The following is a 110,723-nucleotide window of genomic DNA, read 5'->3' as shown; positions in this document are numbered from 1 at the left end:
CTCAAGGGCCGCACCGGCCGCGACGTTGATCGCCTCGCGGGAAATATTGCCGGCGCCTTCGGACAGAAGAAACTCGCCCGCGTGCATCGATTCAGTTTTCATGCTCTTGCTCCTTTCGAGGTTCCGTTCTGAGCCGCCTGACGGCTGGACCAGATTGCGTGGGTGTCGACCTGTTTGGCCTTGACCGTTGGGGCTGGGTCATCGTCCAGCGGCAGGCTGTTGTTGATTTCAAAGCCGCCGCCGCTACCGACCAGCTTGTCGAACAGCCGCGCACGCACGGCGGCTTCGTCAAGGCCGGCCGTGATGAACTCGCCGGTCAGCTCTGGCAGGCGTGCCGCCACACAGAGGCCGTGCAATGCTTTGGCATTGGTCAGCGCCGCCTGAATCACCGCTTCACTTTCGAGCTTGGTGGCGGCGAGTAGCGGCTCCACCAGGTTGCTGATGCCCGCCGCCGCGCAACCTTGCGTGACCATCAGCGCCAGTTTTGCCGCGTCCAGTACGGGTGTTGGGTCCGGCTCGGGCGGCTCGACTTCCGGCTCTTCATCCAGCTGGGCGAGCAGCTCAGGCGGGGCATGCTGGAAACGCTGCAGCACGCTGCCTTGGCCGAGGCAGGCGCTGACCTTGAGGCCGTCACCCACTTCATCGGCCAAGCCCAGCGCCACCGCCTCATTCGCCGTGAGCCAGGTCTCGGCGTTGACCATGCGCCGCAGTTCGGCTTCGTCGATGTCCGGCGCCTTGGCTTTGTAGGCTGCGATGATCGCTTCCAGCGTTTGATCCAGCACATCCGCGACGCGGCGGAAGTCCTCGGCATCGCCACCAGTAAAGGTGTAGGGGTTGTGAATCATCAACATGGCGTTGGCCGCGATCACCACCCGGTGAGCGCCGCACACCGCAACACTGGCCGCGCTGGCCGCCAGCGCATCAATGCGCCCGGTACAGCGCTCACCCAAGCGCGACAGCGCGTTGTGGATCGCCAGGCCGTCGAACAGGTCGCCGCCGATGCTGTTGAAGGCGACGATCACCGGCGACACGCCGTCATCCATGGCGCGCAGATCCTGCACAAACTGATTGGCGGTGACGCCCCAGGCACCGATCTCGCCGTAGACGAAGATCTCGATGTTGCGCTGCTCGGCTTCGCCGCTGGCCTGAAGGGTGTACCAGCTTTTATCGGCGACTTTTACCTGCTTGCCCGCCTTGTCATAGACGCGGGGCTTAGCTTTTTTGCTCATGGTAATTCCTTCTCATCGATATCCACGATGGCTTCAAGAGTCGTGTAGTTGAGTCCGAGGCCTGTGGCCCTGGCGAGGTCTGCGGCGTTTTCAGTGTCGACCGTTTCCGCGTCGTAGCCGGTGCGCAGCACCATCTCACTGCGCGAGGCAAAGCCCGCCTGCACTTCCATCCGCCGTGCCTGCACGTCCTGCACCGGTTGGATGTAGGCCCAACCTTGCGGTACCCAACGCGTGCGCAGGTATTCGCGGCGACGTTGCGCGTAGTCCTCCAGTACCAGGGCGCCGGACAACACCGCCATGTCCATCCAGGCCGCCCGCACCGGGCGACACAGCTGATGCACATACACACCGAATTGCAGCTGCTCCAGGCGCCGCCGGAACTCGTTGAGCACGACCCGCAGCGCCCGGTCGTTGACCTCCCGCATGTCGCCGGTGAGGATCTCGTACGGCGTGCCCGAACCCGCCGCCGCAGCCATCAGCTGCTGACGCATAAAGTCCGGGTAGTTGTTGCCGGCGTCCGGTGGTTTGGAAAACTCCACCTCTTCACCTGGCCCCAGCTCCTGCATGGTGCCGGGCTCCAGGGCGACCATCGGCGTGAAGCCGTCGCGGTCGGTGGTCAGCAGTTGCCCCGTGACAGGGTCACGCGGTTGCTGCCCCATCTCCGGTGATGGCCTCTTGATGAAACCGGCAAACAGGTTCGCCACTTCCTGACGGAACAGCACCGCGTCGTCGTAGTTATCCAGGCTGCGCAAGCGCTTCAAGACCGGCGCCAGACGCGGCACCCCGCGCAACTGCCCCGGCTCCATCGGTTCGAAGATGTGCAGCACCTGCGCCGCCGGCACGCGCACCAACTGGTTATAACCGGCGTTCAACGACGACGAATCCCGTGGGTGCGACAGGTACATCCAATACGCCACGCGCTTGCCGGCCGGGTTGAACTCGATCCCGGCGCGGATCACGTTACCGTTTTTGGCCGCCTCGAATTTGTCATGTGGGACAAACTCAGGGGCCAGCGCCTGCAATTGCAGCGGCACCGCCAAACCTTCGCTGGGACTGCGTGGACGCAACCGCACAAAGCACTCACCCGCCGTTTCAACGGTGCGCGCCACCAGGGCCTGCATGCCGTAGAAATCGGTCAGCTCGTCGGCGTCCGCTTCGTCTACCCAGTCATCCCACAGCTGCTGCTTGAGCTTGCGCAGCGCCGCGTCGTCCGTGGTCGGCCTGGGCGTGATGCCGGTGCCGATCAGGTTGCTGACGCGCTTGTCGATGACGTTGAAGGCGTACGGGTCGTTGCGCACCGCCGCCCGCGAACGTGCCCGCAGGTTGCGCAACGCCGGGGTATTGATGCTATTGATGCCGTTGTCGGTGGCTTCCCAACTGGCCGAGCGACGGCCCTCCCCGGCGCCTTCGTAACTGGCCTTGATGTTCGACGGCAGCAAGAATCCATTACGGGTGAGCGTCGGATAATGTCGGGCCATTAGAGTCCCTTGCCTCCGTGGGTGAGCCGGATCACGCGAGAGCGTGGCCCAGCGGCGTTGGTCAGCGAGGTGCGGATCTCGTCGCGTGCCTTGAGCAGTTCGTCGATGGAGCGGTACTCCACCGTGCGGTCGCTGTAGCGCACGGTCTTTTCACCGCGTGCGATGGCGCGCTCGATGGCTTCGAGGTGCTTCGGGGTAAACGACATATCAGCGTCTCTTCAGGTAACCGCTAGTGGAGCTGCGGCGTTGTGGTGGTGCGGCGGGTCGCGGTTGGGCGACGGGTGCAGCAGGTGGCTGCGCGGGGAGCGACTGACGCGCCGCAACCGGTGCTGGCGTTTCGTCAGCTTCGACGCGCTCGCCCTGCACGGGCTTGACGCCCAATACATCGTCGAACAAACCGGACTGAGCCAGCGCCTGGCGTACCCGCTCCCAGTCGTGTTCCTGGTAGCGGTTGATACCGAGGTAATGCGCCATTGCCAGGCAGTACACCATCAGGTCGAGCGCCTCGTTGCGTTCGGCCTTGCCCTTGACCCATTCGATGCGCTTGTAGCCTTTTACGTATCGGGCGACCTTGCGCTCGGCCACGCACTGGGCGAAGAACTCGTCCGGCAGGTCGTTGGCAAAGTGCAGCGAGCCGGGGCCGTCCTCGAAGGCGTAGCGGTTGTAGATCCAATCCTTCGCGGTGTCGGTGCCTACAAACCACAGCTCTACGCCGTTGCGCTCGGTCTGGCCTTTCCAGGTCACGTCTTGCATCGAGGGCCGTTGAGCGATAACCGGCTTGCCGGGCTTGCTCGCGCCCTTGATTGCGAAGATGTTGCGCCAGCGCCGCGTACGGCAGAACTGGTAAACCTCGTCCGTGTGATGACCTCCCGAGTCGACGGCAGTCGCCAGGATCGCCAGCCCGACACCACAAGGATGGCGATAGCGCGCCTTGAGCTTTTCGTCCAACACCGCCCAGGTGCGCTCATCAGCAGGATCACCCCAGATCACCTGGTGGTCGACCACCCAACGCTCCATCCCAACACCGAAACCCATCACCATCAGTTCCAGGCGATTAGCCTGGACATCGACGGCGCCGGTCACCATCAGCACGCCCACCGGCATACTACCGAGGGTGTAGGTCTCCAGCTTTGCCCGAGCGACCAGCACTTCGGCCTTTGTCTGCTCTTGCGCACTGTCCCAAACCTTGGCGAGACGGGTGTTGTAGAACACCTGCATCAGGCCCATGTCGCCCTTGGCCTGGGCCTTCTTGGCGTCTTCGAATTCCTCGGCCAGCGAGGGCCAGTCCTTCCAGCCAATCGGTGAATACAGCGCATTGAGGTGGAAGCCCACCGTCTTCCCATCGCCGTTGCCATGGGCACGCCATTCGCCACGGGCGAGCATGTCGGTCTTGTGGTGCTCCTCTATCAGCACATCGCACTCAGGCGCGGCGCACTGGTAGTGAACCGTGCTGTAGTCCTTGTTGTAGAACAGCCGCTCCCACTCCAGCACCTGCATATGCCCGCAAGAGGGGCATGGCACGTAGTAGTAGCGCTGGTCGCTGGATTCGAACAGGTCCGCGATCCGCGAGGCGCCCTTGATCGTCGGCGAGCTGGAGAAGTAGATCTTCGCGTTGCGGCCAAAGTTGGTGGCGCGCGTTTCCGCCAGCACGATGGGATCACCTTCCTGGCCTACATCGTTTTCCCAACGGTCGACCTCGTCGCCGTAGATGTAGCGCGCCGACAGCTCCGACAGGTTGGCCGCAGAGCCCGCCGTGGTGACGTACAAGGCGCCGCCCTCGAACTCCTTGGTGTCCATGGTGTTGCGGGCGTCCCGTGAGCGGCTGGCTGCCACGCGCTTTGCCAGCTCCGGCGTTGCCTTGATGGTCTTGCTGATCCGCCCGGAAACCCGCTTGGACAAGCCCAGGCTGGGCAGCAACGCCAGGATGTTGGACGGCGCCATGTGGATCAGGCCGCCCATCCAGTTCAAGGCGATCTGCGTTTTCATCAACTGCGAAGCCACCATGGTGACGACACGCCGGCACGGGTGAGCCGGTGACAGGCAGCGCATGGGTTCGCGAGCGTAGGGCGTCCGATCAGTACGGTACTGGCCGGGCTCAGGCGCACCGGTGTCCCGTGGGATACGCATGTACTCGTCGGCCCATTCGTCGATCCAGAGGTCTGGGTCAGGACGTAGCCCACGGAAATACGCCTCACGGTACGCACGGTCACCGTCAGGAAATTCCGTGGTCATAGGTCAGCTCGTAGTCATCGCTCGTTCAAGGTCGGACAAGGACATGCGCTCAGCCTCTTCCAGTGATTTACGGAGTGTCGCCGTCAGGTGTTTTTCGATGTCCCAGGGGTCGGTCATCGCTGCCAGCTTGTGGGACAGCTGCGGCAGTAGGCCGAACAACTGGTCGCGCAGATGGCGCCCCGCGTTGTAGGCCCCCAACTCAACAGCATCCCTGGAAACCAGCGAGCCCTGCGCCTTGTGCAGCTCGATCTCAGCCAGTTGCGCCAGGTTGTGTTCGCGCATGGCGCGGGCCTTCTGGAAGTCGTGGCCCTTGGCGGTGATGGGCTGCTGCGGCGCAGCCGTGTTAGTCGGCTCGACCAAGGGGGACAGTTGACTGTAAACGTCACGCTGGATCCGGTCCTGCTGGTGTCGAGCAGCGACGGCGGCCTTGCTGGGGTCGGCGGTTTCGAGGATCAGTGCTTCGGTTGCCAGCACGTCGACCTTCTTGCCATCCGGCGAAAGCACCAGGCGGTTGTTGTCTTTGAGCCAGGTGATGTAGCTCGGCGTCCTGCCGATGCGAACCGCGAAAGCGCTTTTAGACAGGAACAGTGGATCCGTCATAAGCCCTCCTTTTCAACGGCTTTTCAATGGAAACCTTTCAATTTCAATGGATTGAATTTCAGTAAGCTGGCAGCCCAGCCGCTAACGCTTTCCCGCGGGTTTCATGCCCCGTGTCCCTCGCATGCTGTCAGGGTCCCTACAGGTCAACATAGCCCTGACTTTCGCCTGAGCCCAGAGTAATGGCACAATGCCTGCAAAATATCAGCAGAGAATTTTATGAAACTGCCCATGACCTGTTTTGAGTGCTTCCATGAACTTAACACTCCTCAATATCCAGTGTGGGTTGAATACCAAGATAGCCATTTATATGAATTCGAGTGCCCTAACGGACATAAATCTCATGCTATTTTACAGCAGCAAAAGCTGGAGGTTTTGTTCAGCATCGGAATGCATGCCATTACTGATGGATACTACAGGGAGGCAGTCGCATCATTCGCGTCGAGTTTAGAACGATTCTATGAGTTCTTCATTAAAGTAAAGTTGCTGCATGAAAAGATCGACTCAAGCGCAGTAACCAAATCTTGGAAAAATGTAGCTCAACAGTCTGAGAGACAGCTTGGCGCGTTTATTCTTTTTTATACACAAACTTTCAACGAAGAACCTTTGCTCTTGAGCCAAAGCAATACTAAGTTTAGAAACGCCGTAATACACAAAGGACTAATTCCTACAAAACAAGAGGCTATAGATTTTGGACAAGCCGTATTAGACGTGATCAACCCAATCGCGGAAAAAATGACCACTAAGTTCAAAGACGCAATTATTGAGTTCACATTCATGCACATCTACAGCTACAGCGGCCCAAGAAGCGCGGAGTGGAATCCGTCAACTATGAACTCACCTTCACTACTAAATGTATCATCACGTAACCCTGGTTACGTCCAGCATACCGTTGCTGATGGTTTAGAACATCTAATAAAGATGAAAGGATTTGGCGCCATCCGGTAATCGGTTTTCATTAAATATACCTATCCGGATACACCCAATCGCCTGGCAGCCCAGCGTTCGTATAAGCCAATTGCAACATCGGCGCCAGCCATGGCAGTGAGGCAGCCAATGCTGCCGGCCGCCAGGACCGACATACCAGATGCGTGCAACAACATCATTGTGGAAAGCCCACAGACCACGCAGGCTCCAGACCGAAGAAGCAAGCGGCGAATCAAGGACCAGCCGCTTACCCCTGCTTTGTCGGCCCGCCATGCCTCGCCAGAAATCCCACCGACTAGGGACAGTAGGATCACCATCCAGACCGGCATCTCAATAAGCGCTTGCTGCTCGTTCGTCATCGCCCTACCCCATAAACGCAAAAACCCGGCGCAATGGCCGGGTTCAGTGTGGTGGTGTGTCCCGCTGCTTGCGGTCGCACCTATCGAAGATGGGTACTTTTTACAGGTGGATTCCGGTGGCAGCAAGGGAGTTTTAATGCCATGGCGCAATACGGGTGCAATACAGGTATGACGCAGGTGCAACGCAGGGACAACGCATTCAATCGGCTATCGCTTCTGGTGCCCTGTCTTACTTGTCCCACTATTCTGGATCGGAGTAGGACAGCTACAGGCGCCTGAATACGGGGCTCTGCCCTACTGTCCTACCTTTATTACTTTTTTCTTGTGTATAGAGAGAAAGTTAAAAGCACGCATGCGCGCCATGGGCGCGACTACCTGCCCGCTATGCTCATGTGTGCGTGGGGCAGGTGAAGGTTGGACGGTAGGACAGGCCAACAACGGCGCGGCCTGCTCCTGTCCAACTCCGCTAAATGGCAGTCGGACAAGGGCGGACAGTAGGACAGAGGCACGCGGAATGACGCCGAGAGTCATGCAGCCTTCCCCATCAGCATGACAGCGATATGCAGGTGGGCTTCGTGCAGGCGCTGGTAGTAGGTATCCCGGCTGCATCCGCAGTGGGTGTACTTCTGCGACAGGAAGCTTTCGTGGTTGCAATAGTGCTCGCGTACGACAACCGACAGCTGGGGTGGCAAGTGCTTGTTAACGATCAGCTCAATGTCGGCCGACTCATCCAGCAGTACCCGACTACCACGCGTGCCACGTATCAACTCTCCTTTACACTCCATCAGCATGGCGATCATGTTGCCGCCACTCGGCCCTCCCCCGTTTTCCGGCATAGGTGAGTGCAGATCCTGCGCCCATAGTTTGAGCATCTCGTCGATTCGCTTAATCATCGAAGCAAGGCTCCTCGATCACCGACTGCTGCAACGCAGACGCACGCCCCCAACCCGCAGGCTTTACATAGGCCCAGGGCCGCACTCCACTCTTAGGCAATGCCGGCATGCGCCGCTTGCGCCAGCCCAGCCGGTGCATGATCGCCCCGACCCGCATCTGCTCGGGCTTGCCCCAATGGCCGAAGTCCAGCTTGAGCGCCTGGGTGAGGATCTCGTTGCCGGTGGCCGTTTCGCCGATCTGCGACTCTTCCATCCACGCCAGGATCGGCCCTTCCCATTCGTCGACGACGAAGCGTTCGTCCTGGGCCTCGGCGAACATCTTGGATTCGTCCTTGTTCACCCACCAGATATCGCCGGCCTCGAAGCAAAACAGCGCCTCGGCCCATAGCTGGTCGCGGATCTCGCGCAATTGTTCCAGGTCGACCTTGTTGCAGAACACCGGCCAGTAGCGGCGATTGCCCGTGGCATCCTTGAGGTATTCCTCTTGGTTGGTGGTCCCCACGAAAACACACTGGCGTGGCACGTCATTCGTTCTGCGGCCGTAGCTCTCGCGGTAGGTGTCGGTGGACGCGGAGAAAAACTGTTTGGCCTTGGTGCTTTCGGCTTTGTTAAAGCTGTCCAGCTCGCCCAGCTCGACGATCCACTTCCCTCGAATCGCCTGGAAGCTGTCCTTGTCGCCGAGGGCAAAGGGCGTATCCATGAACCATTCGCCACCGAGGACGCCCATGGCTGTGGACTTACCAGCACCCTGCCCGCCTTCGAGGATCATCACCGAGTCTGCCTTGCAGCCTGGGCGCATCACCCGTGCGACCGCAGAGATCAGCCAGCGCTTGCCGACCTTGGCCGAGTACTCGCTGGCCTGGACGCCCAACACATCAGTGAGCCAGGTTTCGATGCGAGGCACGCGGTCCCACTCCTGCTTCTCCAGGTACTCGCGCACCGGGTGGAAGGCATGGTCGTGAGCAACCACGCTGACCGCCTCGATCACATGGGAGGCTTTGACCCGTAGGTTGTACTGCTGCGCGAGCCACTTCATCACTCGCATGTCGTCAATGTCCGCCCAATCGCCGGCACCACCACCGAATGGCGCAGAACGCAGCTTGACGATCTTGGAGCTGAACACGCTGTAACCGATGACACCGGCCCAGCGCTCGTCGTTGCCCAGGATCAGCTCGACGTTTTGCATGTGCGCGATCAGGGAGCCGTTTTCGGTGCGGGCGAGTTGGTCTTTCCAACCGCCAGCTGCAGGAGGCTTGACTACCGCCAACACCTGGCGGCGAACGGCCTCCAAACCTTCTGCGACGTGCAGGTCGTTGAAGTCAGTCCACTTGATCTCGCGCTCGCCGGAGAACACAGGGGCAACCACCTGGCCGCCAACAACCAGTGCGGCGTTGTTAGCCTTCTCTTCGCCAGGGTTCCAGAGGTCGCCGTTGGGGCGTTTGGTCTTCCAGTCATCATCGCGACAGATGATCAGCGGGCAGCCGGGGAAACGCTCGCGCATGGCCTTGGAGACCGGCAGCAGGTTGCCCGCGTCGAAGGCGATGGCGACGGTCAGCGAAGTCGCCATGTGCAGGCTTGCCCCCGTAGCGTAGCCCTCACACACCAGCACCGGCTCGCCGGGTTCAGGGTGTGGGCCGATCAGGTGGAATGCACCTTCCTTCGACATACCGTAGGGCCAGTAGGCTTTGTCACGCCCGGTGTCCTCTTGCTTCGCGGGGAGGATCACCTGCAGGCCAACGATCTGATCGCGCACGTTGCACATGGGGACCAAAAAAGCGCCGGTACGTGGCGCATAGCGAACCTTGAAGCCGACGATCTGCTTTCGATCCAAGTAGGCGCTCTTGCCCTTTTCCGGCATGCGCTTGAACAGTCCGGCAGCGCGGTTGGCCGCTCGACGTGACGCGTTGGCCGCGATCTCAGCGGCCTTGCGCTTGGCATCCTCCTGGCGAGCGCGCATGACGTCGCGCTCTTCTGGGCTCATACGACCGGCCTTGACCTTGATCTTCTGGGTGTCGCCGGAGCGCCAGTCACCGAAGCTGCCGAAGATCAGTGTCTCGTTCTTTTCGGTGCGGTGTTCGTGGATGACGTACCAGCCGTTCTTTTCCTTGCCCTTATCCTGGGTGGTTTTGCAGCGAGTGAGCTTTCCGAATACGAGGGGCTGCGCGGGTTCGAGACCGTAGTCCGCGAACTGATTGAGCACGTCATCGAGCATAACGGGCAGCCCTCTGGTCATCGACGGTCTTGCACTCAATGCAGAGCGTGCAACCGGGTTGTGCCAAACGACGGGCTTCGGGGATGGGGCCATCGCATTCGTCACAGAACATCAGCGAATGCTGAGCCGTGTTGGACATCAGCGCCAAGCGTGCAGCAACGGCCTGATCGATGCGCTCTTGCACCAGGTCATTTGCGAAATCAGCGATATCAGCCACGCTCCACCCCACAAGTCGTCTGGTTGACGTAGCGGGCGCGGTTGTACATACCCAACAATCCCTGAATGCCGCGAAACACCAACTGGCGAATCTCGGCCAGCTCGCCGTCATCGACCTTGCCGTCGCCAATGTGCTTGGCCCAGGTTTCGGACAAATCCGCAACCTGCCGAAAGAACTGCGCGATCCCCGTGGTGAGGGTTTCGGGCATGTCATTCGTGTACGCCTCGGCCAGCTCCTGCCAGATCGTGTCACCGACAAGACCATGCACCGCATCGAGAATGCGACGGTCCTTTGTCAGTTCAAGGATCTCGCCGAACTCTTGGATGTTGACAGTGTGAGAGGGATGGGTGGGAGACAACTTGTGCTGCAGCGTGGTGGCATTTCTACCGGTGGTGGCGGCGATTGCAGCGGCACCGCCGGGATAGTCCCGTGCGGCGTGATACAAGGCTAATTCGAGCGTCAGTACTTCCCTTTGCGCTCGATCAACACAGCTTAAAGCTACTCGGCTCATGGCATTAATCCTACTAAGTTGCCAGTGCCCCGCGGCATGCAGTGGTGTTACATTTGCCGCGTGGCTTGAAAGGGCCCAAACGCCGGCCAGATCTTAGGGATCGAAACCGGCACCGTGCCGAGGCGAACAATCCGTTGCTCACCTCTGGCGCAACAGCTGCCTAATCTGTGGTGGAAAAGGCAGCAACCCAAGACATCCGTGTCTTGGCAGCGCGATAAAGGCAGGTGGTTTGCATGTGGTGTGCCCTCCTACCTTCGTCGCGACCCGACAGCACTGTGGTGGTGTGTGCCGGGAGGAACTGGGCGGCCCTTGGGTCGCCTTTTTTCTATCTACGCTGCTGCTTTCTGCGGGGCCGATGCGTTCAGCAGCCAGGCAGCGTCAAACGCGTTGCCCTTTTGCTCAGCGGCGGTCGCTAAGAGTTTTGCGTAGTGGGTTTCACCGGTGTAATCGGTGCGTGGAAGGCTGGCAGCCAAGCGCCATTTATTGAGTGCTTGGTAACTCCTGTCACATACCTTGGCAGCGGCTCCGATGCCGCCTACTGCTTCAAATGCGAACGCGATGGCGTTCGGAAAATCTGCGGGGTCCAACATGGCAACCTCCATTTATCAACTCGCGGTTGATATTAACATCAACTGACTATTGCGCAACCCCTGTGAGAGTATCAACTCATGGTTGATAAGAACGAGCTACGGGCAGCTTTCACGGCGCGCCTTCACGAAGCACTCGACGATGCCGGTGTACGCACCCGGGGACGTGGGGTGGACATTCACAAATATTTGCGGAGTGTAGGAGTGGACAAGAGTCCCCAGGCTATTAGCAAATGGTTGAATGGCGATGCAATTGCTGAGGCTGACAGCATGGTCGCCTTGTGCTCTTGGCTGAAAGTCCGGCGTGAATGGCTGGAGTACGGAGTGCTTCCTAAAGAGCAAGCTAGAGACAACATCTATCCTTTCGCAACAAGCTCCGAAAGCAACGTTCGTGAAATCAGTAGAAGATTCGGAAAGGTCCCATTGATTTCTTGGGTTCAGGCTGGGGCATGGTGTGAAGCAAATTTCGAGTCGCACGACGGCGAAACATGGCTTTCCTGTCCGGTTACTATAAGTGCGAACGGATACGCATTGAAGGTGCTTGGAGACTCGATGACCAATCCTGGGCCAGGCCGAAGCTATCCCACCGGGTGCATCATCTTTGTCGATCCAGAAGCCGAGACAAAAACGGGGGATCGGGTCATTGCTCGAGTTCCACGCACAAATGAAGCGACTTTCAAAGTGCTGGTAGAAGATGCTGGAAGACAGTTTCTTAAACCAATCAACCCGCAATATCCAATAATTGACATTACAGAAGAGACCCACATCTGTGGAAAAGTAGTCGGTTCCTTCGTGCCAGACTAGCTATCAGAACTTTGAGAATACATTTTGAAGAAGAGTTTCGACATGAGCAGACGCTTTGTGCTCACCCACTACCAGTGAGTTAGGATGACCGCACCCATTACGTAACTTCAAGCAAACCTCGAGTTCATCTTTTACGTTCTTTCCGATTATTGACCTTGCAGCCAACACTTGAAGAAAATCATACTCTTTCATGCGACAAAGATCATCTGCGCTCTTTGCCGCCCGCCACTTAGAATCCCGCTTAAGAGCCTCTTCATTAAATTGATCAAGGTGCTTTTCAATTACAGCATCATAAAGCACTGCAATTGCCCCAACCCAAGATAAAACAATTGCAGATCTAAATAACTGCAATTCTAGTGACTTAATCGCCTCGTCAACAAACGACCTTGTTGTATCTTTCTTGATTACTTGCAACTGATTACGGAGACCTGAAACAACTAGCATTGTGACTGAGGGCAAGGCGAGTACGGATAGCTCTGCTACTAGCTGGCGACCAGGATTAGTCAACTCCCAACCTAGGGCTGACCTGACGACCAGCCCTTTAGATTTAGATAGAATCGCAGAAATATTGCTATTTTTTACGGTTCTTAATCCAAGGCCAAGTGCAATACTTCGAATTTCGGCGACAGTTCTAGATACTGGCGGCTCAGCAGCAATACAAATCAGTAACTTTTTATTAAGCGGAATATCCACCTGAGCTAACAGATCTCTTTTAATCTCATTACTCAGCAATTCTTGACTCCAACTCACTAACAAGCTTAGATGTCAGAGCATAATTATTTTTAGTTGGCTCATTGAGCTTTCCACTTTTCACCAACACCCCGAGACTTCTAACAAAGTTCGTACCATAGCTCGCTTTGTAATATGATGGAGCACTTTTGATTTCCTCCAACAATCTCCCTGCCGGAATCACTTGAAGGCCATCATCAAAAGTTAGTTTTGCTGCTGCTGCAATAATCAGATCTGCACTGGATTTAACTTGCAAGCGTGCAGCAAGGGCACCTGTTGTAGTCTTTAATTTCTGAGATGTGGTAGTTAACAGCCCAACCTCATTTTTAATTTCAGAACTCGAAGTGCTCGCCACGACTCCTAGTGTGGCATGAGACTTTTGATAAAGCTCGGAAACTGCCCCTAATAATTGCGGAAGCTCCTCCTTCAAAAATGATTCCGATCCTTCGTATTCTATTTCGATAGCACCCAACTTAATCTTTATTTTACTAGTAGTCATATGGTCCTTCACGTCGTCATGGATAGTAAAAAAATGACGATAATGGGTTGCCATCATTCTGTCCACAGGCGATGGCAATCAGCCTTACCCATAGCCGTAAAATCAACCAAAGGCTGTTGACACAAATCAACCATTGGTTGATATTTACCTCACTCTACCACCACAGAGCGAGGCAACATCATGCACACCACAGCCACCCTACACGTCCATCCGGCCGCTGCTAATCCTTCCCGCATTTTTGAGATCCGCCGCTTGGCACAAGACTGCGGCTGCGCCTTCATCGCGTCCAAACCTAGAGTGAAACAGCGCTCCGCGCGTGCCCCATTCGACCCAAATGGCGGGGGGCACGCGGCATGAAAAAGTACAAACTCGACAACCGCACCCTGACCCTGCTCAAGGCACAGGTCAGCCTGACTGAGACCTTCAACCACCACTTGCGCGCCGAAACCCAACGTGAGGCCCTGGCCCTACGCCTGCATGTCGAGCGCCGAAAAGTCGACACGCACTTCACCGTTGAGCTGGGCAGTGAACGCCACACGCTGACCCTGACCAACACCAAGAAGATGCACCTCAAGCTTGCAGACTTCATTGAGGAAATCGTCAACGCGCCAACCACCCCAACCGATCCATCCTTTCTATCGCACGCAGACCGCCGCTACGGCGTGTTCGAGACCGAACACAAGCAGCAGGTATTCGACCTGGTACAAACCGGCGGTGCCATCAGTCTCGACATGGGCTTCGAGCAACCGATCAACTTGGCAATCCACCGCAACAAAACCCGCGCCGGTATCACCACCATCATGAGCATCGGGGTCAGAAAGCCGCGCACCAAGTGCTTCACGGTGTACGGCAGCGACGTGGAGATCTACTCCATGGTGGCCGAATCCATCACCCACCTGGCCGCCGTGGCGACACCCGCCGCGCATGCTGCTTAGGAGGCCGAAATGGAACGTAGCCTGGAAAAAGCAGCTAAATACTTCGGCCTCACCCGTCCCAAGTTGATCGCGCTCATGCGGGAAAAGGGCTTGCTCACCGACCGCAATCTACCTGCCTTCCCGGTGCGGGATCGCGAGTATCTGCGAGTCAAGGACAGCAACTGGTATCACGAAACCGCCGGCATGCAGTACAGCCAGTCGACCAAGATCCGCCAAGCCGGTATCCGCTGGCTCGCCGAACAGTTGGGCCTCGAACTGCCAGCCATCCCGGCAGACAACCGTGACGTGGCCTAGGGAATACGCCCGCCAGATCGTCGCCATGCGCACACGCGAGGAGCGCAACGCCGCGCTCCTCGAAGTGCCGGAACATCTGCGGGAGCTGACCAAACGTCATTGCCTAAATGCCTGGAACCACCCTTCACGACTCAAACGCAAGGAGGCAGCTGCCCATGAGCAACATCAGTCAAACACCGCTACGACTGCAACCCGCACCGGATAGCGCGACCGTCGACATGCTGCACCAACTCTTCGGCGACGTGCTTATCCCCCTGGAAAAGCTGCGCGTGCACTACTTCAAGAACCTCAACGAAAAGACCTTCACCGAGGCGATCAACAGCGGCCGGATTCAGCTGCCGGTGACCACTCTGGATCACAGTGTGAAAGCGTTGCGGTACGCGCACATCAAGCACGTCGCGGCACTGATCGACATCCGTGCCTACAGAGCAGATGAGGACATGCCGCGACCGCAGAACGATTTAACCGAGCTGGACCAGTAACCCCAACGGCTGCCACCACCAGCCAACGTAATTACCAGGAGCACACCACATGACTGCAATCCAAATCTGCGCATTGATCGGCATCGTAATCGCCGCCGGCATCCTCTATTGGGTCGGCTACCGAGGCGGCCTCACCGACGGCAAAAATGATGGCTACGACGAAGGCTATGCCGAGGGGTACGTCTCGGGCCGGGAGAAGGCTTCAGCTGCATACGCGACCTATCTCAAAAAGATGTCAGATCAATGCAAGCGCACCGAACTCCTATTGAGCCGGGAACCGCAAGACCGTTACACCCTTCTCGCCATTGCCGAAAAGCTGAAACTCGCCGCAGACACCTTCCGCGCTGTCAGATCCGAAACCCAAGCAACTCAGGCGCTAGCCCTACGTGACAAGGCACTGGATATGGCTGCGCTGATGGATCGCTTCGAGTTGAAAGGGGATGCAGCATGAGCCGAGCCATCCCAATGCTGCGCCTGACACCCCAAGCCGCCGGCACATTGCAGCAGCAACACGTCAAGGCCACGAAGGAACTGCGCGCTCTGACCCGCTACAGCAAAGAGCTCGACCGCCAGTTGAAAGCCCTGATCGGCTATGAAGCTCTGCGCCAATTGCACAAGGCAACTGAAAACGCCTTGCTGCTGGCCGACCTGGTGAGGGAAGCCGCATGAACTGGATCCTCACCTCCACCGGCAAGCGCTTCGACTTGTTCGAGCCTGACGCCGACATGATCGACCCACGCGACATCTCGCACGCGCTGGCCCACCTGTGCCGATTCAACGGCCACACCCGCGAGTTCTACAGCGTGGCCCAGCACAGTTGCATCGTCGCCGAGCTGGTGCCGGAAGAGCACAAGCTTGCGGCATTGCTCCACGACGCGACCGAGACGTACCTGGGTGACATGACCCGCCTGCTCAAGCAGTGGATCTCTGCCTACCGGCACTTCGAGGATGTTATCTGGGAGCGTGTTTGCGAACGCTTTGACCTGGCTCTTGATCTTCCCGCCTGCGTACACCAGGCCGATTTGATTGCACTGGCAACCGAACGCCGCGACCTCATGCCAACCGATCCGGCTATCTGGGATTGCTTGGTCGGCATCGAATCCATGGTTGAAACCATCCGCCCATGGCCTGCCGCCGAAGCCCGGCTCACCTATCACCAACGGCTGATGGACCAACTCGCAATCGAACACCGGAGGAAAGCGGCATGAAGAACCAACAGGACAACACCGGCGCCCTGCCCGCTTTGCTCCGCACTGCAGGTAGCGTCGACACGCTAGAAACAAACAGCATCTGCTGCGCAGCAGCAGGCATTATTGCTCCTTCCAGCGCCACTGCCGAGGCACTTATACCCCACGAAAAGCTGCGCGGGGCAGCGCTCGCTGATGCAACGCTAAACGCTCAGAAACGCCCGCTCGCGCAGCCTGTCGTGGTGTATAAGCGAAAGAGTAAAATTGCGCTAACGTCTGGTTTGCTCAAGACCAGCGTCTGCCGCGAGGCCACACGCAATATTTTCAATGTTTCTCCGATGTTGCTCGATCTTCTTTCGATATCCCGAAAAATCTTGAATGTCCGACCAAAGTACGCCGCTTTTGAACCGAAGAGCCGCTTCGAACGAGGTGCAGAACTTATCCAGATACCCTTTGAGCTGGAGGACCTCGCGAATTACTTGCAAGGGCGTAGATACAGAGATGAAGGTCGAAAAGTCACTTCGAATAGTTTCCAAATTTCGCAAGTGAGAATGAACGGACTCGTACTCCAATGCCGCCCCATAAAACCCCTTAGCCACCTCGCCAAACTGCCAAGCAATTGTTTCTGCGATATAAGCAGCACTACATTCTTGCTCAAGCTGCTTCTGACGCTCCGCCTCGCGTTCTATTTTATGGGTACGATTCGCGACCGCAAACGCACCAAGAATAGCCCCAATCGATCCAATCGCTTGGACCCAAGCAGCGGCTGTATCGGTAGGCCATTGCCTAAAAACCAAGACTGCGGCCGCACCGATGAGCAGTGCACCAGGAGGAGAGACCGCAGCTTTGTAAACCGTGCTGATCTTAAAGCTGACCAAATCAGGAAACATCAATGGCTCCTTGCCATATTTCAATCACTTAGCTTGAACACTTTCCCATTTCAAGTCCACGGGGGTGGAAAGTGACTTCCTTCGATCCCTCCCCTATCAGATCGGCCGTAAAAACCCAGTTCGGCTTGGATTTCGCCGGCGAAATCCGCGTAGACCTCTTCGCCGGCGGTGGTGGCGCAACCATGGGTCAGGAGATGGGCACCGGCATGCCAGTCGATATCGCCATCAACCACAACCCCGACGCCATCAGCATGCACAAGCGCAACCACCCAAGCGCCGAGCACTACATCACCGATGTCTACGACGTGTGCCCGCGTGTGGCGACTCGCGGCCGCCCAGTTGCCCACCTGCACGCCAGCCCCGAATGCACCCACCACAGCCTCGCTGCCGGCGGCCAGGCGCGCAGCACTACAAGCCGTTCGCAATCGTGGGTCATCCTTAAATGGGGCGGCCAGGCCAGCCCTCGCATGATCACCATGGAAAACGTCGTACAGATCCTCCAGTGGGGGCCACTGATCGCGAAACGCTGCCGCAAGACTGGCCGAGTGGTCCGCCGCGACCTGACCGTCGCCGCTGCCGGCGAGCGAGTGCCAGTACAAGATCAGTACCTGGTGCCCGACCCTAAGCGCAAAGGACGAACCTGGCGCCGCTTCGAAAGCATTTTGCGGTCCATGGGTTATGACCTGATGTACGGCAAACTCAAGGCCTGCGACTTTGGCGCAGCAACCACCCGCGAGCGCTTGTTCCTTATTGCACGGCGTGACGGCCAGCCACTGCGCTGGCCGGAACCGACACACTTCAAGAACCCAGCCAAGGGACAGTCAGCCTACCGGACTGCCGCCAGTTGCATCGATTGGTCGATCCCATGCCCGAGCATTTTCCTTTCCAAGGAAGAAGGCCGTGCTGCAGGCGTCAAACGACCGCTGGTGAACAACACCATGGAGCGCCTGCGCAAAGGCGCAAAGCGCTACGTCCTTGAGCACCAGAACCCATTCATTGTCAGTGTTAACCACAGTGGCAACGACTTGGCGCGCTGCCAATCCGTGGAAGATCCCGCGAAGACCATCACCGCCGCGCAGGGATTTGCACTTGTCACGCACCAGCTCGCGCCCTTCATCACGGAACATGCCAATGGCAGCAGCCAGCGCAATATGCCGGGTGATGATCCTTTGCGAACCATCTGCAGCGGCGTCAAGGGCGGGCACTTCGCACTGGCCGTGGCCTACGTCGCCCAGCACAACGGCGGGTACAACGAAACGCCCGGGCACCACCCCGCGAAACCGCTGACGGCGATTACCACTACAGGCAGCCAGCAACAAATAGTCACCGCACACCTATCGACGCTTCGCAGGAATTGCATCGGCCGGGGCATGGATGAACTGGTACCGACCATCACTGCCGGTGCAGAGCACCACGCCCTGGTCGAGTACAAGCTCGCGCCAGATGTCGAGGCCGGCGCCATGCGTGTCGCTGCCTTTCTGATGGGCTACTACGGTAGCGACAACACGTACGACCTGCGTGATCCGGCTGCAACCATCACTACACGGGACCGCCTTGCACTCGTCACAGTGACGATCAAGGGAACGCCATACGTGATCGTCGACATCGGCATGCGCATGCTCACCCCTCGCGAGCTTTACCGTGCCCAAGGCTTCCCAGACAACTACGTAATCGACCGAGGGCACGATGGCCGCAAATTCAGCAACAAGACGCAGGTGCTGATGGTGGGTAACTCAGTGTCGCCATGGCCGATGATGGCGTTGGTAATGGCAAATAGAGACCACAATGAAAACGAGTCAATCAAGGAAGCCGCATGAACACACTTTTCTTACTGATGGCTCAGTACGATGGTCAAGCAATAATTCCTCTTGATCGTGTTTGTAACGACTACATGCACTTGACTGTAGAAAAATTTAAACGCAAACGTCTTGACGGTGAGATTGATATCCCGATTGTTCGTTTGGGAGCCGAAAGCCAAAAAGCCGCGTTGGGAGTTCACCTTCAAGATCTGGCCGACTACATAGATCGCCAACGAAATAAAGCCCTGAAAGAACAAAATCAACTAATGGGACGAGCTGCCTGAAGATAATGGGGCTACTGCCCCATTACTCAACACCCAATAAAATGCCTTTTCTGCTGATTTGTCGTAATAAAATCCCGGTACTTCCCAGTCAGAAAGTGAGACTTTGCCAAGGATAGTATTTCTGAAAACTTTGCTTGAGCAGCGTAGTAGCGCCTGGAGACCTCGCCAGTCTCACAATGCGGATTCATATCCAGGCTAACCCCCAGACTCGCAAACTCTGCCATCAGGGCCTGCATTCTGTCCTCAGCTGCTTTTGCTAATTGGTCTTTACTTACCAGCCTTTGCTCAACCTTCAACTGTTCTTCCGCCTCAAGGATGCGCCGCTCTTTTAAGGCAATCTCTGCCAAAGCTTTATCTTTATCAGACAACTCACGTTTGAGAAGATTTTCTCTCAATTCTAAATCCTTATCACGCGTAACAAATCCAATACTACTCTCGGATTTTCTACGTTCAAACTCCACTTGCTCATCAGAAAATGCTTGCCTATCTTTGAACAACGCCCTCTCTTGATCACTTAATTTCTGGCCCCAGTTCCACAAGTGCGTGGCTAACCCACCATAAACCACGAAAGCAATCAGCACGGAGATAAAGTTTTTTTTCGCAAAATCCACTAACGCTTTAATATCAAGATCAACCACAGTCTTCTTCCTATAAAAATTATGTATGATTTAAAATTATTGGCAACCAGATCCAGCCTTTGTAATGATCACCCCGACCTCGTAAATGCGTGTAACGTCGCAAAGAGTTCCAATCCCTATGCCCTGAAACACTAGAGACTCTAGGTATATCCCAATCCATCTCAAATAGACGACTTACACCCTCATGTCTCAGATCGTGAAAATGCAAATCATCAATTCCAAGTAAAGGGCATGCGCGAGTAAAAGAGGCCGATATTGACTTTGCATTGTATGGAAAAATCTCCCGCTTAACTTTCGGCATTGTGTGCAGGATCGCCCATGCCTCGTCAGGCAGATGACACCACACATCATTACCGATCTTTTGCCCAGGATTCTTCATATCCCGCACCAAGACAGCCTGCCGAGCGCAGTCGAGATCCTCCCATCGAATCCGAGTGATCTCCTCCTGCCGACGCGTCGAGAAAAGCGCAAAGGCAATCATCTTCGGCATGTGAATAGAGTCTGGCCGGCGATTCTGCATTTCGAAAAAATGCTCCATGAGCTTGTCCAGCTCATCGAGTGTGGGCCGACGATTACGCTCCTTGCTCTTGCTGACCATGCCAAGCTTGCGCAAGACCTTGCGAGCATCAGGCATCGCATGAGGATCGACCTCATAGCCCCACGCTGGCCGTGCCACAGACAACACAGCGCCCAGGTGCGACAGATCATTACCAACCGTCTGCGCCTGCACCCCGCCGCCCTCCTCGCTCATCCGCCACTGCGCGTACTCCACCAGCTTCTGGCTGTTCAGCGCTGCATCATCCAACTCACCCAGCCAGGTTTCCTTGATCGCGCTCAACGTCGCGCTCTTGGTCTTCCCCAAAGGCCGGATCTTCTCGTACTCATCCAGGTACTGCTCGATCATCTTCTTGATCGTCACCCCTTTCCTATTAGCCCGCTCAATAGCACCTGGCTGGGTCAGCTCGGTTTCCCGTCGCTTGATCCAGGCCTGGGCGACCTGCTTACGGTCGAAGGTTTGGCTTTCCTGATAAACTGTCTTGCCATCCCGATTGATCCGTATCTGCGCCGTGTAGGCTGTCGAGTTGTCCTTGCGCTTACGTGCTGTGATCGTGCCCATTTCCAGTTGCTACATTGCCGAATTCGATCGCTACAATGTAGCAACCGACTCTAGAAAACAAGGGAAAACGGGTAAAAACCGCTGTATAAAAGATCAGTATTAATGAATTCCGAAAAAGCCGTATCTCCAGTAAACGCTAGCCCTTCCCGCTCAGAGCCGTCCCGCCGCTTCTCCGTCGCCCCGATGATGGACTGGACCGACCGCCACTGCCGGTTCTTCCTGCGCCTGCTCTCCAAGCACGCGCTGCTCTACACCGAGATGGTCACCACTGGTGCGATCCTCCACGGCGACCACGACCGTTTCCTGCGTCACAACGAAGCCGAGCACCCGCTGGCCCTTCAGTTGGGCGGTAGTGTTCCGGCTGATCTGGCGGCTTGCGCGCGTATGGCCGAGGCCGCTGGCTACGACGAGGTGAACCTGAACGTCGGTTGCCCCAGCGACCGGGTGCAAAACAACATGATCGGCGCGATCCTGATGGCTCATCCTGCCCTGGTTGCCGATTGTGTGAAGGCGATGCGTGACGCGGTGTCGATTCCGGTGACGGTGAAGCACCGCATCGGCATCAATGGCCGGGACAGCTACGCCGAGCTGTGTGATTTCGTCGGGACGGTGAAGGACGCGGGCTGCACCAGTTTTACCGTGCATGCGCGGATTGCGATTCTGGAAGGGCTGTCGCCTAAGGAGAACCGTGACATTCCGCCGTTGCGTTATGACGTGGCGGCGCAGTTGAAGCGGGATTTCCCTGAGTTGGAGTTTATTCTCAACGGTGGGATCAAGACGCTGGAGCAGTGCCATGAGCATTTGCAGACGTTTGATGGGGTGATGCTGGGGCGGGAGGCTTATCACAATCCGTATTTGCTGGCGCAGGTGGATCAGCAGTTGTTTGGCAGTGAGGCGCCGGTGATCAGTCGGGCTGAGGCCCTGGTTCAGTTGCGGCCGTATATTGCGCAGCATTTGGCGAGCGGTGGTTCGATGCACCATATCACTCGGCATATTCTGGGGTTGGGTACCGGTTTTCCGGGGGCGCGCAAGTTCAGGCAGTTGTTGTCGGTGGATATTCACAAGGCGAGTGATCCGCTGGCGTTGCTGGATCAGGCTGGGGCTTTGCTGGAAGGGCGGTAAGTCCGTTCAAGTCTGGGGGGACTGGTCTGCCGCTATCGGGGGGCAAGCCCCCTTCCACCTTTGAATTGTGGTGATCATGCGGGAATTGGGTTGAACCTGTCGGCAGTTTTGGCCTCCTATTTAGCACCAAGACAAGGCATTCAAACGGCCGTTTTCAGGTTGTTGCCCTCGCAAACGATCGAACGCATTTGCGCCCTTGAGCGCCTGCCGGTGCTCGGGTAATGTCATCAGACCCACAGGACAGAGCACGCCCATGACTTCCAAGCTGGAACAACTCAAGCAATTCACCACTGTCGTAGCCGATACCGGCGATTTCTCCACCCTCGCCAAGCTCAAGCCGCAAGACGCCACCACCAACCCTTCCCTGCTGCTCAAGGCCGCTTCGATCCCGGGCTACGCCAAGTTGCTGGATGAGTGCGTGCAGGACTGCAACGGCGATGTGGGCCTGGCCAGCGACCGGTTTGCGGTGGCGGTGGGTCAAGAGATTCTCAAAGTGGTGCCAGGCCGTATTTCCACTGAGGTGGACGCCCGACTGTCGTTCGACGAAGACGCGATTCTCAAGCGTGCGCATCGCCTGATCGACCTGTATGACAAAGCCGGCGTTGGCCGTGACCGCGTGCTGATCAAGATCGCCTCCACCTGGGAAGGCATCCGCGCGGCGGAGAAGCTGGAAAAAGAAGGCATCCAGACCAACCTGACGCTGCTGTTCTCCTTCGCCCAGGCCGTGGCCTGTGCCGAAGCCGGTGTGTTCCTGATCTCGCCGTTCGTGGGCCGTATCTATGATTGGTACAAGAAGGCCAACGGCAACGACTACACCGGTGCCGAAGACCCGGGCGTGCAGTCGGTGACGCGCATTTACAACTACTACAAGGCCAATGGCTACAAAACCGTGGTGATGGGCGCGAGCTTCCGTAATCTGAGCCAGATCGAGGAGTTGGCCGGTTGTGATCGCCTGACCATCAGCCCGGACCTGCTGGAGAAACTGGCGGCGGATGAGGGCAAGCTGGAGCGTAAGCTGTCGCCGGGGCATGCCGGTGAAGCGCGCGTGCATCTGACTGAAGCGCAGTTCCGTTGGGAGTCCAACGAGGATGCGATGGCGACTGAGAAGCTGGCGGAAGGGATTCGTCAGTTTGCTCGGGACCAGGAGAAGCTGGAGGCGTTGCTGACTGCCAAGCTGTAAGGCAGGCAGCGGCAAAAAGGGCGGTTCCCTCGCGGGTACCGCCCTTTTTTGTGCTCAGCCGATCTGAAGCCTGTCTTACTTCAATGTGGGAGGGGGCTTGCCGCCTCCCACATTTGGAATGCATTCAACCCAGGAGGTCAGTGGCGCTCAAGGGCGTTGACGAGGTCGTGGAAGGCTTCGCGGTTGGAATCATTCAAGCCCATCAGGATCTTGTGCGCTTCCAGCACCTTGACCCGCACCACTTCCTCGGACTGGTCCTGGGACGGCAGGTCGGTGAGGCATTCCGGGCATGGGATCGGGCGGTCAACGATGTTGAACACCTGGTCGAAGCCCATGGACTGCAACAGGCGGGTGATGTCTTCGTGGGTGGTGACGACGGTCGGCAACAGGCCGACCTTCTGCCGAGACAGAATGGACAACTTGGCCAACAGGCCCAAGGTGGTGCTATCGATGCTGCGGGTTTCGGTCAGATCGATCACGATCGCCGAGAAGTTCAGCGCTGTGAAGATCCGCTCAATCGTCGCATCCAGCGCCGAACACAAGGTCAGGCGCACTTCACCGACAAACTTCAGGACGAAGGTCCCGTCTTGCTCGGCGAATTGGATTCTTCCGGTACTCATCAAAGATTCCTGCTCAACACCAATAGGGCGATATCATCCGGCATCTCCCCCAGCGTGGCCAATCCAAAAACCTGCCGCAGGCCATCCAGGCTGCCGCCCGCCGACTTGACCTTTTGGGGCAAGGCGGCTTCTTTCTCTTTGAGTGTAGGCTCTGGAAGCAGGTCCAGGATGCCATCAGACATCAGCGTCAGGCTGAACGTCGGCGGCAGCTCCAGGATGTGGTCTTCGTAGGTCGCTTCATTGAACAAGCCTACGGGCAGGCCACGCCCTTCCAGGTAACGCACACTGTCAGGAGTGTATAAAACAGGCATCGGCAGGTGACCGCCGATGCTGTAGGTCAAAAGACCGGTTTCTTCATCGATCACTCCGCCGACCATCGTCACGTGCTTGCCCAGCTTGCAACTGATCAGGCCTCGGTTGATGTGACCCAGCACCTCGGAGGGGGTGAACTCCGGCAAGGTGCCGTTGCGCTTGGATTCGAACAGCAACCGTGTGGTCATGAACTTCAGCAACACGGTGACAAAAGCCGAGGAAGCACCGTGGCCGGACACATCGGCCAGGTAGAACGCGACACGCCGCTCGTCGACGCGAAAGTAGTCGACAAAATCACCCGACAGGTACAGCGACGGGATGATCTGGTGGGCGAACTGGAATTCGTCGATGGTCCACGGGCTGACCGGCAGCATGTTCATCTGCACCTGGCGCCCGGCATTCTGGTCTTCCTGGAGCAGGTTGAGGCTGGCTTCGAGTTCGCGGTTGGCGGTTTCGAGCTTTTCGCGGTAGCGCTGGTTTTCCACCAGCAGGCGCGCCCGGTCCAGCGCACGGCGCACTGAGTGCTCCAGCACTGCCAGGTCTTCCAGGGGCTTGATCAGGTAATCGGCAGCGCCCAGGCGCAACGCTTCGACGGCATCGTTCATCACGCCGGCACCGGACACGACAATCACTGGCGTCTGCGGGGCGAGCTCGGTCACCTGGCGAATCAGCTCGAGGCCGCCCATCTGGGGCATACGCAAGTCGCAGATCACGAGGTCGGGCTGGTCGCGCTCGAACACCTGGAGACCCTGTTGGCCATTGCTGGCCTGCAGGACGCTGAAGCCACTGTCTTCCAAATAGGCCGCGAGGCTCGCGCGCACTACTTCGTCGTCATCGATTATCAGCAGCGTGGCACTGGTTTTTTGCATGTGGGCAAACGGCGCCAGAATTAGGTTGGCGTAGGTGGCGCGACAATGGCCGGGCTCACGTACTGGATTCGCTTTCTAGCCTCTCTGTCCTACAAAGCATTGGGATTTTTCCCATGCACAATGGTAAAGCAGAGGTGCCCTTCTAAGGCGCAGACGGTACTCCCATCCGTCAGGGGTTTCAAGCTCATGCCGATGGTCGCCGAGCGTCTTTACACCGCAAATCACCGGGAGTTATAAGAACAGGCACGACCACAACACAAAGAAAGGATGGAACCCATGAGCGAACACGAGCGCGACTACGCCGAAAAACGCGATTTCATCCGCATGCGTGTGGATGCCGATGTGTCTTTGATCCACGCAGGGCAAGAGATTGCCGGGGTTTGCGTGGACCTTTCCAGCTCCGGCATGCAGGTGCAGGCGCCGCGCCAGTTCAACACCGGCGACCTGTTGACCGTGCGCATCGACTCGGAGCACGCCGCGCTGAAGGGCCTGGAGGCGGACACCGAGGTGGTGTGGACCAAAACCACCGGCGAAGACCAGCACCTGGGCCTCAGGATCCTGAAAATGCGCTGAAAACCGCGCACAAAAAAGGCGACCGCCGGGGTCGCCTTTTTCATGTCAAAACATAACGGCTTAGAAGTCGTCGACGACCTTGCCGTCCTTGACCTTGAACTCGCGGTTCTGCAGGTACGCGTTACGGATAAAGGTGTATTTGTCACCGGTGATCAGCTTCTCGCTGTCAAGCAGGCTGGCACGGGTATCGACGATGTTCAGGCCGAAGGTGCTGTTGCGCCAGCCGATATCGTTCATGTAGCGATACGGCTGGGTGTAGCTGTCCACATACTTGGACGGCGCGTCACGCAAGGTGCTTGGGCCCAGCAGCGGCAGCATTACGTAAGGGCCGCTGCCGACACCCCAGTAGCCGAGGGTCTGGCCGAAGTCTTCATCACTGCGTTGCAGCCCCATTTTGGTGCCTACATCGATGAAGCCCAACACGCCGAAGGTGGTGTTTACCAGCAAACGGGCCGTATCTACACCAGCTTTATGGGGCTTGAGCTGCAGCACGTTATTGGCCAGGTTGCCGACATCGCCGATGTTGCGGAAAAAGTTGTGAACGCCATCCTGGACGAATTGCGGGGTCACGAACTGGTAACCCTGGGCCAATGGCTTCAGTGCGTAGGTATCAACGGTGTCGTTGAAGGTGAAGATCGGGCGGTTGACGCTTTCCCATGGATCGTCTTCCGAAGCTGCCTGTGCGGCGAACGGCGCCAGAAAGATAGTGGCACACACCGACAGCTGAGCGAAATAGTGGCTCCAGCGCATAGCTTTTGCTCCTTGAATGGTCTGTCATGGGCGCTATGCCCTGAATAAGGCGGTCAGTATATGCCGGAAGTTGCCAATTAGGCAGCTGCTAGGAAACGTCTGATTCAAAATGCACAAAATTCCTACAATCAACCCGACTGTCATCGGCCTGTCATGGTGCCTGGATAGCGTTAGCGCTATTTCAGGGATGTCGACATGCCCCACGCCGAGATAGCCATCGCCAGCGCCCCCGCCTTGACCGCCGTTCTGTTTGGCCTGAGTGGCTGTCTGGTGGACTTCGGTTCCCAGGCCCGTACCGACTCCCAGGCCCCCGACTCCCAAGCCACACCGGGTGCGCTGAAAATCTTGCGCAGCCTCAAGGAACAAGGCGTGCCCTGCGCCTGGCTGGATGAACTCCCCCCCGCCGTCACCACGCCGTTGGCCGCCACGCTGCCCAGCTGGGTCAAGGCGACATCGCCCTCCTCCATTCGCTGGCCGGCACCCCATGCCTGCTGGCAAGCCTTGATGGAGCTGAACATCGAACGCCTGGAAGGCTGCGTACTGGTCAGCGGCGAGCCGCGCCTGCTGCAATCGGGCCTTAACGCCGGGTTGTGGACCATCGGCCTGGCCTCCTGCGGCTCGCTGTGCGGCATGGCACCCGAGCAATGGCAGGCCCTGAGCGAGCCGGAACGCGAGCTCAAGCGCGGCAAGGCCACCCTTGCGCTGTACGGGCTGGGCGTACACTCGGTGATCGATCACCTGGGCGAGCTCGGCACCTGCCTGGCGGACATCAGCCTGCGCCAGCTCAAAGGCGAGAAGCCCTGACACGGATCATGCACAGTCGACGCCAGTGGATTAATCTACAGGCTAGCCCGTAGACCTTTCTCGGCGTGCCGCGGTCTATGCCAGTGCCTATCGATAAAAGGAAACACATCATGCCTGATCGCAAAAAACTGGAAGACCAGGTCGAAATCCTGCGCGGGCAGTTGGAACAGCAACCGCCGCTGTCGGAAGAAAAACGTGAAGCACTGGAGGCCTTGATTGCCAAGTTCGAATTGCAACTTGAGCTGGAACCGGCCACCCAGACACCCAGTATTTCCGACGATGTGAATAAAGCGGCCATAGAGTTCGATGCTGAACACCCGGCCATTTCAGGGGCACTGCGCAATATCATGAACACGCTGGGCAGCATGGGAATCTAATCTGCCCGACATGTGGGAGGGGGCTTGCCCCCGATAGCAGAGGTTCAGACACAGGTTCTGTGACTGACACTCCGCCATCGGGGGCAAGCCCCCTCCCACATTTATCTTGCAATAAGCCTACTGACGGGCCAGGCGCACGTTGTGGAACGCCACATCCTCAGTACTGCGATACGGGTTGATATCCAACCCACCCCGCCGCACATAGCGCGCATACACCGTCAATCTTTCCGGCTTCAGCAAGCGCTGCAGGTCCAGGAAGATGCGCTCCACGCACTGTTCATGGAAGTCCGAGTGCTGGCGAAAGCTCACGATGTATTCCAGCAGGCTGGCGTGTTCCAACGCGTGACCACGGTACTCCACCACCACGCTGCCCCAGTCGGGTTGACTGGTGACCGGGCAGTTGGATTTGAGCAGGTGACTGTGCACGCTTTCTTCGACGATGCGCGAGTCATCGCAACGCAGCAGCTCCGGGCGCGGGTGCTCGTAGTTGCTGACGCTGATATCCAAATCATCGATGCAAACACCCGGCAGCGCCATCACGCCTTCGGCCTCGATCTCGGCCAGGCTGCGGATGCGCACGCTCACCGGTTTACCGGCTGCGGCACTGAGGTCTGTGCGCAGGGTGGCTTCCAGGCTGGCCGTATCGGCAAACGCGGTCTGGTTCAGCGAGTTGAGGTACAGCTTGAACGACTTGGACTCGATGATGTTCGGCGAGTCGGCCGGGATGCTGAATTCGCCGATGGCCACCACCGGCTTGCCCGACGGCAGCAACCAGGACAGTTCGAAGCAGTTCCAGAAATCCACGCCCTTGTACGGCAGGGTCTCGGCGCTCAGGCCCAGTTCGGCCCATTTGGCGGCGCGTGGAATCGGGAACAGCAACGACGGGGTGTAGGTGGAGATGTATTCACTGGACTTGCCCAGCGGCGAATGTTCGGCTGCGGGATGCATGGCGGAAACCTGGCTAAATAAACCGCGCCAGTCTACCAGCCTTTGCCCCCGCGCCTAAGCGCCAGCGGATCAATCGATGTTGAGTTTGCCGACCATGCCCGCCTGGTAATGCCCCGGCAGGTTGCAGGCAAACTCAAGGCCCGTGGCCTGGGTGAACGTCCAGGTCAGCTCGGCGGTTTTACCGGGCTCGACCAATACGCTATTGGGATCGTCATGCTTCATCGCACCATGGCCCATGGCGCCGTGGTCCATGTTGCCCATGCCGGTGGACGTGAGCATGCCGCTGGCCTGCATCTGTAACATTTCCTTCTGGTGCTCGGCATGCATCGCCGCGTCGCCCAGGTTGAATTCGTGGAGCAACTGCCCTTTGTTGACCAGTACAAAGCGCACCGTCTCACCGGCTTTGACATCCAGGGACTTGGGCGAAAAGTAAATGTCCTGCAGGGTCACTTCCACGGTACGCGTGGCCTTACTCGCCGGTGCAGCTTCACCGAACGCATAGGTATGGGCGCCATCGGCCATCGCCTCAACACTCAACGCCAACAGGCAACCCGCCAACAACAAGGGTGTACGCAACGCCATCTGTTTTCTCCAAAATGTGTGACCAGGCAGGGGAACACTCTAAGAATGCGCCGCTGCCAGCCAGCTGACTGCTAGATTACAACTTTGTCAGGTTGCCCTCCTGCCCTGGCCCCCAAGGTATAAAGCCGTCGTCCATCGTTGCCAAGAGCCGCCCATGAAACTGCTGATCGTCGAAGACCAACCCAAAACCGGCCACTACCTGCGCCAGGGCCTGGCCGAGGCAGGGTTTACCACCGAATTGGTGGCTGACGGCACCGGCGGCCAGCACCTGGCATTGACCGGTGACTACGACCTGTTGATCCTCGATGTGATGCTGCCGGGCCGGGATGGCTGGCAGATCCTCCAAGCCGTGCGCAGCGCCGGCCTGGATATCCCGGTGCTGTTCCTCACCGCCCGCGATGCCGTGGAAGACCGCGTGCACGGCCTGGAACTGGGCGCCGACGACTATCTGGTCAAGCCGTTCGCCTTTTCCGAGCTGCTGGCCCGCGTGCGCAGCCTGTTGCGCCGGGGCGGCAGCACACCGCAGGAAACTGCGCTGCAATTGGCCGACCTGCGCCTGGACCTGATCCGCCGCCGCGTCGAGCGGGACGGACAGCGCATCGACTTGACCGCCAAGGAATTCTCACTGCTGGAACTGCTGCTGCGGCGCCAGGGCGAAGTGCTGCCCAAATCGCTGATCGCCTCCCAAGTGTGGGACATGAACTTCGACAGCGACACCAACATCATCGAAGTCGCCATCCGCCGCTTGCGCCTGAAAGTCGACGATAACTTCCCCAACAAACTGATCCACACCGTACGCGGCATGGGTTATGTGCTGGAGGAGCGGGTCAATTGATCAAGCGCCTGTCCCTGGCCAGCCGCCTGGCGTTGCTGTTTGCCGCCTGCACAGCGGTGGTGTCGTTGATTGCCGGCGTGCTGTTCAACCGTGCCAGCGAAGCGCACTTCATTGAGCTGGACCAGCAACAGCTCGACAGCAAGCTGGTCGCGCTGCGCAGTACGTTGCAGGGGGTCGACTCACGGGAAGCGCTGGCCCAGCGTGAAGCGCAATTGCGCGCCGAACTCAGTCGCCAGCCCGACCTGACCCTGCGTATCACCGCGGCCGGCCAACGCTGGCTGGACGATGCACCCAGCATCGACTTGCCCGCAGCGCCCGGCCTGCACAGCCTGCAAAACGCCGACACCGACTACCGTGTCTACAACGCGCCGCTGAGGGCTGACCAGCCGGATTCGCCGCAACTGACGCTGATGCTCGATATCACCCACCATCAACATTTCCTGCAACGCATGCAGCATCTGATCTGGCTCACCGTCGGCCTGTCAGCCCTGGCCACCGCCCTGCTCGGCGCATGGGCCGCTCGCAGTGGGTTGCGGCCATTGCGACGCATGGGCGAAGTGGCCGCCAGTGTGTCGGCCCACTCCCTGACCCAGCGCCTGCCCCAGCAACATATGCCGGTGGAACTGGCCGAACTGTCACAGGCCTTCAATGCCATGCTCGGCCGCCTGGACGATGCGTTCCAGCGCCTCTCGGCGTTCTCCGCCGACATCGCCCACGAACTGCGCACGCCGCTGTCGAACCTGCTGACCCAGACCCAGGTCATCCTCACCCAGCCACGCCCGCTGGAGGATTACCGCGAGGCGCTGCACAGCAACCTGGAAGAACTGCAATGGATGGCGCAACTGGTCAACGACATGTTGTACCTGGCCAAGGCGGATCATGGCTTGCTGATGCCCAAGCGCGAGCCGTTGGCGCTGGCTGATGAAGTGGACGGGTTACTGGAGTTTTTCACGCTGCTGGCGGAGGACAGGCAAATCAGCCTGGTTCGCGAGGGCACGGCCCATACGACGGGGGACCGTGGGATGTTGCGGCGGGCACTGTCGAATCTGCTGGATAATGCGCTGCGGTTCACCCCGCAAGGTGGCCAAGTGCGTGTGCGTATGGAAGATGGGGTGAGGCTTTCAGTCGAAAACACCGGGGACGGTATTCCAACCGAGTTGCTGCCAAGATTGTTTGACCGATTCTACCGGGCCGATCCGGCACGGCATGAAGGCAGCAGCGAGCATGCGGGGCTGGGGCTGGCGATTACCCAATCGATTGTACGGGCGCATGGGGGGAGGATTTATTGTGAATCCGGGGCGGGATGGACACGGTTTGTGATCGAGTTGCCTGCTGGAGATTGATGCAAGCTGTACCGGCCCTATCGGCGGCAAGCCCCCTCCCATATTTGAATGTATTCACAGATCAAAGTGTGGGAGGGGGCTTGCCCCCGATGGCGGTCTTGAATATTACGAATATCTCAGCGCATGCGCCGGCTCAATCTTCGCCGCCCGATACGCCGGGTACAGCGTCGCCAAAAAGCTCAGCACAAACCCCGCCGTGCAAATCAGCACCACATCCCCACCCTGCAGTTCCGAAGGCAGGTTGCTGACGAAATACACGTCCGAACTGAAGATATGCTGCCCGGTGACCCGCTCCATCCAGCCCACCAGTTCACTCACATTCAACGCCGCAATCACGCCCAATACGCCACCGATCAAGGTGCCCACGATGCCGATCACCGTGCCCTGCACCATGAATATCGCCATGATCTGCCGTGGCGTGGCGCCAATGGTGCGCAGGATCGCAATGTCCGCGCCCTTGTCGTTCACCACCATGATCAAGGTGGCGATGATGTTGAATGCCGCCACGGCGACGATCATCAGCAACAGCAGACCGATCATGGTCTTTTCCATCTTCATCGCGCTGAACAGACTGCCCTGGGTGTGAGTCCAGTCATCGGGCTTGTAGCCGTTGCCCAGGCTGGCGGCGATATCCGCCGAGACCTTGGGTGCCGCGTACAGGTCTTTCACCGCCAGGCGCACGCTTTGCACCTGGTTTGGCTGCCAGTGCTGGATCTCGGCAGCGTCGGCCATGTGGATCATGGCCATGGAGCCATCCAGTTCGGCACCGACCTTGAAGATCCCCACCACGTTCAAGCGCTGCATGCGTGGGGTGATGCCACCCGGCGCAGTGCTGATTTCCGGCACGATCAGGGTCAGCTTGTCGCCCACATTCAGGCGGAAACGCCGGGCAGTGATTTCGCCGACCACAACGCCGAATTCGCCGGGTTTGAGGTCATCCAGTTTGCCCTGCACGATATGCTGGGCCACGATCGACACCTTGCCTTCCTGCGCCGGGTCGATGCCGCTGATCTCGATCGGCTGCATCGCGCCTTTGTAGGAGAACATGCCGTCCATCTGTGTGAATGGTACCGCTGCGGTGACTTCCGGGTTCTTCATCGCGGCGGCGGCAACGGGTTGCCAATTATCGATCGGGCTCACACCGACGATGGTGGCATGGGGCACCATGCCGAGGATGCGTGAGCTCATTTCGCGTTGGAAGCCGTTCATCACCGACAGCACCACGATCATCGCCAACACGCCCAGGGCGAGGCCGATCATCGAGGTCATCGAGATAAACGAGACAAAACGGTTGCGGCGCTTGGCGCGGGTATAGCGCGTGCCGATGAAAATCGATAACGGTCTGAACATTCGCTTGCACCGCCTGAAAAAATGAAAAAGCCCGGCGCATGAAGCACCGGGCTTGAAACGGGTCAGATGGCGACCAGGTGACCTTCCTGCAGGTGCAGCACGCGGTCCATCTGGCGGGCCATGCTCATGTCATGGGTCACCACCAGGAACGCAGTGCGCATCTGGGTGCTCAGTTCCAGCATCAAGTCCTTGATGCCCTGGGCCGTGTGGGAGTCAAGGTTGCCGGTAGGCTCGTCGAGCATCACCAGGCCCGGGTTGTTCACCAGGGCACGGGCGATTGCCACACGCTGGCGCTCGCCGCCGGACAGTTCGGCCGGCTTGTGCTCCAGGCGATGACCGAGGCCGACGCGCTCCAGCAGGGCCTTGGCGCGCTGGCGGGCTTCCGGGATCGCGGTCTTGCCGATCAGCAGCGGCATGCACACGTTTTCCAGGGCGGTGAATTCCGGCAACAGGTGGTGGAACTGGTACACAAAACCGAGCGAACGGTTGCGCAGTTGGCCACGGGCCTTTTCGCCGAGGGCCGAGAGTTCTTCACCGGCCAGCCATACGCTGCCCTGGGACGGCGTATCCAGGCCGCCCAGCAGGTTCAGCAAGGTACTTTTGCCGGAACCGGAACTGCCGACGATCGCCACGCGCTCGCCCGGGTGCAGCTCAAGTTGCAAGTTGGACAACACCACCACCGACTCCGGACCTTCCTCATAGGATTTGCCCAGGTTGCGGCAGCTCAGGATTGCTTTTTCACTCATGCCCGATTCACTCATAACGTAAGGCCTGTGCTGGCTGGGTACGCGCCGCGCGCCAGGCTGGATACAGGGTGGCAAGGAAACTCAGGACCAACGCCGCGCCGCCTACCATCAACACGTCCTGGGCCTGCACCTGGGACGGCAAGTAGTCGATGAAGTAGACGTCGGCGTTGAGAAACTTGTGACCGATCAGGGTTTCGAGGCCGGCGATGGCGGCACTCACGTTCAGCGCGGCCAGAATGCCGACCGCCGTGCCGATCAAGGTCCCGACCACGCCGATCACGGTGCCCTGCACCATGAAGATCGCCATGATCTGCCCCGGCGTGGCACCGAGTGTGCGCAGGATGGCGATATCGCCCTTCTTGTCGTTCACCACCATCACCAGCGTGGAGATGATATTGAAGGCGGCCACGGCGACGATCAGCAGCAACAGCAGGCCGATCATGGCTTTTTCCATGCGGATGGCCTGGTAGAGGTTGCCGTGGGTACGCGTCCAGTCGCGGGCGTAGTACTGGCTGTCGCCCAAATGCTGGGCGATTTCCCACGAGGTGCGCGGTGCGTCGAACAGGTCGTTGAACTTCAGGCGCAGGCCCTGCACCTGGTCCGGCTGCCAGCGGTGCAGGCGGGCCAGGTCGGTAAGGTTGGTCAGGCCGAGGTAGCCGTCGATCTCGCCGGCGCCGACGTGGAAGGTGCCCACCACGGTAAAGCGCTTCATGCGCGGGAACATGCCGGCCGGGGTCACGGTGACTTCCGGCGCGACGAAGGTCAGTTTGTCGCCCAGGCCCACGCCCAGCTTGGCCGCCGCCTTGTCGCCGATCACGATGCCGAACTCGCCGGGCGCCAGGTCATCGAGTTTGCCCGACAACATGAACTTGTCGATGATCGACACATTACGTTCCTGGGCCGGGTCGATGCCATTGAGCAGGATCTTCTGCACCTTGCCGTCGTTGGTCAGCAACCCTTGCATCTGGGTAAACGGCGCAACGGCCAGTACCTTGGGGTTCTGCTTGACCTTGGCGGCCAGGCTTTGCCAGTCGCTGATGGGCGCATCGCCCTCGATGGTGGCGTGGGGCACCATGCCCAGCACGCGGGTGCGCATCTCATGATCGAAGCCATTCATCACCGACAGCACCACGATCATCACGACCACGCCCAAGGCGAGCCCGATCATCGAGGTCAAGGAAATGAACGACACAAAATGATTGCGACGCTTTGCACGGGTATAACGCGTGCCGATAAATACGAAGAGAGGTCTGAACATGTCGGGGCTTGTTCGGAGGAAAAGAAGACGTCCCGGTGGCGGGGTCTGGTAAGCAGCTTTACACTCAGACCATTAACGCTACTTGGGGTTCGCCATGTCGACATTAGATGAAGAAGAGCGCCGCGAATACTACCGTATCGCCGACATGATCGCACTCCAAATCAAAAGCCTGTCTGCCCCCGAGGCGGCGAGCAAGGAAGTGTTGCTGGATGATTCGCCGCTGTTCAATCTGCTCAGCGAACTGCACCTGAGCGAATTCGAGGCCCAGCACCTGTTGCGCCAGATCAATGAGAAAGATCGCAGCCTGGCCGCCTTCCTCAAAGTACAGAACAAACGCCTGGACCTGCTCAGCCAGATCATGGCGCGCGGCCTGCTGGATGAAGTCGGCGCGCCGCAGCCGGTGATCATTTCCGAAGGCGGTATCGACTTCCAACACCCCACGGCCCTGTCGCCCGGTGCGCACCTGGCGGTCAAGCTGGTGCTGATGCCCCAGGCGCTTGGCCTGCTGCTGCGCGCCCGCGTCACCCATTGCGATCCCAAGGGCACAGGTTTTGACGTGGGCACGGAATTCGAAGCCATGACCGACGCCCAACGCCAATTGCTGGCGCGCTATATCCTGCAGAAACAGGCGCAGGAACGGCGCCTGGCGCGGGAACAGAGCGACGCCCAGGACACCTGAATTCGTATTACCCCGCCAGCAGACCTGGCGCATAGGAGCAACTGTGACCCTGATTTACGGCCACCGCGGTGCCAAAGGCGAAGCACCGGAAAACACCCTGACCAGCTTCCAGGAATGCCTCAAGCACGGCGTACGCCGCTGCGAACTGGACTTGCACCTGTCCATGGACGGCGAGTTGATGGTCATCCACGACCCGACCCTCAAGCGCACCGCCGACCGGCGCGGCAAAGTCGTCGAGTATTCGGCGGCCGACCTGGTGAAGATGGATGCGCGCAAAGGCGGCCCGGGCTGGGTCAAGCCCTGCCCGATCCCGCGCCTGGAAGAGCTGTTCGAGAAATGCGACTTCGATCACTGGCAACTGGAAGTCAAAAGCGCCTCGCGCACCCGCGCCGCAACGACTGTGCTGGCGATCCGTGAAATGGCCGTGCGCTTTGGCCTGATGGACAAAGTCACCGTCACCTCAAGTTCGCGGGAAGTGTTGAAAGCTGCGGTTGAGCTCACCCCGGACCTGTCACGCGGCCTGGTTGCCGAATACGCCTGGCTCGACCCGCTGAAGGTCGCGCAGAACTATGGCTGTGAGATCCTGGCGTTGAACTGGACGCTGTGCACCCCTGAGCGACTGGAAAAAGCCCAGCGCCAGGGCTTGCACGTGTCCGTGTGGACGGTCAACGAACCCGCGCTGATGCGCAGGCTCGCCGACTTCGGCGTAGATAGCCTGATTACAGACTTTCCCGGTTTGGCCACTGCCACCCTCGGGAATTACTGAAATCGGTCTCCCCGGCCGGCTCAGGCCACCGGCCGGAGCCGCTCAAAAAAGCCGGTTGAGGCCGTCGTAGGCCGCTACCCGATAGGCTTCGGCCATGGTCGGGTAGTTGAACGTGGTGTTGACGAAGTACTTGAGGGTATTGAGCTCGCCCGGCTGGTTCATGATCGCCTGGCCGATGTGCACGATCTCCGACGCCTGGTAGCCGAAGCAATGCACGCCGAGTACCTCAAGGGTTTCACGGTGAAACAGAATCTTCAGCATGCCTTGCGGCTCGCCGGCGATCTGCGCACGCGCCATGCTCTTGAAGAACGCCTTGCCCACTTCGTAAGGCACCTTGGCCTTGGTCAGTTCGTGTTCGTTCTTGCCGATCGAGCTGATCTCGGGAATGGTGTAGATCCCGGTCGGCACGTCGTTCACGTAGCGCCAACTGCCATTGTCGACAATGCTGCCTGCCGCCGAACGGCCCTGGTCATGGGCGGCACTGGCCAGGCTCGGCCAGCCGATCACGTCACCGGCACCGTAGATGTTCGCCACGCAGGTGCGGTAGTTCTCGTCCACTTCGATCTGGCCACGGCTGTTGACCTTGACCCCGATGTTTTCCATGCCCAGCTTGTCGGTGTTGCCGGTACGGCCGTTGCACCACAGCAAGGCGTCGGCCTTGATCTTCTTGCCGGACTTGAGGTGCAGGATCACGCCGTTGTCCAGGCCTTCGACGCGCTCGTACTCTTCGTTGTGGCGTACAGTGATGTTGTTGTTGCTGAAGTGGTAGCTCAACGCCTGGGAGATTTCCGAGTCGAGGAAGCTCAGCAACTGGTCGCGGTTGTCCACCAACTCCACCAGTACGCCCAGGCCGCTGAAGATCGACGCGTATTCACAGCCGATCACGCCGGCGCCGTAGATGATCAGTTTGCGCGGGGTGTGGCCCAGGCTCAGGATGGTGTCGCTATCGTAGATACGCGGGTGGTGGAAATCGATGTCCGCCGGGCGATACGGGCGCGAACCGGTGGCGATGATGATGTGCTTGGCCACCAGCTTTTCGACCACGCCGTTGGGGCAGACCACTTCGATGGTTTGCTCGTCGGCAAAGCTGCCGGTGCCGAAGAACAGGTCGACGCGGTTACGGGCGTAGTAGCCGGTACGCGACGCGACTTGCTTGGAGATGACTTTCTCGGCGCTTTTCAGCACGTCCGGGAACGAGAACCAGCGTGGTTCACCAATGGCCCGGAACATCGGGTTGGTGTTGAATTGCATGATCTGGCGCACGGAGTGACGCAACGCCTTGGACGGGATGGTACCCAGGTGGGTGCAGTTACCGCCGACCTGGCGACGGCTATCGACCATCGCCACCTTGCGCCCAGCTTTGGCAGCGTTCATCGCCGCACCTTCTCCAGCCGGGCCGGAACCCAGTACCACCACGTCGTAGTTGTAGACAGCCATGCGTACTCCTCAGAACAGGCCAGGCGTACGGTTGGACGCCTGGCTAAATCATGCCGCGGCCAGCGGTCATGAAGGACAATTTGGCTCAAGTGTGTGAACCGGGGCACAGTCTATATAAGGCTCAACGCCGCGAACATTAACCCTTGGTCGCGTCGTAGGCCAGCAATGCCTTTACTACACAGCGCAGATTATCCCTGAACCCTGTCGCTGCCGGAAAATGAATTAACCTGTAGCCACGGATCTTTTCGGGACGCGCCATTATGCGGCATCTGGTTTTCGGTTTAATGCTGATGTTGTCGATCGCCGCACAGGCCAATGAGCCGAATCGACTCAGGCAAGCCGACTTTCCGACACACTCCCAGGCATTGGTGCTGAAAAACCAGACGGTGCTCACGTACCTCTGGGCGGATGTGTATGCGGCCGCGCTGTACGCCCCGCCGGATTTGAACGCCAAGCAGGCCTGGGACCAACAGGCAGCACTGCGCCTGACGCTGTATTACTTTCGCGACATCGACCGCAACGACGTGATCAAGGCCGCCAACACCACACTGGCGCGCCAGCACATCAGCGACCGCTTGAAATCCGAAGTGGACAAACTGCATGCCGTCTTTCGCAACATCCATAGCGGTGATCGCTACGCACTGGATTTTCGACCCGGACGCGGCTTGGACCTGGAAATCAATGGCGAAGTGTTGTTCAGCAGCAGCGACAATGAGCTGGCGAAGGCTTACCTGGGGATCTGGTTAGCGCCCAAGGGCTTGTCGGAGAGGTTGCTGGAATGAAGGCGTGTATTGTCTGGACTGACGTCATCGGGGCAAGCCCCCTCCCACACTGGACCGCATTCACCCTGCAGGAATGCGGTTTAAATGTGGGAGGGGGCTTGCCCCCGATGAGGCCCTTCCAGCCACAAAAAAGCCCCGAACCAGTCGGGGCTTTTCATTCAACGCAAATGCTTAACGCGGGAACGCCGGCGGGTTGACCCCAGCCATGTCTTCCATCACGCGAACCACCTGGCAGCTGTAGCCGAACTCGTTGTCGTACCACACGTACAGGACAACGCGGTTGTCCTGGGTAATGGTCGCTTCGGCGTCTACCACACCGGCGTGGCGCGAGCCTACGAAGTCGGTGGAGACCACTTCCTGCGAGTTGACGAAGTCGATCTGCTTGTGCAGGTCCGAGTGCAGCGCCATGTAGCGCAGGTACTCGTTCATCTCTTCACGGGTGGCGGCTTTCTCAAGGTTCAGGTTGAGGATGGCCATGGACACGTTCGGCGTCGGCACGCGGATCGCGTTACCGGTCAGCTTGCCGGCCAGCTCAGGCAGGGCCTTGGCTGCAGCGGTGGCAGCACCTGTCTCGGTGATCACCATGTTCAACGCGGCGCTACGGCCACGGCGATCGCCCTTGTGGAAGTTGTCGATCAGGTTCTGGTCGTTGGTGTACGAGTGAACCGTCTCGACGTGGCCGTTGACGATGCCGAACTTGTCATTCACCGCCTTCAGCACCGGCACGATGGCGTTGGTGGTGCAGGACGCGGCGGACACGATCTTGTCGTCAGCGGTGATTTCAGCGTGGTTGATGCCGTGAACGATGTTCTTCAGCTTGCCCTTGCCAGGCGCGGTCAGCACAACGCGGTCGATACCCGGGCAGGCCAGGTGCTGGCCCAGGCCCTCGGCGTCACGCCATACACCGGTGTTGTCCACCAGCAGGGCGTCCTTGATGCCGTACTGGGTGTAATCCACCTCGGACGGGTTCTTCGCGTAGATCACCTGGATCAGGTTACCGTTGGCGGTGATGGTGTTGTTTTCTTCATCGATGACGATGGTGCCGTTGAAAGGACCGTGTACCGAATCGCGACGCAGCAGGCTTGCACGCTTGGTCAGGTCGTTCTCGGCGCCCTTGCGCACCACGATGGCACGCAGGCGCAGGCCGTCGCCGCCACCGGTTTTTTCGATCAGGATGCGTGCCAGCAGGCGGCCGATACGACCGAAGCCGTACAGCACCACGTCGGTGCCTTTGCGGGCCGCGGCATTTTGCTGGCCAACCACATCGGCCATTTCTTCACGCACGAACTGCTCGGCGGTACGGCCGGCGCCTTCCTTGCGGAATTTGTAGGCCAGCTTGCCCAGGTCTACCGAGGCCGCGCCGAGCTTGAGCTCGCTCATGGCTTTAAGCAGTGGGAATGTTTCGTGGACGGAGAGTTCGCTGTCGTCCGCAGAGCGATGGCGTGCAAAGCGGTGCGCTTTGAGAATCGCGATGACGGACTGGTTGATCAGGCTGCGGCCATAGATCGAGCTCACCACATTGTTATTGCGGTACAGCTGACCGATAAGCGGGATCATCGCTTCTGCGAGTGCTTCACGGTCGATCCATTCACCAAGACACTGGTCGGGCTTCTGAGTCACGGGAACCTTCCACATGTAGGGGCTGAAAAAAGGGGCTACATTATGCCGCCCGACCGCCCTCGGAGCAATGCGCGCGCCACAACAAAAACCCCTTGCCAAAAAATACCGCCCCGCTACAGCCCAGTAAATACGCGGGTTCCAGAAGGCCACCAGTTGGGAGAGCAGGCCAACTTGTCCGTAACCCTCCTAAACAATCGCGTATTTCGGCACTACATATTGAGTCAAAACGCGCCATTGTTTGTCTTAGCCACTACATTTCCCGCAAACCGTAATAGGCTCAGTCAGAAACTGACAGGCGGCACCTTGGGCCGTTACAATTACCGACTTTGTCGCAACGCTTGGAGCTCAACCTTCCGTGCCCGTTCTGCGTCTACCGCTACTCCCTGCCGAGGCAGGTAAACAGCATTGGGGCAACCTGCCCGGTGCCGCCCTGAGCCTGGCCATCGCCGAGGCTGCCAGCGCAGCCAAGCGCTTTACCCTGCTGCTCACCGCCGACAGCCAAAGCGCCGAACGGTTGGAGCAGGAGCTGAGCTTCTTCGCCCCCGATTTGCCGGTGCTGCATTTCCCCGACTGGGAAACCTTGCCCTACGACCTGTTCTCGCCGCACCAGGACATCATCTCCCAGCGCATCGCCAGCCTGTACCGCCTGCCGGAACTGGCCCACGGCGTGCTGGTGGTGCCGATCACCACGGCACTGCATCGCCTGGCGCCGACCAAGTTCCTGCTGGGCAGCAGCCTGGTGCTGGATGTCGGCCAGAAGCTCGATGTGGAGCAGATGCGCACGCGCCTGGAAGCCAGCGGCTATCGTTGCGTCGATACGGTATACGAGCACGGTGAGTTCGCGGTGCGCGGTGCGTTGATCGACCTGTTCCCGATGGGCAGCAAACTGCCCTATCGCATCGACCTGTTCGATGACGAAATCGAAACCCTGCGCACCTTCGACCCGGAGAACCAGCGCTCCATCGACAAAGTAGACTCGATCAAGCTGCTGCCGGCACGGGAATTCCCGCTGCAAAAAGACGCGGTCACCCGCTTCAAGGCGCGCTTTCGTGAACGCTTCGACGTGGACTTCCGCCGCTGCCCGATCTTCCAGGACCTGAGCAGCGGGATTACCCCGGCCGGTATCGAGTACTACCTGCCGCTGTTCTTCGACGAAACCTCCACCCTGTTCGACTACCTGCCACAAGACACCCAGGTGTTCTCGCTGCCCGGTATCGAACAAGCGGCGGAAAACTTCTGGAACGATGTGCGCAACCGCTACGAAGAGCGCCGCGTCGATCCATCGCGTCCTTTATTGCCGCCCGCCGAGTTGTTCCTGCCGGTAGAAGACTGCTTCGCCCGCCTGAAAAACTGGCCACGCGTGGTCGCCAGCCAGCAGGATGTGGAAAAAGGCGCCGGCCGCGAGCGCTTCCCGGCAGGAATGCTGCCGGACCTGGCGATCCAGGCCAAAGCCACGCAACCGTTGGAAGCGCTGTCCAACTTCCTCGGTGACTTTCCGGGCCGCGTGCTGTTCACCGCCGAATCCGCGGGTCGCCGAGAGGTGCTGCTGGAGCTGCTGGAACGCCTGAAGCTGCGCCCGAAAACCGTCGACAGCTGGCCGGATTTTGTGGCGAGCAAAGACCGCCTGGCGATCACCATCGCGCCACTGGACGAAGGCCTGCTGCTGGACGATCCAGCCTTGGCATTGATTGCCGAAAGCCCACTGTTCGGCCAACGCGTGATGCAGCGCCGCCGCCGTGAAAAACGCGCCGACGCCAACAACGACGCGGTGATCAAGAACCTGACCGAGCTGCGCGAAGGCGCGCCGGTGGTGCATATCGACCATGGCGTCGGCCGTTACCTGGGCCTGCAGACCCTGGAGATCGACAACCAGGCCGCCGAATTCCTCACCATGGAGTACGCCGAGGGCGCCAAGCTCTACGTGCCGGTGGCCAACCTGCACCTGATCGCCCGCTACACCGGCAGCGACGACGCCCTGGCGCCGTTGCACCGCCTGGGCTCCGAGACCTGGCAGAAAGCCAAGCGCAAGGCCGCCGAACAGGTGCGCGACGTCGCCGCCGAGCTGCTCGACATCTACGCCCGCCGCGCTGCCCGCGAGGGTTATGCGTTCGCCGACCCGAAAGCTGACTACGCCACTTTCAGCGCCGGCTTCGCCTTTGAAGAAACCCCAGACCAGCAAACCACCATCGAAGCGGTGCGCGCCGACATGCTCGCGCCCAAGCCGATGGACCGCCTGGTCTGCGGCGACGTGGGCTTCGGCAAGACCGAAGTGGCGATGCGCGCCGCCTTCATCGCAGTGCATGGCGGCAAACAGGTGGCGATCCTGGTGCCCACCACCCTGCTCGCCCAACAGCACTACAACAGCTTCCGCGACCGCTTTGCCGATTGGCCGGTGACCGTCGAAGTGATGAGCCGCTTCAAATCAGCCAAGGAAGTGAATGCTGCCGTCGCCGACCTGGCCGAAGGCAAGATCGACATCGTTATCGGCACGCACAAGCTGCTGTCGGATGACGTGAAGATCAAGAACCTGGGGCTGGTGATCATCGACGAAGAACACCGCTTTGGTGTGCGCCAGAAAGAACAGCTCAAGGCCCTGCGCAGCGAAGTCGACATCCTCACCCTCACCGCCACGCCGATTCCGCGTACGCTGAACATGGCGGTGTCTGGCATGCGCGACCTGTCGATCATCGCCACGCCGCCGGCACGTCGCCTGTCGGTGCGCACCTTCGTGATGGAGCAGAACAAAAGCACGGTCAAGGAAGCGCTGCTGCGCGAACTGCTGCGCGGCGGGCAGGTTTATTACCTGCACAACGATGTGAAAACCATCGAGAAATGCGCCGCCGACCTGGCCGAGCTGGTGCCGGAGGCGCGTATCGCCATCGGCCATGGGCAGATGCGCGAGCGCGAACTCGAGCAAGTGATGAGCGACTTCTACCACAAGCGCTTCAACGTGCTGATCGCATCGACCATCATCGAGACCGGCATCGACGTGCCGAGCGCCAACACCATCATCATCGAGCGCGCCGACAAGTTTGGCCTGGCACAGCTTCACCAGTTACGCGGCCGCGTCGGACGCAGCCACCACCAGGCCTATGCCTATCTGCTGACGCCACCGCGCCAGCAAATCACCGGCGATGCGGAAAAACGCCTGGAAGCGATCGCCAACACCCAGGACCTGGGCGCCGGTTTTGTGCTGGCCACCAACGACCTGGAAATCCGTGGCGCCGGCGAACTGCTGGGCGATGGCCAGAGCGGGCAGATCCAGGCGGTGGGTTTCACCCTGTATATGGAAATGCTTGAGCGTGCGGTGAAAGCCATCCGCAAGGGTGAGCAACCGAATCTCGATCAACCATTGGGCGGCGGCCCGGAGATCAACCTGCGCTTGCCTGCGTTGATTCCCGAGGACTACCTGCCGGATGTGCACGCACGGCTGATCCTGTACAAACGCATCGCTTCGGCCACCGACGAAGAAGGCCTCAAGGACCTGCAGGTCGAGATGATCGACCGCTTCGGCCTGTTGCCCGAGCCGACCAAGAACCTGGTGCGCCTGACCCTGCTCAAATTGCAGGCCGAGCAACTGGGGATCAAGAAGGTCGACGCCGGGCCGCAGGGCGGGCGCATCGAATTCGAGGCGCAGACCCCCGTGGACCCATTGGTGCTGATCAAGCTGATCCAGGGCCAGCCCAACCGCTACAAGTTCGAAGGGGCTACGCTGTTCAAGTTCATGGTGCCGATGGAACGCGCCGAAGAACGCTTTAACACCTTGGAGGCGCTGTTCGAGCGCCTCATCCCGAAACCTGCTTGAAGGACGCCCGAATGCGCCTGTTCCGCATGTTGAGCCTGTTGTTGGTGGTCGCGGCACCTGCGGCGTTCGCCGACAGCCCGTACCAGGTGGAAATGATCCTGGTGCGCCAGAACGCCGAACCGGTGATCAACAGCCGCGCCGCCCCGGAAAACTGGGATGCTGGCGCCGCGCGCCTGGACGACCGGCTGAGCCCGCCGCGCCTGTCCAACATCGTCGATAAGCTGCGCGCCGACTCCACCTACACGGTGCTGCTGCATAAGGCCTGGGAACAGAACCTGGGCGAGCAGCCGGTCAAGGTCGCCATCACGGACGGCCAGGAGCAGTTCGGCCAGTTCCCCATCGAGGGCGTGCTGAGCCTGCAACTGGGGCGTTTTACCGATATCGATGCGAACTTCTGGATCAACCAGTTCGACGCCAACGGCAGCGTGATCGCCAGCGAACACCTGAGCCAGACCGACGTGCGCACCAAGAACAACCAGCTCAACTACCTGGACGGCGGCCACCTGGCGTTGCTGATCAAGATCACCTCGCTGACCGCCAAGCCCCCCAGCGCACCACCGCCCGACCTGCAGGACTGATCCATCGCCATGCCCCTGACGTCGTCGCTGACCAAACCCCTGGCCCCTTCGTGGGCCAATCGCTTTAAAGAGCAGAGCCTTGAGCGCGGGCGGCGTTATGCCCTGGAGAACCGGGTGCGCATCGTCGAATCCGGCGACAGCACCATCATCGCCAGTTGCGAAGGCTCAGGCGGCAACGTCTACCGGCAGACCATTTCGCTGCGCGAATCGGCCAAAGGCACGTTGATCCTGGTGGACAGCCGCTGCACTTGCCCGGTGCGCACCAACTGCAAACACATCGCGGCGGTATTGCTCAAGGTCCAGGAAACCCTGGCCTTCCCCGCTGCCGCCCAGGACGCAGAACTGCTGGAAAAACTCCAGGCAGTCCTGGAAAACCGCGCGGTGTTGCCGCAGGTGGTCATGGAGGATGTGGTGCCGGTGCCGCGCCTGTGGATGGCCAGCGTGGAGTTCAGCGCGTTCGAACCACGCAACGGCAAGATGCAGCGCTATATCCAGCACAGGGCGGCGCTGTCGTTCAACTATTTGGGCAACTATGTCAGCGGGCAGAAAAACACTGACATCATCGTGCGCCAGGACACCCAGAGCCTGCGCATCAAGCGCCATCCCGAGTTGGAACAGCCGTACCGCGAGCAACTGCGCCTGCTGGGCTTCAAGATCGCTACGCGCCAGAGCAAGGCCCTGCCTGAGAGCGCCGGGGAACTGTTCGAGATGGTCAATGACAGTGCCTGGCTGACCTTCACCCTCAATGCCACGCCGACCTTGCGGGCCGAAGGCTGGGAGCTGCTGATCGATGATGATTTCGGCTTCGACCTGAGCGCCGTCGATGACTGGTACGCCACGGTGGATGAAGGTCCGGAGCGTGATTGGTTCGATCTGGAGCTGGGGATCATCGTCAACGGCGAGCGACTGAGCCTGTTGCCGATCCTGCTGAACCTGATGCGCTCCCACACCGAGATACTCAACCCGGAGAAGCTGGCGCGGCGTCGCGATGATGAGCTGATCCTGGTGAATATCCCTGGCCTGCCCAATGGCCACGGCCCCATACAAGTGGCGTTGCCCTATGGCCGACTGAAACCGGTGCTGGCCACCCTCGGTGAGTTTTATCTACAGGAAGCCGGCACCACCACGCTGCGCCTGGCCAAGGCTGATGCAATCCGCCTTAACCCGCTGGAAGACCTGCCGCTGCAATGGGAAGGTGGCGAGAAGATCCGCAACTTCGCCCAACGCCTGCGGGACATCAAGGACTTCACCTGCGTGGCGCCCGAAGGGCTGAACGCGACCCTGCGTCCGTACCAACTGGAAGGCTTGAGCTGGATGCAGTCGCTGCGCCAGCTTGATGTGGGCGGGATACTTGCGGATGACATGGGCCTGGGCAAGACCCTGCAGACCCTGGCGCATATTCTCAGTGAAAAGAACGCCGGGCGCCTGGATCGCCCCTGCATGGTGGTGATGCCCACCAGCCTGATTCCCAACTGGCTGGACGAAGCGGCGCACTTCACGCCGCAACTCAAAGTGATGGCGTTGTATGGCGCAGCCCGCAAGAAACATTTCGCGAACCTGCAGGACTATGACCTGCTGCTGACCACCTATGCACTGCTACCCAAGGACATCGACCAGCTCAAGGCCCTGCCCCTGCATGTACTGATCCTCGATGAAGCCCAGTACATCAAGAACCCGTCCAGCAAGGCGGCCCAGGCGGCACGCGAACTGAATGCGCGGCAGCGCCTGTGCCTGAGCGGTACGCCATTGGAAAACCACCTGGGTGAGCTGTGGTCGTTGTTCCACTTCCTGCTGCCGGGCTGGCTGGGTGATGTAAAAAGCTTCAACCGCGATTACCGCGTGCCCATCGAAAAGCGCGCCAGCGACGTACGACTGCAGCACCTCAACGGTCGGATCAAACCCTTCCTGTTGCGCCGCACCAAGGAACAGGTGGCCACTGAGCTGCCGCCCAAGACCGAGATCATCCATTGGGTCGACCTCAACGAGGCCCAGCGCGACGTGTACGAAACCATGCGCCTGGCCATGGACAAGAAGGTCCGCGACGAGATCACCCGCAAGGGCGTGGCACGCAGCCAGATCATCATTCTTGAGGCGCTGCTCAAGCTGCGCCAGGTGTGCTGCGACCTGCGCCTGGTCAACGACGCCACCCTGCCCGCCCGTGGCAGCAGCTCGGGCAAGCTCGATAGCTTGATGGAAATGCTTGAGGAGTTGTTTGAGGAAGGTCGGCGGATCCTGCTGTTTTCCCAGTTCACCTCAATGTTGAGCCTGATCGAAGTCGAGCTGAAAAAGCGTGGTGTTGCCTACGCCTTGTTGACCGGCCAGACGCGGGACCGGCGCACGCCGGTGAAGGATTTCCAGAGCGGCAAACTGCAGATTTTCCTGATCAGCCTGAAGGCCGGCGGTGTGGGCTTGAACCTGACCGAAGCCGACACGGTGATCCACTACGACCCCTGGTGGAACCCGGCGACGGAGAACCAGGCGACTGACCGTGCGTATCGCATCGGCCAGGAAAAGCCGGTGTTCGTCTACAAGATGATTGCCCGGGGCACGGTGGAGGAAAAAATCCAGCACCTGCAAAAGGAAAAGTCCGACCTGGCGGCAGGTGTGCTGGATGGCCGTACGACCGGGGATTGGCAGTTGGGCAACGAGGATATAGAAGCGCTGTTTGCGCCGTTGCCCAACAAACAGGAAAAGCGCTGACAGCTCGATCGCCATCGGGGGCAAGCCCCCTCCCACATTCGATCGCAGTCGTCATGTGGGAGGGGGCTTGCCCCCGATGGGCTCGACGCAATGTTCAGCCGATCAGCTGAGCATCCCGCAACGCAGTCAGCGCCGCCAACCAACGCGGATCCTGCTTGTACTCGGTCGAAGCAACCGCCTGCCCACGCATGCGCGCAATGCGCACCGATGGCGTAACCTTCATGCGCTGCGCCGCACTCAGTGCCAACTCAGCCGCCGCGCGATCATTGCACACCAGTCCCATGTCGCAACCGGCCGTCAACGCGGCCTCGATGCGGCTGGCAGCATCACCGACCACATGCGCCCCCGCCATGGACAGGTCATCGCTGAAAATCACCCCATCGAACTGCAACTCGCCGCGCAGGATGTCCTGCAACCAGCGGCGCGAGAAGCCGGCTGGATGGGTGTCGACTTGCGGGTAGATGACGTGCGCGGGCATAACAGCCGCCAGTTGCTTACTCAGGCGTGCGAAAGGCACCAGGTCATTGGCGCGAATCTGTTCCAGGCTACGCTCATCATTGGGAATGGCGACGTGGGAATCGGCCTCGGCCCAGCCGTGACCGGGGAAGTGCTTACCGGTGGCGGCCATGCCGGCGCTGTTCATCCCACGGATGAATGCACCCGCCAGCACGGCGGCCCGCTCGGGGTCGCCCTCGAAGGAACGGGTGCCGACCACGGCGCTGCGCTGATAATCCAGGTCCAGCACCGGGGCGAAGCTCAGGTCCAGGCCCACGGCCAGCACTTCGGTGGCCATGATCCAGCCGCACTGCTCGGCCAGGTACTCTGCATTCGGGTTATCCGCCAAGGCACGCATGGCCGGCAGGCGCACAAAGCCCTGACGCAGGCGCTGTACGCGACCGCCTTCCTGGTCGACCGCCAGTAGCAGGTCTGGGCGCACGGCACGAATCGCCGCACTCAACTCGCGTACCTGGCGTGGGTGCTCGATATTGCGCGCAAAAATGATCAGGCCACCCACCTCAGGCTGGCGCAGCAGGTGGCGATCCTCGGCCGTGAGCCAAGTGCCGGCAACGTCGACCATCAAAGAACCTTGCAGGGCAGCAGTCATAAACCTTCCTTATAAAACGCACACAACCCGTTGCCCCCACCAGGCACAGTGAGCACAACAGGTTGCGAGTAAATAGCTGAATTCGGCATGGGCCGCTAGCTTAGCGGATGCAGGCGGCTGCGCACACCCGGGTGGCTCAAACCTTGGCGGGGCTTGGCGCGGATTTGCTGCGCGGACGTAATTGGGCGGCAGCCATCGTCGGGTCGGTCACACCGGTTTCAGCACGCATACCGGCGGCCAGGAACGGCACCATCAGGCGCATGACCTGTTCAATAGAGGTATTGACGCCGAAATCAGTCTCGGCAATCGCCCGCAGCGCCTTGATCCCCGACATGCTGAACGCCGCAGCTCCGAGCATGAAGTGCACGCGCCAGAACAGCTCAATCGGTGGAATACGTGGAGCGGCCTCGTTGACCAGCAACATATAGCGACGAAATACCTTGCCGTACATGTCCTCCAGATAGCGCCGCAAGTGACCCTGGCTCTGACTGAACGCCAGGCCGAGCAGGCGCATGAAGATCGACAGGTCGTTGCCGCTGCGCGGTTGAACCACCAATGCTTGTTCAACGAGGATTTCCAACAGCTCTTCGAGTGTCGGCTTGTGGTCGGTCTTGCCCTGGCGACGCTCGAGTTCACGGTCGAGACTGGCGCAGAACGGCCCCAGGAAGCGCGAGAACACCGCCTGGATCAGGGCTTTTTTCGAGCCGAAATGATAGTTCACTGCTGCGAGGTTGACGCCAGCCTTGCTGGTGATCAGCCGCAATGAAGTTTCAGCAAATCCTTTTTCCGCGAACAATTGCTCGGCAGCATCGAGAATGCGTTCAACGGTTTCCGACTGGGCCATGGCTACTCCGCCTGACAAACACTTGTTTGAAACATACGTTTCAGGGTGTGTCTTGTCAAGCCTGCGAGTTCGCTTTCCGGCCGGGCAGTCATGTATTTCATCGCTATTTAATCACATCTCTATTGATCTGTAGGCAGCGCTATCTCGGGCCTGTGGGAAGCATCAGGGATGACCGTCCAGCGGAGGGCTGGAAAAGGATGATTGCCAAGCGCAGTTCACTGTATATAATCCCAGTCACTGTATAAAAAGACAGAGCGATCAACATGCTAAAACTGACGCCACGCCAAGCTGAGATTCTGGCTTTTATCAAGCGCTGCCTCGATGACAACGGCTACCCGCCGACACGAGCAGAGATTGCGCTGGAACTGGGTTTCAAGTCCCCCAACGCCGCCGAGGAACACCTCAAGGCCCTCGCTCGCAAAGGCGCGATCGAGATGACCCCCGGTGCCTCACGCGGTATTCGCATCCCTGGCTTCGAGGCCAAGGCCGACGAATCGACCCTGCCGATCATCGGCCGCGTCGCCGCCGGTGCGCCGATCCTGGCGCAGCAGCACGTCGAGGAGTCCTGCAACATCAACCCTACCTTCTTCCATCCGCGCGCCGACTACCTGTTGCGGGTCCATGGCATGAGCATGAAGGACGTGGGCATCTTCGACGGCGACCTGTTGGCCGTCCACACCACCCGCGAAGCCCGTAATGGCCAGATCGTCGTTGCCCGTATCGGCGACGAAGTCACCGTCAAACGCTTCAAGCGCGAAGGCAGCAAGGTCTGGCTCCTGGCCGAGAACCCTGAGTTCGCCCCGATTGAAGTGAACCTGAAAGATCAGGACCTGGTGATCGAAGGCTTGAGCGTCGGCGTCATTCGCCGCTAAAGGAGGCATCATGCAGCTCGTCCACACCCCACAACACACACAACTGTCGCTGTTCGAGGCCTTCATGGCCCAACCCCTTGCGCCCATCCTCAAGGAAACGATCGAAGCGCCCTGGAGCGCGGAGCCTGAGGCGTTCAGTGAATTGTCGTTGCGCGGTGCAGCGGGGAGCTGCCTGAGCCTGCTGGCGCCGATCCTTCGCGAATTGAGCGAAGAGCAGGACGCCCGCTGGCTGACGCTGATCGCCCCGCCCGCCAGCCTGACCCAGGCCTGGCTACGGGACGCTGGCCTCAACCGCGAGCGCATCCTGCTGCTTCAACCACGCGGTACGCAAAGTGCCCAGCAGTTGACCTGCGAAGCCTTGCGCCTGGGTCGTAGCCATACGGTAGTGAGCTGGTTGAACCCGCTGAATGCCAGCGCCAAGCAGCAACTGATCAGCGCTGCACGTACGGGCGATGCCCAGAGTTTGAATATTCGATTGGGCTGAAATCACAGGCCTTGCCTGTGATATACGAGCGTCTGCTGTGAGCGGGCTTCTGTGGCGAGCGGGCTTGCCCCGCGCGGGGCTGCGAAGCGGCCCCAAAACCAGGCACCGTGGAATACCTGATATACCGCATTAAATCCATCTAGGACTGCTTCGCAGTCCAACGCGGGGCAAGCCCGCTCACCACAGCAAGCCCGCCCGCCACAGAAGCCCGTTCAACGCAGAAGCCAACTCACCACAACAAACCCGGTCATTGTAAAAACCGACCTGTCATCTGGGCTCAATGAAGAACCCGCGGCCCGTCTTCTTTCTCCGGTTCGCCTTCTGCCAGGCGACCTGCCATCTGCACACCCACGCTCAACATGGCTTTAGCCACTTCCACGTGCTGGCCCTGCAAGAACACCTTGGCATCCTCGGAAAAATCCAGAATGACCAGAGAACCTTCGTCCTCTGCCCGGCGCAGCTCGATTCGGCCGTCAGGCAACTCAACAATTTCCAGAAAGGACGTCGGCATAAAAGTCTGTTCTCCACGAAAGGCCGGGATTATATCAGTCATCCACCCAGCCTCGCAGAGGATCTGAACAGGTTTCTTGACAGCTTGATGAATGGTCGCCGCCCAATTCCTACAGGATGATCAACATTCATTAAGGCCTTCACGAAAGCGCAGCGCCATCTTTTTCAATTCCTGGCGCCAGCCTTCCAGCTCTTCCCGGCTCAACGGCTTGGGCTCTTCCTCTTCCACTGCAACCGCCACGATCAGCGGCTGGGTCACATCCCCCTTGGGCACATGGGGAATGCGCGGCGGCTGGAACATATCGGCATGCGCCTTGAGCAAGCGTGCGATCCAACTGTCGGGGCTTTGCGCCATTTCCACCAGCTCAGCCAGCTCAGGAATCGCCATGGTGTCCAGCACTTCGCGATTCATGATCATTTCCGCACGGGGCGAACCGGCCTGGGGCAGGCGGTAAAACCCGGCGATTTCATGACACAGGCCCAGCAAGGCGCCATACAGGTGGAACAACGCCGCTTCACGCCCCGCCTGGACCAGCGCAATGGCATTCATCTCTTTCCCTTCCTCGGCACGGCCAAGGGCTTCCAGGGACAAACCCGCGAAGTAAATTTTCTGATTGGTACGGGTATAGAGTTCGTAGGCCATGACGGCAATCTCCACAACGAATAAACGTGATGCTGGCTGAACAGTGTCACGGATCAGCCGAGCCTACTGCAAGTGCAATAAACCGCCGCTTATGCGGGTCAAAAGTCGACTTTCAGAACCAAACAGACCCAAATGAGGAAGGGGGCAAGCCCCCACCCTCATTTGGGTCTTCAGCGCATCCGCCGGATCAAGCGCCCTGGCGTTTATCCTCGACCTTCCACTTGCCGCCGTCATAGAACGCTTTCCAGCCAGTCGGCTTGCCGTCCACTTCGGACTGCACGTACTGCTCCTTGGTCTTGCGGCTGTAGCGGATCACGGCTGGGCGACCATCCGGGTCCTTCTTCGGCGCTTCGCACAGGAAGTGGTACTTCGGATCGATCTCGTCCTTGTGCGGCACGATTTCCAGCACTAGCGGCGCACGGGTCTCGCGGTTCTTAGGGAACTGACTGGCGGCCAGGAACAACCCCGAAGCACCGTCACGCAGGATGTAGGTGTCGTTGACCTTCTCGCACTTGAGCTCCGGCATCTTCACCGGGTCCATCTTCGGCGGCGCCGCATCACCGCTTTTCAGCAGCTTGCGGGTGTTCTTGCAGGTCGGATTGGTACAGCCGAAGAACTTGCCGAAACGGCCGGTCTTGAGCTGCATCTCGCTGCCGCACTTGTCACATTCCAGGCTCGGACCTTCATAGCCCTTGATGCGATAGGTGCCCTCTTCGATCTCGTAGCCGTTGCAATCCGGGTTGTTACCGCAGATGTGCAGCTTGTGTTTCTCGTCAAGCAGGTAGGCGTCCATCGCCGTACTGCAGATCGGGCAACGGTGCTTGCCACGCAGTACCAACGACTCGGACTCGCCCTCGTCATCGGCCGCAATTTCGTCGCCCGGCACCAGGTTGACGGTGGCCTTGCAGCGCTCTTTCGGCGGCAGGCTGTAGCCCGAGCAACCGAGGAACACGCCAGTGGACGCAGTACGAATCTGCATCGGCCGACCACAAGTCTGGCACGGAATGTCGGTCATCACCGGCTGGTTGGCACGCATGCCACTTTCAGGGCTTTCGGCCACTTCGAGTTTCTTCTTGAAGTCGCCGTAGAACTCGTCCAGCACGTTTTTCCAGTCACGCTCGCCCTGGGCCACGTCATCGAGGTTCTCTTCCATCCCGGCGGTGAAGCCGTAGTCCATCAGGTTGGAGAAGCTCTCGGACAGACGCTCGGTGACGATGTCGCCCATCTTTTCCGAATAGAAACGACGGTTGTGCAGCGCCACGTAGCCGCGGTCCTGGATGGTGGAGATGATCGCCGCGTAGGTCGAAGGACGACCGATGCCGCGTTTTTCCATCTCTTTGACCAGGCTGGCCTCGGAGTAGCGCGCCGGCGGCTTGGTAAAGTGCTGGGACGGGTCGAGCTTGATCAGCTTCAGCGTATCGCCCTGGGCCATGTCCGGCAGCACGTCATCATCGCCCGGCTTGGCGATCTGCGGCATCACACGGGTATAGCCGTCGAACTTGAGGATACGGCCCTTGGCACGCAGCTCGAAGTCGCCAGCGCCCACACTCACGGTGGTGGACAGGTATTGCGCCGGCAGCATCTGGCAGGCCAGGAACTGGCGCCAGATCAGCTCGTAGAGGCGCTCGGCGTCGCGCTCCATGCCGCTCAGCTTGGCGGGCGTGGTGTTGGCGTCGGAAGGACGAATCGCTTCGTGAGCCTCCTGTGCGCCTTCCTTGCTGCTGTAGACGTTCGGCTTCTCCGGCAGGTACTTTTTGCCGAATTCGCTTTCAATATAGGTACGCGCCATGGCGACCGCGTCCACCGACAGGTTGGTGGAGTCGGTACGCATATACGTGATGTAGCCGGCTTCGTACAAGCGCTGGGCCATCATCATGGTCTTCTTCACACCGAAGCCCAGGCGGTTGCTCGCGGCCTGTTGCAGGGTGGAGGTGATGAACGGCGCCGACGGCTTGCTGCTGGTCGGTTTGTCTTCGCGCTTGACGATGCTGTAGCTGGACGCCTTGAGCTTTTCCAGCGCAGCCATGGCCTGGGCTTCGTTCAGCGGTTTGAAGGCCTCGCCTTTCTCACGGGCCACTTCAAAGCGCACGTTGGCGCCCTTGGCAGTGCCGAGGTCAGCGTGGACTTCCCAGTACTCTTCAGGGATGAACGCACGGATCTCGCGCTCACGCTCCACCACCAGCTTCACCGCAACCGATTGCACACGACCGGCAGACAGGCCACGGGCGATCTTCGCCCACAACAGCGGCGAGACCATGTAACCCACCACGCGGTCGAGGAAGCGGCGCGCCTGCTGGGCGTTGACCCGGTCGATGTCCAGCTCGCCCGGCTTGGAGAAGGCTTCCTGGATAGCTTTCTTGGTGATTTCGTTGAACACCACGCGCTTGTAGCGGCTGTCATCACCGCCGATGGCTTCCCGCAGGTGCCAGGCAATGGCTTCCCCTTCGCGGTCCAAGTCCGTCGCGAGATAGATGGTGTCAGCATCCTTGGCGAGCCGGCGCAGCTCTTCGATGACCTTTTCCTTGCCGGGAAGGATTTCGTACTTGGCCTTCCAGCCATGTTCCGGGTCCACCCCCATACGCGAGACCAGCTGCTTGCGCGCTTTCTCTTTAGGGGTGAGCACCGGACCTTCGCCCGCAGCCGCCTTGCCGCGCTTGGCGGCTGGCTCCTTGCTGGCGCTAGCCGAACCGCTGGTGGGCAGGTCTCGGATATGGCCGATACTCGACTTCACCACGTACTCGTTGCCCAAGTACTTGTTGATGGTCTTGGCCTTAGCCGGGGATTCCACAATGACCAGCGATTTGCCCATGGATCGGAAAATTCCTGAATTCGAGAAGTGAAAGGCAGTTGGCGCCTGTCGCGGCAACGCTATATATAGTGGCAACAAGGTGAGGTCAAGCGCAGCAGTCTGCGCGACCTGCCGTTATTGCCCTGAAAAAAGACTGGGTTCGGCCTGGACCAAAGCAAAGCGCGGGACCTGCTCGCCGTCAACTTCGACGGTCTCCAGGAACATGCTCAACGGGCGCACCCAAAAGCCGTAATCGCCATACAGAGCTTGATAGAACACGACTTCTTCTGCGGTCTCGGAGTGGCGCGCCACACTGAAAACACGGTACTGCGGACCTTTATAATGTTGATAGAGCCCTGGTTCGACTTTCATGCTCTGGCCCTCTTACAAAATTTGTTGAAAAAAAATATTAAAAATTCCAAAAAACAAAAAACCGGGGCACTGGGCCCCGGCTTCCGTCACCCCAACGCTTAGACGCGTTCGAAGACGGTGGAAATGCCTTGGCCGAGACCAATGCACATGGTTGCAACCCCGAGGTTGCCGCCATTTTGCTTCATCACGTTAAGCAAAGTGCCAGAAATCCGCGCACCGGAGCAACCGAATGGGTGGCCCAGGGCAATCGCGCCGCCGTGCAGGTTAACCTTCTCATTCATCTTGTCGAGTACTTTCAAATCTTTCAGCACCGGCAGGGCCTGTGCAGCGAAAGCTTCGTTGAGCTCGAAGAAGTCGATGTCGTTGATGGTCAGGCCCGCGCGCTTCAAGGCTTTTTGTGTGGCCGGTACTGGACCATAGCCCATGATTGCCGGGTCCACACCCGCCACCGCCATCGAACGGATCACGGCCAGCGGCTGGATACCCAGGTCCTGGGCACGCTGCGCCGACATCACGATCATGCATGAGGCACCGTCAGTGATTTGCGACGAGGTACCGGCTGTCACGGTGCCGCCCTTTGGATTGAAGGCCGGCTTGAGCGCCGCCAGGCTTTCCAGGGTGGTGTCCGGACGAATGGTTTCGTCGTAGTCGAACAGTTTGAGGAAACCGTTCTCGTCGTAGCCGTTCATCGGGATGATTTCATCCTTGAACTTGCCTTCCACGGTCGCCTTGTGGGCCAACTGGTGGGAGCGCAGGCCGAACGCGTCTTGGGCTTCGCGGGTAATGCCGTGCATTTTGCCGAGCATTTCCGCGGTCAGGCCCATCATGCCCGAGGCTTTTGCCGCGTACAGCGACATGTGCGGGTTAGGGTCGACGCCGTGCATCATGCTGACGTGGCCCATGTGCTCCACGCCACCGACTACGAACACATCACCGTTGCCGGTCATGATCGCCTGGGCGGCGGTGTGCAGCGCGCTCATCGACGAACCGCACAGGCGGCTGACGGTCTGGCCGGCAGCAGTATGCGGGATCTGGGTCATCAACGACGCCATGCGCGCGATGTTCCAGCCCTGCTCCAGGGTCTGGTTGACGCAGCCCCAGATCACGTCCTCGACTTCGTTCGGGTCGACCTTGACGTTGCGTTCCAGCAATTTGCTGATCAGGTGCGCCGACATGTCTTCGGCACGGGTGTTGCGGTGCATGCCGCCCTTGGAGCGGCCCATCGGTGTGCGACCGAAGTCGACAATCACCACGTCTCTTGGATTCAAGCTCATAAATATTCTCGCTCTAGTCGTCTGGGCGCTTAACCGAAGAAGCTCTGGCCGTTCTTGGCCATTTCACGCAGCTTCGCGGTCGGGTGGTACAGCGGGCCCAGATCAGCGTATTTGTCAGCCAGGGCAACGAACTCGGCCACACCGATGGAATCGATGTAGCGCAGTGCACCACCACGGAATGGAGGGAAACCAATACCGTACACCAGGCCCATATCGGCTTCGGCGGCGGTTTCTACGATACCGTCTTCCAGGCAACGCACGGTTTCCAGGCACAGGGCGATCATCATCCAGTTGATGATGTCTTCGTCGGACACCTCACGCTGCTCGTAGATGACCGGTGCCAGCACTTCGTGCACGGACGGGTCGGCCACTTTCTTCTGCTTGCCCTTCTTGTCCGCCTCGTAGGCGTAGAAGCCCTTGCCGTTCTTCTGGCCCAGGCGCTTGGCCTCGTACAGCGCGTCGATCGCCGAGCGGCGGTCGTCTTTCATGCGGTCCGGGAAGCCTTCAGCCATCACGTCGCGGCCGTGGTGGCCGGTGTCGATGCCGACCACGTCCATCAGGTACGCCGGGCCCATCGGCCAGCCGAATTTTTCCATGACCTTGTCGATGCGCACGAAGTCCACGCCAGCGCTGACCAACTTGGCGAAACCACCGAAGTACGGGAACAGCACGCGGTTGACCAGGAAGCCCGGGCAGTCATTGACTACGATCGGGTTCTTGCCCATTTTCTTGGCGTAGGCAACGGTAGTGGCCACGGCCAGCTCGCTGGACTTCTCGCCACGGATCACTTCCACCAGCGGCATCATGTGCACCGGGTTGAAGAAGTGCATGCCGACGAAGTTTTCCGGACGCTTGAGGGCCTTGGCCAGCAGCGAGATGGAAATGGTCGAAGTGTTGGACGCCAGGATAGTGTCGTCTTTGACCTGGGCTTCCACTTCAGCCAGTACGGCTTGCTTGACCTTCGGGTTCTCGACAACCGCTTCGACCACCAGGTCGACATGGCCGAAATCACCGTAGGACAGCGTAGGACGAATGCCGTTGAGCACTTCAGCCATCTTCGCTGCGGTCATGCGACCTTTGTCCACACGACCGACCAGCAGCTTGGCGGCTTCCGCCAGACCTTGTTCGATGCCGTGCTCGTTGATGTCTTTCATCAGGATCGGCGTGCCTTTGGACGCCGACTGATAGGCGATACCGCCGCCCATGATACCGGCGCCGAGTACGGCAGCCTGTTTCACGTCGCGAGCAATTTCGTCGTAGGCCTTGGCCTTTTTCTTCAGTTCCTGATCGTTCAGGAACAGGCCGATCAGGCTCTGGGCCGCCGAGGTCTTCGCCAGTTTGACGAAGCCCGCCGCTTCCACTTCCAGGGCCTTGTCGCGCCCGAAGTTCGCGGCTTTCTGGATGGTCTTGATCGCTTCAACCGGCGCTGGGTAGTTCGGGCCGGCCTGGCCAGCCACGAAACCCTTGGCGGTTTCGAACGACATCATCTGTTCGATGGCGTTGAGCTTGAGTTTTTCCAGTTTCGGCTGACGCTTGGCCTTGTAGTCAAACTCGCCGCTGATGGCGCCCTTGATCAGGTTCAGTGCGGCTTCGGCCAGCTTGTCCGGAGCGACAACTGCGTCGACGGCACCGACTTTCAGGGCGTCTTCAGCCTTGTTTTCCTTACCGGCGGCGATCCACTCGATGGCATTGTCGGCACCGATCAGGCGCGGCAAACGTACGGTGCCGCCAAAACCTGGGTAGATGCCCAGCTTGACTTCGGGCAGGCCGATCTTGGCGGTGGCGGACATGACGCGGAAGTCTGCCGCCAGGCACATTTCCAGGCCGCCGCCCAACGCGATGCCGTTGATGGCAGCGACGGTCGGTACGTTGAGGTCTTCGAAATCGCTGAAAATCTTGTTGGCTTCGAGGTTGCCAGCCACCAGCTCGGCATCGGGCAGCTTGAAGTTGTCGACGAATTCGGTGATATCAGCGCCGACGATGAACACGTCCTTGCCGCTGGAAACGATCACGCCCTTGACCGAAGCATCTGCTTTGATGGTGTCTACGGCCTGACGCAATTCATTCAGGGTTAGACGGTTGAACTTGTTGACGGACTCACCCTTGAGGTCGAATTTCAGTTCGACGATGCCACTTTCAAGAGCCTTAACCGTGATGGCTTTACCTTCGTAAATCATCAACTGATCTCCACGATATGGAAGCTGAACAGTACACATTGGACGCTGGCCTATGGGTTAGACATTGATGAAATCGTCAATGTTCACGCCAATCCGCCAGGCACACCCGCCAATGCGATAGTCGGGATTCTGTATGAGTCGTCTGACAGACAAACGCTCAATTCATACGCCCGTTTGATTTGGGTACGCCACCTTCATCCAATTCCGGGCAATTGTCAATCGCTCCAAAGGCTAGGAAAAACGCGACTTTCCAGTCAGTTCAGAACCTCGCGCCCACGCGCGCGCATTATCAATATTTATATATTCACGAAATCAATAATAGAAAAGATGTGGGAAAAGGCTGTACAGACTGGGATATGCGGCTAGGCTAGCCGCAACCAACGATTTACCGGCCTGCCTGGCCAACTCCAGCCCGATGATGACTGTCGGGCTTTTTATTGCCTGCGATTCAGGCCAACGCCTTGAGCAGCGCATCGATATCCTTCAACACGCTCGCCTCGCCCTTCTCGCCCCAATACAAGGCGATCATCTGCTTGTCTGCCTCGACCTTGTAGACGTTGGCCGGCAGCGTCGCAAAATGCGGCAACAACTTTTCATCGACGCACACTTCGCGCCATTGATTGACCCACACACCTGGATCCAACTGCCAATAACACCATATCGCCGGCGTGCTGCCGCGTCGTGGCCGACAGTACTGCGCGCAAGGGCTCGGCGGCTCCTGCTTGAGCCAGTGCGGCCACTCCTGGGGCGCCAATTGCATGGCCAGGCCGATACGGCGCGCCTCCATGCGCAGGGCCATGCGCCCGCTCTGGTGGCGCGACGGGCGCAACCATGCCAGGGGGCTCAGCAGCACCACAAAGATTGACACCACTATCCAGACCGTCATATGTGTACTCCCGAATTTACAGATGAGCGGATTTGATCTGACGCAACCCCATCCGCTTGAAAGCAGCCATACTGAATCTATTGCAGTCCCCCTGGAGGAACGCCTCATGCCCTACCAACATATTCTGGTCGCTGTCGATCTGACCGAAGAGTGCGATCCAGTGATCAAGCGCGCGCAGGAATCTGCATTGGCCAATGGTGCGGTGCTGTCGCTGGTGCATATCGTCGAGCCCATGGCCATGGCCTTTGGCGGTGACGTTCCGATGGACCTTTCCCAGTTGCAGCAACAACAATTCGACCAGGCCAAGGAGCGTCTGGACCGCTTGATTCTCAAGTACCCGCACCTGAAAAAGGAAGACTGCCACCTGACCTACGGCCAACCGCGCCAGGAAATCCACCACCTGGCCAAGGAAAAAGGTTGTGATCTGATCGTGGTCGGCAGCCATGGCCGTCATGGGCTCGCATTGCTGCTAGGCTCCACGGCCAACGATGTACTGCATGGTGCGCCATGCGATGTGCTGGCGGTGAAGCTGCTCAAAAGCTCGTAAGACCAACAGGGGGTTTGCCCCCTGCCACATTTTGAATCGCATTTCATATGAAAAACCCGGTGTTCATCCAAATGAACACCGGGTTTTTCAATGCATTTGGATCAATCAGGCATCCAACTCAGCCCAACGCTCGACCAACACTTCCAGCTCCTGGTTCAGTTTCTCCAGGGAAGCGATGACCTCGGCGGTTTCCGCCGCCGGACGCAGGTAGAACCCCGCGTCAGCCATTTGCGCTTCTACCGCGGCAATCTGCTGTTCCTTGGCATCGATATCACCCGGCAAGGCTTCCAGCTCACGCTGCAGCTTGTAGCTGAGTTTCTTCCTGGTCGCCGGCGCAGCGTCCTGGGCCGGTGCAGCAGCAGCGACCACCGGGGTCACGACGGCGGAGTTCAAGTCGGCTTTGCCGGACTTGCTCTCGGTCACGCCCAGCAATCGCGGGGAACCGCCCTGGCGCAGCCAGTCCTGGTAACCACCGACGTATTCACGCACCTTGCCCTCACCTTCGAAGACCAGGGTGCTGGTAACCACGTTGTCGAGGAATGCCCGGTCGTGGCTCACCATCAGCACGGTGCCGTTGAAGGTCAGCAGCACTTCTTCCAACAGTTCGAGGGTTTCCACGTCGAGGTCGTTGGTCGGTTCGTCGAGGACCAGCAGGTTGGCCGGCTTGCTGAACAGCTTGGCCAGCAGCAGGCGCGCACGCTCACCACCGGACAAGGCTTTCACCGGGGTACGCGCACGCTGCGGGCTGAACAGGAAGTCGCCCAGGTAGCTGAGCACGTGACGGCTCTGGCCGTCGATATCGATAAAGTCGCGGCCTTCGGCGACGTTGTCGATCACGGTTTTTTCCAGGTCCAACTGATGGCGCAACTGGTCGAAGTAGGCCACGTCGATCCGCGTGCCCTCCTCCACTTTACCGCTGGTCGGCTGCAGGCCGTTGAGCATCAGCTTGAGCAAGGTGGTCTTGCCGGTGCCGTTGGCGCCCAGCAGGCCGATACGGTCACCGCGCTGCAGGACCATGGAGAAGTCCTTGATCAGGAACGGGCCGTCCGGGTGATGGAAGCTGACGTTCTCAAGCACCATCACCTGCTTGCCCGACTTGTCGGCGGTGTCCAGTTGGATATTGGCCTTGCCGGTACGCTCGCGACGCTCGCTGCGCTCGACACGCAGGGCTTTAAGGGCGCGTACGCGGCCTTCGTTACGGGTGCGGCGGGCCTTGATGCCCTGGCGGATCCAGACTTCTTCCTGGGCCAGTTTCTTGTCGAACAGCGCGTTGGCGGTTTCTTCGGCGGCCAGCGCGGCTTCCTTGTGCACCAGGAAGCTGGCGTAGTCGCCGTTCCAGTCGATCAGGCCGCCACGGTCCAGTTCCAGGATGCGCGTTGCCAGGTTCTGCAGGAAGGAACGGTCGTGCGTGATGAACAGCACGGCGCCCTGGAATTCCTTGAGGGCTTCTTCCAGCCAGGCAATCGCGCCGATGTCCAAGTGGTTGGTCGGTTCGTCGAGCAGCAGCAGGTCCGGCTCGGACACCAACGCCTGGGCCAGCAATACGCGACGACGCCAGCCGCCGGACAACTCGGCGAGGGTCTTGTCCGCCGGCAGTTGCAGGCGACTCAGGGTACTGTCGACCAACTGCTGCAAGCGCCAGCCATCACGAGCTTCCAGGTCTTGCTGGACGTGCATCAGCTTGTTCAGGTCATCTTCGGTGACACAGTTCTGTGCCAGGTGATGGTATTCGGCGAGCAGTGCGCCAACGCCGTCGAGGCCTTCGGCAACCACGTCGAACACTGTCCGTCCGTCGGCCACCGGCAATTCTTGCGGCAATTCGCCGATCTTGAGGCCCGGCGCGCGCCATACGGAGCCGTCATCGGGCTTCTGATCGCCCTTGACCAGCTTCATCATGCTGGATTTGCCGGTGCCGTTGCGGCCGATGATGCACACCCGCTCACCACGGGCGATCTGCCAGGACACCTTGTCCAACAACGGCATGGCGCCGAAAGCAAGGGACACATCGCTGAATTTGAGCAGGGTCATACGCTTCTCCAAAAACTGGGCGCGCATTCTACCTGAGTTAGGGGCTGAGGCGGCCGGGATTTTCTCAGTCGACATACTCTGAGAGACATTTCCGAGGAACTTGAACGAAGCGGCGGTCAAAGCTTTCATCGGCGTCAGGCAAAAGGCTAAGCTAGGGGCAATCAGTGTCGGCAGCGCCGGCACTTGTCCAGATTCCTCTGCACGGACGTCTCATGCGCAGTCGCCTTTTCAACTTTTTATCTTGTCTGCTTCTTTCCGCCACCGCCGTCCAATCCGCCCAGGCCGTGGACCTCACCACCCAACGTCAATATTACGATGAAGCCAAACGCGCCCTGGCCAAGGGCGATACCGGCCCGTACATGCAATACAGCCAGGCCTTGGCCGACTACCCGCTGACGCCCTACCTGGCCTACGACGAACTGACCGCTCGCCTGAAAACCGCGAGCAACCAGGAAATCGAGCAATTCCTCGCCAAAAACGGCGACCTGCCCCAGGCCAACTGGATGAAACTGCGCTGGTTGCGCTGGTTGGCCGAGCGCGGCGACTGGCAGACCTTTGAAAAGTACTACGACTCCAAGCTCAATTTCGTCGAACTGGACTGCCTGCACGGCCAGTACCAGCTCACCCATAATCTGAAGGCCGAAGGCTACAAGACCGCCGAAAAACTCTGGATGACCGGCAAGTCTCAACCGGCTGCCTGCGATGTCACCTTTGGCCAATGGGCGGCTGACGGCCAACTCACCGAACAGAAGATCTGGGACCGCGCCAAACTCGCCGCCGAAGCACGCAACTACGCGCTGGCCAACAGCCTGGTAAAAACCCTGCGCACGCTGGGCCCTCAAGGCCGCCTGATGGTGGACGTGGCGCAAAAGCCCGACATGCTCAGTGACCCATCGCGCTTCCTGCCGGCCACCGAGGCCATGTCTGACGCCGTGGGCCTGGGCCTGCGTCGCCTGGCACGCCAGGATCCGGACAAGGCCATGGCCCTGCTCGATGGCTACGCCAGCAGCATGCACTTCTCCCGTGACGAAAAAGTGTCGATCGCCCGGGAAATCGGTCTCACCCTGGCCAAGCGCTATGACCCGCGCGCCCTGGAGGTGATGACCAAGTACGATCCCGAGTTGCGCGACAACACTGTGTCCGAGTGGCGCCTGCGCCTGCTGCTGCGCCTGGCCCGCTGGGAAGACGCCTACCAGTTGACCCGCAAACTGCCACAAGACCTGGCTACCACCAACCGCTGGCGCTACTGGCAGGCCCGCAGCCTGGAACTGGCCGAGCCGAAGAACCCGCAAGCGCTGGTCCTGTACAAGCACCTGGCGCAGGAGCGTGACTTCTATGGGTTCCTGGCCGCTGATCGCTCCAAGGCGCCGTACCAGTTGAAGAACAAACCGTTGCTGATGAGCCAGGCGCTGGTCAACAAGGTACGCAATACCCCTGGCGTGCGCCGTGCACTGGAATTCTATGCGCGTGGCCAGGTGGTGGATGGCCGCCGTGAGTGGTACCACGTCAGCCGTCACTTCAACCGTGACGAAATGGTCGCCCAGGCCAAGCTGGCCTATGACATGAAGTGGTACTTCCCGGCCATCCGCACCATCAGCCAGGCGCAGTACTGGGACGACCTGGACATCCGCTTCCCGATGGCCCACCGCGATACCCTGGTGCGTGAAGCCAAGGTGCGCGGCCTGCATTCCAGCTGGGTGTTCGCAATCACTCGCCAGGAAAGCGCCTTCATGGACGACGCCCGCTCCGGCGTCGGCGCCAGCGGCCTGATGCAACTGATGCCCGGCACCGCCAAGGAAACCGCACGCAAGTTCAGCATCCCCCTGGCCTCCCCGGCCCAGGTGCTGGACCCGGATAAAAACATCCAGCTCGGCGCCGCCTATCTGAGCCAGGTGCACAGCCAGTTCAACGGCAACCGCGTGCTCGCCTCCGCCGCCTACAACGCCGGACCGGGTCGCGTACGCCAGTGGCTGCGCGGCGCCGATCACCTGAGTTTCGATGTGTGGGTGGAGAGCATCCCGTTCGACGAAACCCGTCAGTATGTGCAGAACGTGCTGTCTTATTCGGTGATCTACGGGCAGAAGCTCAACTCACCGCAACCGCTGGTGGATTGGCATGAGCGGTACTTTGATGATCAGTAACAGGAGAAGCTTCAAGCGGTAAGATTGAAGTTTCGATAGAAATGCCCGCATTGAGAGATGCGGGCATTTTTTATGGGGCGCCAGGACGTTCACTTTGCGCAGCTTCGGCTAAAGCCAGGTTCAACGCCTGCAGCATGAACTCAACGAACGGGGTCGCTTCCGCTTGCTGGTCGGCTGCCGACAGCGCGGCGTAGTAAGCATCCTGTTGTTCCCGAATCACAGCTTCCACCGGCAGGTAAGCCAATACAGGACGCCACTGGCTAAGAATCAACGTTTGCCAGAGTCGTCCCATCCGCCCATTTCCGTCGGCAAATGGATGGATAAACTCGAATTCATAATGAAATACGCAACTGGCGATCAACGGGTGCCAATTGGAAACAGCCAGCCATTGCAGCAAATCGTCCACAAGATGTGTGACACGGCTGGCGGGCGGTGCCATATGAACCAATTGCTCACCACGATAGATGCCGACTCCTGACTGCCGGAATCGACCCGCATCATCGATCAATCCAAACATCAGCAATTCATGCGCCTTGAGCAAGTCAACTCGATCGCTCGGACTCCACTGCGTCATAGCCTCGTAAGTGGCAAATGCATTACGCACTTCCTGGATTTCCCGAGGCAGGCCCAACACTCGTTTACCTTCCAGAACGGCAGTCACTTGCTCGACGCTGAGAGTATTGTTCTCGATAGCCAATGAGGCCTGGATGGTGCGAATGCGATTGCCACGCCTGAGCTGAGGCGTCTGGCGATTATCATCACCGACTGAAAGTTGACCTATCTGCTCACTGATATCGGCTACCAGGGTGAGCATCTTTGTAGTCAGGGTCAACGGAGGTTGATAACGGCTCATGTCCTCATCCAGCTCAATCACGAAAAAACACATGATGCCTCAAGGGCGCCGCATTGCGCAGCTTCAATCAATTTCCACCCCATCATTGAACTGCAACGCCGCCAACCTTGCATACAACGCATTGCTCGCAATCAACTGCTGATGCGTCCCCACGGCCACCAGCTTGCCCTGGTCCATCACGGCAATGCGGTCGGCGTTCTTCACCGTGGCCAGTCGATGGGCGATCACGAGGGTGGTGCGCCCTTGCATCAGTTGCGGCAGCGCTTGCTGGATCAGGTGTTCACTCTGGGCATCGAGGGCGCTGGTGGCTTCGTCCAGCAGCAGGATCGGTGCGTCCACCAGCAAGGCGCGGGCGATGGCCAGGCGCTGGCGTTGACCGCCGGAGAGGCCCATGCCGCCGTCGCCCAGGTGGGTCTGGTAGCCGTCGGGCATTTGCAGGATGAAATCGTGGGCGTGGGCAATGCGCGCCGCCGCTTCGACCTGTTCCTGGGTGGCCGTCGGGTGGCCGTAGCGGATGTTCTCTTCGACGCTGCCAAAGAACAGCGCCGGGCTCTGGGACACCAGGGCGAAGTGGCGGCGCAGGTCCATGGGGTCGAGTTCGGTCAGCGGGTGGCCTTCAATCAGGATGCGGCCTTGCTGGGGGTCGTAGAAGCGCAACAGCAGGTCGAAGATCGTCGATTTGCCCGCACCGGATGGGCCGACCAACGCCAGGGTTTCACCAGGATTGATGGTCAGGTTCAGGCCGTCGATGGCGTAGCTGTCCGGCCGTGAAGGGTAGGAAAAGCGCAGGTCCTGCAGTTCCATGCGCCCGCTGACCCGGGCCGGCAGTCGGACAGTACCGGCGACCGGCGCCTGGATGTCGTTGCTCGACTGCAGCAACTCGCCAATGCGCTCGGCGGCACCGGCGGCACGTTGCAGCTCGCCGAGCACCTCGCTGAGGGTGCCGACCGCGCTGCCGACGATCAGGCTGTAGAACACAAACGCCGCCAGTTCACCGCCGGAAATGCGCCCGCTGATCACGTCCATGCCGCCGACCCACAACATCACGCCCACGGCACCGAGTACCAGCATGATCACCAGGGTAATCAGCCAGGCCCGCTGGGTGATGCGCTTGCGTGCGGTGGTGAAGGCGTCTTCCACGGTCACGGCGAAGCGCTGTTCGTCCTGCACCTGGTGGTTGTACGCCTGCACGGTCTTGATCTGGCCGAGGGTCTCGGACACATAGCTGCCCACATCGGCGATGCGGTCCTGGCTCTGACGCGACAGACTGCGCACCCGGCGGCCGAAGATCAGGATCGGCGCCAGCACCAGCGGCAGCGCCACCACCACGATGCTGGTGAGCTTGGGATTGGTGACAAACAGCAGCACGATACCGCCGATGACCATCAAGGCATTGCGCAGGAACAACGACAGCGAGGAACCGATCACCGATTGCAGCAGCGTGGTATCAGTGGTCAGCCGCGACTGGATTTCCGAACTGCGGTTGTTCTCATAGAAGCCCGGATGCAGGTAGATCAGGTGGTTGAACACCTGCCGGCGAATATCCGCGACCACCCGTTCGCCGATCCACGACACCAGGTAGAACCGCGCAAAGGTGCCGACCGCCAGGCCCAGCACCAGGATCATGAACAGCCCGATGGACTGATTGAGCAGGTGCGGTGACTGCGTCATGAACCCCTGGTCCACCAGCAGGCGGATGCCCTGCCCCATGGACAAGGTGATGCCAGCCGTGACGATCAGCGCCAACAGGGCGCCAAGCGCCTGCCAGCGGTAGGGCGCGATGAAGCGACTGGCCAGGCGAATGGCACGGCGTTGGCGGACTGAGAACATGGAGGGCATCACCGATAAGGAGTCTGTATACCTACATGGGGGGAACTTGGGCGAATAGCAATGAGTCAGGTTAATTATGCCCGCCGATGCTGATCCCTAGAGGCTATCGGTCTAACCCCCGGCTGGAAATATGTATCGGTTTCTGGTGGACTGGGAGTGCGTACCGCTGACCTGGCAGGGAGTTGTAACAGCCTGGTCACGCGCGGGTTTTAGAATAGGTACACAACCTGATGAGGAGACAGGCCATGACCTTGCAGAACAGCAGCGATGCCAAGATTGAAGTGATCCGCCAGCCGCAGCAGTTGCCTTGCTCGTACATCGATGCCCAGGGCCGCGAAGTGCAGATCACCGAAAAGATGATCCAGCAAGCGTGCAGCGAACTGGAACAGCGACTGGTCAAGCCTGCACAGCAAGGCTGAAGCGCCCACGCTCGTTCAAACCCGGCCCTGGTGGCCGGGTTTTTTATCGGGTATCTAAACCGCTACTGCGCCCAACGCGGACACGATGTTGGACAACACCGCCGACTCACCCTGGATGCGCACCTTCAAACCATCGATCTCGCGGCGCTCGGGGTAGTGCTTGCGCAGCAGGTCAAACGCCTTGCGCTGCTCGTCCACCGTTCCTACGAGGCTGCGGCGGAAATCCGCATCATCCCGGCGTGGGTCGTACACGCTGCGGCACAGGGTCGCCAGTGCCCACGCGGGGTCGGTGGAAGCATTCAACTGCACCTCGGCCAACCACGGTGGCGGCAGCAGGTCACTCAAGTGAATGCTCGGTTCCTGGCCCTGGTGCGCGCAGAACGCCTGATAGATCTGCGCCGTGCCGCGCTGCTTGCCGTCCAGGCTGTAGCCGGCGATATGCGGCGTGGCCAATACACACAGGTCAGCCAGGTCGACGTCCACCTGCGGCTCGCCCTCCCACACATCCAGCACCGCTTGCAGGTCTTCGCGGTCCAGCAGCACTTCGCGCAGGGCGGCATTGTCGACCACCGGGCCACGGCTGGCGTTGATCAGCCAGGTGCCAGGCTTGAGCTGCTCAAGACGCTGGCGGTCGAACAGGTGCCAGGTGGAGCCGTTGCCGGACTTGGTCAGCGGGGTGTGCAGGCTGATCACGTCGCATTGCTCGATGATCTGCGCCAGGCTGACGTAATCGCCGTCTTCGGCGATTTGCCGGGGCGGGTCGCAGACCAGCACGTTCCAGCCCAGGGCCTTGAGTACCTTGACCAGTCGCCCGCCGACTTCACCGGCACCCACTACGCCATAGGTGCGCTGGTTGAGGTCAGCGCCCTCGATCTCGGCCAGGGTCTGCAGGCTGCCCAGCACATAGTCCACCACACCGCGGGCGTTACAGCCGGGGGCGCTGGACCATTGGATGCCGGCCTGCTGGAAGTAGTCGAGGTCCAGGTGATCGGTGCCGATGGTGCAAGTGCCGACAAAGCGCACGTTCGTGCCATCGAGCAAGGCACGATTGACGTTGGTCACCGAGCGCACCAACAACACGTCGGCCTGCTCGACCGTCGCACGGTCGATGGAACGGCCAGGCACACGGCGAATCTCGCCGAAACCCTGGAAGAAGGCATCGAGCAGCGGAATATTTTCGTCGGCAACAATCAGCATGGCAGGCTCCTTAGGCGGACCCGCAGTGTACAGGGATCGCAGCCCTCGCTTACAAATCGCTAACACAGGTTTTTTCCTGACCGATGCGTCAGCGCGTAGAATCCGCCGTCCTGCGCTTGCTTCGACTGGACACCTGCACGTGAACACTGCCGCCGCCCCCCTTACCCGCCCCGCCCGCATCCGCCGGGAAGTGCGCGGCCTGCTGACGCTCGCCCTGCCGATCATGATCGGCCAACTGGCCACCACGGCGATGAGCTTTGTCGATGCGGTGATGGCCGGACGCGTCAGCCCCCAAGACCTGGCGGCGGTGGGCCTGGGCAACTCGATCTGGATTCCGGTGTACCTCTTGATGACCGGCACACTGCTGGCCACCACGCCCAAAGTCGCCCAGCGCTACGGTGCCGGGCAGTTCAGCGAGATCGGCCCGCTGGTGCGCCAATCACTGTGGCTGGCGCTGGTGGTGGGTATCACGGCAGCGCTGTTGCTGCTCTGCGCCGAGCCCATCCTGCATGCCATGAAAGTCGAACCCGACCTGATCAAACCGTCCATGGGCTACCTGCACGGCATCGCCGCGGGCATGCCGGCCATCGCGTTCTACTACGTATTGCGCTGCTTCAGTGATGGCCTGGGCCGCACCCGGCCCAGCATGGTCATGGGCCTGTGTGGTTTGGCGCTGAACATTCCACTGAACTACATCTTCATCTACGGCCACCTGGGCATACCGGCCATGGGCGGCGTGGGCTGCGGCTGGGCCACGGCCATTGCGATGTGGGTGATGATGCTCGGCCTGGCCGGATGGACCCGCTGGGGACCGGCCTACCAGAGCAGCGAACTGTTCAAGCGTTTCGACTGGCCGCAGTGGGCGGTGATCAAGCGCGTGCTTGGGATTGGCTTGCCGATTGGCATCGCGATCTTTGCCGAATCGAGCATTTTTGCGGTCATCGCCCTGCTGATCGGCAGCCTCGGCGCCACGGTGGTCTCGGGCCATCAGATCGCGCTGAACGTCAGCTCGCTGGTGTTCATGATTCCCTACTCCCTGAGCATGGCCGTGACAGTGCGTGTCGGCCAGGCCCTGGGCCGTGGGGAACCGCGTGAAGCGCGTTTTGCCGCAGGGGTCGGCATGGGCACGGCGCTGGCCTACGCCTGCCTGTCCTGCAGCCTGATGTTGCTGCTTCGCGAACAGATTGCCGCGATCTACACCCCGGACCCGATCGTCATCCACCTGGCCTCCACGCTGATCGTGTTTTCAGCGCTGTTCCAATTCAGTGATTCGATCCAGGTCACTGCTGCCGGTGCCTTGCGTGGCTACCAGGACACCCGTGTCACCATGGTGCTGACCTTGTTCGCCTACTGGGGGGTGGGCCTGCCGGTGGGTTACGCCCTGGGCCTGACCGACTGGCTCGGCGAACCAAGCGGCCCGAGCGGCTTGTGGCAGGGGCTGATCGTGGGCCTGAGCTGCGCCGCGGGGATGCTGCTGGTGCGTCTGGCGCGCAGTGCACGCCGGCGCATCCGCGCAGAAAAAGCGCAGGGTTAAGCAGACTTCTTGCGGATCCAGTACAGGTACGTACCCGCCTGTTCCTGCTGATCCACCAGTTCGTGGTCCAGGAACACGCAGAACTTGGGGATATCGCGACGCGTGGACGGGTCGGTCGCGATCACCTTGAGCAGGCCGCCGGGCGGCAGGTCGCGGATATGCTGGTGCAGCATCATCACCGGCTCCGGGCAGTTGAGGCCGGTGGCGTCGAGGGTGGCGTCGACGGGCAAATCGAGGTTCATACATCACTCCTGAAACGGATGCCGCTCCAAAGGTGGGAGCGGGCTTGCCCGCGAAGACACGGGCACATTCAACATTAGTTTCGACTGTTATACCGCTTTCGCGGGCAAGCCCGCTCCCACAGGGGTCCTGTGGTGATTTCAACTGTTCAGCGAGCCTTGGGTTTCTTCGCTGTTTCCAATCGACGCAAATGGCAGGTCACTTCCTCACGGTCGTGGTACAGCTGCTTGCAGCCGATCTCCACACGAATGCCACGCGCCTTGAAGCCGTCCTCGATGCGCTCCAGCAAACGCTTCACTTCGGCGTAGCGCTGCTTCATCGGCAACTTCAAGTTGACCACCGCCTCGCGGCAATGCCCTTCGCCGATCCAGGTTTCCAGCAGCGCGGCGTTACGCGCCGGCTTCTCGACGATGTCGCAGACCATCCAGTCCACCGGCTGTTTGGGCACGAAGGTGAAGCCGTCGGCCATCAGGTGCTGGACCAGGCCGGTGTCCATCAGGCTTTCGGCCATGGGGCCGTTGTCGATGGCGGTCACCAGCATGCCGCGGTTGACCAGTTGCCAGGTCCAGCCGCCCGGGGCCGCGCCGAGGTCGACACCGGTCATGTCGCCGTGCAGACGCTCGTCCCACTGGTCGCGGGGGATGAAGTGGTGCCAGGCCTCTTCCAGCTTCAGGGTCGAGCGGCTGGGCGCCTCGCGGGGGAACTTGAGGCGCGGGATGCCCATCGGCCACATCGCCGAGTTATTCGACTCGGCCAGGCCCATGAACACTTCGCGGCCGCTCTTGAAGGTCAGTAGCAGGCGCGGTTTGCTCGGGTCGTCCACCAGCTTGCCAGCGTTGAGCAACGCCTTGCGCAAGTGCACTTCGAATTTCTTGCAGAAGTTCGACAGCTCCTTGCCGTCGTTGGTATCGACCATCTCCAGCCACAGGCTGCCGCACACCGGGAAGTCGCGCAGGTGGGCGAGGATCACGCTGATGCGGTCGGTTTCCGGCAGGTCGATGAATACCCCGCGCGCCCACTGCCTGGGGAAGATCAGCTCGGCAAAGCGCTGGCCGTGCATCAAGCGCTGGGCGCCGTCTTCTTCGGTGCAGACGAATTCGGCGCAGGCGCTGCCGGTCTTGGCCTTGGCGTAGCCGGAAACGTTCAGGCGCGCGGCGTGTTCCGCGATCTCGGAACAGACTTCGCCTTCAAAACCCGGGCGGCAGTGCATAAAAAGGGTGTTCATTGAATCTCCTGGCAACTGGCTTGCGCTATCGCAATACCTGTCATGAAAACCCGCGCATGATAACGGAGTTCGGAACCTTGGACTTAACGATAGAGTCCAGTTATTAGCCTGCTAATGAAAACAGGGCTAAGTTGATAGCTCTGTTCGTCCCGTCGGGTCCGTAGCCGTGCGGACCATAAGGAGTTGTGTCATGTCATCGCTTGATAGCCTGAGAACCCTTAAAACACTGCAAATCGACAACAAGACCTATCACTACTTCAGTTTGCCGGAGGCCGCCAAGAGCCTGGGTGACCTCGACAAGCTGCCGATGTCGCTCAAGGTGCTGCTGGAAAACCTGCTGCGCTGGGAAGACGACAAGACCGTCACCGGCGCCGACCTCAAGGCCATTGCCGCGTGGCTCAAGGAACGCCAGTCCGACCGCGAGATCCAGTACCGCCCGGCCCGGGTATTGATGCAAGACTTCACCGGCGTACCCGCCGTGGTCGACCTGGCCGCCATGCGCGCCGCCGTGGCCAAGGCCGGGGGCGACCCGCAGCGCATCAACCCGCTGTCCCCGGTGGACCTGGTGATCGACCACTCGGTGATGGTCGACAAGTTCGGCAGCACCAGTGCCTTTGAGCAGAACGTCGACATCGAGATGCAGCGCAACGGCGAACGCTACGCCTTCCTGCGCTGGGGCCAGAGCGCATTCGACAACTTCAGCGTGGTGCCGCCGGGCACCGGCATCTGCCACCAGGTCAACCTCGAATACCTGGGCCGCACGGTGTGGACCAAAGACGAAAACGGCCGCACCTATGCCTTCCCGGACACCCTGGTCGGCACCGACTCCCACACCACCATGATCAACGGCCTTGGCGTACTCGGCTGGGGCGTGGGCGGGATCGAGGCGGAAGCGGCGATGCTCGGCCAACCGGTGTCGATGCTGATCCCGGAAGTGATCGGCTTCAAGCTCACCGGCAAATTGAAGGAAGGCATCACCGCCACCGACCTGGTGCTGACCGTGACCCAGATGCTGCGCAAAAAGGGCGTGGTGGGCAAGTTCGTCGAGTTCTACGGCGACGGCCTGGCCGACCTGCCGTTGGCCGACCGCGCCACCATCGCCAACATGGCCCCGGAATACGGCGCCACCTGCGGCTTTTTCCCGGTGGATGAGGTGACACTGGACTACCTGCGCCTGTCCGGGCGCCCGACAGAAACCGTGAAGTTGGTCGAGGCGTACACCAAAGCCCAGGGCCTGTGGCGCAACGCCGGCCAGGAACCGGTATTCACCGACAGCCTGGCCCTCGACATGGGCAGCGTCGAAGCCAGCCTGGCCGGGCCGAAGCGCCCACAGGACCGCGTAGCCCTGCCGAATGTGGGCCAGGCCTTCAGCGACTTCCTCGACCTGCAATTCAAACCCACTACCAAGGAAGAAGGTCGCCTGGAAAGCGAAGGCGGCGGCGGCGTGGCCGTGGGTAATGCCGACCTGGAGGGAGAAGCCGACTACGAATACGAGGGCCAGACCTATCGCCTGAAAAACGGCGCGGTGGTGATCGCCGCGATCACCTCCTGCACCAACACCTCCAACCCCAGCGTGATGATGGCCGCCGGGCTGGTGGCGAAAAAGGCCGTGGAAAAGGGCCTGACCCGCAAGCCGTGGGTGAAAACCTCGCTGGCCCCCGGCTCCAAGGTGGTCACCGACTACTACAAGGCCGCCGGCCTGACCCAGTACCTGGACAAGCTCGGCTTCGACCTGGTCGGCTATGGCTGCACCACCTGCATCGGCAACTCCGGACCATTACCGGAGCCAATTGAAAAAGCCATCCAGAAGGCGGACCTCGCGGTGGCATCGGTGCTGTCCGGCAACCGCAACTTCGAGGGCCGGGTGCACCCACTGGTGAAAACCAACTGGTTGGCGTCGCCACCACTGGTCGTCGCTTATGCCCTGGCCGGCACCGTGCGCATCGATATCAGCAGCGAACCGCTGGGTAACGACCAACAAGGCAACCCGGTGTACCTCAAGGACATCTGGCCAAGCAGCAAAGAAATCGCCGACGCCGTGGCCCAGGTCAGCACCGGCATGTTCCACAAGGAATACGCCGAGGTGTTTGCCGGTGACGCGCAATGGCAAGCGATTGAAGTGCCACAGGCCGCCACCTACGTGTGGCAGAAGGACTCCACCTACATCCAGCATCCGCCGTTCTTCGATGATATTGCCGGCCCCCTGCCGGTGATCAAAGACGTCAAGGGCGCCAACGTGCTGGCCCTGTTGGGCGATTCGGTGACCACCGACCACATCTCCCCCGCCGGCAATATCAAGACCGACAGCCCCGCCGGCCGTTACCTGCGCGAACAAGGCGTTGAGCCTCGCGACTTCAACTCCTACGGCTCACGCCGTGGCAACCATGAAGTGATGATGCGCGGCACCTTTGCCAACATCCGTATCCGCAATGAAATGCTCGGCGGTGAGGAAGGCGGCAATACGCTGTACATCCCAACCGGCGAGAAAATGCCGATCTACGACGCCTCGATGAAATACCAGGCGTCGGGCACGCCGCTGGTGGTGATCGCCGGCCAGGAATACGGCACCGGCTCCAGCCGCGACTGGGCGGCCAAGGGCACCAACCTGCTGGGGGTGAAGGCGGTGATCGCCGAGAGTTTCGAGCGTATCCACCGCTCCAACCTGGTGGGCATGGGCGTGCTGCCATTGCAGTTCAAGCTGGACCAGAACCGCAAGTCGCTCAAGCTGACCGGCAAGGAGAAAATCGACATTCTCGGGCTGAGCGATGTGGAGATCGTTCCGCGCATGAACCTGACGCTGGTGATTACGCGGGAGGATGGCAGTACGGAGAAGGTTGAAGTGTTGTGCCGGATCGATACGTTGAATGAAGTGGAGTACTTCAAGTCGGGTGGCATCCTGCACTATGTGCTGCGCCAGTTGATCGCCAGCTAAAGATCAAAGGTGATCAAATGTGGGAGGGGGCTTGCCCCCGATGGCAGTGTGTCAGGCTAAGCATTTTTGCCTGATCCACCGCTATCGGGGGCAAGCCCCCTCCCACATTTCGACCACGTTTAACGTTTCAAATCAGCCGAACAACCACTTCCACAGCAGCACCAGCACGACTACAGCCAACACCGGCCGCGCAATGCGGTAAGCCTTCGGATGCTTGCGCTTCCACTGCTTGACCACGCCACTGAACTTGTCGCTGAAGGTCTTGCTCCAGGCATACGCCTGGTTGATCCCGCCCACGCGCTCGTCATCCAGGTTCTGCGGCGCAGTCGCGCGGCCCAACTGCTTGCTGACCCAGCGATTGACCCGGGTCATCAGGCGGTTACTCAGCGGTCGCTCGATGTCGCAGAACAGGATCACGCGGGTCTGTTCGGTTTCGTTCTTGACCCAGTGCACGTAGGTCTCGTCGAACATCACGTCTTCACCGTCGCGCCAGGCATAGACCTGGCCGTCGACGAAGATGCGGCAGTCGTCGGAGTTCGGCGTGGACAGGCCCAGGTGGTAACGCAGGGAACCGGCAAACGGGTCGCGGTGCGGGTTGAGGTGGCTGCCGCCCGGCAACAGCGCGAACATCGCGCCTTTCACATTGGGAATGCTGCTCACCAAGGCCACGGTTCTGGGGCACAGCGCCTCGGCCGATGGCAGGGGTTTGTCGTACCACTTAAGGTAGAAACGCTTCCAGCCCTTCTTGAAAAACGAGCCAAAACCGGCGTCGTTGTTCTTTTCGGCGGCGCGGATGTAGCCCTCGTCGAACAGGTGCATGGCCTCTTCGCGAATCACTTCCCAGTTGTCCTTGAGCACGTCCAGTTCCGGGAACTTGCTGCGATCCAGGTACGGCTTGGACGGCACGGCCGAAAACAGATACATCAGGGCGTTATAGGGGGCGAACAGCGCCGAATGGTTGACGAACTGGCGCAACATCGGCAAACGCGCCTTGCCGCGCAGGTGCACATACAGCGTGCTGCCGATAAACAACGCCAGCACCGACAGCTTGGCGGCCAAAGAAAAGGTCATGCAGCAACTCCTGGAAATAAGCGCCTGGCCAACAGCAGACGTAGCAGCCGGCCATGATAAACAGTTGGGCCAGTATGCAGAAGGCCTAAGGTATTGGCGCTGACATACATCAAGCCTGGTTTTCCTGCTCGGTAAACAAATCGCTGAACAGCATGCTCGACAGGTAACGCTCACCGGAGTCCGGCAGGATCACCACGATGGTCTTGCCCTGCATTTCCGGCTTCTCGGCCAGGCGCACGGCCACGGCCATCGCCGCGCCGCAGGAGATACCGCACAGAATCCCCTCCTCCTGCATCAGGCGCAGGGCCATGGCCTTGGATTCGTCGTCGGTCACCAGCTCCACACGGTCAACCATCGACAGGTCGAGGTTCTTCGGCACAAACCCGGCGCCGATGCCCTGGATCTTGTGCGGGCTGGGCTTGATCTCTTCACCGGCCAGGGCCTGGGTGATCACCGGGGAGACCATCGGCTCGACCGCTACCGACAGGATCGGCTTGCCCGCGATGTTCTTGATATAGCGCGACACCCCGGTGATGGTGCCACCGGTGCCCACGCCCGCCACCAGCACGTCCACGGCGCCATCGGTGTCATTCCAGATTTCCGGACCGGTGGTTTTCTCGTGGATCGCCGGATTCGCCGGGTTTTCGAACTGAGCCGGCATAAAGTAGGTGGCCGGATCGCTGGCGACGATTTCGCCGGCCTTTTCGATTGCACCCTTCATGCCCTTGGCCGGCTCGGTCAGCACCAATTCAGCGCCGAGGGCCTTGAGTACCTTGCGACGCTCGATGCTCATGGATGCCGGCATGGTCAGCAGCAACTTGTAGCCACGGGCAGCGGCGACAAATGCCAGGCCGATGCCGGTGTTGCCGGAGGTGGGTTCGACGATGGTCATGCCCGGCTTGAGTTTGCCGGTGCTTTCGGCGTCCCAGATCATGTTGGCGCCAATGCGGCACTTCACCGAGTAGCCCGGGTTACGTCCTTCGATCTTGGCCAGGATGGTCACGCCACGCGGTGCGATCCGGTTGATCTGCACCAGGGGCGTATTACCGATGGAGTGCGCGTTGTCTGCAAAGATGCGGCTCATGACGGGTCCTATTGGCGGTATTCAGGAAGGCAACAAGGGTATGCCTCGTACTGCAAAGCGTCCAGTCGGAGGAACGTTGCGCCCATCGCAAGAGTCCATCCCCTATACGGACAGAGGACCCCTCTCATGAAACGTCGCTACAGCTGGCCACTATGGACCGTTGCCGGAGTACTGGTGGTACTGGTCGCCTTGAGCATTGCCCTGCCCTATCTGGTGCGCAACTACCTGAATGACAAGCTCGCTGACATGGGCGACTATCGCGGCCACGTCACCGACGTCGACCTGGCCCTGTGGCGTGGCGCCTACAAGATCAACGGTTTGGAGATCATCAAGGTCGACGGCAAGGTGCCAGTACCGTTCGTCAAGGCGCCGCTGATCGACCTGGCAGTGAGCTGGCACTCGTTGTGGTACGACCATGCGGTAGTGGCCAAGGTGCTGTTCATCAACCCTGAGGTGAACTTCGTCGACGGCGGCGCCAACCAGCAGGCCTCCCAGACCGGTAAAGGCACTGACTGGCGCGAGCAGTTGAGCAAGCTGGCGCCCATCACCCTCGATGAAGTGCGCATCGAAGAGGGCAAGATTGCCTTCCACAACTTCAGCTCCAAACCACCGGTCAATCTCAATGCAACGTCGGTCAACGCCAGCTTCTATAACTTGACCAATGTGGTCGACGTCAAGGGCAAGCGCGATGCCCGCTTCGACGGCAAGGCCCTGCTCCAGGGCCAGGCGCCGCTGGAAGCCAGCGCCACCTTCGACCCGCTGAGCAACTTTGAAAACTTCGAATTCCGCTTCCGCGCCAAGGACCTGCAGCTCAAGCGCATGAATGACTTCGCCTCGGCCTATGGCAAGTTCGACTTCAAGGCCGGCACCGGTGATGTGGTGATCGAAGCCCAGGCGGATAACGGCCAGTTGACCGGCTATATCAAGCCGCTGCTGCGCGATGTCGAAGTGTTCGACTGGCAGCAGGACGTGGAAAACAAAGACAAGAACATCTTCCGCTCGATCTGGGAAGCCGTGGTCGGCGCCAGCGAAACCGTGCTGAAAAACCAGCACAAAAACCAGTTTGCTACCCGTGTCGAACTCAGTGGCAGCGTGCACCAGCAGAATGTCAGCGCGTTCTCGGCGTTTTTGGCGATTTTGCGCAATGGGTTTATCCAGGCGTTCAATGCGCGGTATGAACAGCCCAAACCTTCGGCGGATTGAATGTGACCGGTCATTCAAAGACTGAATATTCCACCTGCGTTCACAGTCGCTGGGGCTGCGCGGTATAGTCCCGGCATTGATGAATGCGAGGAAGCACCGATGAAGTTCGAAGGCACCCAGGCCTATGTGGCTACCGATGACCTGAAACTGGCCGTCAACGCCGCCATCACCCTGGAACGGCCGCTGCTGGTCAAGGGCGAACCGGGCACCGGCAAGACCATGCTCGCCGAGCAACTGGCCGAGTCCTTCGGTGCCAGGCTGATTACCTGGCACATCAAGTCCACCACCAAGGCCCACCAGGGCCTGTACGAGTACGACGCGGTGAGCCGCCTGCGCGACTCGCAACTGGGCGTGGACAAGGTGCACGACGTGCGCAACTACCTGAAGAAGGGCAAGCTCTGGGAGGCCTTCGAGTCCGAAGAACGAGTGATCCTGCTGATCGACGAAATCGACAAGGCCGACATCGAGTTCCCCAACGACCTGCTGCAAGAACTCGACAAGATGGAGTTCTACGTCTACGAAATCGACGAGACCATCAAGGCCAAGAAACGCCCGATCATCATCATTACCTCCAACAACGAAAAAGAACTGCCGGACGCGTTCCTGCGCCGCTGCTTCTTCCACTACATCGCCTTCCCCGACCGCACCACCCTGCAGAAGATCGTGGATGTGCACTACCCGGACATCAAGAAAGACTTGGTCAGCGAAGCGCTCGACGTGTTCTTCGACGTGCGCAAAGTGCCCGGCCTGAAGAAAAAGCCCTCCACCTCCGAACTGGTCGACTGGCTCAAGCTGCTGATGGCCGACAACATCGGCGAAGCGGTGCTGCGCGAGCGCGACCCGACCAAGGCCATCCCGCCGCTGGCCGGTGCGTTAGTGAAGAACGAGCAAGACGTGCAGTTGCTGGAACGTCTGGCGTTCATGAGCCGTCGCGGTAATCGCTGATGTTGCTCAACCTGTTCAACGAGATGCGCGCGGCCAAGGTGCCGGTGTCGGTGCGCGAGCTGCTTGACCTGATCAATGCGCTGAAGCAGCGCGTGACCTTTGCCGACATGGACGAGTTCTACTACCTGGCCCGGGCGATCCTGGTCAAGGATGAACGGCATTTCGACAAGTTCGACCGGGCCTTCGGTGCCTATTTCAACGGCCTGGAAAAGCTCGACGACCACCTGCAGGCGCTGATCCCCGAAGAGTGGCTGCGCAAGGAGTTCGAACGCTCGCTGACCGATGAGGAACGGGCGCAGATCCAGTCCCTCGGCGGCCTCGACAAGCTGATCGAGGAATTCAAGAAGCGCCTGGAAGAACAGAAAGAACGCCATGCCGGCGGCAACAAGTGGATCGGCACCGGTGGCACCAGCCCGTTTGGTTCCGACGGCTATAACCCCGAAGGCATTCGCGTCGGCGATGCCGGCAAGCGCCAGGGCAAGGCCGTCAAGGTGTGGGACCAGCGCGAGTACAAGAACCTCGATGACCAAGTGGAACTGGGCACGCGCAACATCAAGGTCGCCCTGCGCCGCCTGCGCAAATTTGCGCGCCAGGGCGCGGCGGAAGAGCTGGATATCGACGGCACCATCGACCACACCGCCCGCGACGCCGGCTTGCTGAATATCCAGATGCGCCCGGAGCGGCGCAACACCATCAAGCTGCTGTTGCTGTTCGATATCGGCGGTTCGATGGACGCCCATGTGAAGATCTGCGAAGAACTGTTCTCTGCGTGCAAGACCGAGTTCAAGCACCTGGAGTACTTCTACTTCCACAACTTCGTGTACGAATCAGTGTGGAAGAACAACCAGCGCCGCACCTCGGAACGCACCTCGACCCAGGACCTGCTGCACAAATACGGCGCGGATTACAAAGTGATCTTTATCGGCGATGCCTCGATGGCACCGTATGAGATCACCCAGGCCGGCGGCAGCGTCGAGCATTGGAACGAGGAGCCTGGGTATGTGTGGATGCAGCGCTTCATGGCCAAGTACAAGAAGCTGATCTGGATCAACCCGTATCCCAAGGACACTTGGGGGTATACGGCGTCGACGGGGATTGTGCGGGAGTTGGTGGAGGATCAGATGTATCCGCTGACCTTGCGCGGGCTTGAAGAAGGGATGCGTTTCCTCTCCAAATAAACGCCCCCCCTAATACTGTAGGAGATCCAATGTGGGAGGGGGCTTGCCCCCGATAGCAGAGGCCCAGTCACTGATGTGTTGACTGAGACACTGCCATCGGGGGCAAGCCCCCTCCCACATTTTGACCTCAGTGTTTTTCAAGTCGTGGTGAACCGCTTCAGAAAGTCGATGTGCTGCTGGTGCGCCGTCTCCTGCACCACCGGCGCCAACCGCACCGTCTCCCCCGGCAAGCATTGCGCCAGCCGCGCCAGCGACAACGGCGTCAATGCACCCAGGCGCGGATAGCCACCGATGGTCTGTCGATCATTGAGCAACACGATCGGCTGCCCATCCGGCGGAACCTGGATCGCGCCCAGCGGAATGCCTTCGGAAATCAGCGACTGTCCCTGGTATTGCAACGGCGCGCCCAGCAGGCGCATCCCCATGCGGTCGGCGCGGCTGTCGAGGGCCCATGCGGTGTTGAAGGCGTCGAATAGGCTCTGGCCGCTGAATTGGCCAATCTGTGCGCCAACGATCACATCCAACGGTTTACCGGATTGCAAATCCGGTGCACTCAGCACCTTCATTGCACCACCTGTACCGGAGTAGACCAAGCGCCCTCCCTCGGCCAACGCCTTGCCGAAACCGTCCACCCCGCCCAACTCTTCACGCACAACCGTGGCGCAACTGCCAAGCACAGCCGGCGCATCAAAGCCGCCCGGTGCCGCAAGATAGGCCCGCGCACCGCTGAACGGCTGGGTGAAGCGCAAACGCTGGCCCTTTTGCAGGATAAAACTGCGGCCCGGGCTGATGGCGCGTTCATCGATGTACGCGCCCAGGTCTGCACCGGCCAGGGCCAGCAGGCAATAATCCTCGGCCTGCACGGTGAAACCGCCCAGGGTGATTTCCACCACCGGCGCGTCCAGTGCATTGCCCAGCAGCCAGTTGGCCCAGGACATCGACACCCAGTCCAGCGCCCCGCCCTGGGTCACGCCCAGGTGGCGTACGCCAAAGCGACCGGCGTCCTGCAACAGGCACAACGGCGTGCTGGCCTCGATCAGTAAGCGACTCATGCCTGCGCCTCCAACGGCGTGTCATCGCCACCCAACTTGATGAATTCAGCACGCTCGACCGCTTCGAAGCGCACCGTGTCGCCGGGCTGCATCAGGCTGTAGCCGTCGCGCCCGCGGTCGAAGAGCCTGGCCGGCGTGCGGCCGATCAGGTTCCAGCCGCCCGGCGACACCACCGGGTAGGCGGCGGTTTGTCGTTCGGCGATGCCGACGCTACCGGCCGCTACGCGTTTGCGTGGGGTATTCAGACGCGGCGTGGCAAGAACTTCATCCACCAGCCCCATAAAGGCGAAGCCGGGCGCGAAACCGAGGGCAAACACCTGGTATTCGTGGGCACTGTGGCGGCGGATCACTTCGTCTATAGTCAAACCGCTGCGCTGGCTGAGCAAGGTCAATTCCGGGCCGACGCTCAAGTCGTACCACACCGGCAGCACATGGCACTGGCCGCCGCCCTGGGCTTGCGGCTGCAGGTCGGCAAGGGCCCGCTCGATCAGTGCCCGCGCCTGGGCCGGGTTCACGGCGCCGAGGTCGTAGTGCACCATCAAAGTGGTATAGGACGGCACCAGGTCCACCAACGCCGCGCCGAAGCCACTGCGCAGGCGCTGGGTAGCGGCGAGCATCCACGGCATGTTGGTTTCGGCGATAGCATCAAACAGGCGCACCATCAGGCAGTCGATGGCGACCACTTCAATCCGTGGCTTCATGCTGGCTTCAATGCCTCGCGGATACGCTGTACCGCCGCGACCGAGCTTGCATTGTCGCCGTGCACGCACAGGGTATTGGCTTGCAGGAGCAGCGGGCTGCCGTCGCTGGCAATCAGCGCCTCACCACGGGCAAGGGTCAGGGCTTGCTGCACGATGGTGTCGGAATCATGGTGCACGGCGCCCGGCAACTGCCGCGACACCAGGTGCCCTTTGTTGTCATAGGCGCGGTCGGCGAAGGCTTCGAACCACAGGGTGACACCGTATTCGGCGCCCAAGGCCTGGGCCGCGCTGTTGTCACGGGTAGCGAGCAGCATCAGCGGCAGTTCGCCGTACGCCGCCACGGCCTGGATCACTGCGCGCAATTGCACGGGGTTGACCATCATGTCGTTGTACATCGCGCCATGGGGCTTGACGTAGCTGACCCGCCCGCCCTGGGCACGGCAGAGACCATCGAGCGCACCGATCTGGTAGTGCAACAGGTCCTGGATTTCCTGCGGGGTATAAGCCATGGAGCGACGGCCAAAGCCTTGCAGGTCCTGGTACGCCGGGTGTGCACCGATTTGCACGCCATGCTTGAGCGCCAGGCTGACGGTCTTGCGCATGATGCTCGGGTCACCGGCATGGAAACCGCAGGCCACGTTGGCGCAATCGATGAACGGCATGACCTCGGCGTCCAGACCCATGGTCCAGTTGCCAAAGCTTTCGCCGATGTCGCAATTGAGTAAAAGACGGCTCACGGACTGTCGCTCCTGTAGGCTTTGTTTGCTTGTAGTGTGGGATTTTTTACGCAGAACTCGCAACTTGTCCTGACACCCCAACGGCGCTTATCGTGCAATGGCTCGATTTTTGGCGCTGGCCCAGTGCGGCGTCCAACTAATAAAAACCGATCCATGCATAAGAAAAAGTTGATCCCATGAATTTGAAGTTCCTCGAAACCTTCGTCTGGGTGGCCAAGCTCAAGAGTTTCCGCCTGACCGCCGAGAAGCTGTTCACCACCCAGGCCTCGATCTCCAGCCGCATCGCGGTGCTGGAAAGCGAGTTGGGGGTGAAGTTGTTTCTGCGTGACTCACGGGGCGTGAGCCTGACCCCGGAAGGCTTGAAGGTGCTGGATTACGCCGAGCAGATGATGGTGACCATGCAGGGCCTGAAGCAGTCCCTGGAGACCACCAGCAGCAAGGTCGGGCGCATCCGCATCGGTGCGATGGACACGGTGATCCATACCTGGCTCAGCCCCTTGGTGGCGGAATTGATGGACCACTTCCCCCTCGTGGAAATCGAATTGGTCGCCGATACTGCACTGAACCTCAGCGATCAGCTGCAAAAAGGCTTCCTCGACCTGATCCTGCAAACCGACCTGCTGCGCCTGGAAACCGTGCGCAGCCTGGAACTGGCCAGCCACCCCATGGCCTGGATCGTCGCCAGCCAGTCGATCTACAACCGCGACTACGCTTCCCTCGCCGAACTGGCCCAGGAGCGCATCATCACCTACTCGAAAAACTCCCACCCGCACCAGGACGTGATCAGCCTGATGCAAGCCAACGGCGTGGCCGCGCCACGCATGAACTGTGTGAACTCGGTGTCGGCCATCACCCGCCTGCTGCGCGATGGCTTCGGCATCGGCGCACTGCCGCCGGTGCTGGTCAGCGAGGAACTGGCGCGTGGGGAGTTGGTGATGTTGCCGATGGCGCAGAAGCTGCCGAACTTGCAAGTGGTGGTGTCGTGGCGCGTGGGGGTGGAGTTGGTGGAAGAGATTGTGGGGCTGTGCCAGAAGGTGGTTGCACGGTATGCCGAAGAGGTTGGCGTAGAGCGGATGCTACTGAGCACACAACCTCACTGAAGACACAGGATTAAAACTGTGGGAGGGGGCAAGCCCCCCACATTTTGTCTCAGAGGCCCTTGAGGTCGCGCTCTTCGATCGGCCGGCTCTGGCGCAGGCGCTTGCCGCCCAGCACCACCCAGTCGATCAGGCGGAACAGGCATTCCAGACCAAACGACAGCAGCATCGCCCCGCCCAGCCCCCAGCCCATGGCCTCGGGCGTCAGCAGGATCTGGTAGCTGTAGCCGTTCCAGGTTTCCAGGCGGATATCCGGGTCGGCCGCCACCGCCACCTGCAGGGCGCGGATGTACCACGGGCCTTGCATGGCCTGGAATTGCTTGTCCAACGCCACCTGGCGGTCAAGCATGGCGCCCAGGCTGTTGGCATCGCTCTGGAACACCGGGTCATCACTGGCGCGGTAATGCGCCACCAACGCTTTCAAATCGCCGTTGAAGAACTGGCGTGCGGTGTTTTCAAACCCGCTGAGGCCGGTCTGGGCCTCGATCAGGTGCGCTTCGACGCGCTTGGCATAGTCGTTGATAAACCCCGGGACTTGCACGCCGATCAGCAGGCCAATCGCAAACAGCACCAACCGCAGATAACTGAGCAACATGGGCGATATCCTTACTCGGTAATGCCCTGGCTGACGCATTCACCGCGTCGCCACAGGCTCCATTGGCCCGGTTCGTAGCGGGTCCAGTTTTCGTTGTCGGTCAAAGGTTCAGTGGCAATCACCGTCACCACATCGTTAGGTGTGGTTTCGGCCTGAAAGTCGACGATCACGTCGACATCTTTCAGGCGCGCCGGGCCGAACGGCGCACGCCGGGTAATCTGTGCCAATTTGGTCGAACAGTAGCAGAACAGCCAGTCACCATCGCTGAGCAGGCAGTTGAACACGCCCTTGCTGCGGTATTCGGCACAGGCGGCGATCAGGTCCGGCAGCACTTTTTCGATGTCCACCGGCTCGGGGAAGGCTTCACGCACGCGGTTGAGCAGGTCGCAGAAGGCCGCTTCACTGTCGGTGTCGCCCACCGGGCGGTAGAACGTGGCGCGGGGATTGAAGTCCGCCAACTGGCCGTTATGGGCGAAGCACCAGTTGCGGCCCCACAGTTCGCGCACGAACGGGTGGGTATTGGCCAGGCTGACCTTGCCGACATTGGCCTGGCGGATATGGCCGATGACCACTTCGCTTTTGATGGGATAACGCTGCACCAGCAGCGCGACTTCCGACTCACTGCTGGCGGCCGGGTCCTGGAACAGACGCAGGCCACGGCCTTCGTAGAACGCGATGCCCCAACCGTCACGGTGGGGGCCGGTGCGCCCACCGCGCTGCATCAGCCCGGTGAAGCTGAACACGATGTCGGTGGGGACGTTGGCACTCATGCCCAATAATTCACACATGCCAGGGCTCTCGCTGCAGGGCGGACGACGTTAAAGGCGCGGTTCGACGCGCATACCGCTCACGGGTGCAGGACGGCGGAAGGGCACGTCGTCTTCATCTTGATCCGGCTCGGCGGCCAGGGCCGCATCGGCGGCGGCCTTGCGCTCGCGACGGGCCTTGGCGGCACGCTCGATGGGCCAGCGGATCAACACGAACACGAGGTACACGCCAAAGGCGATCATGGTGTACATGAACAGATCGGAGATGGCCCGCCAGGCGTTATTGCCGACCTTGAGCACCAGATCGAGGGCGGTGATGGCCACCGCCGGCGCGAACTGGGTCTTGACCGGGTCGACGATGGTCGGGCTCAACAGCAGCACCGCCATCAGCAATTGCAGCGGCTCGCGCAACCAGCGCCAGATCCAGCGGGTCATGCGCCACCACACCAACAGGCAGCCCAAAGCGGCGAAGGCGTAAAGGCCCCAAGCGGTCAGATAGTCGTTCTCGGTCATGGTGTCCATGGCAAGGTTGGCAAACAGGCGGCTATGATAACGGCTTTTGCGTGTCGCGGCTGCAATGCCTGCCACCGTCTGCCAGATAGAGATCAATCCTATGCCTGTATCGACTGCTCCGATTGCCCGCAAGGCCCAAGGCCCCGATCCGTACGCCTGGCTGCAAGAGCGCGACAGCGCCGAGGTGCTCGATTACCTCAAGGCCGAAAATGCCTGGCAGGAAGCGCAACTCGCCGACCAGAAGGCGCTGCGTGACAGCCTGTTCGAAGAGATCAAGGGCCGCATCCTCGAAACCGACCTGTCCCTGCCCTCGCCGTGGGGGCCGTACTTGTATTACACCCGCACCACCGCCGGTGACGAGTACGCCCGCCACTACCGCTGCCGCCGCCCGGCGGATGACAGCAACCAGGTGGATGACAACAGCGAAGAGCTGTTGCTGGACCCGAACGTACTGGCCAATGGCGGTTTCTTCTCCCTCGGCGCGTTCAGCATCAGCCCCGACCACCAGCGCCTGGCCTACAGCCTCGATACCAGTGGCGAAGAGATCTACACCCTGTACGTGAAGGAACTGGCCACCGGCAAGGTCAGCGAGCTGGAGTTTGAAGACTGCGACGGCAGCATGACCTGGGCCAATGACAGCCTGACGCTGTTCTTCGGCGAACTGGACGACACGCACCGCCCGCACAAACTCTATCGCTATCGCCTGGATGGCACGGCGGCGCAGGAAGTGTTCCACGAGCCCGACGGGCGTTTCTTCCTGCATTGCTACCGCTCCAGCTCCGAACGCCAGTTGCTGCTGTCGCTGGGCAGCAAGACCACCAGCGAAGTCTGGGCGCTGGACGCCGACCAACCGCAGCTGGCGTTCACCTGCCTGGCACCACGGGTCGAGGACCATGAGTACGATGTCGATCACGGTCAGTTGAATGGCGCGTGGACCTGGTTTATCCGCAGCAACCGGGATGGCATCAACTACGCGCTGTTCGTGGCCACCGACATTGGCGACGTGCCGACCGAAGGCGAATGGCAGAACCTGATCCCTCATCGTGATGACGTGATGCTCGACGGCGTCAGTCTCAACACCAGCGCCATGACCCTGAGCCTGCGCATCGGCGGCCTGCCGGTGATCGAGGTGCACCCGGAAGGTTTGCCGGTGTATCGCGTGGAATTGCCCGACGCAGCCTATAGCCTCTACGTACAGAACAGCCTGGAGTTTGTCAGCGACAAAATCCGCCTGCGCTACGAAGCCCTGAACCGCCCGGCCCAGGTCCGCCAGTTGGAACTGGCCAACGGTGCACAACAGGTGCTCAAGGAGACCCCGGTACTGGGCGTGTTCAACGCCGACGACTACGTGAGCCAGCGCCTGTGGGCCACCTCCGCGGACGGCACCCAGGTGCCGATCAGCCTGGTGGTCAAGCGCGACCAGCTCGGCAAGCCCACACCGCTGTACCTGTACGGCTACGGCGCCTACGGTTCGAGCCTCGACCCTTGGTTCTCCCACGCCCGCCTGAGCCTGCTGGACCGGGGCGTAGCGTTTGCCATCGCCCACGTGCGCGGTGGTGGCGAGCTGGGCGAGGCCTGGTATCGCAACGGCAAGCAGGAACACAAGCAAAACACCTTCAGCGACTTTATCGCCTGTGCCGAACACCTGATCGCCGAGGGCCTGACAACATCCAGGCAACTGGTGATCAGCGGCGGCAGCGCCGGCGGCCTGTTGATCGGCGCCGTGCTCAACCAGCGCCCGGCGCTGTTCCAGGCGGCGATTGCCGAAGTGCCGTTCGTCGACGTGCTCAACACCATGCTCGACCCCGAGCTGCCGCTGACCATCACCGAGTACGACGAGTGGGGCAATCCGCAAGAGCCCGAAGTATATGAGCGCATCAAGGCCTACGCGCCTTACGAAAACGTCAGCGCCCAGGCCTACCCGCACCTGCTGGTGATCGCCGGCTACAACGACAGCCGCGTGCAATACTGGGAGGCCGCCAAATGGGTCGCCAAGTTGCGCGACACCAAGACCGACGACAACCTGCTGCTGCTCAAGACCGAACTGGGCGCCGGCCACGGTGGCATGAGCGGTCGTTACCAGGGATTACGTGACGTAGCGCTCGAATATGGATTTGTGTTCAAGGCGCTGGGGCTGGTTTAAGGAACTTAGCCGGGCGGCCCTGTCTGACCACAGGACCGCCTACTGATTGATGGATCAAGATTGCAGCCATGGCACTACCGACATTAATGAATACCGAAATCCGCGACATGCTCATGGATTGCGGCCTGTTCGACCCGCTGTTGCCGGAAGACTTTCACGTCGCCGCCGGCTACTTCAACATCAGCAGCATCGCCCGTGACGAAGCGATCTTCCTCGAAGGGGACGCCGGCACCTTCATGTGCATCATCCACAGTGGCCAGGTGGCGGTGCAGAAAACCAATCATGACGGCCAGCGCCTGACCATCGCTACCCTGCGCAGCGGTCGGGCCTTTGGTGAAATGGCGGTACTTGACGGCGAGCGGCGTTCCGCCAGTTGCGTGGCGGCCAGTGACTGCGTGCTGCTGAACCTGGGCCGGGATTCCCTGGAAAAGATGCTCAACGAAGCGCCCAGGATCGCCGCCAAGATCATCCGCGCGATAGCCATCGCCTTGTCCAAGCGCCTGCGCATGGCCGACGGGCAGTTACTGTCGCAACAGTTTTAACCGCCCGGCGACTTCGGCTTGCTGTCGTTTTGCAGCAGGCCGGGCACCGTCTGGTCCTTCGGCGGCGTGGGCAGCACGATAGGCACCAGTGGTGGCGAACCGTTGGTCTTGGGCACGGCAGGCGGGGTGACTTGCGGGTACAACGTCGGCGTCGGGGTGCCCGGCGCGCCTGGCGTCGGGGCGGGCGCGACCGGTACGGTTTGCAACTCCTGAGCCTGCGTCGCACCACAGGCGAGCGCGCTCAACACAATGACCGTTAGAATGCTGCACTTCATCGATGGCTCCATGGCCTGACCGGAATGTCACAAGGCTACTCCCAACCGCGCAAGAATGCCCTTCCCAATGAGATTTCCATGAAACGTTTCGTTCTGCTCGACACCACCCCGATCCCCGACAACGGCGGTGCCTTGTGCCTGTTCGAATACGGTGAAGATTTTGTCATCAAGATCCAGGGCGGTGACGGCGGCCAATTGATGAACACGCGCATGCACGGTTCCGAAGATGCGCTGGCGGAAATTCCCTGCCGCAAAGTTGCCGGGCGTCCGGATTCGCGGGTGCTGATCGGTGGCCTGGGCATGGGGTTCACCCTGGCTTCGGCGCTCAAACACCTGGGCAAGACCGCCGAGGTGGTCGTGGCAGAACTGGTGCCGGGGGTCGTGGAATGGAACCGTGGGCCGCTGGGAGAAAAATCCGGCCGGCCGCTGCTGGACCCACGCACGGTGATCCGCCTGGAGGATGTCGCCAAGGTGCTGCAGGCCGAGCCCCAGGGTTTTGACGCGATCATGCTGGACGTGGACAACGGCCCCGAAGGCCTTACGCAAAAGGCCAACAGCTGGCTTTACTCCGCCGGTGGCCTGGCCGCCTGCGCCAAGGCCCTGCGCCCCAAGGGCGTGCTGGCCGTGTGGTCGGCCAGCGCCGACAAGCTGTTCAGCGACAAACTGCGCAAGGCCGGTTTCAAGGCCGAGGAAGTCCAGGTGTTTGCCCATGGCAACAAGGGCACGCGGCACACCATCTGGATTGCACAGAAGGTGTGATCGGTCAGCGCAGGGAATTGCGGTAATCGATCACGTACGGCACTTTTTTGTCGAAGGTCTTTTCCAGTTCGTTACGGTCGAGCCTGGTCATGCCGCCCAGTTGATGGGCGGTAAAGCCGCTGTCGCCGACCTGTGAGCCGGGCGCCAGGCTGACCATGCGCTTGGCGACGGCTTCGATGGCGTCCTTGTAACCACCCTTCTTGTTCAGGTTGTACTTGCCCAAGTCAATTTGAGTGCGCAGCCAATTGCCCCAGTAGAACTCCAGGAACTCCGGTGCGACCTCGCCAGCCTCAGGTTTGCCATAGGCGGCCTTGCGGGTGAAATACACCAGGCTGCGGAACGTGTCGTCCTGCAGGTTCTTGAAACCCAGGTGTGCCGGCAACTGCTCGGGCGGCAGGGTCTGGCCCTGGCTGTCCTTGAGCCAGACCTTGCGCGCCGCTTGCATGCGCAGCCAGAAGCTCTTCATATCCGGGCTGTTGCTGAAGTCATCCGTGACCTTGACCCACATGTTCAAGCGAGGGCCGCCACCAGGGACTTCCCACAAGGTGGTGAAGCTATGGTGACCATCGGTCAGGTACAACTGGCCGCCGGGGCCGACTACCACGGTTTTCATGTCGTCGGGATGGGTGCCGACCGGGTCCTGGCAGGTAAAACTCGACGGCTGGTGCAAGTCCGCGCCCTTGGGCACCTTGTCGGCTTCGCCCTGGCCGTTGGTCTCGCAGTATTCATCGAAGACCTTGGCGGGTTTGTCCGCGAACAGCCCCAGGCTGTAGTAAATCTGGTCGAAGCCCACCACGGCCTGGGTCGGGTGCAGTTGTTCGAGGGCCACCTCGATCACTTGTCCGGGTTTTGGCGTGGAGAACGCTTCGGCGTGGGCAACTACCCCACACAACAACAGTGCAACAGTCCATGGATGCAGACGCATGAGTTTCAGATCCTTATGAGTAAAGTGAAGCGGTTATTTACGTCGCGAGCGGCTAGAATCAACCCTATCCGTGAACCACAAAATAGCCAGGAGCCATGATGAGCTCGACCAACCCGCCCTCCCACACCGCCAAGCTGGATCGCATCCTTGCCGATGCCCAGCGCGACCGGGAAATGGGCTACCGCGACAAAGCCTTGAAGATGTACCCCCACGTGTGCGGCCGCTGCGCCCGTGAATTCTCGGGCAAACGCCTGAGCGAACTGACGGTACACCACCGCAACCACAATCATGATGACAATCCCCAGGACGGTTCCAACTGGGAATTGCTGTGCCTGTACTGCCACGACAACGAACACTCGCGCTACACCGACCAGCAGTACTTTGGCGAAGGCTCCACCAGCAGCCCGACGATTGCCAAAGCCACGCATAACCCGTTTGCGGCGTTGGCGGGGTTGATGAAGAAAGACGACTGATAGTCCATTGTTGTTAGCACCGGCCTCATCGGGGGCAGGCCCCCTCCCACATTCTGACCGGCGTACGCAGGCCTAGTGTGGGAGGGGGCTTGCCCCCCGATGGTGATCGTCCAAGCAACACATCCCCCCAAGGCCGTATAATCGCCGTTTTTCTCCAAGGCACCCTTCCCCGTGGGCAATAAACGCTACAGCTGCATCGGTCTGTACAACCCCAAATCCCCCGAAAACGTCGGCTCGGTCATGCGCGCCGCCGGTTGCTACGGCGTGGCCTCGGTGTTCTACACCGGCGTGCGCTACGAGCGCGCCCGGGATTTCATCACCGACACCAAGAAGGTCCATCACGACATTCCGCTGATCGGCATCGATGACCTGAAAAAGATTCTGCCCCTGGGTTGCATCCCCGTCGCCGTGGAGCTGGTGGAAGGCGCCCGCCCGCTGCCTGAGTACACCCACCCCGACCGTGCGCTGTACATTTTCGGCCCCGAAGACGGCTCGCTGGATAAAGAGATCCGCGACTGGTGCGAAGACGTGGTCTACATCCCGACCACCGGTTGCATGAACCTCGCCGCCACGGTCAACGTGGTCCTTTACGACCGCCTGGCCAAGGGCAACAACACCCGTTCAGGCCCCAAGTACTGATATTTCGGGAACATCCGGCGTCTGCGGGCAGTCAGCTGATTATCAATAGCCCTTGTTGGAGACAGATCATGAGCGACAGCAAAACCTTGCGACCTATCATCGAACACACCCCCTTCGAGACTCAGCCAAGGCAGAACGTGCACGGTTGGGAACGCATCGGCTCGGTAGCCGGTGGTGTGATGATGGTGGGCAAAGGCCTGCGCCGGGGTGGGATTTTCGGCCTGATCCAGGTGGCGATCGGCGGCGTGGCGCTGGCCCGTGGCTTTACCGGGCACAGTTCGCTCAAGGACAAGCTGGAACAGGGCCGCCAGGAAATGAACAGCGTGCGTACGAAGATCGAGCGTGCCGGCGCAGAGTTGAAGAACTTGAAGACCAAGGCCGAAGTGGCGGCCGAGAAGGCCACCAAAACCAGCGTCTAACGCAGCAGCTTGCTGTCCAGCACCACCGACGACTCGCCGATGATGCTTTCAGCCAACTGCACAAACTCCGCCGTGGTGATGCGGCTGGCCCGCATCACCGCTTGCGTCAGGTCATCCAGCGACCGCTTGTTATGAGTCTTCACGCGGATCTCGCGATCCAGCTCCTGCAGCAGCACCACCGCCCGTGACACTGTCGCGCCGCTGACGTGCTCGCCACGCAGGCTGGTCACGTCCTTGCCTTCCTTCGCCAAGCGCGCCTGTATCGCCTGGTAACGCTCATCGGTGATGCCGCCGGCGCGGCGCAGCAACTCGATGGCGTAATATTCGCCCAAGCCCTCGCTGATCCAATCACTGGTATCGTGATCGTTGAAACGCCCTACCGCCTGCACCACTTCACGAATCAGCGGGCTGCCGCCGTTTTCGCTGACCAGCGGCGTGCGGCTGTTGAGGTAGATCGAGTCATGCGCCGAAAACGCACCACGGCGCATCGGGTCGCTGGCACCCACCACCAGCAGCTTGGCCGGGTGACGCGGGAACGCCGTTTCCACCTGCGGCCAGACGAAGGTCAGCAACGTCAGCACATCCATACGGCGCATGGCCTGGCCCTTGGGCGAAGCCACGGTGACGTCGGTTTCGCCCAGGCGTACGCGACGACTGCCAAGGTTGCCGGCAAGCATCCAGCCGGTGGGCCGGTCGAACAGGCGCGACACATTGTCGATGCGGAACTTGTTCTTGCCGATCCGGGGCCAGGCGGTTTCGACGCTTTTCCAGCCGGCCGGCAGTTCAAACACCAGGCGCGAGACCAACTCGACGCCGTCCTGCTGGTCGAGCCGCGCCGTCGGCACCAGGTCATCGCCGCGAAACAGCGCCCAGCTTGGTGTCATCCGCGCTTCATAGATACCCGGCTTGCGCGCGTGGGTGAGGCGCACGCGGTAGGTCAGGCTGGCCTTGTCGGCGCTGGGTTGCCACAGGCCACGGTGTTCCTTGACGCTCCACTGGCCGTCGGCCTTGAAGTCGCTGTAGTCACCGTCGCGACCCAGGTCGAAGTTCAGGCTGCGCACCGCCGAGCCCTGGGACAGGCTCAGGCGTACCTCGGCCTGATCGCTCTGGGGCAGCAGTTTGACGTGATAATCCAGGTCGACTTTCTTCGCGCACCACCCAGGCTGACTCAGTAGCAACAACACCAGGCTCGCCGCCAGCTTGGTTCCCACCCTCATACACACTCCCCTTTCAGCCCGCGCGGAAAATCAGGTAATCCTCCCAGTCGTCCTCGGGCACGCTGCCTTCGCTGAGCATGCGCCCGGACTGGGAAATGCGTTCATGGTGCACGGCATCACGGTCGCCGCACACCAGGTGGTGCCACAGCGGCAAGTCCTTGCGCTCGCTGACCAGGCGGTAACCACAGGTGGGTGGCAGCCATTTGAACTGGTCGGCCTGGCCCGGGGTGAGCTGGATGCAATCGGGCACCGATGCACGACGGTTGGGGTAGTCGGTGCACTGGCAGGTCTTGAGATCGAGCAGTTTGCAGGCGATACGCGTGTAATAGACGCTGTTGTCGTCTTCATCTTCAAGCTTTTGCAGGCAGCACAGGCCACAGCCGTCGCACAACGACTCCCACTCCTCCTGGTCGAGGTGTTCGAGGGTTTTGCGTATCCAGAAAGGTTCGACTTTGGCGGCCATGGCTCTACATCAGTATCGGTAGGTGAAAAGGCCGCCAGTCTAGTGCCCACGGCTGCGGGATCCAAGCGCTTACGACTGGCGGTGTTACAACACTTGTCAGTCTAGTGGCTGCGCAGTAGCTTTGAGGGCCGAATTGACGATCAGGAACTGCTCCATGACACGTGTTGCCGACTATCCGATCCACACCCAGTTCACCGACCGCTGGTCGCCTCGCGCCTTCACCGGCGAGAGCATCTCCAAGGAAACCCTGCTGAGCTTCTTCGAAGCCGCACGCTGGGCCCCTTCCGCCTACAACTCGCAACCCTGGCGTTTTCTCTATGCGCGCCGCGACACACCGGACTGGGAGCGCTTCCTGGGTTTGCTGAATGAATTCAACCGTGGCTGGGCGCAACATGCGTCGGCCCTGGTGATCATCGCCTCGAAAACTGACTTCACCGCCCCCGGCGCCACGGAGGAAACCCCGGCGCTGTGGCACACCTTCGACACCGGTTCCGCCTGGGGCCACCTGGCGCTGCAGGCCAGCCTCAGCGGTTGGCACACCCACGGCATGGCCGGCTTCGATCAGGAACTGACCCGCAAAGAGCTGAAGATCCCGGAGGGCTATGCGCTGCATGCTGCCGTGGCGGTTGGCAAGCTGGGGGACAAATCGACTTTGCCCGAGTACCTGCAAGGCCGTGAAGCACCGAGCCCACGCAAGCCACTGAGCGAGTTGGTGTCCGAAGGTGACTTCAGCCTGTAGCGCCCGGTGAACACTGCCCCCGAGGGGGCAGTTGTGCGATCTACGCGATCAGCTGACGGAACTGCGCCCTGAGCTTGTCGGCGTCACGCAGGAAGTCATCCCGGTGTATCGCAAACGTCGACTCATCAAAGTGCAGGACATCCTTGGGCGGAAAGTCGAAATCCACCGGGTAGACTTTGTTTTCCTTCACCGAATACATGAAGTTGGACAACTGCACATCGTTGGGAAACATCTCTTTCTTCTGCAGGTCCGCCAACATCTCATCGAGTGCCTGCTGTGCTTTTTTCGGCAAACTGCGCGGCGCAATGGCATCCAGCGCGACTCCGTCGATCTTTTTCATTTTTATATAGCCGCGGCCGTTTTCGAACAGCGTCATGGCAAACCCTTCGCCGTAATACTCATTCAGGCAAGCCGCTTGCCGCTCGAAGTAATCAGGCACTTTTACATGACCCGGCTCCCGGGTTTCCTTATAGACATGAATGCCGTCGAGACTTTCATAAAGACGGCTCTCGGAGCCCCCGCCCATCATCCGCCCCAGGTCCGATGCAACGCTGGGCGGGTTCCCACCCCTTGCCCCCAAGCGCATCCACTGGTCGCCCTGCACATGCTGCACCAGCAGCGGGGTCTGCCGATTGGCACTGTAGATGCGCGCCTGGACCACGCCTTCAGGCGTGCGGGTGACTTCACGCACTTCATAGACCGCCGCCTGGCCACTGCTGTCGATATGCCGGATATGCGCGGTGTGCCCATCCGCCGCCCTATACACGCCCTGGCTGTTGCGCGTGCGCCCGGCAAGGTTGGATTCAGACACCCTGTACTCGCGAAACAGCGTGTTGCTCAGCTCACGGCCAGGCGCAACTTCAACGGTGGCAATAGCACCGTCCACAGCGCGCGCTTTGGCGGCGAAGTCTTCCAGCGGGCTGCCATAGGCCTGCATCCGGTCCGCATCAAAGCTATACCACTTGCCGTCCTTGAGCACCGCGCCGCCTTCCACTGTCTGGCCGGCCACCTTGAATGTCCCGGTGGCGGCCACGCCATGCTGTTGGCTCGCGGCCTTCAGCACGTCATAGCTTGCGCTGCGCCCCGTAAGCTTATTGAGGCCCCGTAATCCCACGCGGCCGCCTTTGTACAACAGCCAGCCGCTTCCCACCACCAGATCCCCAAGCCCCGCCACCGGGTTGAAGGCTTCAATGGCTGTCAGGCCAACAAAACGCAGCGCTTTCGATAGTCCGCGAATGCTGGTCACCCCCTTGGAAAAAGCTTTGCCGGCCTGGGCGGCCTTGCCGGCCCCCAAGGTCAACAGACCGACCACATCCAGCGCCAGGTCAACGGCTCCCTCACCATAGTTACCCTTGATGAAGTTGGCGATGGCCGACCTGAACGGGATCAGGTTCAAGAAGAACTCCCCGACAGCCTGGTTGGTGGCGCGGTTTTCATCGTAGGAGGTGACACCTCTGGCATACGCCAACACGTCTTCGTTTTTCAAGTCCAGGGACCTGGCGAACACTTCGCCGATGGCATCGAATCGGTTGCCACTGGTCCCTTGTCCCGGACTCAAGGTGTCAAAGAGCACGGTTTTACTGACGACGTTCGCGATCCTGGACTCCATGTTCCTGGCGGTGTAGGGCTCCGTATAGCGCCCCCTCAAGTGGTTCTGTTTTTGTATCGTGCCGCTGCGCGTATCAATCTCATAGACGTTGACCTCCCCACCCCGCGTTGTCTTGACATGCAGGGTATGCCCGCGCGTCTTGAGGGCCAGCGGGGTAAGGAAATCCGTGGCCATGGTGTATTCGTTGGTATGGAAGAACTCGAGCTTGCCGTGCTTGAAGTTGTTCCTGTCTTCCTGCGCCAAGGTGGAAACGAGGTAACTGGCCAGGCCCTTGTGCCCGTCTTCATGGGCTTGGATAGCCAGGTCATACTGGCGCTTGAAATCCTCGGCCACCTTGAAGGTACCGCCTTCATACAGGTGGCAGAACCGTTTGACCGGGATGCGGGCATCCTTGGAAATCCAATGCTCTTCGTGGCCCAGCGGCGCACCCTCCATCACGATATCGAGCATGGAATGCATGCCCGGAAAGAGCCCAGGACGTCCCGGCCTCAGCCAGGCTTTCTGGATATCACGGATCTCGAACACACTCGGGTCCACACCGGGGAAGCATTCCTGGAGTCGGGCCAGGGCCATCGCCCGGCGACTGGGAATCTCGGTCTGCACGGCGGCGCTGGCTTTCATGAGCGTGCTCAATTGGCTGTTGTAGGCGTTGCGCGCGCGTTCCAGGTCACTGTCGGTCAACGTCGATGAGGCATCGAGCACGCCGTTGGCCAGTGCCCAGTCGGTCAACGCTTTACGCTGCACATGCTGGGTATCCAGGCCGTCAGAACCGGTCTGGCCGGCCTTCGCCAGGACTTCGGTATAACTCATAGCGGGCGTGGCCCCAGGCGAATCGGCTTCGACCCTGGCGACCGCCATCGCCAGTTGCGCCCAGATGAGGCTGCCGTAAGTCACATTGGCGGGGATGTCCTTGACCAGAAACTCGGGAGCCCTCAAGGCAAGGAGCAAGCGCGCCGCAAATGTCGCGGTTTGAGGCGTGGCCCGCCCTTGTTCGACCAGATGGGCACCCACGCCTTCGATCACCACTGAAGCTGGCTGCCCCCGGTAGCCGCTTTGCCCCCGGATAAATCCGTGGATCGAGTTCAGCGGATCCAGCCCTAGCTGGAGAGCGGCGATCACGTAATCCTGGTTGCTCGCGTCTGTCGGCAAACCACCGAGTTCACTCTGGATGACCTGCTTCAGTGCCTGAGCTTTGGGTGAAGCCAGCAGTTTTTGCAGGGCAAGTGCCAGGGTTTTCAAGTCGGCGTCGGTCACCGCGCTACCGCTGAGCAAATCCCCCAGCACGCCTTTGCGACTGTCCGGCATCAGGTCGAGGATGGCTTGCCGCTGCGATTCAGTCAGCGGAACCGGCCAGGACAGCGCCCCGCCGAAATTACCCAGTACGGGAGCAGGTGCCGGTGCGACCGTGGCTGTTTCACTTGGACCGGTGACGGCCGGGAGGGGAGTATTCGCATTGCCCGCTTGAACAAGCGGGGCGGAAACGCGGTGAGCAGCGTCGATAGCGGTCATGGTGTTCAGCGTCCGTGGCCAAGGAGTCACTCTTGGTGCTGGAACCCGGCAAAACGGTTCCAGCGGGACGGTGAGGCGTGATCAGTAACCGCGGTCGAAATCCACTTCCCCGCGCAATGCGTTCTTGGCCTGGTACGCCCGCAGGTTTTGCACAAACAGTTCCACCATCAATTCCGGCGAGGTCGGCGCGGAACTGTGCCCGGTCAGCAACAGCCCCCAGGCGGTCCAGAACGGATGCCGTTGCGGCAATGGCTCCTGGCGGCACACATCGATCACTGCACCGGCCAGGTGTCCTTCCTTCAAGGCTTCGACCAGGTCGGCATCCACCACCGCCACCCCGCGTCCGACGTTGATAAACAGCCCGGTCGGCTTGAATTGCTTGAACAGCGACGCGTCGTACAGGTCGTGGGTGCTCGGCGTGTTGGGCAGCAGGTTGATCACGTAGTCCACCCCGCCCACCAGACGGCCCAACTGGTCGAGCCCGGCCACCTCGATAAACGGCGCCTGCTCACGTGCAGTACTGGCGATACCGTACAGTTTCACGCCAAACGGCACGAGAAACTCGGCAACACGCTGGCCGATATCGCCGGTGCCGACAATCAACGCCTTGCGCCCGGCCAGGCTCTGGCCCATGCGGTTGTCCCATTTGCGCTCGACCTGACTCACCAGGCGCGCCAGTACTTCGCGCTCGTGGCCGAGCATGTAGGTGAGCACGAATTCAGCCATGACCTGGCCAAAGATACCCACGGCACGGGTCAGTCGATAATCCCGCGGCAGGCCCTCGGCCAGCAGCGGGGTAATACCGGCCCAGGTCGATTGCAGCCATTGCGGGTGATGGCCCTGGCGCAGCAGCGTCGCCAACAGGTCCGGCTGGCCCAGCCATACCGGGCAATCGGCGGCCAGGCGCGACAACTCGGCCGAGTCGCCGCTGGTCAGCACTTCAAGGTCCGGTGCCGCTTCGCCGAGCAATTGGGCGTAGAGCGGGTGATCCTGTTCAGCAATCAGAACACGCATGCATAAAACCTTTCAAAAACAGTACGGACGGCCGCCCGCATCCTTACGGCCACCGCCCACTTATACGATTCCATTGAAGCGAGTGCCCCGGATGGGGCACCGGTCGATCACATCGGGTCGTTGCGGCGCAGCAGCTCTTCGGGCAAGTGTTCGATGTACTCGTCCTCGGCCGGCGGCATTTGCAGGTGGTAGCCCTGTTTGTCGAGGTTTTCCAGGACTTGCACGATGTCTTCCTGTTGCAGCTTGCGCTCGGGCGTCAGCACCAGGTCAAACGCGTGGGCCGGCTTGCCGAAAATCGTGATCAGCGCTTCAGGCACACGTTCAAGGGCATCGCTCTTGAGCACATAGAGGTACATACCGGTGCGTTTGGAGCTGCGGTAGATGGAGCAAATACGTTTCAAGGCTGTTCTCCGGCGGTGGCCAGGCTGTCGAGCAGCGCCTGGCCCATCAACTCGCGGCGCCAGCCACGCAGCGAGTCTGGCAATTGGTAAGGCCCATCGGGGTAGCCACTCTTGACCAGGGCTTCGAGGGTTTTCTTGCGCAGCATCAGTTCCGGCGCCATGTCCAGGCGTTCGGCCTCAGCCTGGCCAAGGGCGCGCAGTTGCTTGATCAGTGCGGCGGCATCCACCGGCAAAGGCTCGGCAACGGCGGGCGGCCATTGGTCCATGGGCACGCTGCCGGCACGCTTGATCAGGTCCAGCAGGAACTGGCCGTCCTGACGCACGGTACGCGGGTGCATGTCTTCGATCTTGCCCAGGGCGGCGAGGTTATCCGGCTGGGATTTGGCCAGGGGCCACAGCGAGTGTTCGCGAATGATGCGGTTGCGCGGCAAGTCACGCGCGCGGGCTTGCTGCTCGCGCCAGGCGCACAGTTCACGCAGCACGGCGAGCTGGGCGCGGGACAGTTTCCACGCCAGCTTGGCGTCGCGGTACACCTCGTACGGGTCGACTTCGCGGCGCAGGTTGGCGACCAGCTCGGCACCGTCTTCCAGGACCCAGGCGTACTTGTCGTCGGACAGTTGCGGACGCAGCCGCGTATAGACCTCGGCCAAATGCACCGCGTCTTCGGCGGCGTAGCTGACCTGGGTCTCGGACAACGGCCGCTGCAGCCAGTCCGAACGGGTCTCGCCCTTGGGCAGCTCAATGTCCAGCACGGCTTGCACCAGGCGCGAGTAGCCCATGGAGAAACCGAGGTTCAGGTAAGCCGCCGCCAATTGGGTGTCGAACAACGGCGCGGGCAGGCTGCCGGTCAGGCGCAGCAATACTTCGAGGTCTTCGCTGCAGGCATGCAGCACCTTGATCACCGCCGGGTTCTCCAGCAGCGCAGCCAGGGGTTGCCAGTTGTCGATGGTCAGGGGATCGATCAGGTAAGCGCGCACGCCATCACCGATCTGGATCAGCCCGGCAATGGGGTAAAAGGTGTCGACCCGCATGAATTCGGTGTCGAGGGCGACGAATGGCAACTGCTGCCATTCGGCGCAATGCTGGCCGAGGCTATCGTTGTCGCAGATCCAGTGAATATCGATGGCCACACGGCTCTCCCTTGAAGAATGGCGCGCAGTATATATCGCGAAAGGGGCTAGCGAGCATCCGCAGTGCACAGCCGACCATGAAAACTCAGACAGGAGATGAAGAATAGTCCGACAGGCGGGAGTTATCCTCTCTTACGAAGAACGTAGACCCGCCACAGGTTGGAGCCCGGCATGAACTCGTGATGGCTCAGGACCATGAAACCGGCCTGGCGGAACTCGTCCTCAACGCTTGTACGAGAAGGCACAGAGACAATCACCGAGTCGCGGCTGACCCGATGAAACTCGCGCAGCAACGCCTGGCGCTCTTCACTGCCGGGCACATGGCGAAACAATTCCAGGCAGAAAATGCAGTCCACCGCATTCGCCGACAAGCCGATGGAAAACGCCGACCCCTGGAATGTCTTGACCCGCTTGAGCAACGCCGCCGCGTGGTGGGTAAGCGCGTGGTCGAGCATGTCCTGGGAGTTGTCCGACGCCAGGATAACCCGGTTGACGTGTTCGGCCAGCACCGGCCAGAAGCGCCCCGACCCGCAGGCCAGGTCGAGGATAAGGCCCGGCTCACCCGCAACCTTCAAGGCCTGACGCACCAACCACTCGCTGCGCCAGGCCGCCAGGCGCTGCGTCAGCCCGGGCGGGCGCGTGTCGCCGCAGACCCTGGCGTGCTCACGACCGCAGCGCTCGGCGTATTCAATCTCGATGGAGGAAGGCGTGTGTGGCGACATCGCGGGCTCATATGGGTGAAACGGCTGTGAACGACCTTGATTTGCAGCTTAACCAGCGCAACGTGAAAAAAAGGTCGAAACCGTGATTGCCACCCAATCGATCACGCCTGATGCAAATACCACCGCCAGTCTTGCTCCCCGACCTCGCCCATGAACTGGCGGTATTCGGCGCGTTTTACCGCCAGATACACGCCAAGGAACTCACTGCCAAACGCTTCCCGTGCCCAACTGGAAGCCTCCAGTGCGCGCAGGGTGGTCAGCCAGTCGGTGGGCAGCAGCGTCTTGGCCTGGGCATAGCCGTTGCCTTCCACCGGGGCGCCGGGGTCACGTTGCTCGCGGATGCCGCGATGGATCCCGGCCAGGATCGCGGCAGCCGCCAGGTAGGGATTGGCGTCGGCACCGCAGATACGGTGTTCGATATGCCGCGAATTGGCCGGCCCGCCCGGCACCCGCAGGCTGACGGTGCGGTTGTCCACTCCCCAGGTGGCGGCCAGCGGCGCGTAGCTGTTGGTCTGGAAACGCCGGTAGGAGTTGGCGTTGGGACAGAACATCAGCAATGAGTCGAGCAAGGTACTGAGCATGCCGCCCACTGCCTGGCGCAACAGCGGCGTGCCATCAGCGGCCTCGCTGGCGAACAGGTTATGGCCCTCGGCGTCCGCCAGGCTCACGTGCATGTGCATACCGGTGCCAGCCAGGTCGTCGAACGGCTTGGCCATGAAGCACGCGGTCATCCCGTGTCTATGCGCCACGCCCTTGACCAGGCGTTTGTAGCGCACCGCTTCGTCCATGGCTTGCAGGGCATCGGTGCGATGTTCCAGGGTGATCTCCACCTGGCCCGGCGCGTATTCGGAAATGGCGGTGCGCGCCGGAATACCTTGCAGCTTGCAGGCGCTGTAGAGGTCGGCCAGGAATGGCTCGATCTGCTCCAGTTCGCGCAGGCCATAGACCTGGGTCGAGCGCGGTCGCCCGCCGTCCACATCGCGTGCCGGTTGCGGATGGCCATTGGCGTCAGGCTTCTGGTCCAGCAGGTAGAACTCCAACTCGGCCGCCATCACCGGGTAGTAACCGTCGGCCTTGAGCCCGTCGATCACCTTGGCCAGCAGGTGCCGTGGGTCGGCCACGGTGGCAGGCAGGCCTTCGGTGGGGTGCATGCTGACTTGCACCGCCGCAGTGGGGATCAGCCGCCACGGCATGCGCTGCAGACTGCCACCGATCGGGTAGGCGCGGCAGTCGATATCGCCCACCTCCCAGACCAGGCCGGAGTTTTCCACATCGTCGCCGTTGATGGTCAGGCCGAGGATGGTGCTGGGCAAAGGCCGCCCGCTCTCGTACACCGCCAGCAGTTCGTCGCGGTGCAGCCACTTGCCGCGTGGCACGCCATTGTTGTCGAGGATAAACAGCTCGAACATCTCGATGTCCGGGTGTTGTTCAAGGAAAGACTGGGCTTCCTGCAGGCAGGCAAAAACACTCATGGGCATTCTCATACGTAGGGGTCGGGCAGGCGCGCAGGTGCACGCCATCGAACACGATGGATCAACGTAGGAATGCGGTATCTGGTGGGCGGGCGTGCCGGCAGTGGAACAGGGCCCAGAACGCGAGGGCGGACGGCAGTATCGCGGAGTGAGTGTCGGAGGAGCCGTCCATGCGGGGGTCACAGTGCAAGAGATAACTACCAGCGTCACACGCCGGCGCAGGGCAATTAAATTCAGGGTTGACGGAGTTTGGTTGCAACTTGGCTAAACATTCAGCGTGCCTTGCCACCCTGCCCCACGCTGGAAATAATGGCCGCCCCGACCATGCCCCAAGGACTCGACCGCATGAAAGCTCTTTTCGCCCTGTGTGTACTCGGCCTGGCCACCAGCGCCGTGGCCGACACCGCGCCCTCGCGCCTTGACCAGGTGCTTGAGCGCGGCACACTCACCGTCTGCACCACCGGTGACTACAAGCCCTACACCTCGCTACGCGCCGACGGCACCTATGAAGGCATCGACATTGCCATGGCCGAATCCCTGGCCAAGAGCCTCAACGCCAAGATCCACTGGGTGCCCACCACCTGGAAAAGCCTGATGCCGGACTTCCTCGCCCAGCGCTGCGACATCGCCGTGGGCGGCATTTCGGTGTCCCTGGAGCGCCAGAAAAAAGCCTTCTTCAGCCAGGCCCTCGGCGTCGACGGCAAGATCCCCCTGGTGCGCTGTGCCGACGTGCAGCGTTACCAGCGTGTCGAGCAGATCAACCAGCCGAATGTGCGCGTGATCGAACCGGCGGGCGGCACCAACGAAGTGTTTGCCCGTGCCCATCTGGGCCAGGCGCAAATCCGTTTGCACGACAACGTGACCATCTTTGACGAACTGCTGGCCGGCAAGGCCGACGTGATGATCACCGACGCCAGCGAAGCGCGTTACCAGCAAAAGCTCAAGCCCGGGCTGTGCGCGGTCAACCCGGAACGGCAGATGCAATACAGCGAGAAAGCCTTCCTGCTGCCCCGCGATGACGTGGCGTGGAAGAGCTATGTCGACCAATGGCTGCACCTGAGCGTCGCCACCGGCGTGTACGACGGCATCGTCAATCAGTGGCTGGCGGCGCCTTGATCAACGCGACAAAGGCCCGGCACGCGGCGCTGCGATAGGCGCCCCGGCGACTGAGCAGTGCCACGTTGCGTTGCGGTAACGCAGGTTCAAGGGCGACCGCGCGCAACTCCGGCTGGGCCTGGGCAATCGCACTGGGCAGGATGGTTACCAGGTGGGTGTTGCGCACGATTTCAATGATCGCACTGATGGAGTTGGCCTCCATCGCAATCAACGGCTTTACCCCTTGCTCGCGGCAATAGCCATCGATGTAGCGCCGCGTCGCAAAGCCTGAGTTGAGCAATACCATCGGCTGCTCCAGCCACTGCCGGTCTTCCACCCCTGGATGGCCAGCCCCCACCACCACGCTCAACGCTTCGGCAAACAGCCCTTCGCACTCGATGTCCGGCAGATGCTCGCCGGTAAAACCGATGCCGATATCCAGCAGGTCCTCGGTGAGCGCGGTTTCCATGCGATCCTGGGTCAATTCTTCGATGCTCAGGGTGATTCCCGGATACAGGGCGTTGAACCGCGCCAACAAAGGGCCGATCAGGTACGCGGTGAAGGTCGGCGTCATCGCCAGGCGCAGGCTGCCCCGGCTCAAGTCCTGTACGTCATGCATGGCCCGCGTGCCGGCCTGCAGGTCCTGCAAGGCCAGGCGCGCAAAGCGCACATAGGCGGCGCCGGCATCGGTGAGGCTGACACTGCGCCCGGAGCGGTCCAGCAACGGCGCGCCGAGGGTGTCTTCCAGCTGTTTGATCTGTTGCGACAAGGTCGGCTGCGACACGTGCAGCGCCTCGGCAGCGCGGGTGAAATTACGGTGCTGGGCAACGGCCAGCAGGTAACGGATATGGCGCAACAGCATCGGCGGCCCTCCAGCTATAGGCATGACTTATAGAAACCATAATAAGCCGGTCTTGGACGCTATAGCTGAAAACTTCCATCCTTGCCCCATCAGCGACGCAAGGAGAACCCCATGCAAGACCTCATCAACGGCTTTCGCAAGTTCCAGTCAGAAGTCTTTGGCCAACGCAGCGACCTGTTCAAACACCTGGCCACCACCCAGAACCCCGGCACGTTGTTCGTGTCCTGTTCCGACAGCCGGGTGGTCCCGGAACTGCTGACCCAGCAGGAACCCGGCGATCTATTCGTGATCCGCAACGCCGGCAACATCGTGCCGTCCTACGGCCCGGAACCGGGCGGTGTGTCGGCCACGGTCGAGTACGCAGTGGCGGTGCTGGGGGTGCGCGACATCGTGATCTGCGGCCATTCCGACTGCGGCGCCATGACCGCGATCTCCACCTGCAAATGCCTGGACCACCTGCCGGCCGTGGCCAACTGGTTGCGCCACGCCGAGTCGGCCAGGCTGATCAACGCCGCCCGCGAGCATGCCTCGGACGCCGCCCGCCTGAGTTCATTGGTGCGCGAAAACGTGATCGCGCAACTGGCCAACCTCAAGACCCACCCTTCGGTCGCCCTGGCGCTCGGGCAAGGCCGGCTGACCCTGCATGGCTGGGTGTACGACATCGAGAGCGGTGCCATCGACGCCCTGGACGAACGCAGCGGTGGCTTTGTGTCGCTGCTGGATCAGATTCACGCTGCCTGACCTATTCCAACCAAAGAGGACACCACCATGTTGCAATCCCACTTCGCCCAAACCCCACGCCTGGCCCTGGCCGATACCGTGATCGAACTCAAGGCGCGCAAGAACCTGTCCTGGCAGGACCTCACCGACGGCACCGGGCTGAGCCTGGCATTTGTCACCGCCGCCCTGCTCGGCCAGCACCCGTTGCCCAAGGAGGCGGCTGATGTAGTGTGCGACAAACTCGGCCTGGACCAGGACGCCAGCCGCCTGCTGCAAAGCGTGCCCCTGCGCGGCAGCTTCCCCGGCGGTGTGCCGACGGACCCGACGATGTATCGCTTCTACGAAATGCTCCAAGTCTACGGCTCGACCCTCAAGGCGCTGGTCCACGAGCAATTCGGTGACGGCATCATCAGTGCGATCAATTTCAAGCTGGACATCAAGAAGGTCGAGGACCCGGACGGCGGCTCGCGCGCTGTGATCACCCTGGATGGCAAGTACCTGCCGACCAAACCCTTCTGAGTGGCCCGCGACCGTCTACGCTCTTGTCACACCAACAAGATCGAGGGACGGGTAATGAAGGCACTGCTTCGAACCACCTGGCTGCTGCTGTTGTGTTTCAGCCAGGTGCACGCCGCGACGGCTCAGGATGAGGACGCCCAGGCCGCCAAGGCGCTGCTGGAAAAAGCCTTGGCTTACTACCAGGGCAATGGCGACAAGGCGTTTGCCGCCTTCAGTCGCCAGGGCGAGTTTGTCGACCATGACCGCTATGTGTTCGTGGTCGACACCCGGGGCGTGCTGCTGGCCAGTGGCGGGCCCTCTTCCGCCTTGATCGGCCGCGACGTGTCCGAGGTGCTCGGGCCGGAGTTGCGCCAGTCATTCAAGGACGCGCTCAAGGTGCCGGACGGCCAGGGCATCCAACAGGCCGATTACCGCTGGCAGAACTGGAACGACGGCAAGGTCGAGCACAAGCACGTGTTTTATCAACGCGTGGGCGAACGCATCCTGGCGGTGGGTTACTACTTGCCCCGAGCCACTCCGGAACAGGCCCGCGCCCTGCGCAACAAGGCGGTGAACGCACTGCTCAAGGATGAAACCGGCACGCTCCAGGCCATCAATTCCTTGCAGGGCGGTTTCCTGCAGGATGACCTCTACGTGTTCGTGGTCGACCTCGATACCCAGCGCTATGTGGCCCATGGCACCAACCTGCGCCTGATCAACACCGACTTCAGCAAGATCAAGGACCCCGATGGCAGGCCGGTGGGCGAGCCGATCCTGAAGCTGATGGCCGAGCAGGACCAGGGCGAATACAAGTACCGCTGGAAAAACCCGGTGACCGACAAGGTCGAGAACAAGCATGCGTATGTGCGCAAGGCCGGGCATTTCATGGTGGCGGTGGGTTACTACAGCCCGTGAATGGTGTCCTGCCGGCTACTTAGCTTTGTCTTCACGGCCGCGCAGTACCCGGTTGGGCATTGCGACAGCGGCCGCGAGCCCCAGCAGCGACACCGCTGCGCTCACCATCAACAAATGCCGGAAGGTCACCGCCAGTTCCCCGCGCAGGGCGTCCTGCGCCGGGCCGGGGGCTGCGTTGAGGCCGTCGAGCAGCACGTTGCCGGAACTGCCCTCGGCCACCAGCGCACCGCTGGCCAGGTGGGCGAAGCTGGAGTCCTGCAACAGCGCCAGCAACAGCGCCGACATGCACGCCACCCCTACCGCCCCGCCCAGGGAACGGAACAGGTTGGTGGTGCTGGTGGCGACGCCGATGTCGCGTTGTTCCACCGAGTTCTGCGTGCCCACCAGCGAAGTGGGGAATTGCATGCCGGCCGCAATCCCGCACAGCAACATGAACATCGCCGTCAGCCCCACCGCCTGGGGCGCGCTCAAGGCCATGCCAAGAATCGCAAAGGGGCTCAGCAAGGCGCCACTGAGGATCATCGGTTTATAGCGGCCGGTCACCGAGGTCATGCGCCCGGCAAAATAGGCGCCCATCGGCAAGCCCATCGCCAGGGGCAGCAGGTGCAGGGCCGCGCTGTCAGCGCCTGAGCCGGTCACCGTCTGATAGCGCAGCGGCATCAGCACCGTCAGGGAAATCGCCTGGAAGCTGGTGAAGAAAATCGTGCACCAGCACAACACCGCGCTGCGGTTGGCGAACAGATGCATCGGCAACAACGGCTCCCGGGCGCGCCGTTCATGCCAGACAAACACCGTTAACGCCACTAGCGCACACGCCAGCAAGCCGAGCACCTGATCGTCGCGCCAATGATGGCCCTGACCGATTTCGGTAATGCCCAGCAACAACGCGGTCAGGCCGATGATCATCAGCAACGTGCCGAGGTAATCGATGATCGGCTTGCGCTGCGGCACCGGCAGCCCCACCAGCGTGCGATGGGCCACGTACCAGGCGCCGGCGCCCAATGGCAGGTTGATCAGGAATACCCAGCGCCACGACAGGTACTCGGTCATGTAGCCGCCGAGCACCGGCCCGGCCACGCTGGCCACCGCGTACATGCTGCTGAAATAGCCCTGGTAGCGCCCGCGTTCGCGGGGCGGGATGATGTCACCGATGATCGCCTGGCTCACCGAGATCATGCCGCCCGCGCCAATGCCCTGGAGGATCCGCGCCAGCACCAGTTGCTCCATGCTTTGCGCCATGCCGCAGAACAGCGAGGCCAGGGTAAACAGGCCCATGCCGATCAGCATCATCGGCCGCCGCCCGTACAGGTCGCCCAGCTTGCCGTAGATCGGCACCGCCACGGTCATCGCCACCATGTAGCCGGAGATGACCCAGGCCAGCAGGTTGACGTCATGGAATCGGGCGGAGATCGCGGGCATGGACACGGCGACAATCGTCTGGTCCAAGGCCCCCAGGAAGATCGCCATCATCAGTGAGGCGAGGATGCTGCGCACGGCGGGCAGCGGCGGAACGGGCTGATTGAGGTGCGTCACGGCAAGACCTTCGAGCAGGGCCCGCGGGAAAAGGCGGCCCACGGAAATGCTCGATACGATAGCAGGCTATTCGATAGCTTCGTAAGGAAGCCCGACGTAATTTTCGGCGATGGTCTTGCGCCCGGCCTCGGAGTGGATGAAGTAATCGAGTTCACTCTCGGCGATGCGCTGGCTGAAGCCATCCGCCTCGGGAAACTGATGCAGCATCGAGGTCATCCACCAGGAAAACCGCTCGGCCTTCCACACCCGCCGCAGGCAGATGGCGGAATAGCGCTCCAGCAAATCCACCCGTCCTTCACCGTAGACCTTCAGCAGAATCCGATAGAGGGTGCTCACGTCACTGGCCGCCAGGTTCAAGCCCTTGGCCCCGGTGGGCGGCACGATATGCGCGGCATCGCCGAGCAGGAACAGACGCCCGTACTGCATCGGCTCCACCACAAAGCTGCGCAGCGGCGCGATGCTCTTCTCGATCGACGGACCGCTCACCAGGTCGGCTGCGAGGTGGCTGGGCAGACGGGTTTTCAGTTCGTCCCAGAAGCGCGCATCGGACCATTCATCAAGCGGCTCTTGCACCGGCACTTGCAGGTAATAACGGCTGCGCGTCGGCGATCGCATGCTGCACAAGGCGAAGCCACGCGGATGTTTGGCGTACACCAGTTCAGGGTGAACCGGCGGCGTATCGGCGAGGATACCGAGCCAGCCGAAAGGGTAGACCCGTTCGAAGACGTTCAGTGATTCAGCCGGGATCGATTGGCGCGCAACACCGTGGTAACCATCGCAACCGGCGATATAGTCGCACTCCAGGCGAAAGGCTGCGCCCTGATGTTCGAAAGTCAGCCAGGGTCGATCACTTTTGAGGTCGTGCGGTTGCACGTCATGGGCTTCATACAGGGTGATGGCGCCCGCGGCAGCACGGGCGGCCATCAGGTCGCGGGTGACTTCGGTCTGGCCGAAGATCATGACCGTCTGGCCGCCGGTCAGCGCCTTGAGGTCGATGTGGGTCAGCTGGCCATTGAGCGCCAGCTCGAAGCCCTCATGCACCAGGCCTTCGTTGTCCATGCGCTGGCTGACGCCCGCCTGCCGCAGCAGGTCGACCATGCCTTGTTCCAGCACCCCGGCACGGATGCGGCCTTGTACGTAATCGGCGCTCTGGCGCTCCAGGATCAGAGTCTGGATACCGGCGTTGTGCAGCAGTTGGCCGAGCAACAGTCCGGAGGGACCGGCGCCAATAATGGCGACTTGGGTTTTCAGCGTTTTCATTATTTTTATGGTCCGCAAGTTCCACTCGAACGGATTGAGTGAAAGAGTTGTCATTGGTCTTGTTGCTGACATTTTTCACTTGAGTGGCCGGCAAAAGAAGGTGAAAACTGAGCCAAAGCCTGCGCTTTTTGCCAATCGGGGCGATTACCGCACCACTCTCCTGAGTATCGGATTGAAACCATGACCAAAACCGCGATTCCGGTCTTCAAGCTTTACGGGGAAAACCAGCAATGGCCAACCCCCGATTTGTTGCACTGCGAAACCATTTCCCGGCGCAGTCGGGAATACCAGTGGGAAATCCAGCCCCACCGGCACGCGGATCTGTGCCAGTTGCTGTATGTGCACAAAGGTCAGGCACAATTGGAAATCGAAGGGCAGCGCACCACGCTGAACGAAGCGACGCTGCAAGTCCTGCCGCCGCTGTGTGTGCACGGTTTTCGGTTTCCCGAGGATGTCGAAGGCTACGTGGTAACCCTCGCGGCGCCGCTGGTTAGCCACCTGCAGACACAACTGGGGGCGACGGTGGACGGTTTGCAGTCCCTGGGCAGTTACCCGGCGGGCAAGGACAGTGATTACCTGAACAGCCAGTTCGCCCGCTTGCAGGATGAATACGCCGACGCACAACCGGCCAGGGACATGATGATGCACGCGCTGGTCAGCGTGCTGCTGGTGTGGATCAGCCGCCAGGCCATCCAGAAGCGCCACCCACGGGCGCCGAGGGGGCGTGAATACTTCCGCCGCTTCACCCAACTGGTCGAGCAGCATTACCGTGAACACCCGAAGATCGAGGATCTGGCCCACAAGCTGGGCATCTCGGTGTCACACCTCAACGGCACATGCCGGGAACTGGGTGGGCAGCCTGCGCTGCAGATCATGCACGACCGCCAATTGCTGGAAGCCAAGCGCCTGCTGACCTACACCAGCATGACCATCAATGAAATGTCGGAAGTGCTGGGTTTTTCCGACCCGACCAACTTCTCGCGGCTGTTCCGCCGACGGGTCGGGTTCTCACCCAAGGCGTTTCGCGAGCAACTCAAGGCTCAACAGCCGGTTACCTGAGCGCACTGAAACTGCCGGTATGCGGCACGCATTGGTCCTGATGGCAGCTGATCGCAAAAGTCGGCTGCATGCGGGTCAGTTCAACACGGTAGGCAGCGGTCCCGTAAAGCGCGCTGGCGATGGCGCACAGGGTGACAATCATCAGGTACTTTCTGGTTTTAATGCTCATGGCACAGACCTCTGCGGATCTAAACGGTGCTGTTTAAAGCATAGGTCAACCAGGGCGAGTTGCCATTATCGGGCGACATTCAACAGGTTTATGTCGCCCTACAGACCGACGTCCCACGCAGGCTCCTCCGGGAACCTCAGCACCAGAAAATCCAACAGGCTGCGCAGTGCCGATGGCATGTGCTTGCGCGACGCATACACCGCGTAGATGTTCATCTGCCGGGGCTCGGCGTCGGGCAGAAGGCGCACCAGTTCGCCACGGCGGATGTAATCGCCGGCCTGGTAAGTAGGCAGCATCGACACGCCGGCCCCGGCCAGCGTCACGCGCAACAAGGTGCTGGCCTCGTTGGACGTGATGTTGCCGGTGATGGGCACCGAGACGTGCTCGCCCCGCTCTTCGAAATGCCACAGGCTCTTGCCGAAATAGGAATGGGTGAGGCAGTTGTGCCCGGCCAGGTCTTCGACTTTCTGCGGGGCTGGATGCTCCAGCAGATACGCCGGCGAGGCGCACACCACCGAGCGACACAGGGTCAGGCGGCGCGCAATGAGATTGGGGTCCAGGTCGTTACTGGTGCGGATGGCCAGGTCGATGCGCTCATCCACCAGGTTCACCGTGCGGTCGAGCATTTGCAGATCGACGGTTACCAACGGGTAACGCTTGACGTACTCGGCGATGGCTGCGGCCAATTGCGCCTGGCCGAACGAGGTGCTGACGCTCAGGCGCAGCAGGCCACGGGGCGCGTCATCCGGCTCGCTGACGGCGGCTTGCATATCGCAGCACAGGTCCAGCAATTGTCGGCAGCGCGGCAAGGTTTCGCCGCCGGCCGCCGTAAGGCTGAGCTTGCGCGTGGTGCGGTGCAGCAGGCGTGCGCCGACCCAGTCTTCCAGCTCGGCCAGGTAGCGCGACACCACCGGGCGCGACAGGTCCAGATGATCGGCGGCGGCGGACTGGCTGCCCAGGTCCACCACGGTGACAAACACGCGCATTGCTTGGAGACGGTCCATGATTTGCCCGATTTCAGAAACAAACTATGTCCCAGCATCGCATTTTTAGTCTGGTTTTGTGCAACTAAGCTCTGTGCATCCTTTACCGATGCTGGAGCTGCCCGATGTTCTCCCCCCTCAAGCGCCTGACCCTGGCCACCGCCGCCCTGGCCTTCGCCGCCCACGCGGCCGCCGCCGAGCTGAAGCTGGACGTGTACAACCCTGGCGACGCCGCGATCTTCCCGGTCACCTCGGTGCTGGTGAGCGGCGCCAAGGATGCGATCCTGGTCGACGCCCAGTTCGGCAAAGGCCAGGCCGAACAACTGGTGCAGAAGATCCGCGCCAGCGGCAAACACCTGACCACCATCTACATCAGCCACGGCGACCCGGACTACTAC

111 protein-coding genes and 1 pseudogene (2 of these 112 only partly in view) are annotated in these 110,723 nt (G+C 60.6%); 47 read left to right on the top strand and 65 right to left on the bottom strand.

Annotated elements, in window-relative coordinates; all coding sequences use genetic code 11:
• The 6 genes in view from BMX59_RS23675 to BMX59_RS23650 are tightly spaced (at most 3 nt apart) and all read right to left on the bottom strand, a layout consistent with a single transcriptional unit that may run on beyond the window.
• Nucleotides 1-102: the beginning of a head decoration protein gene (locus tag BMX59_RS23675; RefSeq protein WP_093126303.1), read on the bottom strand. The gene continues 237 nt to the left of window position 1, outside the view; only the first 102 of its 339 coding nucleotides appear in the window; it begins with the start codon at nucleotides 100-102; the stop codon falls past the left edge of the window.
• A complete protein-coding gene (locus BMX59_RS23670) occupies nucleotides 99-1,229 on the bottom strand; it encodes a head maturation protease, ClpP-related (RefSeq protein ID WP_093126299.1) in 1,131 nt (376 codons plus the stop codon). The genes BMX59_RS23675 and BMX59_RS23670 overlap by 4 nt, the downstream gene beginning before the upstream one ends.
• Nucleotides 1,226-2,707, bottom strand: a complete 1,482-nt coding sequence (locus BMX59_RS23665) for a phage portal protein (RefSeq protein WP_093126293.1) — start codon at nucleotides 2,705-2,707, stop codon at nucleotides 1,226-1,228. Before BMX59_RS23665 ends, BMX59_RS23670 begins: the two co-directional genes overlap by 4 nt.
• A complete protein-coding gene (locus BMX59_RS23660; protein ID WP_069023714.1) occupies nucleotides 2,707-2,913 on the bottom strand; it encodes a phage head-tail joining protein in 207 nt (68 codons plus the stop codon). The genes BMX59_RS23665 and BMX59_RS23660 overlap by 1 nt, the downstream gene beginning before the upstream one ends.
• Before the next feature lies 1 nt (nucleotide 2,914).
• Nucleotides 2,915-4,939, bottom strand: coding sequence for a phage terminase large subunit family protein (locus tag BMX59_RS23655; protein WP_093126290.1), 2,025 nt, complete (start codon nucleotides 4,937-4,939; stop codon nucleotides 2,915-2,917).
• A 3-nt stretch (nucleotides 4,940-4,942) separates the two neighbouring features.
• A complete protein-coding gene (locus tag BMX59_RS23650) occupies nucleotides 4,943-5,539 on the bottom strand; it encodes a terminase small subunit (protein ID WP_093126287.1) in 597 nt (198 codons plus the stop codon).
• A 216-nt stretch (nucleotides 5,540-5,755) separates the two neighbouring features.
• Here BMX59_RS23650 and BMX59_RS23645 point away from each other — a divergent pair, with 216 nt between their 5' ends.
• Nucleotides 5,756-6,484: a hypothetical protein gene (locus BMX59_RS23645; protein ID WP_139212921.1), complete on the top strand. Its 729-nt coding sequence runs from the start codon at nucleotides 5,756-5,758 to the stop codon at nucleotides 6,482-6,484.
• 20 nt (nucleotides 6,485-6,504) lie between these two features.
• On the opposite strand, the gene BMX59_RS23640 is transcribed toward BMX59_RS23645, so the two are convergent.
• The 6 genes from BMX59_RS23640 to BMX59_RS23615 form a co-directional block, all read right to left on the bottom strand.
• Nucleotides 6,505-6,822, bottom strand: a complete 318-nt coding sequence (locus BMX59_RS23640) for a phage holin family protein (protein ID WP_093126281.1) — start codon at nucleotides 6,820-6,822, stop codon at nucleotides 6,505-6,507.
• A 527-nt stretch (nucleotides 6,823-7,349) separates the two neighbouring features.
• The gene (locus tag BMX59_RS23635) at nucleotides 7,350-7,715 is read right to left on the bottom strand and encodes a PA0613 family protein (protein ID WP_093126277.1); all 366 of its coding nucleotides are present in this window, start codon (nucleotides 7,713-7,715) and stop codon (nucleotides 7,350-7,352) included.
• Nucleotides 7,708-9,927 carry a VapE domain-containing protein gene (locus BMX59_RS23630; protein ID WP_093126272.1) on the bottom strand — a complete coding sequence of 740 codons (2,220 nt, stop codon included), beginning with the start codon at nucleotides 9,925-9,927 and terminating at the stop codon, nucleotides 7,708-7,710. The genes BMX59_RS23635 and BMX59_RS23630 overlap by 8 nt, the downstream gene beginning before the upstream one ends.
• Entirely contained in the window at nucleotides 9,917-10,144 is a 228-nt protein-coding gene (locus BMX59_RS23625; RefSeq protein ID WP_093126267.1) for a TraR/DksA family transcriptional regulator, read from the bottom strand. Before BMX59_RS23625 ends, BMX59_RS23630 begins: the two co-directional genes overlap by 11 nt.
• The gene (locus tag BMX59_RS23620; protein ID WP_175486703.1) at nucleotides 10,137-10,655 is read right to left on the bottom strand and encodes a phage regulatory CII family protein; all 519 of its coding nucleotides are present in this window, start codon (nucleotides 10,653-10,655) and stop codon (nucleotides 10,137-10,139) included. Before BMX59_RS23620 ends, BMX59_RS23625 begins: the two co-directional genes overlap by 8 nt.
• Nucleotides 10,656-10,984: 329 nt before the next feature.
• The gene (locus tag BMX59_RS23615; protein ID WP_065929212.1) at nucleotides 10,985-11,245 is read right to left on the bottom strand and encodes a hypothetical protein; all 261 of its coding nucleotides are present in this window, start codon (nucleotides 11,243-11,245) and stop codon (nucleotides 10,985-10,987) included.
• 78 nt (nucleotides 11,246-11,323) lie between these two features.
• Between BMX59_RS23615 and BMX59_RS23610 the strand changes: the two genes are divergently transcribed.
• A complete protein-coding gene (locus BMX59_RS23610; protein WP_093126260.1) occupies nucleotides 11,324-12,046 on the top strand; it encodes a LexA family protein in 723 nt (240 codons plus the stop codon).
• 3 nt (nucleotides 12,047-12,049) lie between these two features.
• Here BMX59_RS23610 and BMX59_RS30635 read toward each other — a convergent pair whose 3' ends face one another.
• Both BMX59_RS30635 and BMX59_RS30275 read right to left on the bottom strand, forming a co-directional pair.
• The gene (locus tag BMX59_RS30635; RefSeq protein WP_218189809.1) at nucleotides 12,050-12,778 is read right to left on the bottom strand and encodes a hypothetical protein; all 729 of its coding nucleotides are present in this window, start codon (nucleotides 12,776-12,778) and stop codon (nucleotides 12,050-12,052) included.
• Complete coding sequence (locus tag BMX59_RS30275; protein ID WP_139212920.1) at nucleotides 12,768-13,274, bottom strand: hypothetical protein; 507 nt, start codon at nucleotides 13,272-13,274, stop codon at nucleotides 12,768-12,770. The genes BMX59_RS30635 and BMX59_RS30275 overlap by 11 nt, the downstream gene beginning before the upstream one ends.
• Before the next feature lie 353 nt (nucleotides 13,275-13,627).
• Here BMX59_RS30275 and BMX59_RS23600 point away from each other — a divergent pair, with 353 nt between their 5' ends.
• From BMX59_RS23600 to BMX59_RS23570, 6 genes are all read left to right on the top strand, one after another.
• Nucleotides 13,628-14,209: a hypothetical protein gene (locus BMX59_RS23600; protein ID WP_093126255.1), complete on the top strand. Its 582-nt coding sequence runs from the start codon at nucleotides 13,628-13,630 to the stop codon at nucleotides 14,207-14,209.
• Between the two features lie 9 nt (nucleotides 14,210-14,218).
• Nucleotides 14,219-14,503, top strand: a complete 285-nt coding sequence (locus BMX59_RS23595) for a phage antirepressor KilAC domain-containing protein (protein WP_093126252.1) — start codon at nucleotides 14,219-14,221, stop codon at nucleotides 14,501-14,503.
• Between the two features lie 155 nt (nucleotides 14,504-14,658).
• Nucleotides 14,659-14,985: a pyocin activator PrtN family protein gene (locus BMX59_RS23585; RefSeq protein WP_093126247.1), complete on the top strand. Its 327-nt coding sequence runs from the start codon at nucleotides 14,659-14,661 to the stop codon at nucleotides 14,983-14,985.
• A 49-nt stretch (nucleotides 14,986-15,034) separates the two neighbouring features.
• Nucleotides 15,035-15,436: a hypothetical protein gene (locus tag BMX59_RS23580; RefSeq protein WP_093126244.1), complete on the top strand. Its 402-nt coding sequence runs from the start codon at nucleotides 15,035-15,037 to the stop codon at nucleotides 15,434-15,436.
• Nucleotides 15,433-15,654, top strand: a complete 222-nt coding sequence (locus tag BMX59_RS23575) for a hypothetical protein (RefSeq protein ID WP_093126241.1) — start codon at nucleotides 15,433-15,435, stop codon at nucleotides 15,652-15,654. The genes BMX59_RS23580 and BMX59_RS23575 overlap by 4 nt, the downstream gene beginning before the upstream one ends.
• Nucleotides 15,651-16,193: a phosphohydrolase gene (locus tag BMX59_RS23570; RefSeq protein WP_093126236.1), complete on the top strand. Its 543-nt coding sequence runs from the start codon at nucleotides 15,651-15,653 to the stop codon at nucleotides 16,191-16,193. Before BMX59_RS23575 ends, BMX59_RS23570 begins: the two co-directional genes overlap by 4 nt.
• A 248-nt stretch (nucleotides 16,194-16,441) precedes the next feature.
• Here the strand turns inward: BMX59_RS23570 and BMX59_RS30545 are convergent, their stop codons facing one another.
• The gene (locus tag BMX59_RS30545) at nucleotides 16,442-17,062 is read right to left on the bottom strand and encodes a hypothetical protein (RefSeq protein ID WP_158628945.1); all 621 of its coding nucleotides are present in this window, start codon (nucleotides 17,060-17,062) and stop codon (nucleotides 16,442-16,444) included.
• A 71-nt stretch (nucleotides 17,063-17,133) separates the two neighbouring features.
• Here BMX59_RS30545 and BMX59_RS23560 point away from each other — a divergent pair, with 71 nt between their 5' ends.
• Complete coding sequence (locus tag BMX59_RS23560; protein WP_093126235.1) at nucleotides 17,134-18,879, top strand: DNA cytosine methyltransferase; 1,746 nt, start codon at nucleotides 17,134-17,136, stop codon at nucleotides 18,877-18,879.
• Nucleotides 18,876-19,145, top strand: a complete 270-nt coding sequence (locus tag BMX59_RS23555) for a pyocin activator PrtN family protein (protein WP_093126234.1) — start codon at nucleotides 18,876-18,878, stop codon at nucleotides 19,143-19,145. Before BMX59_RS23560 ends, BMX59_RS23555 begins: the two co-directional genes overlap by 4 nt.
• 26 nt (nucleotides 19,146-19,171) lie before the next feature.
• Here BMX59_RS23555 and BMX59_RS23550 read toward each other — a convergent pair whose 3' ends face one another.
• Nucleotides 19,172-19,783, bottom strand: a complete 612-nt coding sequence (locus BMX59_RS23550; protein WP_093126233.1) for a hypothetical protein — start codon at nucleotides 19,781-19,783, stop codon at nucleotides 19,172-19,174.
• Nucleotides 19,784-19,802: 19 nt separating this feature from the next.
• Complete coding sequence (locus tag BMX59_RS23545) at nucleotides 19,803-20,900, bottom strand: site-specific integrase (protein WP_093126232.1); 1,098 nt, start codon at nucleotides 20,898-20,900, stop codon at nucleotides 19,803-19,805.
• Between the two features lie 102 nt (nucleotides 20,901-21,002).
• On the opposite strand from BMX59_RS23545, the gene dusA reads away from it, so the two are divergent.
• The gene (gene dusA, locus BMX59_RS23540; protein WP_093126230.1) at nucleotides 21,003-22,022 is read left to right on the top strand and encodes a tRNA dihydrouridine(20/20a) synthase DusA; all 1,020 of its coding nucleotides are present in this window, start codon (nucleotides 21,003-21,005) and stop codon (nucleotides 22,020-22,022) included.
• A 253-nt stretch (nucleotides 22,023-22,275) separates the two neighbouring features.
• Nucleotides 22,276-23,202, top strand: a complete 927-nt coding sequence (gene tal / locus BMX59_RS23535; protein WP_058424539.1) for a transaldolase — start codon at nucleotides 22,276-22,278, stop codon at nucleotides 23,200-23,202.
• A gap of 137 nt (nucleotides 23,203-23,339) precedes the next feature.
• Here the strand turns inward: tal and rssC are convergent, their stop codons facing one another.
• Together rssC and rssB are read right to left on the bottom strand one after the other, a co-directional pair.
• The gene (rssC, locus tag BMX59_RS23530) at nucleotides 23,340-23,822 is read right to left on the bottom strand and encodes an anti-sigma factor antagonist RssC (protein ID WP_003218919.1); all 483 of its coding nucleotides are present in this window, start codon (nucleotides 23,820-23,822) and stop codon (nucleotides 23,340-23,342) included.
• Nucleotides 23,822-25,003 carry a two-component system response regulator RssB gene (gene rssB, locus BMX59_RS23525; RefSeq protein ID WP_027604216.1) on the bottom strand — a complete coding sequence of 394 codons (1,182 nt, stop codon included), beginning with the start codon at nucleotides 25,001-25,003 and terminating at the stop codon, nucleotides 23,822-23,824. The genes rssC and rssB overlap by 1 nt, the downstream gene beginning before the upstream one ends.
• Before the next feature lie 276 nt (nucleotides 25,004-25,279).
• Here rssB and BMX59_RS23515 point away from each other — a divergent pair, with 276 nt between their 5' ends.
• On the top strand, nucleotides 25,280-25,576 hold the full coding sequence (locus BMX59_RS23515; RefSeq protein ID WP_092247417.1) for a PilZ domain-containing protein: 297 nt from the start codon (nucleotides 25,280-25,282) through the stop codon (nucleotides 25,574-25,576).
• 60 nt (nucleotides 25,577-25,636) lie between these two features.
• On the opposite strand, the gene BMX59_RS23510 is transcribed toward BMX59_RS23515, so the two are convergent.
• On the bottom strand, nucleotides 25,637-26,326 hold the full coding sequence (locus BMX59_RS23510) for an MlaA family lipoprotein (protein WP_092247414.1): 690 nt from the start codon (nucleotides 26,324-26,326) through the stop codon (nucleotides 25,637-25,639).
• A gap of 195 nt (nucleotides 26,327-26,521) precedes the next feature.
• Here BMX59_RS23510 and BMX59_RS23505 point away from each other — a divergent pair, with 195 nt between their 5' ends.
• The gene (locus BMX59_RS23505; RefSeq protein WP_093126226.1) at nucleotides 26,522-27,130 is read left to right on the top strand and encodes an HAD superfamily inactivated hydrolase PcrP; all 609 of its coding nucleotides are present in this window, start codon (nucleotides 26,522-26,524) and stop codon (nucleotides 27,128-27,130) included.
• Between the two features lie 110 nt (nucleotides 27,131-27,240).
• Nucleotides 27,241-27,507, top strand: coding sequence for a DUF4404 family protein (locus tag BMX59_RS23500; RefSeq protein ID WP_071489024.1), 267 nt, complete (start codon nucleotides 27,241-27,243; stop codon nucleotides 27,505-27,507).
• Nucleotides 27,508-27,624: 117 nt separating this feature from the next.
• Here BMX59_RS23500 and queF read toward each other — a convergent pair whose 3' ends face one another.
• Nucleotides 27,625-28,455: an NADPH-dependent 7-cyano-7-deazaguanine reductase QueF gene (queF, locus tag BMX59_RS23495; RefSeq protein WP_092247408.1), complete on the bottom strand. Its 831-nt coding sequence runs from the start codon at nucleotides 28,453-28,455 to the stop codon at nucleotides 27,625-27,627.
• Between the two features lie 69 nt (nucleotides 28,456-28,524).
• Nucleotides 28,525-29,037 (bottom strand): copper-resistant cuproprotein CopI, encoded by a 513-nt coding sequence (locus tag BMX59_RS23490; protein ID WP_093126221.1) that lies wholly within the window; start codon nucleotides 29,035-29,037, stop codon nucleotides 28,525-28,527.
• A 154-nt stretch (nucleotides 29,038-29,191) separates the two neighbouring features.
• Between BMX59_RS23490 and BMX59_RS23485 the strand changes: the two genes are divergently transcribed.
• Both BMX59_RS23485 and BMX59_RS23480 read left to right on the top strand, forming a co-directional pair.
• Nucleotides 29,192-29,872 carry a heavy metal response regulator transcription factor gene (locus BMX59_RS23485; protein ID WP_093126217.1) on the top strand — a complete coding sequence of 227 codons (681 nt, stop codon included), beginning with the start codon at nucleotides 29,192-29,194 and terminating at the stop codon, nucleotides 29,870-29,872.
• On the top strand, nucleotides 29,869-31,215 hold the full coding sequence (locus BMX59_RS23480) for a heavy metal sensor histidine kinase (protein WP_093126213.1): 1,347 nt from the start codon (nucleotides 29,869-29,871) through the stop codon (nucleotides 31,213-31,215). Before BMX59_RS23485 ends, BMX59_RS23480 begins: the two co-directional genes overlap by 4 nt.
• Nucleotides 31,216-31,320: 105 nt before the next feature.
• On the opposite strand, the gene BMX59_RS23475 is transcribed toward BMX59_RS23480, so the two are convergent.
• The 3 genes from BMX59_RS23475 to BMX59_RS23465 all read right to left on the bottom strand — a co-directional run bounded on the left by BMX59_RS23475 (nucleotide 31,321) and on the right by BMX59_RS23465 (nucleotide 34,569).
• The gene (locus tag BMX59_RS23475) at nucleotides 31,321-32,565 is read right to left on the bottom strand and encodes a lipoprotein-releasing ABC transporter permease subunit (protein WP_092247399.1); all 1,245 of its coding nucleotides are present in this window, start codon (nucleotides 32,563-32,565) and stop codon (nucleotides 31,321-31,323) included.
• Nucleotides 32,566-32,627: 62 nt separating this feature from the next.
• Entirely contained in the window at nucleotides 32,628-33,311 is a 684-nt protein-coding gene (gene lolD, locus BMX59_RS23470; protein WP_017477213.1) for a lipoprotein-releasing ABC transporter ATP-binding protein LolD, read from the bottom strand.
• A 7-nt stretch (nucleotides 33,312-33,318) separates the two neighbouring features.
• A complete protein-coding gene (locus BMX59_RS23465; RefSeq protein WP_071489019.1) occupies nucleotides 33,319-34,569 on the bottom strand; it encodes a lipoprotein-releasing ABC transporter permease subunit in 1,251 nt (416 codons plus the stop codon).
• A gap of 94 nt (nucleotides 34,570-34,663) precedes the next feature.
• On the opposite strand from BMX59_RS23465, the gene BMX59_RS23460 reads away from it, so the two are divergent.
• Complete coding sequence (locus BMX59_RS23460) at nucleotides 34,664-35,248, top strand: PilZ domain-containing protein (protein ID WP_093126208.1); 585 nt, start codon at nucleotides 34,664-34,666, stop codon at nucleotides 35,246-35,248.
• 43 nt (nucleotides 35,249-35,291) lie between these two features.
• A complete protein-coding gene (locus BMX59_RS23455; RefSeq protein ID WP_016975274.1) occupies nucleotides 35,292-36,014 on the top strand; it encodes a glycerophosphodiester phosphodiesterase in 723 nt (240 codons plus the stop codon).
• A gap of 42 nt (nucleotides 36,015-36,056) precedes the next feature.
• On the opposite strand, the gene sthA is transcribed toward BMX59_RS23455, so the two are convergent.
• The gene (gene sthA / locus BMX59_RS23450) at nucleotides 36,057-37,451 is read right to left on the bottom strand and encodes a Si-specific NAD(P)(+) transhydrogenase (protein WP_016975273.1); all 1,395 of its coding nucleotides are present in this window, start codon (nucleotides 37,449-37,451) and stop codon (nucleotides 36,057-36,059) included.
• 260 nt (nucleotides 37,452-37,711) lie between these two features.
• Here sthA and BMX59_RS23445 point away from each other — a divergent pair, with 260 nt between their 5' ends.
• Nucleotides 37,712-38,233, top strand: coding sequence for a chalcone isomerase family protein (locus tag BMX59_RS23445; protein WP_093126203.1), 522 nt, complete (start codon nucleotides 37,712-37,714; stop codon nucleotides 38,231-38,233).
• Nucleotides 38,234-38,404: 171 nt separating this feature from the next.
• On the opposite strand, the gene BMX59_RS23440 is transcribed toward BMX59_RS23445, so the two are convergent.
• Nucleotides 38,405-39,868, bottom strand: coding sequence for a glyceraldehyde-3-phosphate dehydrogenase (locus BMX59_RS23440; protein ID WP_092247393.1), 1,464 nt, complete (start codon nucleotides 39,866-39,868; stop codon nucleotides 38,405-38,407).
• 340 nt (nucleotides 39,869-40,208) lie between these two features.
• Between BMX59_RS23440 and mfd the strand changes: the two genes are divergently transcribed.
• From mfd to BMX59_RS23425, 3 genes are read left to right on the top strand one after another with little or no spacing between them, the layout of a single operon-like run.
• Complete coding sequence (gene mfd, locus BMX59_RS23435) at nucleotides 40,209-43,658, top strand: transcription-repair coupling factor (protein ID WP_071489015.1); 3,450 nt, start codon at nucleotides 40,209-40,211, stop codon at nucleotides 43,656-43,658.
• An 11-nt stretch (nucleotides 43,659-43,669) separates the two neighbouring features.
• Nucleotides 43,670-44,236, top strand: a complete 567-nt coding sequence (locus tag BMX59_RS23430) for a CsiV family protein (RefSeq protein ID WP_093126197.1) — start codon at nucleotides 43,670-43,672, stop codon at nucleotides 44,234-44,236.
• Between the two features lie 9 nt (nucleotides 44,237-44,245).
• Nucleotides 44,246-46,936: a DEAD/DEAH box helicase gene (locus tag BMX59_RS23425; RefSeq protein WP_093126193.1), complete on the top strand. Its 2,691-nt coding sequence runs from the start codon at nucleotides 44,246-44,248 to the stop codon at nucleotides 46,934-46,936.
• A gap of 94 nt (nucleotides 46,937-47,030) precedes the next feature.
• On the opposite strand, the gene nagZ is transcribed toward BMX59_RS23425, so the two are convergent.
• Nucleotides 47,031-48,041: a beta-N-acetylhexosaminidase gene (nagZ, locus tag BMX59_RS23420; RefSeq protein ID WP_093126189.1), complete on the bottom strand. Its 1,011-nt coding sequence runs from the start codon at nucleotides 48,039-48,041 to the stop codon at nucleotides 47,031-47,033.
• 136 nt (nucleotides 48,042-48,177) lie between these two features.
• A complete protein-coding gene (locus BMX59_RS23415; protein ID WP_071489011.1) occupies nucleotides 48,178-48,885 on the bottom strand; it encodes a TetR/AcrR family transcriptional regulator in 708 nt (235 codons plus the stop codon).
• A gap of 263 nt (nucleotides 48,886-49,148) precedes the next feature.
• Here BMX59_RS23415 and lexA point away from each other — a divergent pair, with 263 nt between their 5' ends.
• On the top strand, nucleotides 49,149-49,757 hold the full coding sequence (gene lexA, locus BMX59_RS23410) for a transcriptional repressor LexA (protein WP_003172575.1): 609 nt from the start codon (nucleotides 49,149-49,151) through the stop codon (nucleotides 49,755-49,757).
• Between the two features lie 10 nt (nucleotides 49,758-49,767).
• Nucleotides 49,768-50,241 (top strand): SOS-induced cell division inhibitor SulA, encoded by a 474-nt coding sequence (sulA, locus tag BMX59_RS23405; protein WP_071489010.1) that lies wholly within the window; start codon nucleotides 49,768-49,770, stop codon nucleotides 50,239-50,241.
• Between the two features lie 277 nt (nucleotides 50,242-50,518).
• Here the strand turns inward: sulA and BMX59_RS23400 are convergent, their stop codons facing one another.
• The 7 genes from BMX59_RS23400 to BMX59_RS23370 form a co-directional block, all read right to left on the bottom strand.
• Nucleotides 50,519-50,752 (bottom strand): hypothetical protein, encoded by a 234-nt coding sequence (locus BMX59_RS23400; protein ID WP_010212068.1) that lies wholly within the window; start codon nucleotides 50,750-50,752, stop codon nucleotides 50,519-50,521.
• Between the two features lie 120 nt (nucleotides 50,753-50,872).
• Entirely contained in the window at nucleotides 50,873-51,394 is a 522-nt protein-coding gene (locus BMX59_RS23395; protein ID WP_092247378.1) for a DUF6586 family protein, read from the bottom strand.
• A 187-nt stretch (nucleotides 51,395-51,581) separates the two neighbouring features.
• Nucleotides 51,582-54,203: a type I DNA topoisomerase gene (gene topA, locus BMX59_RS23390; protein ID WP_092247375.1), complete on the bottom strand. Its 2,622-nt coding sequence runs from the start codon at nucleotides 54,201-54,203 to the stop codon at nucleotides 51,582-51,584.
• Between the two features lie 114 nt (nucleotides 54,204-54,317).
• Nucleotides 54,318-54,554, bottom strand: a complete 237-nt coding sequence (locus tag BMX59_RS23385) for a DUF1653 domain-containing protein (protein ID WP_092247372.1) — start codon at nucleotides 54,552-54,554, stop codon at nucleotides 54,318-54,320.
• A gap of 98 nt (nucleotides 54,555-54,652) precedes the next feature.
• A complete protein-coding gene (gene fadA / locus BMX59_RS23380) occupies nucleotides 54,653-55,828 on the bottom strand; it encodes an acetyl-CoA C-acyltransferase FadA (protein WP_016975260.1) in 1,176 nt (391 codons plus the stop codon).
• Between the two features lie 29 nt (nucleotides 55,829-55,857).
• Nucleotides 55,858-58,005 (bottom strand): fatty acid oxidation complex subunit alpha FadB, encoded by a 2,148-nt coding sequence (fadB, locus tag BMX59_RS23375; protein WP_034102543.1) that lies wholly within the window; start codon nucleotides 58,003-58,005, stop codon nucleotides 55,858-55,860.
• A 448-nt stretch (nucleotides 58,006-58,453) separates the two neighbouring features.
• Nucleotides 58,454-58,891: a hypothetical protein gene (locus BMX59_RS23370; RefSeq protein ID WP_093126180.1), complete on the bottom strand. Its 438-nt coding sequence runs from the start codon at nucleotides 58,889-58,891 to the stop codon at nucleotides 58,454-58,456.
• 106 nt (nucleotides 58,892-58,997) lie between these two features.
• On the opposite strand from BMX59_RS23370, the gene BMX59_RS23365 reads away from it, so the two are divergent.
• Nucleotides 58,998-59,438, top strand: a complete 441-nt coding sequence (locus tag BMX59_RS23365; protein ID WP_092247369.1) for a universal stress protein — start codon at nucleotides 58,998-59,000, stop codon at nucleotides 59,436-59,438.
• Between the two features lie 105 nt (nucleotides 59,439-59,543).
• Here BMX59_RS23365 and BMX59_RS23360 read toward each other — a convergent pair whose 3' ends face one another.
• Complete coding sequence (locus BMX59_RS23360; protein ID WP_092247366.1) at nucleotides 59,544-61,466, bottom strand: ATP-binding cassette domain-containing protein; 1,923 nt, start codon at nucleotides 61,464-61,466, stop codon at nucleotides 59,544-59,546.
• A 212-nt stretch (nucleotides 61,467-61,678) separates the two neighbouring features.
• Between BMX59_RS23360 and BMX59_RS23355 the strand changes: the two genes are divergently transcribed.
• Nucleotides 61,679-63,607: a transglycosylase SLT domain-containing protein gene (locus BMX59_RS23355; protein WP_071489003.1), complete on the top strand. Its 1,929-nt coding sequence runs from the start codon at nucleotides 61,679-61,681 to the stop codon at nucleotides 63,605-63,607.
• 88 nt (nucleotides 63,608-63,695) lie between these two features.
• On the opposite strand, the pseudogene BMX59_RS23350 reads toward BMX59_RS23355, so the two are convergent.
• Nucleotides 63,696-64,460 (bottom strand): annotated as a pseudogene (locus BMX59_RS23350) (Fic family protein); the annotation flags it as partial.
• 63 nt (nucleotides 64,461-64,523) lie between these two features.
• Nucleotides 64,524-66,299 carry an ABC transporter transmembrane domain-containing protein gene (locus BMX59_RS23345; protein ID WP_175486702.1) on the bottom strand — a complete coding sequence of 592 codons (1,776 nt, stop codon included), beginning with the start codon at nucleotides 66,297-66,299 and terminating at the stop codon, nucleotides 64,524-64,526.
• Nucleotides 66,300-66,535: 236 nt separating this feature from the next.
• Between BMX59_RS23345 and BMX59_RS30540 the strand changes: the two genes are divergently transcribed.
• Nucleotides 66,536-66,709 (top strand): PA1571 family protein, encoded by a 174-nt coding sequence (locus BMX59_RS30540; protein WP_165447908.1) that lies wholly within the window; start codon nucleotides 66,536-66,538, stop codon nucleotides 66,707-66,709.
• 54 nt (nucleotides 66,710-66,763) lie between these two features.
• Here BMX59_RS30540 and pdxB read toward each other — a convergent pair whose 3' ends face one another.
• Complete coding sequence (gene pdxB, locus BMX59_RS23340; protein WP_071489001.1) at nucleotides 66,764-67,906, bottom strand: 4-phosphoerythronate dehydrogenase PdxB; 1,143 nt, start codon at nucleotides 67,904-67,906, stop codon at nucleotides 66,764-66,766.
• 139 nt (nucleotides 67,907-68,045) lie between these two features.
• Here pdxB and BMX59_RS23335 point away from each other — a divergent pair, with 139 nt between their 5' ends.
• Nucleotides 68,046-69,440 carry an MATE family efflux transporter gene (locus BMX59_RS23335; RefSeq protein WP_093126168.1) on the top strand — a complete coding sequence of 465 codons (1,395 nt, stop codon included), beginning with the start codon at nucleotides 68,046-68,048 and terminating at the stop codon, nucleotides 69,438-69,440.
• On the opposite strand, the gene tusA is transcribed toward BMX59_RS23335, so the two are convergent.
• Both tusA and rlmM read right to left on the bottom strand, forming a co-directional pair.
• Entirely contained in the window at nucleotides 69,437-69,682 is a 246-nt protein-coding gene (gene tusA / locus BMX59_RS23330) for a sulfurtransferase TusA (RefSeq protein ID WP_058425075.1), read from the bottom strand. The two genes, BMX59_RS23335 and tusA, sit on opposite strands and share 4 nt — an antisense overlap.
• Nucleotides 69,683-69,828: 146 nt before the next feature.
• A complete protein-coding gene (gene rlmM, locus BMX59_RS23325; RefSeq protein ID WP_071488999.1) occupies nucleotides 69,829-70,905 on the bottom strand; it encodes a 23S rRNA (cytidine(2498)-2'-O)-methyltransferase RlmM in 1,077 nt (358 codons plus the stop codon).
• A gap of 190 nt (nucleotides 70,906-71,095) precedes the next feature.
• On the opposite strand from rlmM, the gene acnA reads away from it, so the two are divergent.
• The gene (acnA, locus tag BMX59_RS23320; RefSeq protein ID WP_092247351.1) at nucleotides 71,096-73,837 is read left to right on the top strand and encodes an aconitate hydratase AcnA; all 2,742 of its coding nucleotides are present in this window, start codon (nucleotides 71,096-71,098) and stop codon (nucleotides 73,835-73,837) included.
• 132 nt (nucleotides 73,838-73,969) lie between these two features.
• On the opposite strand, the gene BMX59_RS23315 is transcribed toward acnA, so the two are convergent.
• Both BMX59_RS23315 and cysK read right to left on the bottom strand, forming a co-directional pair.
• Nucleotides 73,970-74,908 (bottom strand): aspartyl/asparaginyl beta-hydroxylase domain-containing protein, encoded by a 939-nt coding sequence (locus tag BMX59_RS23315; RefSeq protein WP_071488997.1) that lies wholly within the window; start codon nucleotides 74,906-74,908, stop codon nucleotides 73,970-73,972.
• 109 nt (nucleotides 74,909-75,017) lie between these two features.
• Nucleotides 75,018-75,992 (bottom strand): cysteine synthase A, encoded by a 975-nt coding sequence (gene cysK / locus BMX59_RS23310; protein ID WP_071488996.1) that lies wholly within the window; start codon nucleotides 75,990-75,992, stop codon nucleotides 75,018-75,020.
• A gap of 126 nt (nucleotides 75,993-76,118) precedes the next feature.
• On the opposite strand from cysK, the gene BMX59_RS23305 reads away from it, so the two are divergent.
• The 3 genes from BMX59_RS23305 (at nucleotide 76,119) to BMX59_RS23295 (ending at nucleotide 79,318) form a co-directional block, all read left to right on the top strand.
• On the top strand, nucleotides 76,119-77,195 hold the full coding sequence (locus BMX59_RS23305; RefSeq protein ID WP_093126164.1) for a DUF748 domain-containing protein: 1,077 nt from the start codon (nucleotides 76,119-76,121) through the stop codon (nucleotides 77,193-77,195).
• A gap of 99 nt (nucleotides 77,196-77,294) precedes the next feature.
• Complete coding sequence (locus tag BMX59_RS23300; RefSeq protein ID WP_003189627.1) at nucleotides 77,295-78,140, top strand: AAA family ATPase; 846 nt, start codon at nucleotides 77,295-77,297, stop codon at nucleotides 78,138-78,140.
• Nucleotides 78,140-79,318: a vWA domain-containing protein gene (locus tag BMX59_RS23295; RefSeq protein ID WP_093126161.1), complete on the top strand. Its 1,179-nt coding sequence runs from the start codon at nucleotides 78,140-78,142 to the stop codon at nucleotides 79,316-79,318. Before BMX59_RS23300 ends, BMX59_RS23295 begins: the two co-directional genes overlap by 1 nt.
• Nucleotides 79,319-79,455: 137 nt before the next feature.
• On the opposite strand, the gene BMX59_RS23290 is transcribed toward BMX59_RS23295, so the two are convergent.
• Genes BMX59_RS23290 through BMX59_RS23280 form a run of 3 tightly spaced genes read right to left on the bottom strand, consistent with a single transcriptional unit; the run spans nucleotide 79,456 to nucleotide 81,808 of the window.
• Nucleotides 79,456-80,370 carry a 5-oxoprolinase subunit C family protein gene (locus BMX59_RS23290; RefSeq protein WP_093126158.1) on the bottom strand — a complete coding sequence of 305 codons (915 nt, stop codon included), beginning with the start codon at nucleotides 80,368-80,370 and terminating at the stop codon, nucleotides 79,456-79,458.
• Nucleotides 80,367-81,071, bottom strand: coding sequence for a 5-oxoprolinase subunit B family protein (locus BMX59_RS23285; protein ID WP_093126155.1), 705 nt, complete (start codon nucleotides 81,069-81,071; stop codon nucleotides 80,367-80,369). Before BMX59_RS23285 ends, BMX59_RS23290 begins: the two co-directional genes overlap by 4 nt.
• Entirely contained in the window at nucleotides 81,068-81,808 is a 741-nt protein-coding gene (locus BMX59_RS23280) for a 5-oxoprolinase subunit PxpA (RefSeq protein WP_093126152.1), read from the bottom strand. Before BMX59_RS23280 ends, BMX59_RS23285 begins: the two co-directional genes overlap by 4 nt.
• Nucleotides 81,809-81,984: 176 nt before the next feature.
• Here BMX59_RS23280 and BMX59_RS23275 point away from each other — a divergent pair, with 176 nt between their 5' ends.
• Nucleotides 81,985-82,908 (top strand): LysR family transcriptional regulator, encoded by a 924-nt coding sequence (locus BMX59_RS23275; RefSeq protein WP_093126149.1) that lies wholly within the window; start codon nucleotides 81,985-81,987, stop codon nucleotides 82,906-82,908.
• Nucleotides 82,909-82,957: 49 nt separating this feature from the next.
• On the opposite strand, the gene BMX59_RS23270 is transcribed toward BMX59_RS23275, so the two are convergent.
• From BMX59_RS23270 to BMX59_RS23260, 3 genes are read right to left on the bottom strand one after another with little or no spacing between them, the layout of a single operon-like run.
• The gene (locus tag BMX59_RS23270; RefSeq protein WP_071488989.1) at nucleotides 82,958-83,500 is read right to left on the bottom strand and encodes a DUF2937 family protein; all 543 of its coding nucleotides are present in this window, start codon (nucleotides 83,498-83,500) and stop codon (nucleotides 82,958-82,960) included.
• A gap of 11 nt (nucleotides 83,501-83,511) precedes the next feature.
• Nucleotides 83,512-84,288 (bottom strand): class II glutamine amidotransferase, encoded by a 777-nt coding sequence (locus BMX59_RS23265; RefSeq protein WP_071488988.1) that lies wholly within the window; start codon nucleotides 84,286-84,288, stop codon nucleotides 83,512-83,514.
• A 30-nt stretch (nucleotides 84,289-84,318) separates the two neighbouring features.
• Nucleotides 84,319-84,855, bottom strand: coding sequence for a hypothetical protein (locus BMX59_RS23260; RefSeq protein ID WP_058425328.1), 537 nt, complete (start codon nucleotides 84,853-84,855; stop codon nucleotides 84,319-84,321).
• A 25-nt stretch (nucleotides 84,856-84,880) separates the two neighbouring features.
• Between BMX59_RS23260 and BMX59_RS23255 the strand changes: the two genes are divergently transcribed.
• A complete protein-coding gene (locus BMX59_RS23255) occupies nucleotides 84,881-86,923 on the top strand; it encodes a S9 family peptidase (protein WP_093126145.1) in 2,043 nt (680 codons plus the stop codon).
• Between the two features lie 68 nt (nucleotides 86,924-86,991).
• Nucleotides 86,992-87,465: a cyclic nucleotide-binding domain-containing protein gene (locus BMX59_RS23250; RefSeq protein WP_093126142.1), complete on the top strand. Its 474-nt coding sequence runs from the start codon at nucleotides 86,992-86,994 to the stop codon at nucleotides 87,463-87,465.
• Here the strand turns inward: BMX59_RS23250 and BMX59_RS23245 are convergent.
• Entirely contained in the window at nucleotides 87,462-87,740 is a 279-nt protein-coding gene (locus tag BMX59_RS23245; protein WP_071488985.1) for a hypothetical protein, read from the bottom strand. The genes BMX59_RS23250 and BMX59_RS23245 overlap by 4 nt on opposite strands.
• 78 nt (nucleotides 87,741-87,818) lie before the next feature.
• On the opposite strand from BMX59_RS23245, the gene BMX59_RS23240 reads away from it, so the two are divergent.
• Entirely contained in the window at nucleotides 87,819-88,499 is a 681-nt protein-coding gene (locus BMX59_RS23240) for a spermidine synthase (protein ID WP_071488984.1), read from the top strand.
• 4 nt (nucleotides 88,500-88,503) lie between these two features.
• Here BMX59_RS23240 and BMX59_RS23235 read toward each other — a convergent pair whose 3' ends face one another.
• On the bottom strand, nucleotides 88,504-89,424 hold the full coding sequence (locus BMX59_RS23235; protein WP_092247330.1) for a ParB/Srx family N-terminal domain-containing protein: 921 nt from the start codon (nucleotides 89,422-89,424) through the stop codon (nucleotides 88,504-88,506).
• Nucleotides 89,425-89,522: 98 nt separating this feature from the next.
• Between BMX59_RS23235 and BMX59_RS23230 the strand changes: the two genes are divergently transcribed.
• From BMX59_RS23230 to BMX59_RS23220, 3 genes are all read left to right on the top strand, one after another.
• Entirely contained in the window at nucleotides 89,523-89,897 is a 375-nt protein-coding gene (locus tag BMX59_RS23230; protein WP_025858458.1) for a YajD family HNH nuclease, read from the top strand.
• Nucleotides 89,898-90,068: 171 nt separating this feature from the next.
• Nucleotides 90,069-90,536 carry an RNA methyltransferase gene (locus tag BMX59_RS23225; protein WP_003189607.1) on the top strand — a complete coding sequence of 156 codons (468 nt, stop codon included), beginning with the start codon at nucleotides 90,069-90,071 and terminating at the stop codon, nucleotides 90,534-90,536.
• Nucleotides 90,537-90,604: 68 nt separating this feature from the next.
• A complete protein-coding gene (locus BMX59_RS23220; protein ID WP_092247328.1) occupies nucleotides 90,605-90,955 on the top strand; it encodes a YgaP family membrane protein in 351 nt (116 codons plus the stop codon).
• On the opposite strand, the gene BMX59_RS23215 is transcribed toward BMX59_RS23220, so the two are convergent.
• Nucleotides 90,952-92,172 carry a hypothetical protein gene (locus BMX59_RS23215; protein ID WP_093126137.1) on the bottom strand — a complete coding sequence of 407 codons (1,221 nt, stop codon included), beginning with the start codon at nucleotides 92,170-92,172 and terminating at the stop codon, nucleotides 90,952-90,954. The genes BMX59_RS23220 and BMX59_RS23215 overlap by 4 nt on opposite strands.
• 13 nt (nucleotides 92,173-92,185) lie before the next feature.
• Nucleotides 92,186-92,635, bottom strand: a complete 450-nt coding sequence (locus tag BMX59_RS23210; RefSeq protein WP_003172524.1) for a YcgN family cysteine cluster protein — start codon at nucleotides 92,633-92,635, stop codon at nucleotides 92,186-92,188.
• A 154-nt stretch (nucleotides 92,636-92,789) separates the two neighbouring features.
• On the opposite strand from BMX59_RS23210, the gene BMX59_RS23205 reads away from it, so the two are divergent.
• Complete coding sequence (locus BMX59_RS23205) at nucleotides 92,790-93,374, top strand: nitroreductase family protein (protein ID WP_093126133.1); 585 nt, start codon at nucleotides 92,790-92,792, stop codon at nucleotides 93,372-93,374.
• A 40-nt stretch (nucleotides 93,375-93,414) separates the two neighbouring features.
• Here BMX59_RS23205 and BMX59_RS23200 read toward each other — a convergent pair whose 3' ends face one another.
• The 6 genes from BMX59_RS23200 to BMX59_RS23175 form a co-directional block, all read right to left on the bottom strand.
• Nucleotides 93,415-96,492, bottom strand: coding sequence for an OspG family effector kinase (locus tag BMX59_RS23200; protein WP_139212919.1), 3,078 nt, complete (start codon nucleotides 96,490-96,492; stop codon nucleotides 93,415-93,417).
• A gap of 81 nt (nucleotides 96,493-96,573) precedes the next feature.
• Entirely contained in the window at nucleotides 96,574-97,506 is a 933-nt protein-coding gene (locus BMX59_RS23195) for a D-2-hydroxyacid dehydrogenase (RefSeq protein WP_093126123.1), read from the bottom strand.
• Nucleotides 97,507-97,613: 107 nt separating this feature from the next.
• On the bottom strand, nucleotides 97,614-97,907 hold the full coding sequence (locus tag BMX59_RS23190) for a YcgL domain-containing protein (protein WP_071488977.1): 294 nt from the start codon (nucleotides 97,905-97,907) through the stop codon (nucleotides 97,614-97,616).
• A complete protein-coding gene (rnd, locus tag BMX59_RS23185) occupies nucleotides 97,904-99,037 on the bottom strand; it encodes a ribonuclease D (protein WP_092247314.1) in 1,134 nt (377 codons plus the stop codon). Before rnd ends, BMX59_RS23190 begins: the two co-directional genes overlap by 4 nt.
• A gap of 122 nt (nucleotides 99,038-99,159) precedes the next feature.
• Nucleotides 99,160-99,759: a class I SAM-dependent methyltransferase gene (locus BMX59_RS23180; RefSeq protein ID WP_093126119.1), complete on the bottom strand. Its 600-nt coding sequence runs from the start codon at nucleotides 99,757-99,759 to the stop codon at nucleotides 99,160-99,162.
• A gap of 101 nt (nucleotides 99,760-99,860) precedes the next feature.
• Nucleotides 99,861-101,231 (bottom strand): glutamine synthetase family protein, encoded by a 1,371-nt coding sequence (locus BMX59_RS23175; RefSeq protein ID WP_092247308.1) that lies wholly within the window; start codon nucleotides 101,229-101,231, stop codon nucleotides 99,861-99,863.
• Between the two features lie 345 nt (nucleotides 101,232-101,576).
• On the opposite strand from BMX59_RS23175, the gene BMX59_RS23170 reads away from it, so the two are divergent.
• The gene (locus BMX59_RS23170; protein WP_093126116.1) at nucleotides 101,577-102,347 is read left to right on the top strand and encodes a transporter substrate-binding domain-containing protein; all 771 of its coding nucleotides are present in this window, start codon (nucleotides 101,577-101,579) and stop codon (nucleotides 102,345-102,347) included.
• On the opposite strand, the gene cynR is transcribed toward BMX59_RS23170, so the two are convergent.
• On the bottom strand, nucleotides 102,322-103,188 hold the full coding sequence (cynR, locus tag BMX59_RS23165) for a transcriptional regulator CynR (RefSeq protein WP_093126113.1): 867 nt from the start codon (nucleotides 103,186-103,188) through the stop codon (nucleotides 102,322-102,324). The genes BMX59_RS23170 and cynR overlap by 26 nt on opposite strands.
• 111 nt (nucleotides 103,189-103,299) lie before the next feature.
• Between cynR and BMX59_RS23160 the strand changes: the two genes are divergently transcribed.
• The 3 genes from BMX59_RS23160 to BMX59_RS23150 are packed head-to-tail and all read left to right on the top strand — an operon-like array spanning nucleotide 103,300 to nucleotide 105,321.
• On the top strand, nucleotides 103,300-103,929 hold the full coding sequence (locus tag BMX59_RS23160; protein WP_093126109.1) for a carbonic anhydrase: 630 nt from the start codon (nucleotides 103,300-103,302) through the stop codon (nucleotides 103,927-103,929).
• 27 nt (nucleotides 103,930-103,956) lie between these two features.
• Nucleotides 103,957-104,427, top strand: a complete 471-nt coding sequence (cynS, locus tag BMX59_RS23155; protein WP_071488970.1) for a cyanase — start codon at nucleotides 103,957-103,959, stop codon at nucleotides 104,425-104,427.
• A 54-nt stretch (nucleotides 104,428-104,481) separates the two neighbouring features.
• Complete coding sequence (locus BMX59_RS23150) at nucleotides 104,482-105,321, top strand: cache domain-containing protein (RefSeq protein WP_092247295.1); 840 nt, start codon at nucleotides 104,482-104,484, stop codon at nucleotides 105,319-105,321.
• 15 nt (nucleotides 105,322-105,336) lie between these two features.
• Here the strand turns inward: BMX59_RS23150 and BMX59_RS23145 are convergent, their stop codons facing one another.
• On the bottom strand, nucleotides 105,337-106,854 hold the full coding sequence (locus BMX59_RS23145) for an MDR family MFS transporter (protein ID WP_092247642.1): 1,518 nt from the start codon (nucleotides 106,852-106,854) through the stop codon (nucleotides 105,337-105,339).
• Nucleotides 106,855-106,920: 66 nt separating this feature from the next.
• Complete coding sequence (gene pobA / locus BMX59_RS23140) at nucleotides 106,921-108,105, bottom strand: 4-hydroxybenzoate 3-monooxygenase (RefSeq protein ID WP_371914389.1); 1,185 nt, start codon at nucleotides 108,103-108,105, stop codon at nucleotides 106,921-106,923.
• Between the two features lie 189 nt (nucleotides 108,106-108,294).
• Between pobA and BMX59_RS23135 the strand changes: the two genes are divergently transcribed.
• Complete coding sequence (locus tag BMX59_RS23135) at nucleotides 108,295-109,173, top strand: helix-turn-helix domain-containing protein (RefSeq protein ID WP_093126102.1); 879 nt, start codon at nucleotides 108,295-108,297, stop codon at nucleotides 109,171-109,173.
• Here the strand turns inward: BMX59_RS23135 and BMX59_RS30535 are convergent.
• Together BMX59_RS30535 and BMX59_RS23130 are read right to left on the bottom strand one after the other, a co-directional pair.
• Nucleotides 109,166-109,342 carry a hypothetical protein gene (locus tag BMX59_RS30535; protein ID WP_165447907.1) on the bottom strand — a complete coding sequence of 59 codons (177 nt, stop codon included), beginning with the start codon at nucleotides 109,340-109,342 and terminating at the stop codon, nucleotides 109,166-109,168. The genes BMX59_RS23135 and BMX59_RS30535 overlap by 8 nt on opposite strands.
• A gap of 98 nt (nucleotides 109,343-109,440) precedes the next feature.
• Nucleotides 109,441-110,346 carry a LysR family transcriptional regulator gene (locus BMX59_RS23130; RefSeq protein WP_093126098.1) on the bottom strand — a complete coding sequence of 302 codons (906 nt, stop codon included), beginning with the start codon at nucleotides 110,344-110,346 and terminating at the stop codon, nucleotides 109,441-109,443.
• Nucleotides 110,347-110,450: 104 nt separating this feature from the next.
• On the opposite strand from BMX59_RS23130, the gene BMX59_RS23125 reads away from it, so the two are divergent.
• Nucleotides 110,451-110,723: the 5' end (the start) of an MBL fold metallo-hydrolase gene (locus tag BMX59_RS23125; protein ID WP_093126095.1), read on the top strand. The gene runs 594 nt beyond the window's last position; the window shows 273 of its 867 coding nt (coding positions 1-273); it begins with the start codon at nucleotides 110,451-110,453; its stop codon lies off the right edge, out of view.

Source organism: Pseudomonas sp. NFR09, from assembly GCF_900111535.1.
GTDB lineage: Bacteria > Pseudomonadota > Gammaproteobacteria > Pseudomonadales > Pseudomonadaceae > Aquipseudomonas > Aquipseudomonas extremorientalis.
This window is presented reverse-complemented; position numbering and strand designations above follow the sequence as displayed.

What these genes read in the sequence shown, in the direction of transcription:
- BMX59_RS23670 (WP_093126299.1), bottom strand. Translation starts at nt 1,229, where the DNA reads ATGAGCAAAAAAGCTAAGCCCCGCGTCTATGACAAGGCGGGCAAGCAG.
- BMX59_RS23665 (WP_093126293.1), bottom strand. Translation starts at nt 2,707, where the DNA reads ATGGCCCGACATTATCCGACGCTCACCCGTAATGGATTCTTGCTGCCG.
- BMX59_RS23660 (WP_069023714.1), bottom strand. Translation starts at nt 2,913, where the DNA reads ATGTCGTTTACCCCGAAGCACCTCGAAGCCATCGAGCGCGCCATCGCA.
- BMX59_RS23655 (WP_093126290.1), bottom strand. Translation starts at nt 4,939, where the DNA reads ATGACCACGGAATTTCCTGACGGTGACCGTGCGTACCGTGAGGCGTAT.
- BMX59_RS23650 (WP_093126287.1), bottom strand. Translation starts at nt 5,539, where the DNA reads ATGACGGATCCACTGTTCCTGTCTAAAAGCGCTTTCGCGGTTCGCATC.
- BMX59_RS23645 (WP_139212921.1), top strand. Translation starts at nt 5,756, where the DNA reads ATGAAACTGCCCATGACCTGTTTTGAGTGCTTCCATGAACTTAACACT.
- BMX59_RS23640 (WP_093126281.1), bottom strand. Translation starts at nt 6,822, where the DNA reads ATGACGAACGAGCAGCAAGCGCTTATTGAGATGCCGGTCTGGATGGTG.
- BMX59_RS23635 (WP_093126277.1), bottom strand. Translation starts at nt 7,715, where the DNA reads ATGATTAAGCGAATCGACGAGATGCTCAAACTATGGGCGCAGGATCTG.
- BMX59_RS23630 (WP_093126272.1), bottom strand. Translation starts at nt 9,927, where the DNA reads ATGCTCGATGACGTGCTCAATCAGTTCGCGGACTACGGTCTCGAACCC.
- BMX59_RS23620 (WP_175486703.1), bottom strand. Translation starts at nt 10,655, where the DNA reads ATGAGCCGAGTAGCTTTAAGCTGTGTTGATCGAGCGCAAAGGGAAGTA.
- BMX59_RS23615 (WP_065929212.1), bottom strand. Translation starts at nt 11,245, where the DNA reads ATGTTGGACCCCGCAGATTTTCCGAACGCCATCGCGTTCGCATTTGAA.
- BMX59_RS23610 (WP_093126260.1), top strand. Translation starts at nt 11,324, where the DNA reads ATGGTTGATAAGAACGAGCTACGGGCAGCTTTCACGGCGCGCCTTCAC.
- BMX59_RS30275 (WP_139212920.1), bottom strand. Translation starts at nt 13,274, where the DNA reads ATGACTACTAGTAAAATAAAGATTAAGTTGGGTGCTATCGAAATAGAA.
- BMX59_RS23600 (WP_093126255.1), top strand. Translation starts at nt 13,628, where the DNA reads ATGAAAAAGTACAAACTCGACAACCGCACCCTGACCCTGCTCAAGGCA.
- BMX59_RS23595 (WP_093126252.1), top strand. Translation starts at nt 14,219, where the DNA reads ATGGAACGTAGCCTGGAAAAAGCAGCTAAATACTTCGGCCTCACCCGT.
- BMX59_RS23585 (WP_093126247.1), top strand. Translation starts at nt 14,659, where the DNA reads ATGAGCAACATCAGTCAAACACCGCTACGACTGCAACCCGCACCGGAT.
- BMX59_RS23580 (WP_093126244.1), top strand. Translation starts at nt 15,035, where the DNA reads ATGACTGCAATCCAAATCTGCGCATTGATCGGCATCGTAATCGCCGCC.
- BMX59_RS23575 (WP_093126241.1), top strand. Translation starts at nt 15,433, where the DNA reads ATGAGCCGAGCCATCCCAATGCTGCGCCTGACACCCCAAGCCGCCGGC.
- BMX59_RS23570 (WP_093126236.1), top strand. Translation starts at nt 15,651, where the DNA reads ATGAACTGGATCCTCACCTCCACCGGCAAGCGCTTCGACTTGTTCGAG.
- BMX59_RS30545 (WP_158628945.1), bottom strand. Translation starts at nt 17,062, where the DNA reads ATGTTTCCTGATTTGGTCAGCTTTAAGATCAGCACGGTTTACAAAGCT.
- BMX59_RS23555 (WP_093126234.1), top strand. Translation starts at nt 18,876, where the DNA reads ATGAACACACTTTTCTTACTGATGGCTCAGTACGATGGTCAAGCAATA.
- BMX59_RS23545 (WP_093126232.1), bottom strand. Translation starts at nt 20,900, where the DNA reads ATGGGCACGATCACAGCACGTAAGCGCAAGGACAACTCGACAGCCTAC.
- dusA (WP_093126230.1), top strand. Translation starts at nt 21,003, where the DNA reads ATGAATTCCGAAAAAGCCGTATCTCCAGTAAACGCTAGCCCTTCCCGC.
- tal (WP_058424539.1), top strand. Translation starts at nt 22,276, where the DNA reads ATGACTTCCAAGCTGGAACAACTCAAGCAATTCACCACTGTCGTAGCC.
- rssC (WP_003218919.1), bottom strand. Translation starts at nt 23,822, where the DNA reads ATGAGTACCGGAAGAATCCAATTCGCCGAGCAAGACGGGACCTTCGTC.
- rssB (WP_027604216.1), bottom strand. Translation starts at nt 25,003, where the DNA reads ATGCAAAAAACCAGTGCCACGCTGCTGATAATCGATGACGACGAAGTA.
- BMX59_RS23515 (WP_092247417.1), top strand. Translation starts at nt 25,280, where the DNA reads ATGAGCGAACACGAGCGCGACTACGCCGAAAAACGCGATTTCATCCGC.
- BMX59_RS23510 (WP_092247414.1), bottom strand. Translation starts at nt 26,326, where the DNA reads ATGCGCTGGAGCCACTATTTCGCTCAGCTGTCGGTGTGTGCCACTATC.
- BMX59_RS23505 (WP_093126226.1), top strand. Translation starts at nt 26,522, where the DNA reads ATGCCCCACGCCGAGATAGCCATCGCCAGCGCCCCCGCCTTGACCGCC.
- BMX59_RS23500 (WP_071489024.1), top strand. Translation starts at nt 27,241, where the DNA reads ATGCCTGATCGCAAAAAACTGGAAGACCAGGTCGAAATCCTGCGCGGG.
- queF (WP_092247408.1), bottom strand. Translation starts at nt 28,455, where the DNA reads ATGCATCCCGCAGCCGAACATTCGCCGCTGGGCAAGTCCAGTGAATAC.
- BMX59_RS23490 (WP_093126221.1), bottom strand. Translation starts at nt 29,037, where the DNA reads ATGGCGTTGCGTACACCCTTGTTGTTGGCGGGTTGCCTGTTGGCGTTG.
- BMX59_RS23485 (WP_093126217.1), top strand. Translation starts at nt 29,192, where the DNA reads ATGAAACTGCTGATCGTCGAAGACCAACCCAAAACCGGCCACTACCTG.
- BMX59_RS23475 (WP_092247399.1), bottom strand. Translation starts at nt 32,565, where the DNA reads ATGTTCAGACCGTTATCGATTTTCATCGGCACGCGCTATACCCGCGCC.
- lolD (WP_017477213.1), bottom strand. Translation starts at nt 33,311, where the DNA reads ATGAGTGAAAAAGCAATCCTGAGCTGCCGCAACCTGGGCAAATCCTAT.
- BMX59_RS23465 (WP_071489019.1), bottom strand. Translation starts at nt 34,569, where the DNA reads ATGTTCAGACCTCTCTTCGTATTTATCGGCACGCGTTATACCCGTGCA.
- BMX59_RS23460 (WP_093126208.1), top strand. Translation starts at nt 34,664, where the DNA reads ATGTCGACATTAGATGAAGAAGAGCGCCGCGAATACTACCGTATCGCC.
- sthA (WP_016975273.1), bottom strand. Translation starts at nt 37,451, where the DNA reads ATGGCTGTCTACAACTACGACGTGGTGGTACTGGGTTCCGGCCCGGCT.
- BMX59_RS23445 (WP_093126203.1), top strand. Translation starts at nt 37,712, where the DNA reads ATGCGGCATCTGGTTTTCGGTTTAATGCTGATGTTGTCGATCGCCGCA.
- BMX59_RS23440 (WP_092247393.1), bottom strand. Translation starts at nt 39,868, where the DNA reads ATGTGGAAGGTTCCCGTGACTCAGAAGCCCGACCAGTGTCTTGGTGAA.
- BMX59_RS23430 (WP_093126197.1), top strand. Translation starts at nt 43,670, where the DNA reads ATGCGCCTGTTCCGCATGTTGAGCCTGTTGTTGGTGGTCGCGGCACCT.
- BMX59_RS23425 (WP_093126193.1), top strand. Translation starts at nt 44,246, where the DNA reads ATGCCCCTGACGTCGTCGCTGACCAAACCCCTGGCCCCTTCGTGGGCC.
- nagZ (WP_093126189.1), bottom strand. Translation starts at nt 48,041, where the DNA reads ATGACTGCTGCCCTGCAAGGTTCTTTGATGGTCGACGTTGCCGGCACT.
- BMX59_RS23415 (WP_071489011.1), bottom strand. Translation starts at nt 48,885, where the DNA reads ATGGCCCAGTCGGAAACCGTTGAACGCATTCTCGATGCTGCCGAGCAA.
- lexA (WP_003172575.1), top strand. Translation starts at nt 49,149, where the DNA reads ATGCTAAAACTGACGCCACGCCAAGCTGAGATTCTGGCTTTTATCAAG.
- sulA (WP_071489010.1), top strand. Translation starts at nt 49,768, where the DNA reads ATGCAGCTCGTCCACACCCCACAACACACACAACTGTCGCTGTTCGAG.
- BMX59_RS23400 (WP_010212068.1), bottom strand. Translation starts at nt 50,752, where the DNA reads ATGCCGACGTCCTTTCTGGAAATTGTTGAGTTGCCTGACGGCCGAATC.
- BMX59_RS23395 (WP_092247378.1), bottom strand. Translation starts at nt 51,394, where the DNA reads ATGGCCTACGAACTCTATACCCGTACCAATCAGAAAATTTACTTCGCG.
- topA (WP_092247375.1), bottom strand. Translation starts at nt 54,203, where the DNA reads ATGGGCAAATCGCTGGTCATTGTGGAATCCCCGGCTAAGGCCAAGACC.
- BMX59_RS23385 (WP_092247372.1), bottom strand. Translation starts at nt 54,554, where the DNA reads ATGAAAGTCGAACCAGGGCTCTATCAACATTATAAAGGTCCGCAGTAC.
- fadA (WP_016975260.1), bottom strand. Translation starts at nt 55,828, where the DNA reads ATGAGCTTGAATCCAAGAGACGTGGTGATTGTCGACTTCGGTCGCACA.
- fadB (WP_034102543.1), bottom strand. Translation starts at nt 58,005, where the DNA reads ATGATTTACGAAGGTAAAGCCATCACGGTTAAGGCTCTTGAAAGTGGC.
- BMX59_RS23370 (WP_093126180.1), bottom strand. Translation starts at nt 58,891, where the DNA reads ATGACGGTCTGGATAGTGGTGTCAATCTTTGTGGTGCTGCTGAGCCCC.
- BMX59_RS23365 (WP_092247369.1), top strand. Translation starts at nt 58,998, where the DNA reads ATGCCCTACCAACATATTCTGGTCGCTGTCGATCTGACCGAAGAGTGC.
- BMX59_RS23360 (WP_092247366.1), bottom strand. Translation starts at nt 61,466, where the DNA reads ATGACCCTGCTCAAATTCAGCGATGTGTCCCTTGCTTTCGGCGCCATG.
- BMX59_RS23355 (WP_071489003.1), top strand. Translation starts at nt 61,679, where the DNA reads ATGCGCAGTCGCCTTTTCAACTTTTTATCTTGTCTGCTTCTTTCCGCC.
- BMX59_RS23345 (WP_175486702.1), bottom strand. Translation starts at nt 66,299, where the DNA reads ATGCCCTCCATGTTCTCAGTCCGCCAACGCCGTGCCATTCGCCTGGCC.
- BMX59_RS30540 (WP_165447908.1), top strand. Translation starts at nt 66,536, where the DNA reads ATGACCTTGCAGAACAGCAGCGATGCCAAGATTGAAGTGATCCGCCAG.
- pdxB (WP_071489001.1), bottom strand. Translation starts at nt 67,906, where the DNA reads ATGCTGATTGTTGCCGACGAAAATATTCCGCTGCTCGATGCCTTCTTC.
- tusA (WP_058425075.1), bottom strand. Translation starts at nt 69,682, where the DNA reads ATGAACCTCGATTTGCCCGTCGACGCCACCCTCGACGCCACCGGCCTC.
- rlmM (WP_071488999.1), bottom strand. Translation starts at nt 70,905, where the DNA reads ATGAACACCCTTTTTATGCACTGCCGCCCGGGTTTTGAAGGCGAAGTC.
- acnA (WP_092247351.1), top strand. Translation starts at nt 71,096, where the DNA reads ATGTCATCGCTTGATAGCCTGAGAACCCTTAAAACACTGCAAATCGAC.
- BMX59_RS23315 (WP_071488997.1), bottom strand. Translation starts at nt 74,908, where the DNA reads ATGACCTTTTCTTTGGCCGCCAAGCTGTCGGTGCTGGCGTTGTTTATC.
- cysK (WP_071488996.1), bottom strand. Translation starts at nt 75,992, where the DNA reads ATGAGCCGCATCTTTGCAGACAACGCGCACTCCATCGGTAATACGCCC.
- BMX59_RS23305 (WP_093126164.1), top strand. Translation starts at nt 76,119, where the DNA reads ATGAAACGTCGCTACAGCTGGCCACTATGGACCGTTGCCGGAGTACTG.
- BMX59_RS23300 (WP_003189627.1), top strand. Translation starts at nt 77,295, where the DNA reads ATGAAGTTCGAAGGCACCCAGGCCTATGTGGCTACCGATGACCTGAAA.
- BMX59_RS23295 (WP_093126161.1), top strand. Translation starts at nt 78,140, where the DNA reads ATGTTGCTCAACCTGTTCAACGAGATGCGCGCGGCCAAGGTGCCGGTG.
- BMX59_RS23290 (WP_093126158.1), bottom strand. Translation starts at nt 80,370, where the DNA reads ATGAGTCGCTTACTGATCGAGGCCAGCACGCCGTTGTGCCTGTTGCAG.
- BMX59_RS23285 (WP_093126155.1), bottom strand. Translation starts at nt 81,071, where the DNA reads ATGAAGCCACGGATTGAAGTGGTCGCCATCGACTGCCTGATGGTGCGC.
- BMX59_RS23275 (WP_093126149.1), top strand. Translation starts at nt 81,985, where the DNA reads ATGAATTTGAAGTTCCTCGAAACCTTCGTCTGGGTGGCCAAGCTCAAG.
- BMX59_RS23270 (WP_071488989.1), bottom strand. Translation starts at nt 83,500, where the DNA reads ATGTTGCTCAGTTATCTGCGGTTGGTGCTGTTTGCGATTGGCCTGCTG.
- BMX59_RS23265 (WP_071488988.1), bottom strand. Translation starts at nt 84,288, where the DNA reads ATGTGTGAATTATTGGGCATGAGTGCCAACGTCCCCACCGACATCGTG.
- BMX59_RS23255 (WP_093126145.1), top strand. Translation starts at nt 84,881, where the DNA reads ATGCCTGTATCGACTGCTCCGATTGCCCGCAAGGCCCAAGGCCCCGAT.
- BMX59_RS23250 (WP_093126142.1), top strand. Translation starts at nt 86,992, where the DNA reads ATGGCACTACCGACATTAATGAATACCGAAATCCGCGACATGCTCATG.
- BMX59_RS23245 (WP_071488985.1), bottom strand. Translation starts at nt 87,740, where the DNA reads ATGAAGTGCAGCATTCTAACGGTCATTGTGTTGAGCGCGCTCGCCTGT.
- BMX59_RS23240 (WP_071488984.1), top strand. Translation starts at nt 87,819, where the DNA reads ATGAAACGTTTCGTTCTGCTCGACACCACCCCGATCCCCGACAACGGC.
- BMX59_RS23235 (WP_092247330.1), bottom strand. Translation starts at nt 89,424, where the DNA reads ATGCGTCTGCATCCATGGACTGTTGCACTGTTGTTGTGTGGGGTAGTT.
- BMX59_RS23230 (WP_025858458.1), top strand. Translation starts at nt 89,523, where the DNA reads ATGAGCTCGACCAACCCGCCCTCCCACACCGCCAAGCTGGATCGCATC.
- BMX59_RS23220 (WP_092247328.1), top strand. Translation starts at nt 90,605, where the DNA reads ATGAGCGACAGCAAAACCTTGCGACCTATCATCGAACACACCCCCTTC.
- BMX59_RS23215 (WP_093126137.1), bottom strand. Translation starts at nt 92,172, where the DNA reads ATGAGGGTGGGAACCAAGCTGGCGGCGAGCCTGGTGTTGTTGCTACTG.
- BMX59_RS23210 (WP_003172524.1), bottom strand. Translation starts at nt 92,635, where the DNA reads ATGGCCGCCAAAGTCGAACCTTTCTGGATACGCAAAACCCTCGAACAC.
- BMX59_RS23205 (WP_093126133.1), top strand. Translation starts at nt 92,790, where the DNA reads ATGACACGTGTTGCCGACTATCCGATCCACACCCAGTTCACCGACCGC.
- BMX59_RS23200 (WP_139212919.1), bottom strand. Translation starts at nt 96,492, where the DNA reads ATGACCGCTATCGACGCTGCTCACCGCGTTTCCGCCCCGCTTGTTCAA.
- BMX59_RS23195 (WP_093126123.1), bottom strand. Translation starts at nt 97,506, where the DNA reads ATGCGTGTTCTGATTGCTGAACAGGATCACCCGCTCTACGCCCAATTG.
- BMX59_RS23180 (WP_093126119.1), bottom strand. Translation starts at nt 99,759, where the DNA reads ATGTCGCCACACACGCCTTCCTCCATCGAGATTGAATACGCCGAGCGC.
- BMX59_RS23175 (WP_092247308.1), bottom strand. Translation starts at nt 101,231, where the DNA reads ATGAGTGTTTTTGCCTGCCTGCAGGAAGCCCAGTCTTTCCTTGAACAA.
- BMX59_RS23170 (WP_093126116.1), top strand. Translation starts at nt 101,577, where the DNA reads ATGAAAGCTCTTTTCGCCCTGTGTGTACTCGGCCTGGCCACCAGCGCC.
- cynR (WP_093126113.1), bottom strand. Translation starts at nt 103,188, where the DNA reads ATGCTGTTGCGCCATATCCGTTACCTGCTGGCCGTTGCCCAGCACCGT.
- BMX59_RS23160 (WP_093126109.1), top strand. Translation starts at nt 103,300, where the DNA reads ATGCAAGACCTCATCAACGGCTTTCGCAAGTTCCAGTCAGAAGTCTTT.
- cynS (WP_071488970.1), top strand. Translation starts at nt 103,957, where the DNA reads ATGTTGCAATCCCACTTCGCCCAAACCCCACGCCTGGCCCTGGCCGAT.
- BMX59_RS23150 (WP_092247295.1), top strand. Translation starts at nt 104,482, where the DNA reads ATGAAGGCACTGCTTCGAACCACCTGGCTGCTGCTGTTGTGTTTCAGC.
- BMX59_RS23135 (WP_093126102.1), top strand. Translation starts at nt 108,295, where the DNA reads ATGACCAAAACCGCGATTCCGGTCTTCAAGCTTTACGGGGAAAACCAG.
- BMX59_RS30535 (WP_165447907.1), bottom strand. Translation starts at nt 109,342, where the DNA reads ATGAGCATTAAAACCAGAAAGTACCTGATGATTGTCACCCTGTGCGCC.
- BMX59_RS23130 (WP_093126098.1), bottom strand. Translation starts at nt 110,346, where the DNA reads ATGGACCGTCTCCAAGCAATGCGCGTGTTTGTCACCGTGGTGGACCTG.